General features: G+C 59.4%; 118 protein-coding genes and 1 pseudogene (1 of these 119 only partly in view). 71 read left to right on the forward strand and 48 right to left on the reverse strand.

The annotated features are described in order from the left end of the window. The 4 genes in view from BVH74_RS12505 to BVH74_RS12520 are tightly spaced (at most 52 nt apart) and all read right to left on the reverse strand, a layout consistent with a single transcriptional unit that may run on beyond the window. Positions 1–307, reverse strand: the beginning of a protein-coding gene (locus BVH74_RS12505) for a hypothetical protein (RefSeq protein ID WP_165443745.1). It extends 977 nt beyond the left edge of the window; the window shows 307 of its 1,284 coding nt (coding positions 1–307); the start codon lies at positions 305–307; the stop codon falls past the left edge of the window. 52 nt (positions 308–359) lie between these two features. Next, entirely contained in the window at positions 360–839 is a 480-nt protein-coding gene (locus BVH74_RS12510; RefSeq protein ID WP_080050390.1) for a hypothetical protein, read from the reverse strand. 49 nt (positions 840–888) lie between these two features. Next, positions 889–3,105 carry a cadherin-like domain-containing protein gene (locus BVH74_RS12515; RefSeq protein ID WP_080050391.1) on the reverse strand — a complete coding sequence of 739 codons (2,217 nt, stop codon included), beginning with the start codon at positions 3,103–3,105 and terminating at the stop codon, positions 889–891. Between the two features lie 33 nt (positions 3,106–3,138). After that, the gene (locus BVH74_RS12520) at positions 3,139–4,503 is read right to left on the reverse strand and encodes a hypothetical protein (protein WP_080050392.1); all 1,365 of its coding nucleotides are present in this window, start codon (positions 4,501–4,503) and stop codon (positions 3,139–3,141) included. Between the two features lie 350 nt (positions 4,504–4,853). Between BVH74_RS12520 and BVH74_RS12525 the strand changes: the two genes are divergently transcribed. Together BVH74_RS12525 and BVH74_RS12530 are read left to right on the forward strand one after the other, a co-directional pair. Then, complete coding sequence (locus BVH74_RS12525; RefSeq protein ID WP_231705513.1) at positions 4,854–6,266, forward strand: sensor histidine kinase; 1,413 nt, start codon at positions 4,854–4,856, stop codon at positions 6,264–6,266. Continuing rightward, a complete protein-coding gene (locus tag BVH74_RS12530) occupies positions 6,256–7,680 on the forward strand; it encodes a sigma-54-dependent transcriptional regulator (RefSeq protein ID WP_080050393.1) in 1,425 nt (474 codons plus the stop codon). The genes BVH74_RS12525 and BVH74_RS12530 overlap by 11 nt, the downstream gene beginning before the upstream one ends. A 10-nt stretch (positions 7,681–7,690) precedes the next feature. Here the strand turns inward: BVH74_RS12530 and BVH74_RS12535 are convergent. The 17 genes and pseudogenes from BVH74_RS12535 to BVH74_RS12615 all read right to left on the reverse strand — a co-directional run. After that, positions 7,691–8,155 (reverse strand): annotated as a pseudogene (locus tag BVH74_RS12535) (GGDEF domain-containing protein); the annotation flags it as partial. 535 nt (positions 8,156–8,690) lie between these two features. Further along, complete coding sequence (locus BVH74_RS12540; protein ID WP_080050395.1) at positions 8,691–10,235, reverse strand: hypothetical protein; 1,545 nt, start codon at positions 10,233–10,235, stop codon at positions 8,691–8,693. Between the two features lie 190 nt (positions 10,236–10,425). Beyond that, positions 10,426–10,779, reverse strand: a complete 354-nt coding sequence (locus BVH74_RS12545; RefSeq protein ID WP_218189133.1) for a Mor transcription activator family protein — start codon at positions 10,777–10,779, stop codon at positions 10,426–10,428. Next, on the reverse strand, positions 10,776–11,312 hold the full coding sequence (locus BVH74_RS12550; protein ID WP_080050396.1) for an HI_1489 N-terminal domain-containing protein: 537 nt from the start codon (positions 11,310–11,312) through the stop codon (positions 10,776–10,778). The genes BVH74_RS12545 and BVH74_RS12550 overlap by 4 nt, the downstream gene beginning before the upstream one ends. After that, positions 11,303–11,875, reverse strand: a complete 573-nt coding sequence (locus tag BVH74_RS12555; protein WP_080050397.1) for a gp16 family protein — start codon at positions 11,873–11,875, stop codon at positions 11,303–11,305. Before BVH74_RS12555 ends, BVH74_RS12550 begins: the two co-directional genes overlap by 10 nt. Next, positions 11,872–12,111, reverse strand: a complete 240-nt coding sequence (locus tag BVH74_RS12560; protein ID WP_155121722.1) for a hypothetical protein — start codon at positions 12,109–12,111, stop codon at positions 11,872–11,874. The genes BVH74_RS12555 and BVH74_RS12560 overlap by 4 nt, the downstream gene beginning before the upstream one ends. Then, the gene (locus BVH74_RS12565; protein WP_080050399.1) at positions 12,095–12,313 is read right to left on the reverse strand and encodes a hypothetical protein; all 219 of its coding nucleotides are present in this window, start codon (positions 12,311–12,313) and stop codon (positions 12,095–12,097) included. Before BVH74_RS12565 ends, BVH74_RS12560 begins: the two co-directional genes overlap by 17 nt. Next, positions 12,297–12,896, reverse strand: a complete 600-nt coding sequence (locus BVH74_RS12570; RefSeq protein ID WP_231705514.1) for an HNH endonuclease signature motif containing protein — start codon at positions 12,894–12,896, stop codon at positions 12,297–12,299. The genes BVH74_RS12565 and BVH74_RS12570 overlap by 17 nt, the downstream gene beginning before the upstream one ends. A gap of 67 nt (positions 12,897–12,963) precedes the next feature. Beyond that, positions 12,964–13,584 carry a DUF3164 family protein gene (locus BVH74_RS12575; RefSeq protein ID WP_080050401.1) on the reverse strand — a complete coding sequence of 207 codons (621 nt, stop codon included), beginning with the start codon at positions 13,582–13,584 and terminating at the stop codon, positions 12,964–12,966. Then, positions 13,568–13,960, reverse strand: a complete 393-nt coding sequence (locus BVH74_RS12580; protein WP_177344531.1) for a nucleoside triphosphate pyrophosphohydrolase family protein — start codon at positions 13,958–13,960, stop codon at positions 13,568–13,570. The genes BVH74_RS12575 and BVH74_RS12580 overlap by 17 nt, the downstream gene beginning before the upstream one ends. Continuing rightward, positions 13,960–14,280, reverse strand: coding sequence for a hypothetical protein (locus tag BVH74_RS12585; RefSeq protein ID WP_080050402.1), 321 nt, complete (start codon positions 14,278–14,280; stop codon positions 13,960–13,962). Before BVH74_RS12585 ends, BVH74_RS12580 begins: the two co-directional genes overlap by 1 nt. Continuing rightward, a complete protein-coding gene (locus tag BVH74_RS12590; protein ID WP_080050403.1) occupies positions 14,273–14,455 on the reverse strand; it encodes a hypothetical protein in 183 nt (60 codons plus the stop codon). The genes BVH74_RS12585 and BVH74_RS12590 overlap by 8 nt, the downstream gene beginning before the upstream one ends. A 1-nt stretch (position 14,456) precedes the next feature. Then, on the reverse strand, positions 14,457–15,641 hold the full coding sequence (locus BVH74_RS12595) for an ExeA family protein (protein WP_080050404.1): 1,185 nt from the start codon (positions 15,639–15,641) through the stop codon (positions 14,457–14,459). Then, positions 15,635–17,401, reverse strand: coding sequence for a DDE-type integrase/transposase/recombinase (locus tag BVH74_RS12600; protein ID WP_231705515.1), 1,767 nt, complete (start codon positions 17,399–17,401; stop codon positions 15,635–15,637). Before BVH74_RS12600 ends, BVH74_RS12595 begins: the two co-directional genes overlap by 7 nt. Positions 17,402–17,415: 14 nt before the next feature. After that, a complete protein-coding gene (locus BVH74_RS12605; RefSeq protein WP_080050406.1) occupies positions 17,416–18,390 on the reverse strand; it encodes a hypothetical protein in 975 nt (324 codons plus the stop codon). A gap of 9 nt (positions 18,391–18,399) precedes the next feature. Continuing rightward, positions 18,400–18,714, reverse strand: coding sequence for a helix-turn-helix domain-containing protein (locus BVH74_RS12610; protein WP_080050407.1), 315 nt, complete (start codon positions 18,712–18,714; stop codon positions 18,400–18,402). Then, positions 18,707–19,192 (reverse strand): hypothetical protein, encoded by a 486-nt coding sequence (locus BVH74_RS12615; protein ID WP_080050408.1) that lies wholly within the window; start codon positions 19,190–19,192, stop codon positions 18,707–18,709. The genes BVH74_RS12610 and BVH74_RS12615 overlap by 8 nt, the downstream gene beginning before the upstream one ends. 123 nt (positions 19,193–19,315) lie before the next feature. Here BVH74_RS12615 and BVH74_RS12620 point away from each other — a divergent pair, with 123 nt between their 5' ends. Then, positions 19,316–19,606 carry a hypothetical protein gene (locus BVH74_RS12620; RefSeq protein ID WP_080050409.1) on the forward strand — a complete coding sequence of 97 codons (291 nt, stop codon included), beginning with the start codon at positions 19,316–19,318 and terminating at the stop codon, positions 19,604–19,606. 275 nt (positions 19,607–19,881) lie between these two features. Here the strand turns inward: BVH74_RS12620 and BVH74_RS12625 are convergent, their stop codons facing one another. Continuing rightward, positions 19,882–20,091 carry a DNA-binding protein gene (locus tag BVH74_RS12625; protein WP_218189134.1) on the reverse strand — a complete coding sequence of 70 codons (210 nt, stop codon included), beginning with the start codon at positions 20,089–20,091 and terminating at the stop codon, positions 19,882–19,884. Between the two features lie 98 nt (positions 20,092–20,189). Here BVH74_RS12625 and BVH74_RS12630 point away from each other — a divergent pair, with 98 nt between their 5' ends. The 33 genes from BVH74_RS12630 (at position 20,190) to BVH74_RS12780 (ending at position 45,302) form a co-directional block, all read left to right on the forward strand. Next, the gene (locus tag BVH74_RS12630; RefSeq protein ID WP_080050410.1) at positions 20,190–20,603 is read left to right on the forward strand and encodes a helix-turn-helix domain-containing protein; all 414 of its coding nucleotides are present in this window, start codon (positions 20,190–20,192) and stop codon (positions 20,601–20,603) included. Continuing rightward, entirely contained in the window at positions 20,604–21,188 is a 585-nt protein-coding gene (locus tag BVH74_RS12635) for a hypothetical protein (RefSeq protein ID WP_080050411.1), read from the forward strand. 24 nt (positions 21,189–21,212) lie between these two features. After that, positions 21,213–21,512, forward strand: coding sequence for a zinc-ribbon domain-containing protein (locus tag BVH74_RS12640; RefSeq protein ID WP_080050412.1), 300 nt, complete (start codon positions 21,213–21,215; stop codon positions 21,510–21,512). Positions 21,513–21,538: 26 nt separating this feature from the next. Further along, positions 21,539–21,901: a hypothetical protein gene (locus tag BVH74_RS12645; protein ID WP_080050413.1), complete on the forward strand. Its 363-nt coding sequence runs from the start codon at positions 21,539–21,541 to the stop codon at positions 21,899–21,901. A gap of 130 nt (positions 21,902–22,031) precedes the next feature. Continuing rightward, on the forward strand, positions 22,032–22,388 hold the full coding sequence (locus tag BVH74_RS12650; RefSeq protein ID WP_080050414.1) for a putative holin: 357 nt from the start codon (positions 22,032–22,034) through the stop codon (positions 22,386–22,388). A 1-nt stretch (position 22,389) separates the two neighbouring features. Beyond that, on the forward strand, positions 22,390–23,070 hold the full coding sequence (locus tag BVH74_RS12655; RefSeq protein ID WP_080050415.1) for a transglycosylase SLT domain-containing protein: 681 nt from the start codon (positions 22,390–22,392) through the stop codon (positions 23,068–23,070). Positions 23,071–23,093: 23 nt separating this feature from the next. Continuing rightward, positions 23,094–23,489, forward strand: coding sequence for a hypothetical protein (locus BVH74_RS12660; RefSeq protein WP_141240059.1), 396 nt, complete (start codon positions 23,094–23,096; stop codon positions 23,487–23,489). Next, positions 23,386–23,598: an Rz1-like lysis system protein LysC gene (gene lysC, locus BVH74_RS19130; protein WP_444542552.1), complete on the forward strand. Its 213-nt coding sequence runs from the start codon at positions 23,386–23,388 to the stop codon at positions 23,596–23,598. Before BVH74_RS12660 ends, lysC begins: the two co-directional genes overlap by 104 nt. Then, a complete protein-coding gene (locus BVH74_RS12665) occupies positions 23,599–23,919 on the forward strand; it encodes a DUF2730 family protein (RefSeq protein ID WP_080050417.1) in 321 nt (106 codons plus the stop codon). Then, positions 23,916–24,215 (forward strand): VpaChn25_0724 family phage protein, encoded by a 300-nt coding sequence (locus BVH74_RS12670; RefSeq protein WP_080050418.1) that lies wholly within the window; start codon positions 23,916–23,918, stop codon positions 24,213–24,215. Before BVH74_RS12665 ends, BVH74_RS12670 begins: the two co-directional genes overlap by 4 nt. A gap of 2 nt (positions 24,216–24,217) precedes the next feature. After that, positions 24,218–24,763, forward strand: coding sequence for a phage protein Gp27 family protein (locus tag BVH74_RS12675; protein WP_080050419.1), 546 nt, complete (start codon positions 24,218–24,220; stop codon positions 24,761–24,763). Further along, complete coding sequence (locus tag BVH74_RS12680; RefSeq protein WP_080050420.1) at positions 24,760–24,939, forward strand: hypothetical protein; 180 nt, start codon at positions 24,760–24,762, stop codon at positions 24,937–24,939. The genes BVH74_RS12675 and BVH74_RS12680 overlap by 4 nt, the downstream gene beginning before the upstream one ends. Continuing rightward, complete coding sequence (locus tag BVH74_RS12685; protein ID WP_080050421.1) at positions 24,932–26,317, forward strand: terminase large subunit domain-containing protein; 1,386 nt, start codon at positions 24,932–24,934, stop codon at positions 26,315–26,317. Before BVH74_RS12680 ends, BVH74_RS12685 begins: the two co-directional genes overlap by 8 nt. Next, positions 26,317–27,753 (forward strand): DUF935 domain-containing protein, encoded by a 1,437-nt coding sequence (locus tag BVH74_RS12690; RefSeq protein WP_080050422.1) that lies wholly within the window; start codon positions 26,317–26,319, stop codon positions 27,751–27,753. The genes BVH74_RS12685 and BVH74_RS12690 overlap by 1 nt, the downstream gene beginning before the upstream one ends. Then, positions 27,753–29,009, forward strand: a complete 1,257-nt coding sequence (locus BVH74_RS12695; protein WP_080050423.1) for a phage head morphogenesis protein — start codon at positions 27,753–27,755, stop codon at positions 29,007–29,009. The genes BVH74_RS12690 and BVH74_RS12695 overlap by 1 nt, the downstream gene beginning before the upstream one ends. Before the next feature lie 110 nt (positions 29,010–29,119). Further along, positions 29,120–29,605: a phage virion morphogenesis protein gene (locus BVH74_RS12700; protein ID WP_080050424.1), complete on the forward strand. Its 486-nt coding sequence runs from the start codon at positions 29,120–29,122 to the stop codon at positions 29,603–29,605. 220 nt (positions 29,606–29,825) lie between these two features. Next, positions 29,826–31,034, forward strand: coding sequence for a peptidase (locus BVH74_RS12705; RefSeq protein ID WP_231705516.1), 1,209 nt, complete (start codon positions 29,826–29,828; stop codon positions 31,032–31,034). Positions 31,035–31,037: 3 nt separating this feature from the next. Further along, positions 31,038–31,421, forward strand: coding sequence for a DUF2190 domain-containing protein (locus BVH74_RS12710; RefSeq protein ID WP_080050425.1), 384 nt, complete (start codon positions 31,038–31,040; stop codon positions 31,419–31,421). A 30-nt stretch (positions 31,422–31,451) separates the two neighbouring features. Continuing rightward, positions 31,452–32,378 carry a phage capsid protein gene (locus BVH74_RS12715; RefSeq protein WP_080050426.1) on the forward strand — a complete coding sequence of 309 codons (927 nt, stop codon included), beginning with the start codon at positions 31,452–31,454 and terminating at the stop codon, positions 32,376–32,378. Positions 32,379–32,434: 56 nt separating this feature from the next. Beyond that, positions 32,435–32,749, forward strand: coding sequence for a hypothetical protein (locus BVH74_RS12720; RefSeq protein WP_080050427.1), 315 nt, complete (start codon positions 32,435–32,437; stop codon positions 32,747–32,749). A 1-nt stretch (position 32,750) separates the two neighbouring features. Beyond that, on the forward strand, positions 32,751–33,263 hold the full coding sequence (locus BVH74_RS12725) for a gp436 family protein (protein ID WP_080050428.1): 513 nt from the start codon (positions 32,751–32,753) through the stop codon (positions 33,261–33,263). A 2-nt stretch (positions 33,264–33,265) separates the two neighbouring features. Continuing rightward, positions 33,266–33,706 carry a phage tail terminator protein gene (locus BVH74_RS12730; protein WP_080050429.1) on the forward strand — a complete coding sequence of 147 codons (441 nt, stop codon included), beginning with the start codon at positions 33,266–33,268 and terminating at the stop codon, positions 33,704–33,706. Then, positions 33,703–33,882, forward strand: a complete 180-nt coding sequence (locus tag BVH74_RS12735; protein WP_080050430.1) for a DUF7210 family protein — start codon at positions 33,703–33,705, stop codon at positions 33,880–33,882. The genes BVH74_RS12730 and BVH74_RS12735 overlap by 4 nt, the downstream gene beginning before the upstream one ends. Positions 33,883–33,888: 6 nt before the next feature. Beyond that, positions 33,889–34,629, forward strand: coding sequence for a phage tail tube protein (locus BVH74_RS12740; RefSeq protein WP_080050431.1), 741 nt, complete (start codon positions 33,889–33,891; stop codon positions 34,627–34,629). Positions 34,630–34,632: 3 nt separating this feature from the next. After that, the gene (locus tag BVH74_RS18800; protein ID WP_141240060.1) at positions 34,633–35,148 is read left to right on the forward strand and encodes a DUF6631 family protein; all 516 of its coding nucleotides are present in this window, start codon (positions 34,633–34,635) and stop codon (positions 35,146–35,148) included. A 301-nt stretch (positions 35,149–35,449) separates the two neighbouring features. Then, positions 35,450–38,362, forward strand: a complete 2,913-nt coding sequence (locus BVH74_RS12750; protein ID WP_080050432.1) for a phage tail length tape measure family protein — start codon at positions 35,450–35,452, stop codon at positions 38,360–38,362. 1 nt (position 38,363) lies between these two features. Beyond that, positions 38,364–39,209 (forward strand): hypothetical protein, encoded by an 846-nt coding sequence (locus BVH74_RS12755; RefSeq protein ID WP_080050433.1) that lies wholly within the window; start codon positions 38,364–38,366, stop codon positions 39,207–39,209. Further along, positions 39,209–40,189 carry a hypothetical protein gene (locus BVH74_RS18805; protein WP_155121723.1) on the forward strand — a complete coding sequence of 327 codons (981 nt, stop codon included), beginning with the start codon at positions 39,209–39,211 and terminating at the stop codon, positions 40,187–40,189. The genes BVH74_RS12755 and BVH74_RS18805 overlap by 1 nt, the downstream gene beginning before the upstream one ends. Before the next feature lies 1 nt (position 40,190). Next, entirely contained in the window at positions 40,191–41,900 is a 1,710-nt protein-coding gene (locus BVH74_RS12760; protein WP_080050434.1) for a hypothetical protein, read from the forward strand. After that, on the forward strand, positions 41,890–42,711 hold the full coding sequence (locus BVH74_RS12765) for a phage/gene transfer agent baseplate hub protein (protein ID WP_080050435.1): 822 nt from the start codon (positions 41,890–41,892) through the stop codon (positions 42,709–42,711). Before BVH74_RS12760 ends, BVH74_RS12765 begins: the two co-directional genes overlap by 11 nt. 8 nt (positions 42,712–42,719) lie before the next feature. Continuing rightward, the gene (locus BVH74_RS12770; protein WP_080050436.1) at positions 42,720–42,947 is read left to right on the forward strand and encodes a hypothetical protein; all 228 of its coding nucleotides are present in this window, start codon (positions 42,720–42,722) and stop codon (positions 42,945–42,947) included. A 17-nt stretch (positions 42,948–42,964) separates the two neighbouring features. Further along, positions 42,965–43,162 carry a hypothetical protein gene (locus BVH74_RS12775; RefSeq protein ID WP_373279455.1) on the forward strand — a complete coding sequence of 66 codons (198 nt, stop codon included), beginning with the start codon at positions 42,965–42,967 and terminating at the stop codon, positions 43,160–43,162. After that, positions 43,149–45,302: a hypothetical protein gene (locus BVH74_RS12780; RefSeq protein ID WP_080050438.1), complete on the forward strand. Its 2,154-nt coding sequence runs from the start codon at positions 43,149–43,151 to the stop codon at positions 45,300–45,302. The genes BVH74_RS12775 and BVH74_RS12780 overlap by 14 nt, the downstream gene beginning before the upstream one ends. Positions 45,303–45,365: 63 nt before the next feature. Here BVH74_RS12780 and BVH74_RS12785 read toward each other — a convergent pair whose 3' ends face one another. The 7 genes from BVH74_RS12785 to BVH74_RS12815 all read right to left on the reverse strand — a co-directional run bounded on the left by BVH74_RS12785 (position 45,366) and on the right by BVH74_RS12815 (position 50,315). Beyond that, a complete protein-coding gene (locus BVH74_RS12785) occupies positions 45,366–46,448 on the reverse strand; it encodes a protein kinase domain-containing protein (RefSeq protein ID WP_080050439.1) in 1,083 nt (360 codons plus the stop codon). Next, on the reverse strand, positions 46,438–47,169 hold the full coding sequence (locus BVH74_RS12790) for a PP2C family serine/threonine-protein phosphatase (protein ID WP_080050440.1): 732 nt from the start codon (positions 47,167–47,169) through the stop codon (positions 46,438–46,440). The genes BVH74_RS12785 and BVH74_RS12790 overlap by 11 nt, the downstream gene beginning before the upstream one ends. 2 nt (positions 47,170–47,171) lie before the next feature. Beyond that, complete coding sequence (locus BVH74_RS12795; RefSeq protein ID WP_080050441.1) at positions 47,172–47,846, reverse strand: vWA domain-containing protein; 675 nt, start codon at positions 47,844–47,846, stop codon at positions 47,172–47,174. 107 nt (positions 47,847–47,953) lie between these two features. Next, the gene (locus tag BVH74_RS12800; RefSeq protein WP_080051726.1) at positions 47,954–48,541 is read right to left on the reverse strand and encodes an antibiotic biosynthesis monooxygenase; all 588 of its coding nucleotides are present in this window, start codon (positions 48,539–48,541) and stop codon (positions 47,954–47,956) included. 62 nt (positions 48,542–48,603) lie between these two features. Beyond that, complete coding sequence (ycaC, locus tag BVH74_RS12805) at positions 48,604–49,224, reverse strand: isochorismate family cysteine hydrolase YcaC (protein ID WP_080050442.1); 621 nt, start codon at positions 49,222–49,224, stop codon at positions 48,604–48,606. A 279-nt stretch (positions 49,225–49,503) separates the two neighbouring features. Continuing rightward, a complete protein-coding gene (locus BVH74_RS12810; RefSeq protein ID WP_177344532.1) occupies positions 49,504–50,121 on the reverse strand; it encodes a LysE family translocator in 618 nt (205 codons plus the stop codon). Continuing rightward, entirely contained in the window at positions 50,118–50,315 is a 198-nt protein-coding gene (locus BVH74_RS12815) for a hypothetical protein (protein ID WP_080050443.1), read from the reverse strand. Before BVH74_RS12815 ends, BVH74_RS12810 begins: the two co-directional genes overlap by 4 nt. 334 nt (positions 50,316–50,649) lie before the next feature. On the opposite strand from BVH74_RS12815, the gene BVH74_RS12820 reads away from it, so the two are divergent. Next, on the forward strand, positions 50,650–51,897 hold the full coding sequence (locus BVH74_RS12820; RefSeq protein ID WP_080050444.1) for a hypothetical protein: 1,248 nt from the start codon (positions 50,650–50,652) through the stop codon (positions 51,895–51,897). An 8-nt stretch (positions 51,898–51,905) separates the two neighbouring features. Here BVH74_RS12820 and BVH74_RS12825 read toward each other — a convergent pair whose 3' ends face one another. From BVH74_RS12825 to metH, 8 genes are all read right to left on the reverse strand, one after another. Then, positions 51,906–52,442, reverse strand: coding sequence for a class I SAM-dependent methyltransferase (locus BVH74_RS12825; RefSeq protein ID WP_080050445.1), 537 nt, complete (start codon positions 52,440–52,442; stop codon positions 51,906–51,908). 5 nt (positions 52,443–52,447) lie between these two features. Beyond that, positions 52,448–52,684, reverse strand: coding sequence for a hypothetical protein (locus BVH74_RS12830; RefSeq protein WP_080050446.1), 237 nt, complete (start codon positions 52,682–52,684; stop codon positions 52,448–52,450). A gap of 131 nt (positions 52,685–52,815) precedes the next feature. Beyond that, the gene (locus tag BVH74_RS19110) at positions 52,816–53,217 is read right to left on the reverse strand and encodes a GFA family protein (RefSeq protein ID WP_080050447.1); all 402 of its coding nucleotides are present in this window, start codon (positions 53,215–53,217) and stop codon (positions 52,816–52,818) included. 140 nt (positions 53,218–53,357) lie between these two features. Beyond that, positions 53,358–53,855 (reverse strand): DUF934 domain-containing protein, encoded by a 498-nt coding sequence (locus BVH74_RS12840; protein ID WP_080050448.1) that lies wholly within the window; start codon positions 53,853–53,855, stop codon positions 53,358–53,360. Further along, on the reverse strand, positions 53,839–55,497 hold the full coding sequence (locus BVH74_RS12845) for a nitrite/sulfite reductase (protein ID WP_080050449.1): 1,659 nt from the start codon (positions 55,495–55,497) through the stop codon (positions 53,839–53,841). Before BVH74_RS12845 ends, BVH74_RS12840 begins: the two co-directional genes overlap by 17 nt. Before the next feature lie 560 nt (positions 55,498–56,057). Beyond that, positions 56,058–56,249, reverse strand: a complete 192-nt coding sequence (locus tag BVH74_RS12850) for a DUF2970 domain-containing protein (RefSeq protein ID WP_177344573.1) — start codon at positions 56,247–56,249, stop codon at positions 56,058–56,060. 110 nt (positions 56,250–56,359) lie between these two features. After that, entirely contained in the window at positions 56,360–57,694 is a 1,335-nt protein-coding gene (locus tag BVH74_RS12855; RefSeq protein WP_231705517.1) for an MATE family efflux transporter, read from the reverse strand. 7 nt (positions 57,695–57,701) lie between these two features. Next, a complete protein-coding gene (gene metH / locus BVH74_RS12860) occupies positions 57,702–61,412 on the reverse strand; it encodes a methionine synthase (RefSeq protein ID WP_080050451.1) in 3,711 nt (1,236 codons plus the stop codon). A 191-nt stretch (positions 61,413–61,603) separates the two neighbouring features. Here metH and nfuA point away from each other — a divergent pair, with 191 nt between their 5' ends. Together nfuA and BVH74_RS12870 are read left to right on the forward strand one after the other, a co-directional pair. Further along, on the forward strand, positions 61,604–62,188 hold the full coding sequence (nfuA, locus tag BVH74_RS12865) for a Fe-S biogenesis protein NfuA (RefSeq protein ID WP_080050452.1): 585 nt from the start codon (positions 61,604–61,606) through the stop codon (positions 62,186–62,188). Between the two features lie 85 nt (positions 62,189–62,273). Further along, a complete protein-coding gene (locus tag BVH74_RS12870) occupies positions 62,274–63,212 on the forward strand; it encodes a chemotaxis protein (RefSeq protein ID WP_080050453.1) in 939 nt (312 codons plus the stop codon). Positions 63,213–63,244: 32 nt separating this feature from the next. On the opposite strand, the gene BVH74_RS12875 is transcribed toward BVH74_RS12870, so the two are convergent. Beyond that, positions 63,245–65,191: a transglycosylase SLT domain-containing protein gene (locus tag BVH74_RS12875; protein WP_080050454.1), complete on the reverse strand. Its 1,947-nt coding sequence runs from the start codon at positions 65,189–65,191 to the stop codon at positions 63,245–63,247. Between the two features lie 169 nt (positions 65,192–65,360). On the opposite strand from BVH74_RS12875, the gene BVH74_RS12880 reads away from it, so the two are divergent. Continuing rightward, entirely contained in the window at positions 65,361–67,277 is a 1,917-nt protein-coding gene (locus BVH74_RS12880; protein ID WP_080050455.1) for an ATP-binding cassette domain-containing protein, read from the forward strand. A 59-nt stretch (positions 67,278–67,336) separates the two neighbouring features. On the opposite strand, the gene BVH74_RS12885 is transcribed toward BVH74_RS12880, so the two are convergent. Beyond that, positions 67,337–67,774, reverse strand: coding sequence for a universal stress protein (locus BVH74_RS12885; protein ID WP_080050456.1), 438 nt, complete (start codon positions 67,772–67,774; stop codon positions 67,337–67,339). A gap of 476 nt (positions 67,775–68,250) precedes the next feature. Between BVH74_RS12885 and fadB the strand changes: the two genes are divergently transcribed. The 6 genes from fadB to BVH74_RS12915 all read left to right on the forward strand — a co-directional run bounded on the left by fadB (position 68,251) and on the right by BVH74_RS12915 (position 75,469). Further along, entirely contained in the window at positions 68,251–70,398 is a 2,148-nt protein-coding gene (gene fadB, locus BVH74_RS12890) for a fatty acid oxidation complex subunit alpha FadB (protein WP_080050457.1), read from the forward strand. Positions 70,399–70,425: 27 nt separating this feature from the next. Then, on the forward strand, positions 70,426–71,601 hold the full coding sequence (gene fadA / locus BVH74_RS12895; RefSeq protein WP_080050458.1) for an acetyl-CoA C-acyltransferase FadA: 1,176 nt from the start codon (positions 70,426–70,428) through the stop codon (positions 71,599–71,601). 132 nt (positions 71,602–71,733) lie between these two features. Then, positions 71,734–71,946, forward strand: coding sequence for a DUF1653 domain-containing protein (locus BVH74_RS12900; protein ID WP_080050459.1), 213 nt, complete (start codon positions 71,734–71,736; stop codon positions 71,944–71,946). Positions 71,947–72,030: 84 nt separating this feature from the next. Beyond that, positions 72,031–74,649 (forward strand): type I DNA topoisomerase, encoded by a 2,619-nt coding sequence (gene topA / locus BVH74_RS12905; protein ID WP_080050460.1) that lies wholly within the window; start codon positions 72,031–72,033, stop codon positions 74,647–74,649. 10 nt (positions 74,650–74,659) lie between these two features. Further along, positions 74,660–75,172 carry a DUF6586 family protein gene (locus tag BVH74_RS12910; protein ID WP_080050461.1) on the forward strand — a complete coding sequence of 171 codons (513 nt, stop codon included), beginning with the start codon at positions 74,660–74,662 and terminating at the stop codon, positions 75,170–75,172. Positions 75,173–75,229: 57 nt separating this feature from the next. Beyond that, positions 75,230–75,469: a hypothetical protein gene (locus BVH74_RS12915; RefSeq protein ID WP_080050462.1), complete on the forward strand. Its 240-nt coding sequence runs from the start codon at positions 75,230–75,232 to the stop codon at positions 75,467–75,469. Positions 75,470–75,542: 73 nt separating this feature from the next. Here BVH74_RS12915 and BVH74_RS12920 read toward each other — a convergent pair whose 3' ends face one another. Continuing rightward, a complete protein-coding gene (locus BVH74_RS12920) occupies positions 75,543–76,049 on the reverse strand; it encodes a SulA-like leucine-rich domain-containing protein (protein WP_080050463.1) in 507 nt (168 codons plus the stop codon). A gap of 11 nt (positions 76,050–76,060) precedes the next feature. Further along, a complete protein-coding gene (lexA, locus tag BVH74_RS12925; RefSeq protein ID WP_080050464.1) occupies positions 76,061–76,669 on the reverse strand; it encodes a transcriptional repressor LexA in 609 nt (202 codons plus the stop codon). Between the two features lie 200 nt (positions 76,670–76,869). On the opposite strand from lexA, the gene BVH74_RS12930 reads away from it, so the two are divergent. The 5 genes from BVH74_RS12930 to BVH74_RS12950 are packed head-to-tail and all read left to right on the forward strand — an operon-like array spanning position 76,870 to position 81,024. Next, positions 76,870–77,556: a TetR/AcrR family transcriptional regulator gene (locus tag BVH74_RS12930; RefSeq protein WP_080050465.1), complete on the forward strand. Its 687-nt coding sequence runs from the start codon at positions 76,870–76,872 to the stop codon at positions 77,554–77,556. A gap of 57 nt (positions 77,557–77,613) precedes the next feature. Beyond that, positions 77,614–78,132: a L,D-transpeptidase gene (locus BVH74_RS12935; protein WP_080050466.1), complete on the forward strand. Its 519-nt coding sequence runs from the start codon at positions 77,614–77,616 to the stop codon at positions 78,130–78,132. Positions 78,133–78,146: 14 nt separating this feature from the next. After that, complete coding sequence (gene nagZ / locus BVH74_RS12940) at positions 78,147–79,133, forward strand: beta-N-acetylhexosaminidase (protein WP_080050467.1); 987 nt, start codon at positions 78,147–78,149, stop codon at positions 79,131–79,133. 8 nt (positions 79,134–79,141) lie between these two features. After that, positions 79,142–80,284, forward strand: a complete 1,143-nt coding sequence (locus tag BVH74_RS12945) for a mechanosensitive ion channel family protein (protein ID WP_080050468.1) — start codon at positions 79,142–79,144, stop codon at positions 80,282–80,284. Further along, the gene (locus BVH74_RS12950) at positions 80,284–81,024 is read left to right on the forward strand and encodes an S-methyl-5'-thioinosine phosphorylase (RefSeq protein ID WP_080050469.1); all 741 of its coding nucleotides are present in this window, start codon (positions 80,284–80,286) and stop codon (positions 81,022–81,024) included. Before BVH74_RS12945 ends, BVH74_RS12950 begins: the two co-directional genes overlap by 1 nt. 67 nt (positions 81,025–81,091) lie before the next feature. On the opposite strand, the gene BVH74_RS12955 is transcribed toward BVH74_RS12950, so the two are convergent. After that, positions 81,092–81,649, reverse strand: coding sequence for a CsiV family protein (locus BVH74_RS12955; protein WP_080050470.1), 558 nt, complete (start codon positions 81,647–81,649; stop codon positions 81,092–81,094). Beyond that, on the reverse strand, positions 81,646–85,122 hold the full coding sequence (gene mfd / locus BVH74_RS12960; RefSeq protein WP_080051729.1) for a transcription-repair coupling factor: 3,477 nt from the start codon (positions 85,120–85,122) through the stop codon (positions 81,646–81,648). Before mfd ends, BVH74_RS12955 begins: the two co-directional genes overlap by 4 nt. A gap of 160 nt (positions 85,123–85,282) precedes the next feature. Here mfd and BVH74_RS12965 point away from each other — a divergent pair, with 160 nt between their 5' ends. The 10 genes from BVH74_RS12965 to sthA all read left to right on the forward strand — a co-directional run bounded on the left by BVH74_RS12965 (position 85,283) and on the right by sthA (position 95,621). Beyond that, positions 85,283–86,722: a glyceraldehyde-3-phosphate dehydrogenase gene (locus BVH74_RS12965; RefSeq protein WP_080050471.1), complete on the forward strand. Its 1,440-nt coding sequence runs from the start codon at positions 85,283–85,285 to the stop codon at positions 86,720–86,722. A gap of 319 nt (positions 86,723–87,041) precedes the next feature. Next, positions 87,042–88,379 carry a Na(+)-translocating NADH-quinone reductase subunit A gene (locus BVH74_RS12970; protein ID WP_080050472.1) on the forward strand — a complete coding sequence of 446 codons (1,338 nt, stop codon included), beginning with the start codon at positions 87,042–87,044 and terminating at the stop codon, positions 88,377–88,379. A gap of 3 nt (positions 88,380–88,382) precedes the next feature. After that, a complete protein-coding gene (locus BVH74_RS12975) occupies positions 88,383–89,597 on the forward strand; it encodes an NADH:ubiquinone reductase (Na(+)-transporting) subunit B (protein ID WP_080050473.1) in 1,215 nt (404 codons plus the stop codon). Beyond that, positions 89,587–90,363, forward strand: a complete 777-nt coding sequence (locus BVH74_RS12980) for a Na(+)-translocating NADH-quinone reductase subunit C (protein ID WP_080050474.1) — start codon at positions 89,587–89,589, stop codon at positions 90,361–90,363. The genes BVH74_RS12975 and BVH74_RS12980 overlap by 11 nt, the downstream gene beginning before the upstream one ends. A 2-nt stretch (positions 90,364–90,365) precedes the next feature. Continuing rightward, the gene (locus BVH74_RS12985; RefSeq protein ID WP_080050475.1) at positions 90,366–91,037 is read left to right on the forward strand and encodes an NADH:ubiquinone reductase (Na(+)-transporting) subunit D; all 672 of its coding nucleotides are present in this window, start codon (positions 90,366–90,368) and stop codon (positions 91,035–91,037) included. A gap of 6 nt (positions 91,038–91,043) precedes the next feature. Beyond that, on the forward strand, positions 91,044–91,652 hold the full coding sequence (gene nqrE / locus BVH74_RS12990) for an NADH:ubiquinone reductase (Na(+)-transporting) subunit E (RefSeq protein ID WP_080051730.1): 609 nt from the start codon (positions 91,044–91,046) through the stop codon (positions 91,650–91,652). Between the two features lie 18 nt (positions 91,653–91,670). After that, positions 91,671–92,894: an NADH:ubiquinone reductase (Na(+)-transporting) subunit F gene (nqrF, locus tag BVH74_RS12995; protein ID WP_080050476.1), complete on the forward strand. Its 1,224-nt coding sequence runs from the start codon at positions 91,671–91,673 to the stop codon at positions 92,892–92,894. Between the two features lie 2 nt (positions 92,895–92,896). Further along, positions 92,897–93,919, forward strand: a complete 1,023-nt coding sequence (locus BVH74_RS13000) for an FAD:protein FMN transferase (protein ID WP_080050477.1) — start codon at positions 92,897–92,899, stop codon at positions 93,917–93,919. A 3-nt stretch (positions 93,920–93,922) separates the two neighbouring features. Continuing rightward, positions 93,923–94,168 (forward strand): (Na+)-NQR maturation NqrM, encoded by a 246-nt coding sequence (gene nqrM / locus BVH74_RS13005; RefSeq protein WP_080050478.1) that lies wholly within the window; start codon positions 93,923–93,925, stop codon positions 94,166–94,168. Positions 94,169–94,223: 55 nt separating this feature from the next. Beyond that, positions 94,224–95,621, forward strand: a complete 1,398-nt coding sequence (sthA, locus tag BVH74_RS13010) for a Si-specific NAD(P)(+) transhydrogenase (RefSeq protein ID WP_080050479.1) — start codon at positions 94,224–94,226, stop codon at positions 95,619–95,621. Positions 95,622–95,654: 33 nt separating this feature from the next. Here sthA and BVH74_RS13015 read toward each other — a convergent pair whose 3' ends face one another. The 3 genes from BVH74_RS13015 to BVH74_RS13025 are packed head-to-tail and all read right to left on the reverse strand — an operon-like array spanning position 95,655 to position 97,269. Beyond that, a complete protein-coding gene (locus BVH74_RS13015) occupies positions 95,655–96,383 on the reverse strand; it encodes a glycerophosphodiester phosphodiesterase (RefSeq protein WP_080050480.1) in 729 nt (242 codons plus the stop codon). A gap of 5 nt (positions 96,384–96,388) precedes the next feature. Next, positions 96,389–96,685 carry a phosphodiesterase gene (locus BVH74_RS13020; RefSeq protein WP_231705518.1) on the reverse strand — a complete coding sequence of 99 codons (297 nt, stop codon included), beginning with the start codon at positions 96,683–96,685 and terminating at the stop codon, positions 96,389–96,391. Continuing rightward, entirely contained in the window at positions 96,682–97,269 is a 588-nt protein-coding gene (locus tag BVH74_RS13025) for a PilZ domain-containing protein (protein ID WP_080050481.1), read from the reverse strand. Before BVH74_RS13025 ends, BVH74_RS13020 begins: the two co-directional genes overlap by 4 nt. 92 nt (positions 97,270–97,361) lie before the next feature. Between BVH74_RS13025 and BVH74_RS13030 the strand changes: the two genes are divergently transcribed. Together BVH74_RS13030 and lolD are read left to right on the forward strand one after the other, a co-directional pair. After that, on the forward strand, positions 97,362–98,606 hold the full coding sequence (locus BVH74_RS13030; RefSeq protein WP_080050482.1) for a lipoprotein-releasing ABC transporter permease subunit: 1,245 nt from the start codon (positions 97,362–97,364) through the stop codon (positions 98,604–98,606). Further along, entirely contained in the window at positions 98,599–99,285 is a 687-nt protein-coding gene (gene lolD / locus BVH74_RS13035; RefSeq protein ID WP_080050483.1) for a lipoprotein-releasing ABC transporter ATP-binding protein LolD, read from the forward strand. Before BVH74_RS13030 ends, lolD begins: the two co-directional genes overlap by 8 nt. A gap of 32 nt (positions 99,286–99,317) precedes the next feature. On the opposite strand, the gene BVH74_RS13040 is transcribed toward lolD, so the two are convergent. Further along, positions 99,318–99,842: a DUF2062 domain-containing protein gene (locus BVH74_RS13040; protein ID WP_080050484.1), complete on the reverse strand. Its 525-nt coding sequence runs from the start codon at positions 99,840–99,842 to the stop codon at positions 99,318–99,320. A gap of 96 nt (positions 99,843–99,938) precedes the next feature. On the opposite strand from BVH74_RS13040, the gene BVH74_RS13045 reads away from it, so the two are divergent. Genes BVH74_RS13045 through murB form a run of 8 tightly spaced genes read left to right on the forward strand, consistent with a single transcriptional unit; the run spans position 99,939 to position 106,825 of the window. Continuing rightward, entirely contained in the window at positions 99,939–102,188 is a 2,250-nt protein-coding gene (locus tag BVH74_RS13045; protein WP_080050485.1) for a DNA internalization-related competence protein ComEC/Rec2, read from the forward strand. A gap of 57 nt (positions 102,189–102,245) precedes the next feature. Then, positions 102,246–102,917, forward strand: a complete 672-nt coding sequence (gene pocA / locus BVH74_RS13050) for a flagellar polar localization protein PocA (protein WP_080050486.1) — start codon at positions 102,246–102,248, stop codon at positions 102,915–102,917. A gap of 3 nt (positions 102,918–102,920) precedes the next feature. Next, positions 102,921–103,352, forward strand: coding sequence for a flagellar polar localization protein PocB (gene pocB / locus BVH74_RS13055; protein WP_080050487.1), 432 nt, complete (start codon positions 102,921–102,923; stop codon positions 103,350–103,352). A gap of 23 nt (positions 103,353–103,375) precedes the next feature. Then, a complete protein-coding gene (gene lpxK, locus BVH74_RS13060; protein ID WP_080050488.1) occupies positions 103,376–104,365 on the forward strand; it encodes a tetraacyldisaccharide 4'-kinase in 990 nt (329 codons plus the stop codon). A 29-nt stretch (positions 104,366–104,394) separates the two neighbouring features. Then, a complete protein-coding gene (locus tag BVH74_RS13065) occupies positions 104,395–104,580 on the forward strand; it encodes a Trm112 family protein (RefSeq protein WP_080050489.1) in 186 nt (61 codons plus the stop codon). 3 nt (positions 104,581–104,583) lie between these two features. Beyond that, positions 104,584–105,342: a 3-deoxy-manno-octulosonate cytidylyltransferase gene (kdsB, locus tag BVH74_RS13070; protein ID WP_080050490.1), complete on the forward strand. Its 759-nt coding sequence runs from the start codon at positions 104,584–104,586 to the stop codon at positions 105,340–105,342. Then, positions 105,339–105,806 (forward strand): low molecular weight protein-tyrosine-phosphatase, encoded by a 468-nt coding sequence (locus BVH74_RS13075; RefSeq protein ID WP_080050491.1) that lies wholly within the window; start codon positions 105,339–105,341, stop codon positions 105,804–105,806. The genes kdsB and BVH74_RS13075 overlap by 4 nt, the downstream gene beginning before the upstream one ends. After that, positions 105,803–106,825, forward strand: coding sequence for a UDP-N-acetylmuramate dehydrogenase (gene murB / locus BVH74_RS13080; RefSeq protein ID WP_080050492.1), 1,023 nt, complete (start codon positions 105,803–105,805; stop codon positions 106,823–106,825). Before BVH74_RS13075 ends, murB begins: the two co-directional genes overlap by 4 nt. A gap of 93 nt (positions 106,826–106,918) precedes the next feature. Here murB and rne read toward each other — a convergent pair whose 3' ends face one another. Beyond that, a complete protein-coding gene (gene rne, locus BVH74_RS13085; protein ID WP_218189135.1) occupies positions 106,919–110,041 on the reverse strand; it encodes a ribonuclease E in 3,123 nt (1,040 codons plus the stop codon). Positions 110,042–110,509 lie beyond the last annotated feature (468 nt).

Here is a 110,509-nt window from a genome sequence, read left to right on the forward strand (position 1 = left end):
TGAGATCGCCGTGCTGGGTCTGGCTGCTGTGACTGTTGAAGTTGTCGAATTGCTCAATAAATGTGGCGTTGAGCACGCCGGTCTGTTTCTGGGTTGCAGTGCTGTCGGTCATGGTTTGATAGATCAGGGCGTAGTTGTCCGCGCCGGTCTGGGTCTGGCTTGCCGAGCTGGGGCCAGTGAAGTCCTGATTGACCTCGGCATAGTTGAAATCGCCAATCTGGTCCTGGTTCGACAGGCTGTCGTCGGCCAGTGCCTGGATGCTGAACGTGGTCAGTACCGCGGCGGCGAGGGGGCTGAATTTGAACATGGTCTCATCTCCTTGGGTGGTTCCACTCTGGCAACGCATTAAATGCCGCCGATCATTGGTACTGTCTTACCAGTACGTTCTGGCCGGTGGTGTGCTGGGTAATGCTGCTGTTCAGGCCCTGACCGGACTGCTCGATGCGGGCATTGTTGATCGCACCGTGCTGTTCGATATGGGCGCGGTTATGGGCGCCGAGTTGATCGATACTGGCCTGATTGCCGTAGCCCTGCTGGACAATGCTGGCGAGCAGGTCCACGCCTTGCTGGTTGATCAGGGCCTGATTACCGGCGTCGCGCTGCACGATCAAAGCGCGCAACGCTTCGCCCTGTTGGTTGATTTGAGCCTGATGCTGGTCGCCGTGCTGCTCCACCCAGGCCAGGGAGCCGGGGCCGACCTGAGCTTCGACCAGATCGGCGCCCTGAAGCAGGTCGAAGTTGTTCATCAGGTCGGCTGCGGCTGCCGGCTGCTGGGCCAGGTTCAGGCCGAGCAGCAGGAGCATGGGTGGTGGCAGCACACGGCGTATCAGGCTATTCATGGCATGTCCTCGAGGCTGTCGGGGCTCCGTTGCCGGAGCCCCTGTCAGCTCAACGTACCTCCAGTTCCACGGTGAGCACCGTGCCCAAAGCCGAGCGAATGGTCGCTGTGGCCGGGGTGGTGGGTGTCAGCCCGGTGGTGTTGGCCGAGATTCGCCATTGACCGGTTGGGGTCAGGGTGGCATTACCCAGCGAGAACGGGCCGTTTACGGTGGCGACCTCGACACTGATGGTGTTGCCGGCAACCTGTGAGGTGGTGCCGCGCAGTTCCCAGCTATGCCGGTCGTTGCTGCGTTCACGCAGCAGAGCCTGGGTGACGTTGATCACCTCGCCAACCGCTGGCGGCGGCCGTACTTCGACACTCACGGTGGCGACATTGGAGACCGCTCCAAGGGTGTCCATGGCCTGGTAGGTGAAGCTGGTAGTGAAGGTGCTGGTGACCGTCGCGGGTGGCACATAGGTGACGATGCTGCCGTCAGTACTCACCGAACCCTGACCGGCTGGCGGCTGGGTCAGATTGACCACGCTCAGCGGCACATTGTTTTCCGGGTCGCTGTCGTTGGCCAGCACATCGATGGTGATGGTATTGGCCTGACTGATGGCGCTGTCATTGACGGCTACCGGTGACTGGTTGGGGTTGATGGTGACGGTGACCGTGGCCGGCTCCGACTCGGCGCCACGAATGTCTCTGGCCCGATAGGTGAAGCTGGTGACGGTTACGCCATCGACACTGGCGGGCGGGGTATAGACCACTGCTGTGCTGCCGCTGAGGGCGACGCTGCCGACATCCGGCTGGGTCAGGCTGACTACGCTGAGTGGTAGATCGCCATCCGGGTCGCTGTCGTTGGCCAGTACGCTGATCAGCACTGGAACCCCGGCGCTGGTCTGGGCACTGTCATTGACGGCTACCGGGGGTTGGTTCCCCCCCATATCCGGGGCCTGGCCACTGATGCTGACCAGTTCGCTGTCGCTGCCACCGGCTGAGGACACCACGCGGATGCTGGCTGGCGGTTGGCTCAGACCTTCAATGACCAGGGTCTGCAGCACACCCGACTTGCTCAGGCGGCCATAGCCTTCGGCGAACAGGTCCGGCACTTCCTGCTCATCGCTGGAACGAGCACTGATGCTGAGGCTGTTGTCAGCCCAGGAGTAGTGCGCCTGGTCAACCTTGACTACGTCAATCAAGCGTTTTGAGCTGGAACTCGGGCTGTAGACTCCGCTGGGATCGCTGGCGGTGACTACGACTACGTCCGGTAGCTCGTCGGCATTCGAGTTATGGGCGAAGAACCGGCCATTGCCATCGGCGACCATGTCGATCAGACAGGGTGAGCCCGGATCGCCGACCAAGGCCAGGGATTCACGGAAGCACACCTCGGCATTGGCATTTGAGCCGGCGAACACTTCAACCCGGGTGCCGTTGGCATTGCGTTTGTAGCTGGCGCGCTCAACCTCCAGGGCAAGCGGCTGTTGCTGGTTGAATACCTTACCAAAGACCGTGAACACATTAGTCTGGATCGTTCCGGCTGGCCCTTCGATACGCACAAAGTTGGTGTCGAAGGGGCTGCCGACGACTTCCTCGCTCAGGTTTGGATCCCCAATGAAGGTGGCCACATTGCCAGTTTCCGGCTCCACTTCTTCATAAGGGCCGTTGACACTGTGCAGGAAGGGACCAATGTCGCTAGACAGCGCTCCCGAGAAATCCCCGGCGGAGATACCTATGTCTCGGGTCATGTTTATCGCGCGGCGCCCTGTGGTGGTGATGTTGAATACATCGACTCCATAGGGGTGGGTCACAGTGTAAATGCCTGGTTGTGGGATGCTGGCACGGATACGGATCCGACCGAAGCTGACTTGGTCGCCATCGACTGGAACGTCGTCAGTGAAAGCAGCTTCGAGCGCTGCAGTAAACGTTTCCAGCTCGTAACCGCTGTTGCCTGCTGCTGGAATGCTGGCTTCAGCAAGAAACCAGAACAGCTCGCCGGGCCAGTTGTCAGGAAACACCAAAGGGAAGTTTTCATCGTACTCATCACCTTCGGCAGAGATCATGCACATCAACCCCCCGCCAGCTCGTGAGCTGGTGGCTCGAGTACGACACAGCTCCAGGGTCACGTTTTCCTCATCCATGTACCATAGTGGGTAGCCGCCGCTGGCTGGCGTGTAGGGCCCTCGGTCGAAGTCCTGGAGCCCGGCATAAGCGCTGCCAGCCAGGCCAACACCCAGACCTAACGCACCGAGCAGCAGTGCTGGCCATTGCTTGAAGATGTTCATATTGCCTCCTGTTATAGGGCTAGGCTGTTGGGCTCAGGGAAGGAGCACGACTTCTTCGATATCCACCCCGCCATGAGCCGATTCAACTCGGATCGAGGCTGGGGGAATGGGCGTAATGCTGGTGCTCAGACTCTTGACCGGGCCACTGCCACTGAGCTGGCCGATCAGGTTGCCGTGGCCGTCGCGCAGGGTCAGTTGCGGCCCGCCGGTTTCGTCGCTGGTATAGGCTTCCACGGTCAGTTGAGCATTGCTGAGGTTGTACTCGGCGCGCTGGATGATCACCTGATCGATCAGGCCGATGGTGGTGCTATCGGCAGTACTGGTGGGTATCGCCAGACTGTTGTCTGCATGGATTTCAACCGTGGTGTGCGGCGCCAGGCTGGCATCGCTCTGGCCATACCAGCGTCCGGTGGAATCGGCTTCACTCATGCTGGTTGCGGCTTGACCGCCCGCGCTGAAGCTCACCTGTGCCGGTGGCGGCGGAGCCAGGGCGAATACGTCGGAGCGTTGCTCAACCCCATTGGGGCCGGCTTGACGGGAGAAGGTCGCCCGCTCGGCCACGACCGGGGTGGGCAATTCGACCGTCGACAGCTTGCCGGTCAGCACGAATAGTTCGGTACGCAGATCGATACCGCTGGGGCCTTCGATGCGTACATAGTTGGTATTGAACGGGCTACCGGTAACCGCTTCTTCCAGATTGGGGTCACCGATGAAGCTTTCCAGTTCTCCGGTGTCCGGGTTGGTTTCCTGATAGGGGCCGTTGACGCTACGCAGGAATGGGCCGACATCGCTGGTCAGGGCGCCGCTGTAATCACCGGGATCGCCAATGCCGATATCGCGGGTCATGTTGATGGCCCGCCTACCATCATCGCCAATGTCTTCTTCGGTTACGTCGAATACGTCGACGCCGTAGGGGTGGGTGATGGTGTAAACGCCAGGGAAGGGCAGGTCGACCCGGATGCGGATACGGCCGAAGGCAACCTGGTCACCCTCGGCGGGCTCTTCATTGGCAAAGGCCGCTTCCAGAGCAGCGATCCAGATCAGATTGATCCCGCTGACTGGATCTTCGATGAAGGCGTCGGCGGTGAACCAGAACATCTCGCTGGGGAAGTTATCGGGGAATGATAGCGGTTGGCTGATATCGTAAAGATCGGGCTCTGAGGCCAAGGCGCACATATTGCTGGCCTCAGGGTCGCCGGCGCCAGCGCGGGAGCTCACCGCCAGCGAACGACACAATTCGAGCGCGCGCCCGTGTGTGTCTTGGTACCAGGCAGGGAAGCCGCCAAATTCGTTGAGGTAAGGGCCGCTGTCGTAACGGTAGAGTTCGGCCTGCAGTGTCTGGCTGGCGAACAACACCGCACATGCCAGAGCCGAGGCCTTGAGGGCTGGGTGATGCATATCGTTATCCTCCTGCGTTGGGGATGGCCATCGGCGGGGAATGAGCGCGCCGCAGACAGGCTCTAAAGCCTTGTCGCAACTTTCGTACCAGACTGGTTTTATTGTCGCTATGGCTTGTTCTAGAGCGGTTTCTTGTGCCTTATCAAAGGTCTGGCGGGGGCAGTGGGGCAAGCTCTTCCCCGGATTGGGGTGGGGGTTGGGCCGGACCTTGGGGTAACCGGACGGGCGGTATGGAGTCTTTCTTGACCACTGATGCCACTCCGCTATAACCCTAGGTATAACAACGAGAGAAATGTCCGATGATGGCCCTCTTTGCGCAGCAGCAGAAAGATGGGAAAGGGACTGCGACTGTGGCCGCAGAGTCATCGTTCAATCTGATCCGTTGGTTTTCTCTGCTCAGTCTGGTGCTGATCTCCAGCGTTGCTGTGGGGCTGGGAATCATCTCCACCCACTTTGTTGTTAGTGAAAGCATCGAGCGGGACTCCATGCTCAGCGCCCAGTTTGTTCAGGCTGTGGCCGAGGCTGAAATACGTCATGCTCGCCTGCCTCAGACTGTGACCATTGCCGATCTGCTCGATCTGCGCCAGCCACCGCACCCCGATGTGCCGGCAGCGCTTCACCGGCAAGTGCGTGAGGAGTTTCTCGACCATATCGAACACCTGCCCGATGCTCTGTTGGCCAATATCTATGCCCCGGACAAGGTAGTGGTATGGTCCAGCAATCCTGATCTTATCGGTGAGCGCTTTACCGAAAATCAGGATCTTGAGCAGGTGTTCAGGTTCAAAGATCGGGTGGGTGCCACCTATATCCATCTGCCGCACAACCGTGAGGAGCAGCAGTTCATTCGTCATCACGACAAGTTCTTCATCGAGAATTACATTCCGCTGTTCAATGCCCAGGGCAGGGTTGGAGCCGTGGTCGAAATCTACAAGGAGCCCCATGATCTAATCGGCCGGATCAAGCGTGGTTTGGCGATGATTTGGCTGGCCACTTTGCTGGGCGGTGCGGTGTTGTTTTTCGGTCTGTTCCGGATTGTGCGCCGGGCCTCAAGGCTGCTGAGCTACCAGCAGCACAAACTGGTCGATAATGAAACCTTCGTGCTGCTTGGAGAAATGTCCTCGGCCATCGCTCATAGCCTGCGCAATCCGCTGGCCTCGATCCGTTCCAGTGCCGAGTTGGCACTTGAGCTGGAACCAGAAGATGCGCGCAAAAGCATTGGCGACATCATCGGTCAGGTTGACCGCATGTCGCATTGGGTGCGTGAGCTGCTGGTGTCAGCCCGCCCGGTCAACACTCATCCAGAGCCGGTCAACCTGCCGGCGGTGCTTAAAGACTGCCTGGCAGCATTCGATCACCAGCTCAAAAAGTCGGGCATTCGGGTGGAAGCTACCGTGCCGGCGGTACCGCCGGTGATGGCCCACAATGTACTGCTCGGCCAGGTGCTGCACAACGTACTGGCCAACGCCATCGAGGCGATGCCGGATGGTGGCTGGCTGCGTCTGCGGCTTGATTGCGACAAGAACAAGCGCAAGTTGTGGCTGACCATTGCCGATACCGGCAAGGGTATGTCGCGGCAACAGAAGCTGATGGCCTTCCGGCCGTTTTACACGACCAAACAGGGTGGTCTGGGTGTAGGCCTGGTTATGGTCAAACGGATCATGGAGCGTTTTGGTGGTGAGGTCTCACTGAACAGTACCGAGAATACTGGCACGACCATCTGTCTCGGCTTCAGTCTGACCGAAGGAGAATCCAATGCAGCATAGTATTCTGATTGTCGAGGACGACCAGCAGCTCGCGGCCAATATCCAGACATATCTGGAGCGCAAAGAGTTCGAGGCCCAGGTTTGCCATACCGCGGAAGAGGCGCTGGATGTACTCAAACATTTTCATCCGGACCTGGTGCTGACTGATAACTCACTACCGGGCATGCGCGGGGTTGAACTGGTACGCCAGCTGCACGAGCGTGAGCCCGGACTCAAATGCATCATGATGACTGGCTACGGCAATATCGAAGATGCGGTTGAGTCGATGAAAGCTGGGGCCTATCACTACCTGACCAAGCCTGTGGCTCTGACGGAAATCAAACTGATGCTGGACAAGGCCTTGCAGGCCCAGCAATTGGAACGCAAGTTGAACTTCTATCAGGAGCGTGAGGCGCAGAATGGCAATCTTGCGCAATTGCTGGGTGATTCGGGCCCCATGCAGGCGCTGAAGGGCCGGATACGTCAGTTGCTGGAGGCCGAGCGCGGCATGGATTGCGACGACCTGCCGGTGGTGCTGATTGAAGGGGAAACCGGCACCGGCAAGGAGCTGGTCGCCCGCGCCCTGCACTTCGAAGGCTGTCGGGCCAAGGGGCCGTTCGTTGAACTCAACTGCGCCTCGATCCCCGCCGACCTGCTGGAGGCGGAGCTGTTCGGACATGAGAAGGGCGCCTTTACCGATGCTAAGGAGCGCCGGGTTGGCCTGGTAGAAGCGGCCGATGGCGGGACCCTGTTCCTGGACGAAATCGGTGAAATGGACCTGAGCATGCAGGCCAAACTGCTCAAGCTGCTGGAAGATCGTAGCGTGCGGCGAATCGGCTCGGTTCGAGAGCGGCGGGTCAATGTGCGGATCATCAGCGCCACCAACTGCAATCTGGAGCGGATGGTACAGCAGGGCCGGTTCCGCAAGGATCTGTTCTTTCGCTTGCATATCATCACCCTGAAAATGCCCAGCTTGTATGAGCGTGGTGACGACATCCTGCTGCTGGCCCGGCATTTTTTGCGCATGCACGGGCGCCGTTACGGCAAACCTGAACTGGTGTTCAGCTCCGAGGCGGAAACCCGGATGCGCAACTACAGTTGGCCTGGCAATGTACGCGAGCTGCGTAACATGCTCGAGCAGGCGGCGTTGCTGGCGCAGAATCACAGCGTCAAACCCGAGCACCTGAGTCTTTGCCCGGGACTGGTCAATAGCGTTGAGTCCGGGTTGGACTATCATCCGGGATATCCAGGTCAGGAGCTGGATACAGCCGATGAGCGTCCGGGTGTAAATGATCGGGAGGCTGTAATGCGGGTGTTGGAGAAAACTGACTGGAACGTCACCAAGTCCGCCCGTTTACTCGGTATCACCCGGGACATGATGCGTTATCGAATCGAGAAACTGGGATTGGTACGTCCGGATCGGCCCTTGAGTTGATGCTGGTGATCTATCCGGCGTACACCACGAAACGGTCGCGCCCAGCCTGTTTGGCCTGATACATGGCGGCATCGGCCTGGCTTACGGCCAGATCGATTGCTACCGATTGCAACTCTTCAGCTTCCAGACAGCGAATCCCGGCACTGACGGTAATCCGCAGGGTATGTTCTTCATAGACAATCTCAAGCTCACGGGTGGCTTCCAGCACCCGCTGGGCAAATTGTTCTGCGGCTGCCTGATCGGCGTTGAGCAGCATGACCAGAAATTCCTCGCCGCCATAGCGGATAGCGATATCCGATTCGCGCACGGTGTTGCGCAGTACCTCGGTAAAGCTGGCAAGAACCAGATCGCCAGCCAGATGGCCGTAGGTGTCGTTGACTGATTTGAAACGGTCGAGATCGAGCATTATCAGAGCGTAGCGTGCCTGGGTGCGCTTCATCAGCGCGGCATAGCGGCGTACCTGCTGCTCGCCTTCGGCGCGGTTTGGTCAGCCCAGTCAGGATATCGATGGTGGTAACGTCATTCAGCGGAATATGCAGCTCCAGAATACCGCCTCCCTCAATCGGGACTGCCTGAACCTTGAACTTCTCGACCCCGGATTTCATCTGGTGGATATGCAGCACCACGTTGGCGCTACGGCTGCTCTGGGCACTTAGTTTCGGGCAAGTTTCGCCGTTCTCATCGCAGGGGCTATCGTAGCCATGGCTGACCTGGTAGCAGTGGCCATGAACGCTGGTGTATTGCTGAGCGGCAGCGCGATTGGTGGCGACCACGCGGTAATCTGTATCGATCTGCATGACCGGGAAAGGCAGTGCATCCAGCAGTGGCTAGGCGCTATCAATGGCGGCCGGGTCAAGCAGTTCGCCGTTGTACCCGGTCAGGCTGTCTGGTTGGTTGTCTGTCACGCCATCGTTCCCATGGGAGTGTATGCACGGCACATATGGCTTGATCATAGAGCAGTGCGGGGCTGGCCACCACTGGAAGTGGCTTGGTGGGTCAGAGGTAGTCACTTATTCCTGCCGCGTCTGGCGGGCAAGGGCTGGCGTGGCCCTGCCTTCGGGCAAGCGGAAAATCTCGATCTGATAGCTCTGGCTCAGCTCCTTGCCTCTGAACTGCTCTTCATACAGGAACCAGCCAATGGCGGCGTAGTCGGCATTGCGCGACAGGCGCACATCCGGGTAGGCGGTTTTTACCCAGTTCCGCTCGCCATGTACCCGGGAGGTCAGGCGGCCGATAAAGCCGGGGTTGTCGCTGCGGATATCGAACAGATAGGCACTGGCAGTCATCCGGTTGTTGCGCTCCTCAGTCTCCAGGCCGCTGAGCAGCAGGCTTCCATCGGCTGAAAGCTGAAAATCGTGATGGGGCTGGCTATCGCCGCTGACCTTTCGGTTGTTTAGCTGTAGGCCGTTGAACAGAGCCATCCGGCGCGGGCCGGATAGTTGCAATTTGCGGCTGCCGCGCAGCTCTCGCCACTCGATACGATAGCTGAAGCGCCACTGGCCGAGTTCGTCGCGCTGCCAGATGCTGATGGCCGGGTAGGCGACTGCAGCGGTTACCGGCTGGTTGAGCCAGCGGTAGTCGGTGCTGTTGATTTCATGTTCCTGATACTCGGCTACAGCCAGGGTGCTGCCCTCGGCATCAATGGCATGATAGGCGCCGAGCACTTGGGTGCCAGCGAGCCGAGCCTGTTCAGCAAATGACTCATCCATAATCAGCTGGTTGCCGTCACGGGTCAGTTCAAGCAGCAGGGCATCAAAGTTGACTCCATAGTTTTCGGAACGCGCCATGCTAAGGAATATGCGGCTGGCACTGTTGTTCAGCGACAGGGCTTCAATGGCATAACCGCGCAGGTGTTCGGGTATCCGGGCCGTGGCCAGCGGGCTGTTGGGTCTGCCCAGCGCATACGTGATCACTTGCTGACGATTGGCCAGCGCCAGGAAGCGACCGTCCGGGCTGACGGCGAAGCGCCAGTGACCACCGGAGCTTTCGTCGTCGATCTTGGGAAACGCATAGGCGACCGGTTGCTTGCCGGGCTGCAGATGGTGCAATGCACTGCAAGCCATGCGGGCATTACAGCGCGGTACAAACACACCTTGGTTCTGGTCTGGTTGCCAGTATTCCAGGCCATAGATCTGCTCGTCCTGGGAATGGTCATTGATGATTGAGAGTGTCCCATTGGTGGCATCCAGGTGGGCCAGCTTCACTCCATCAGGCGCCAGTGAAGCAAACTGGTTGTTGAGTGGGGCACTGAGAATCAGTGGCAAGGCCTGTGGCGTGGTGAACGGCCCGAGGCGGTAGAAGGGCACGGCATCACGCACAATGTCTTCTCTGAAGGTAAGTGCCATGGGGTTAGGGCGTTCACGATAAAGGCCGCTGCCCTCTGTGGCCATATCGCTGACCAGTGCCGGGCCCTGATCGAAGTAGGTTGGTGGTTGCAGCACCACAGGCTCGCGCACGGGCGCTGGCTGGGTTATGCCGGGTGGTGGTGAATAGCTGCGTGATGAACGGTTGTCGCCGGTACTGAACAGCAAGATGCCGACGAAGAGCGCGATCACTACGCTGAAAATGGTTCCAAAACCAATGCCGGGGGGCGGTGGGGTGGGAGCGGGCACCGGAATATACAGTGGGGCCTGGTGAGGGGGAGTGAGATAAATAATACAGGGAAAGCTAGATAAAACGGGATATTGAGGGACGAGCCGGGATATATCGGGACAGGAATTGAAAAGGAGTTTCAAAAATAGGCAGTCAAAATAGCTTTGGCTGCCGGTAGTCGAGATCGCGTTTGCGGGCGCGTTCTATGATCTTATAGATGCCCCGTACAGTCATGTCATATTTCCTTGCCAGGTCAGCGTGATTATTGCCAGTGAACTCTTCATATATAAGCAGATCACGTGCAGCCAGCTTGAACCGGTAGTCCTTCGGGATATTGATCAGTTGCCCACCCCAATGAGCAGCCAGCCGATCGGCTAAGGCCGCCCCGCATTGCTCAGCCAGACTGGCGGCAACACCGTGGTCCTCCAGGACGGACGCAACCAGGTCAGCAACGTCTGACAGCAGCTCATGCCGCTGCTGCTCCATGTGGGGTGAGATAGCGCTCATTGGCCAAGCTCCTTGAGGCGTTTGTCGGCCTCTTCGGGTGTGATCAGTTTGAGACGTAGATCGTTTTGGATCTGGTAGTACCGTTCCAGTCGCTCATTCGCATCGGTACCGGGCTTAACCGTCTTGGGTGTAAGTGCCTGGACTGCTGCGGGATCGCTGGCTATGCCGTAAACCACGGCCCGCAGATAGTGGTGATTCTCCAGGGGCAATGTCAGCTTCTCGCGTTGCACGATCACCTGCTCAATGCCAGCCACCCACAGCGCAGGCGTTGCCTTACGTGCATCGGTTGTCCGGGCATCTCGGGTCACGCTTCCGGCATCGACCAGCTGCTGAAGGTCGCTGACCAAACGGATAGCTTTGCTCATGCGCAGACTGCGCTTCGCCGGGCTGAACAGTCGGAGATAACTGAGTACCGCCTTGGCCAGCTTGGGCGGCATTTCCGCAAACAATGCCGCCAGTCGCTTGCCTTCTTCGTCGGCCAGGCCCGCTTCAAAGGGAAACTGCTCACCGCAGCATGGGCACGTCAACTGCATAGTTGCGGCCCCTTCTCATTTTGCTCAGCACGCAAGGCTCGGATAATCGCTTCCAATGTTGGAATACTGCGATTCCACCCTTTGGGTAGGTCTTCCAAAACCGAGGTGCGTTCTGGCCCCTTGTATCCGAGTTCATCCAGCAAGCATTCCAACTCGGCATTTAGGTTCTGCTTTCTCTGCTCAACATGCAGCGCGGCGATCAGCGCCTTGTAGTGCTGGGGCTTGCGTAGCCAGGCGCAGCGCGCGATACCGAACATTCGATTTGCGATGGCATCCGCATATGACCAGGGCAGCTTCATATCGGCCAGCAGCGCCTCGATCTTTGTGATCTCGGCGTCCTGCTGATTGAAGTTGTGAGGCTTGCCCTTCGCTCGGTTGCTCGGCTTGGGCTGAAATCCGAGGCGCTCAAGCTCGCGCAGCACCCGGCCTGCAGTGCGATCGGTCAATTGCTTGGAGCTTGTGACGCCCGCGACCCTGCCGAGCAGGGCGCGGTAATCGGCATCCTCAAGGCCCAGCTGCTGCCGGGCGATGTGGATTTTTGCTGTGGTTGAGCGGGAGATCATCGTAGCCCCCGTTCCAGTTGCTTGCGCCGACGCTTGATAGCCTGGAGAACCGTTTTCTGTATGCTGGGCAGGCTTTCAGCAGCATCACACTGCTCCATGCTGAACGTGCGAACACGCTCAACACGGTCATAGGCGCAGCAGCTGTAATAGGGCCGGCCATTGATCTCGCCCGAGTAGAACGGGTTGTCTTGGGGGGATGGCATTTTCTGGGCACCCATATCATTCTCTTCCGTCATGGCCAATCTGCATAAAACCTGTACCCTTCACCGCCTGGGTAGCCTCCAGAAACTTCACTTCGACCTTGGCTGACTCGATCATCACGCTTGCGACGTGAGCGACTGCCTTGGCGCGCTCCACGTCAAGAGGTTTATCCTCATCCAGCAGCGACTCGATGGTGACGAACAGATGGTTACGCAGATCCTCAATTTTGTTTTTCATTGCCCACCTCATTGATGGTTCGCTTCAGCTTTGCCACGGCACGGATTGCCGCCTTCAGCTCTGGCGGATAGCGATGAATGGTGTTGCGCAGAGCAAGCTCGGCGCGTGTGATCAGCTCAAGCCGATCAAGAGTGATGTTGATGTGCTTGATACCTTGGTCTTTGAAAACCACTACATGGCCTGCTGGAACTGGGCCGTTGTGCTCTTCCCAGAGAATCGAATGCACTGATTTCCACCGGCGATGCGGTGGGCCGTCAGCGCGGACCTTGCGCTGCAAAATCCCGTCTTTGGTGACCCGTTCATGTCCAACCGGTTTGAGCTGGTCTTTGGCCGAGCCACTAAGATTTCCAGGCTTGAACCTGGTTTGAGCACTACGACCGCCGGCCTTGAAGCCTTTCAGCCCTTTATTCCAGGTTTGGTGACCCTTTTGAAAGCGAGTACTGTTGCCCAGAGTAGAGGCCTTGAGCATTCGCCCACTCTGCTCACTCGCCATGAAAGCTTCACTGCGCTGGACACCAAGGGCCTTTGCCTGGGAATAGATGCCCTTTTCCGAGCGCTGAAAGATCACTTCCAGTTGCCACATCGGTGTGTCAGGGTACAGAGCCAAGAGGCGACTCTTCTCCTGCTCGGTCCAGTGCCCGCGCGGCATCTCACACCCCCGCAATATCAAGGCTAATGGGCTTGTACTGGTCGGTCTGGCCGACGCGCTCGTACATGCGGATATAGGACTTGGAGCCGGTTACCTGGACGGCATCACTGATCGCATCCATGGCCCGCAACCAGCGTTTATCGGCGATATCCAGGCGACGCAGGCTGAGTACTTGAGCAGGGCGGATGTTGCCGGCCTTATCGACCCGGAACACGTCCTGGACGATGGTGGCCACCTCGCTCCGGGCGTCGGCCGTCCAGTCTTTCAGGCACTCATCAATCAGCGCCTTTGCGGCCACCAGGCGCTCATCGAAGGTGATGCTGTCCTGAATGGCGACGAGGATCTTGTACCGACCATCGAACGACAGCAGCGAAATGTTGCCTTTCTTACCGCCATGCTTGGCGCCGTATTCAGCGGCTGACTGCTCGACAAAGGTATCTATCTCACTGAATGCAGCAGCCTTAAAGTCAGCCAATGACTTGCTGAGGCTGGCGCCACGTTTGACCAGTGCCAGCACCAGGTCATCGCGCAATTGATCGACCGGCTTGATGCGGTCTACGGGTACTAGGTTGCCCTTGGCATCTTTGCGGTAGCCATTAGGGATATCAATCTGTGCTGTCATGTCCAATCTCCTGTGCATCTAGCTGCGCGGGGAACTCATAAGTCCCGCACAGCATTCCACTTTCGCTGTCTTGTTCGTCCAGCCGCTCGATCTCGACCAGGACCAGTTGCTGCTTATGTTGCGGTCCCTGCTTGTACTCGTAGCGGTCAAGGCTCATCGCCAACCGTAGTGCCATCGCTGCAGTCTGGATCGCTTCCTCACGCACGTCGGCAGCAGTCGCCTTGCCCGGCTCGTATGTCAGTTGCAGCATGGCCTTGTTGAGTTCGCCGTATTCCTCACCGAGTACTGCCAGGGCGTGGAGCGGGTCTGTTGGCCAGGTCGGGAACTTCGCGGTTGCGCGTTCCAGTTCAGCCTTCACCTCATCTATCACTTGCATCAACCCACCCTCCCGACCGGTACCGGCCGAATCTTCCAATGAATCTGGCAGCCCAGCAGGTAGGACTGGCATGCCACAAAATTTCCAGGAGTCTGTTGCAGAAACAGACCGAACCGGCCCCAGGGCACGACATGCAACGGCGCGTCAGCTTCAACAACCAGGAACGGCCGCTCACCATCCACGGCAGCCAGCAGCACGGTGCAGCCATGCTTGCGCAGCTCACGGGTCACAGCGTTGGCCAACGCCAGTGATGCCTTTACACGCCGTGTAAACACCTTGCTTTCGCGCTGCGGCGCTTGAAATTCGATCAGCTCACCCATGACTAACCTCCGTTGCTTCCGGGTTGTTTTTGGCTATCCGTTCGAACACATCAAAGGCCGCTCGGATTGCAGGTGTCATCGGCGAGTTCACGTTGACCTCGGGGTCAAAGCTAATGCAGACATTCACGCTGCCATCTTCACGGTCGGTAAAGGTCACGATTGCTTGCTGAGCCATCTCACACCTCCATCACGATGTTGCTGGTGACAACCGGCTCGCCCAGATCTGCGGCCAGGTTCATGGCTGCGACAAACAGGTTGCCGATTGCCAGTGGGTACAGCAGGCTGTGGATCTTGTTACCGACGGTGTGCTGCAGACGCTCGCCAATGGCGCGGATACCGTCCGCGTCGATTACCTTGTCGAGGTCAGCGCCGACTCGGCTGAAGCGAAAGCGCAGGAAGTTTTCCAGCTCTGCCAGCGGTACCGGTTCCAACTCAACCACCTGGATGCGCTGCACTACCTCCCGCAGTTCCGGGTTGCGCTCGTGCAGTTTCTTGGTCAGTAGCTCGGGCTGGCCGATCAGGACAATGTTCAGCAGCTTGCTGAATCCGCGCTCCAGTTCACGCAGGCGCTTGAGGTGTTTCAGCGTTGGGATCGGCAGGCTGTGCGCCTCTTCAATGATCAGCAGATGCCGCATGCCAGACTCGGCACTGCCCAGCAGCGCGCGGTGCATCTGGCGGAACCGAGACTCCGGGCTGGATTTCGGCACCTCGGTCGGATTGACCACAGCCATGATCGACTCTGCAATGTGGGCCGACTTGAGCGTCTTGCCCTTTTGGTCGTTGTCTTCCATCGCGAGGACGTAGGGCTCAATCACCACCACAGGCGCGTCTTCTGCCTCCAGTCGGGCGACCAGCTCACGGCGCAGCGTTGATTTTCCAGCCCCAGACTCACCTACCACAGCCAGAAAGCCATCGTGCCGGGCGACTTGATACATGCACTCACGGACGTAGCGAATATCCTGGCTGACGTACATGTCATCAGCGCAGGTCAGGTCATCAAAGGGATCGCGCAGCAGGGAAAAGGCTTTGCGTGCGGCTGGCATCAGTGTCTGTTTCCGTTTTAGCATTGGTTCTAACTCCTGGTTGTTTTCCTGGTCGGACTCTTCTGGGGGTTGCGGATCGGCCGTGTTGGCGCACGGCTGATCCATTTCTTCAAATACGTCGCCGATAGCATCATTTGCGGCGCCGTTGCTCAGCAGCCAGTCGCGGATGCGCTGCTCCAGCGCGTCCCGGTCGAGGCTTTTCGGCCACTGGCCATGGTTGATCAGCTGGGCGATAGTGGCCGGGCTCAGTTGCAGCGAACGCGCCAGATCGGCCTGCTTTTGCTCGATGGCTTCCAGCGTGGATTTCAGTTTCAACATGCATCACCTCCCACCAGCCGGAGACCCGGACGCTGGGGTTTCGGGTTGCGGATACGCTCGGCGAACGCTTCCAGCTCGGGCTCTGGAACGCCGTCCTTGTATGTTTCTTTCAGGGTTGCCATGGCGTCGGCGGTCCATTTGTCGCCCAGCATGGCTTTCAACCGCTTAGCAGCGGCAACGTGGCTCAGTGGCGGCAGTTCCACCACCGGGCCTGTCAGCTTGTGGTCAGTGCCGCGACGCGGCATATAGGTCGGCAGCTCGACATCGGCCAGAGGTTTGTAAGGGTCCAGCTTGCCGGCCAGCGGCAACGCTTTAGCCTTGCGCTCAGCGGCGGCATCCTCGGTCGATGTGGTACCTGTCATCAGTTGCTCGATAGCCTTGCTGGCCTTCTGGGCGGGTGTGTCGGCGTGGCGGGCAAAATCACCGAATGGCACACTGTGTTCACCCTCAGAGAAGCCGAATTCGCCTTTCTCGATACGCGGGATCACGTAGATCACCTGATGCCCCGTGGCGTTGGTGGCCACCACCTGAGCAGCGTCGCTGCGCCATGGGTTGCGGGTGACCAGCACCTTCTCGTGGACCATCACGTTCGGTATGTCCTTAACGGAGTACTCGGCCCCCTGGAACGAGATACGCATGCCCGGCTTGACCTTGCGCTCCACCGGCTCAGCAATCGCCAACTCCCGGCACACCTCAATGGATGGGGCCTTCACCAGTTGCTGCTCGGTAATGCGCATCCAGGCAGCGGTGCGGGTCATGCCGTGGCGACGGTGTACCCCTGTAGCGTTGAACACCGCCCGCCATTGCGCGGCCAGCGCATTTAGCTCAGCCAGGTCAGCTACTGGTCGATATCTCAGTCCCGCTTCGAACTTGCGTTCAATGATGTTCCGCGCGTTTTCAACCTGGCCGGTTGCGCGAGCACTGCCAGGAGCGTGTGCAATGGCCTCAATACCCAGGCTCTTGCACAGGTTCAGGGTCATGGCGCTGGTGTTAGCGCTGCCGGGGTCCATATAGAGGATGCGCGGCACCCCGTGCAGCATGTCCGGCCCACCGCGTTCCTGCAGGGCGTTGATCAACACGCTGCACAGGTTCTCGCCGGACTCGGCCCCCATCACATACTCAACGTAAATCCAGCCGCTGGCGTGGTCAGTGATCTCGTAGGACCACACGCGGTCAGCCATCACCCGCGCGACATTGGCCGGTTTGTTCTTGTAGAACTTGTCCTGGTCCATGATGTGCAGCCCCTGCGCCTTGGCCGAGGGCTTGAGGTAGTAGAGCACGCACAGGGAGGCGTCGATTTGCCAGACGTGGTTCGGGTGTTCGCTGCGCATTTCCACGTGCGGCGTGGGTGCCGTGAGCTGATCGATATGCAGCCCGTACCCCCGAATGGCACGGCGTATGGCACTTTCGCTCAGTGGGGTGATCTCCCCGGTGCGCGGGTCCACGCGCTCGGCGCGCACCAGGCCATTTGCGCGTAGCGCCGTCACAGCATCCATCAGAGCCCAGTTGATCTTGTCGTTGCCACGGGTGGTTTCCTTGATGCTGCCCACAATCAGCAGCGCCTCGTCATAGGTCAGGTCAGATTTGCCCGCGTCAGCGCGCACCTTGCGTTGTTTTTTCACTGTCATATTCCGCAGCTTGCGGTGCAGTGTGGCCAGGGAAATGCCTAGATCACTGCACGCCTGCTCATAGATGGCCTGCTTGCCGCCATGGCCTGCGGCGCGGATGGCTTGCGCCACAGCAACCAGGCGTTCGGTCATAACGGCGCCCATGATCAGTTGGCCTCGATTGCCGCTTGGGCGCGCTCCAGCGCACCCGGTGCCATCCAGTCGGTGGCATCCGGGTCTGCGCTGTCGGGCAGGTCGTAGTCCTCACGGATGGCCAGAATGTTCAACTCGATCTGGCGCAGCAGGTTGGCCAGGTAGGCGCGTTGGTCGTGGCCGCTCTCGGCGCCGGCATTCACCAGGGTTTCAAAGGCGATGCGCAGCTTGTTGGTCAACAGGCTCTCAGCCTCAAAGGCCATGCCTGTCACTTCCAGGCGTAATTCCTTCACGCTCTCGGCCGGGGGCATGGTCTGGATGCGGCGCTTGACCCTCTCCAGTTCTTGTTTGACCTGGTCCAGCTCTTTGCGGTTATCAGCCAGCACTTGGCTCTGGGTGTCGTAGTCGGCGTGGGCATCGTCCAGCGCCTTGGTCAGCTCGGTTTTCTCCGTTTCATGCCGGGCCAGCAGCTCTTCGGCCAAATACTCAACAGCCTTGTGGTTGCCGGTCTTTGCCGCCTCGATCAGCGCCGAGCGGGAGTCCTCCGGCAGCTTGCGGAACTGGCGCAGTTCGCGGTAGCCAACCCCTAGCGCGCTGAGTTGATTGAGTGCTTGTTCCCCGAACGCTTTGAGATTGGCGAGATCTTCGTCGACCTTTGAACGGGACAGTCCAAGGGCTTGGCAGAAACCATCGAAAGTGCCGACGTCGGCAATTTCATTTCCATCTGGGTCGATCCCTTTTTTCCCCGCTAACGCCCGGTACATCTTGGTTTCTTTGATGTGCTTGAGCCTGGTCAAACTGACGACGTCGGCAAAACGAGCGAAGGAATTCGCCATTTGCACCTGCCCCAGCAACTGGTTTACCAGGTCGCGCTCTTCGCTGTGCTCAGCAACCAGGGCGCTGCCGCCGTTCTGCAACTGGTTCAGTGCTTGCTCATCCAGCGGCGCAACATCAACAGGCTCGGTGGTCGGTGTTTTTGTACGGGCCATAGTCGTTCCTTAGTAGTGGCTGCCAGCGGCAACGCGCTGGTTAAGTTCATGGATGCGGTTGGTTGCGCGGGTCATTTCGTCCGCGTGTGCTTGGGCGATCTGCAGCGCCGCCACGCTCAGGGCAAACCGGCCGTTGTCCAGCTTGGTAGCAAAGCCCTCGCTGATCAGCGTGTTCATACAGCGGGTAACCGCGCTGGGAGGGATGTTCAGCGCCTTGGCAATGTCGCTGTTGCTCAACCCGCTGAGGGTCTGGCCGCGCAGTGCTTTCATCACGCGCAGGCAGCGAGCGCCGCTCTCGCTGGTGCGGGCAAATTGCTTACTCATCGTCGTGCTCTCCAAGGTCGAGTTGCGGAGTCTTGTGTTGGGCGACGTTGCCGTGGTGCCAGCCCAGGCTCTCCATCGCACACTGAATGGTGGCCAGTGTCTGATCTGCATCCTGCTGGCCGGCGTGAAAGGCCAGCAGCGCACCGGTAGTGGCGTGCAGTAGCGCCTGCAGTTCTTGAATGTCGGTGGCGTCGCAGGCTTTGCCCGTCGGCATGTCGATCGCCAGCTTGCCGGCGTGGGCTGCCAGCCACTGAGTCACGTAGTGGCAACCGCAGGCCGCTTCATACGCTGGGATCATCACGGCCGGCATACGCCCACTGGCCAGCCACTTGTAGAGTGCCCAGTGGTTCGGCAGCCCCATGCGTTCAGCAATGCGCTGCTCGCTCATGTTGTGCTTCACCAGGGCGTACTGCTTGCACAGTTCCATCGCGTGGAGCAGCGAGGTGGGCCGGGCGTTTTTCCAATTCCTGCGGATCATTGGAAGCTCCCGGCGTTTCTGCTACGCGGCTGCTCCAAACAAATACCGTTTTTGCCTATGGGAAAAACCGTTTCAATGGAGATAGCCTTTTGATGTACATTCACTGAACGAGGGAAAAGCGGCATGACCAACATTCCAGTGGGCGACTTGGTGGCCCTGCTTCGTGATAGGGAGCTACAAGCGCGGGCAGAAGATCTCGCCGTGTTTACGCAGGAGGTGCTGACCACCGTCATGATGGCTCTCCATCACGCTGAGCTGATTGATGCGCCAGAGGCCGCGAAGCACGTACACGAACGTATGCAGGAATTGCAGGGCCAGGAGTTGGCGACGCCTTACGCGGTACTGCTGGCAGAGGTGTTTCAGGGGCGAATGCAGGAGGTGGTGGCAACTCTTGCTCCCCACGTAAAGCCCTAGCAGCGTCCACGAGCGTCATGGCTCTCGGTGGGCGGTTCTGCAGCAACTGGCCTGCTGCCAGGATCTGCAGATGGTTGGCCAGTTGGCGCTCAACCGGGCTGCCCTTGATGGGACCATTGCGTTGGTAGCGTTCCACTGCGTGGTGCAGCTCGCGCAGTACCTCGATCGCGTCGCCAGGGGCACCGGCTAGGAGTACATCGAGGGCGCGTCGCCAGGCGGTTTGTGGGTCAAGTTCGGTGACTTGGGGTGTGGGGAGTTTTTTCATGTTCTGGCCCTCATGCTGCGGCTGATTCGCTGGCCTTGAGGCCGAGAGCGATAGCGATTTCGTGGGCTTTGCCGTAGTGGGCTTTGTCAAAGCCATTGAGTACGCGATATACCGCGTTGGGTCTGTAGCCGTGTTCCTCGGCCCAACCGGAAATGGTGATGCCGCGCTGCTTGAAGCGCTGCTTGACCTGATCAGGGGTCAGTACCCGTTGTGTAGCCATGGCAGTGGCTCCTTTGGTTGCTGAATGATGTTTAGCTTTTGTTGTGGTTATGTTGGTAGAGAATTATCTACCTGTCAAGCCGCTTAAGGTTGTTTTTTATGGACATTGGCGAAAGGCTACGCTCAGAGCGTGAGCGGCTTGGATACAGCCAGACAAAATTCGCAGAGCTGGCAAGCGCGTCTAAACATGCTCAGATCAACTGGGAAAAAGGAGTTGCTGCACCCAATGCTTTGGCTCTGAATGCTTGGGCTAAAGAGGGGGTAGATATTCTTTTTGTGGTTACAGGTGTGAAGCAGGCGCCCGCACCAACTCAGGGTTTGCCGGCTGACGAACAACTGCTATTGGAGTCATACCGTGCATTGCCTGCTATCAAGAAAAAGACATTGCTAGCGGATTTGCTTACAGGCGTAGCGGCCAAGAAATCATCCAGGTCGCCAAAGGCTGATGGGGTTTCTGTGACTGGCAACAACAACCGCACGGCAGGCAGGGATTACAACGAGAAGGAGTCGTGAGTGTCTGTAGGAGTTGATGGCAACCAGAATAGGGTTGCAGGTAGGGACTACCTTGAGATCAATGTGGCAGGAGCTGATAGCGACGACAGCCCGTTGTCAAGCGCTCAGCGGCAGCGCCTGAATGCACTGGTGGCCGAGGTGGCTGTTAATCTGGGTGTCGAGAAGCGAGCGCTATGGCGTGAAGTTGTGCATGCCCGAGTCGGCGTTGAGAGTATCAGCGAAATACCCCGTTCACGTTTTGCTGAGGCTGAAGAAGCGATCCTGCAATATCAGGAGACAGAGCGCCGTGTCGTCAACTCGCGATTGATGGTTGCGCGGATCACAAACGTGACGAAGGAAAAAGGTATTTACGACGAGCGTGATGCCTTCTGCTTGCGCACGTTTGGCGAGCGGCATCTGAACTATATGGACCTTGAGCAGCTGCGGCAGGTATTGGCATTTGTCGAGGACTACGAGCTGACAACACCGGCCCCGCAGTTGTCACCCTGGTCGCCGGAGGCAATTAAGGAGATCGTCCTTACATACCCTGTGCATTTCACAGCTACCCTGATGCTGGGGGCTGTGATCGGCGGGATGGTTTTGTAAGAAAAAAGCAAAGGAGATAACGCTGTGGCGCTAATCAAATGCTCGGAATGCGGACATGATGTTTCAGACAAGGCGGCAGCATGCCCTAGTTGCGGTGCGCCGATATTGGCCAGCGTGCAGGGAGACTCATTAAGTCAAGCCGATGTGCAACAGGCAGCTATGAAGGGGCATCAGCGATCTTCATTCAAGCAAGGACTTGGTAACGCGATCGCGGTTTTCTCTGTTGTCGCGGCCTTCCCTGTGGGTATGGCAACGAGCTTTCAGGTCGGCGTTGGTGTGGCGTTTGTAGGCTGTGTGATTGGTGTTGTCGTCGCATATTTGTGATGAAAGTAAAGGAATAAGAGGTTGCTATGAAGCCGATCAAGGGTGCTGCATTTTGGTTTGCAATGGCGTTGGCTCTTCCGGCTGTGGTCGAGGCAGCCGATTACACGATTACTGGTAGCTCCGGCATTATGAATTTTGTTGCAGTGAACCCGTCGAAAATCGATGACGAAGATGTTTATCGTCTGGCTGTAGCGGATGCGTGCGCAGGCAAACCTATTTGCCAGGTCCATTACTGGGCGGGCAGTGCGCCAAGTGGATTGCCGTTAACGGATGAGCAGGTTGATGAAAAGCTGGCAGCCTGGCAGTTGAATCTGAATACGGGGCTTAGGCGCTGGCTTGTGAAGTGTGCTAAGTCAGATATTTTTGCTAATAATCGCGAATGCATGTAGTCCTCCACGTAATCCAACGTCTGAGTTACTTAGGGCTATTTTGCCCTCGTTCAAAAGACCCCGATCCTTGTAACTGAGACTCTCAACCTGTCCTTGGCGTTTCCGCCATCCACAGGTTGAGGAGTCTCAAATGTACGGTTTCCCCCTTGGTTTCGCCTCACGCCGCCCGCGTCTGCTGGGCTGGCTAATCATGGCACTTGTTCTGCTGTCGGCCCTGGCCTGGGCGGCCCCAGAGCAGATGCCTGTGATCGTTTACAAGCTCGCCTTGGTGCTGCTGGGGGCGGTACTGGCCTACTGGATTGACCGGGCGCTTTTTCCCTACGGGCGGCCCCATGCATGTTTACCTAGTGATGGTGGTGGCCCAGGAGGCTGTGCGCTGCCATCCGAGGCTGACCGCGACCGCTCTGAAGTTCGTTTCGCCGCTGCGTGCCTGCGAAGATCCCTGATTGTGTTGGCCTGTGTTTTGGGTCTGACCCTGGGGCTCTGACATGAACTGGACCGAGCGTATCCGTCCGGCCCTGGATCGCCTGCCGCTGCTTGTGTGGCTATCGCTGATCATTGTGACTCTGTCCGGGCTGGGTTGTGAGCCAGCAGCGGCACAGGACGTGCCGCGCGCTGCTGAGCAGTACCGGCGCGACCTGGTGCGCGTTGCCCAGTGGCAGTTCGGGCTGGGCGCGCCGGTGGCCACCCTGGCCGGGCAGATTCACCAGGAAAGCGCCTGGCGTCACAGTGCAGTGAGCCCTGCCGGTGCCCAGGGGTTGGCGCAGTTCATGCCCGCTACCGGGCGGTGGATGGCTGAGATTTACCCCCGCCGCCTTGGCCCGGCCGACCCGTTCAACCCGGGTTGGGCGCTACGGGCCATGGTTACCTACAACCAATGGCATTTGGATCGAATCCAGGCGCACACCCACTGCGAGAAGTGGGCAATGGCTCTGGCCGCCTATAACGGCGGGCTGGGTTGGATCAATCGCGACAAACGGTTGGCATCGGCTTCTGGGGCCGACCCGCTGACCTGGTTCGATTCCGTCGAGCGGTTCAATGCCGGCCGCTCGGCTGCCAACTTCCGAGAGAACCGCGACTACCCGCGCCGCATCCTTGAGCGCTGGGAGCCCATGTATGTGCGCGCTGGTTGGGGCCGGGGCGTGTGTGGCGAGAGGTATGAGCTGTGAACCCGGTACTGATGGGGTTCGGTTTGGCCGTCATGATCGGCTCGGCGGCGATGGTTCCGTTTGCGAAAAGCTCTGGCGTGAAGTTGGGGTATGAGCGCGGCCTTGCTGCAGGGCGCGCCGAATGCCAGCAGGACACCATCGATGAACTCACAGTGCTCATCACCTCCAGCCAGTACCTGGTCACCACTGCCCACACCGCCAGCCAACAACTGGCGAAAACAATCAGCGACCGCCAACAGGCGGACGCCACTTCAACCAGGGAGTTACGCCATGCGCTCGCTCTTACTGCCGCTGAGCGTGCTCAGTGCCGCTTTGATGCTGTCAGCCTGCGCCACGTCGAGTCCGCCCGTGATCGTGCAGCAGCAGCCGCTGCCGGCGGCATTGGCAGTGCCATGCCCACCGCCAGTGGCCATGAGTGACAACAGCGCAGACGCTGCATTGCTGACGCTGAAAGAGCTTTATGACCAGTACGGCCTGTGTGCGGGCCGTTTGGTTGAACTTGTGAATCACCTGCAGGAGAAACGCTGAATGGATATCGACATGCTGATCCGTGCAGGCCAGTTCGTGTTCACCATCGCCGTGGGCATGTTCTCGATCGCTACAGCACGCAAGGCCAGCTCCAAGGCTGATGCCGAGGCATTGGCCAAGCGGCTCAACAGTCAGGACGCTCGCATCCTCACACTGGAGCAGCAGCTGCTTCACATGCCCGACAGTCACCAGATGTCTGAGCTGGCGGGTGACATGAAGGCAATCAAAGCAGAGCTTGCGGGGGTGGCTCGGGAGCTGGCCCCTTTGGCCAGATCTGTGGACCGAATCAATGACTACCTACTGAATGCGAGGGCTCAATGAGCAAATACGCCAACTTCCTGAGCGAAGACCGCCGCCTGGTGATCCTGCGTATCCTGGTGGAAATGCCTACCTATCGCGCCAACAGCTCGGTGCTGCATGCCGTGCTGCAGGAGTGGGGCCACGAGCCCAGCCGTGACCAGGTGAAAACCGAACTGCGCTGGCTGGAAGAGCAGCAACTGGTATCGCTCGATGACGTGGGCGACGGCGCCGTGCTGCTGGCCAAACTGACTGAGCGCGGCGCTGACGTGGCTGCAGGCCGAGCCCGTGTTGACGGCGTGAAGCGCCCAGGAGCCTGACCATGGCCCGCAAATCGAGTATCGACAAGCTGGCCACCGGCGTCCGGTCGCACATTGAGCGCCGCCTGCGCGAGAACCGCATGACGCTCGATGAGCTGATCGAGGATCTGCACGAGCAGTTCCCGCAGGAAGACAAGCCCAGCCGTTCAGCCGTTGGCCGCTACAAGGTCTCATTTGACGAGATGAGCAAGCGCTTGCGCGAGCAGCAGGCGATGGCGAGTCTGTTGGTCGAGGAACTGGGAGAGAACCCGGACGACAAGGCCGGAGCGTTGATGGTGCAGTCCATCACCACGCTGACCACCCACGCCGCGCTCGGTGCCCAAATCGACGAAGAGACCACGGTGGATGACGTGCGCAAGCTGGCTCGCGCCGCCAAAGACGTGTTGGCGGCCCGTAAGGTCAACCGCGAAGAGCGCAATGCCATCGCCCGTGAGGCCCGTGAAAAGCTGATTGAGGAGCAGCGTGAGAAGCTGGATGAGTTGGGCCGCACTGGTGAGGTTGACCAGGACGTACTCAACAAGGTCATCAAAGCGGCGTACGGGCTATGAGTAAGCTACTGGCGGTGATCGGCCTGCTGTGGGTGGGCTGGTTCATTGGATGGGTACATGCGCACATTACGGTGGCCACAGAGTGCCGGCAGTTAGGCGCTTTCTTCGTTGGTAAGACGGTGTTCCGCTGCACAGCCATTGAGTCTCAAGATCAGGAGCAAGCCAGCAATGAGTAACCTGCAACCTGCGCTCCCGCTCTACGGTTACCAGCGCCGCTGGGTTAATGACGACAGCCGTTTCAAAATCGCGATGTTCGCCCGACAGTGTGGCAAGACGTTTACCAGTACGCTGGAGCTGGCCCTTGATTGCGCACGCGCCGAGGCGCTCGGCCAACGCCGCCGCTGGGTGATTCTCAGCCGTGGCGAGCGGCAGGCGCGCGAGGCGATGAACGAAGGCGTGAAACTGCACCTACAGGCGCTCAGCGCCGGCTTTCAGGCCTACGACTACGAGTGGGAGCCGGGAATCAAAGCGCTTGAGGTCGAGTTGCCGGGCGGCAGCAAGATCACTGCGCTACCAGCCAATCCAGACACTGCGCGGGGCTTCTCGGCCAATGTGCTGCTGGATGAGTTCGCCTTCCACCAGGACAGCCGGGCGATCTGGAAAGCGCTGTTTCCGGTGATCTCCAAGCCCGGTCTCAAGTTGCGGGTGATCAGCACCCCCAACGGCAAAGGCAATAAGTTCTACGACCTGATGACCGGCAAGGATGACGGCTGGAGCCGCCACACCACCGACATCTACCAGGCAGTGGCCGACGGGCTGCCGCGCAACATCGAGGAGCTGCGTATCGGTGCCGGTGATGACGACCTGTGGGCCCAGGAATTTGAGCTGCAGTGGCTGGATGAATCCAGCGCCTGGCTGGACTTCGATCTGATCACCAGTTGCGAGCACGAGTTTGCAGGTATGCCTGAGCATTACCAAGGCGGGCCTTGCTATGTGGGAGTGGACATCGCCGCCCGCAACGACCTGTTTGTGATCTGGGTGGTTGAGCGCGTGGGCGATGTGCTCTGGACCCGCGAGATCATTGAACGGCGCCGCGCCAGCTTTGCCGAGCAGGATATGTTGCTTGATGACGTGTTTCGCCGTTACAACGTGATCCGCTGCTGCAAAGATCAAACCGGCATGGGTGAGAAACCGGTCGAGGACGCCAAGCGTAGGCATGGCGAGTTGCGTGTGGAAGGTGTGCTCTTTACCGCAGCCAACAAGCTGACACTCGCCACCCAGGGCAAGGAACACTTCCAGGACCGAAAGTTGCGCATACCGCAAGGCAACAATGCCCTGCGGGCCGACCTGCACAAGCTGCAGCGCGTTACCAGTGCCACCGGCGCACCGCGCTTTGTCGCTGACTCCGACAGCGCCGGCCACGCCGACCGCACCTGGGCATGCTTTTTGGCCATCAACGCGGCCTGTGTTGAGCCTACGGTCATCGACTACCTCTCATCCGGCACACGTACAACAACCCGCCAAATGGAAACCTATGCCCCTGGATCTAGTGGCCAGATTACCAGTCGCGGCTGGGGCACCGTGGGCGGCAACAACCCCTTTGAGGACTACTGATGGACAAGCCAACACTCGGCCAACAGATCGCCACCAGCGGCGACGGCATGGACATCACCCGCCCGTGGGTAGGCGCGCTATCGCAGCCATCTGACCCACTGCTGCGCAAGGCCGGCACTGATGTGAAGATCTACGAGGAGCTGCTGAGCGACTGGCAGGTCAAGGCCATGTGGCAGCAACGCCAGCGTGCTGTGGTCAGCCGTGAGTGGCAAGTGGATGCGGGCGGTGACCGGCCGATCGACATTGCCGCAGCTGACCATTTGCGTGAGCAGCTCAACCGCGTCGGCTGGGACCGTGTGACAGAACGCATGCTCTATGGCGTGTATTACGGTTATGCCGTGTCGGAAATCATCTACGGCCACGACGACAGGTATATCACCTGGGAGGCCATCAAGGTTCGCAACCGTCGCCGCTTCCGCTACACCCCAGCCGGTGAGCTGCGCCTGCTGACGCCCACTAACATGGTCGATGGCGTACCCTGCCCAGAGCCGTACTTCTGGCATTACGCAACCGGTGCCGATCATGACGACGAGCCGTATGGAATGGGCCTGGCGCATTGGCTGTACTGGCCTGTGCTGTTCAAGCGCAACGGCGTGAAGTTCTGGCTGTTCTTCCTCGATAAGTACGGCATGCCCACGGCCAAGGGCGAGTTCGACCCACAAACCGCCACTGAGGACGACAAGAAGAAGCTGCTGGAAGCTGGTGAGGCAATTCGTACCGATTCAACCGTTTTGATCCCGAAGGGCATGGCCCTAGAGCTGCTGGAAGCTGCCCGCAACGGCACGGCCGATTACAAGGCGCTGTATGACGCCATGGATGCCGCCATCGCCAAGGTCACCGTGGGCCAGGTTGCGAGCAGCCAGGGCACGCCGGGCCGGCTGGGTAATGATGACCTGCAGGGTGATGTACGTCTGGATCTGATCAAGGCCGATGCCGACCTGGTCTGTGAGAGCTTCAACAACGGCCCGGTACGCTGGCTGACCCGCTGGAACTTCCCGGATGCTGAACTGCCGCGCGTCTATCGGGTGGTGGAAGAACCCGAGGATCTGGAAGGTCGCGCTGAGCGGGATGAAAAGGTGTCCCGGATGGCTGGCTACAAACCCACTCGCCATTATGTCGAAAAGACCTACGGCATCGAACTGGCCGACGAGCCACCACCAGCCCCGCCCACCGAGTTTGCCGAAAGCACAGCTCCCAGCGATCCGGCCGAGGCGATGCTTGTGCGCACAGAGGCGCAGGTGCAACCGGTGGTCGATGGCTGGAATCGCCAGCTGGCCGAGTTGGCCGAAGGCGGTGCCAGTCTCGACCAGGTGCGCGATCAGCTGCTGGCTATGGCGCCTGAACTGTCCCTGGACGAATACGCCCAGCGTATGACCGAAGCGTTGAGCCTGGCCCAGTTGGCTGGCCGTAACGACATCGAGGACGAGGTGCGCTGATGGCCAGTGCCGCCAGTTACGGCAGCCTGCCGTTCGATGAGCAGATCCAGTTCCTGCGGCGCAAGCTGCCGAGCGTCGATTACTTCCAGGTGCGGCAGGCGGCGCATGACCACGCCTTTGTGGTTGCCGGTGGCCACCGCCTGGACCTGGTCAAGGACATTCACGCAGTACTCAGCCGCAATTTGCGTGAAGGCGACACTCTGGAACGCTTCCGTGAAGACTTCTATGCGGTGCTCGATCACTACGGCTGGCAGCCGGAGGGTGGCAGGGCCTGGCGCTCGCGGGTGATCTACGAGACAAATCTGCGCACCAGCTACGCTGCCGGGCGCTATGAGCAGCTGCAGGCGGTCAAGGAAGATCGGCCGTACTGGATGTATGAGCACTCCGATGCCGTCATCACTCCGCGCCCTGAGCATCAGGCCTGGGATGGTTTGGTGATCCATGCAGATGACCCCTGGTGGCAAACCCATTACCCGCCCAACGGCTGGGGCTGCCAATGCCGTGTGCGTGCCCTCAATGACCGTGATCTGCGCCGTCTGGGCAAAAGCGGGCCTGACACGGCTCCAGCATCACCCGAGCGCAGCGTGATCCACAAAGGCGAGACTGTCAGCGTGCCAGACGGTATTGACCCTGGCTGGGATTACGCGCCGGGTCGCAGTGCATTCGAGCAGCAGGTGCAGCATGTGCTTGAGAAGGTGCCGGAGTTGCCTGCCGAGTTGGGCGCGGTCATGAGCCGTGAGCTGGTGGTGTATCCGGCCGTGCAACAGGCGCTGGCCAGTGACTGGCGGCGCATGCTCGATGATGTTGTGGCCGACGGCAAGCCACGAGGCCGTCAACTTGTGGTCGGCGCGCTGAGCCCGCAAGTGGTCAGCGGCATGCAGGCTGCGGGCGTGGTGGCGGTCACGGCGGCAATTACCATGAACGATGCCAGCATGCTGCATACCCTGCGCGGAGCCAAGGCGGCGGCAGTGACCGCTGCAGGCAAGCCCAAGGCCCTAGATGTGGACGAGCTGGCGCAGCTGCCAGCCGTACTTGCAGCGCCGCAAGCGGTACTGCTGGACGTTGCAGCCAATACCTTGCTCTATGTGTTTCCGGCCGAGCGACGTGACGCAGGCAAGCTGGTGGTGTTGGTCAACTATCGCTTGAAGGGCGACGAGCGAACCAACTCGGTACGCAGCGGCTCACTGATCGACTGGCAGAATGTGCGCAAGGATGTGGACAACGGGGCGCTGGTACTGCTGGAGGGTCAACTGTGAGCGCTCAGGGTGGACGCCACTTCCACCGTACAGGACTCCGCAGAGGCCCGAGCCGGAGCTGGCGATTTCCCGGCCGCCAGAACGCCCACAGTCTGAGAGGAGTATAACCCATGGCAGGCGCGCACGTAGGCCTTGAGCTGGACAATGGGCCAGCCAAGGATGCCATTCGTCAGGCACTGGCCGAGCTGGCTCAGCCTCAGCGCCTGTTGCGTGACATCGGCGAGCACCAGGTCAATAGCACCCGCGACAACTTCCGCTATGAGCGCAGCCCCAGTGGCCAGCCCTGGCCGGCCTTATCACCACGCTACCTTGCCGTGAAAGAGCCCAACCCCGGCAAGATCCTGCAGCGCTCTGGCAACCTGGCCAGACAGATCCAGTACCAAGTGCAAGGCAATGATCTGTTCTGGGGTACAGACCGCATCTACGGTGCCACCCACCAATTTGGTGCCAGGCGTGGCCAGTTCGGTCAGACCCGGCGTGGCGGTCCGATCCCGTGGGGAGATATCGCTGCGAGGGAGTTCCTGGGCGTGTCCGATGCTGACGCCGATGAGATCATCGAGCTGGTTCGTGATCATCTGCGCAGGCAGTTTTCCTGATTATTGCATTTGCGCCTCTGTGAGCGCCTCTGAGGCGTTTACAGCTACGGTTTATCGAGTGGGCTCTCACTTGGCGCAAGAATGATGTTTATAAACCGCCTGAGCGGTATTGCCTGGATGGGTGTAAGGCGCTATTGGCTGTAACTCACCAGATTCAAGTTTTTTCAAGTTTTGCCCCCGTTCAAAATACTTTCCCGCCTGTGGGGTGCAGTCTGGCCCCATGAAGACATCAAACGCCACTTTGCCCATTCTCCCCGCCGGCCAGCACGTCGCCCTCGACGGCCGCCCGGTGGAATTCACTGAGGCCATCCTGCAGGAGATCGCCGCGACCTATGATCCGGCACTGCATGAAGCGCCGCTGGTCATTGGTCACCCGAAACTCAACGCCCCGGCCTACGGTTGGGCGAAAAGCGTTGAGGTGCGCGACGGCATGCTGTTTGCCGAGCCGCACCAGGTGGTGCCGGAGTTCGCCGAGGCTGCCAACCGTAAGATGTATAAGAAGCGGTCGGCCTCGATCTACCTGCCGGACTCGCCGGGCAACCCGGTCCCGGGCAAACACTACCTGCGCCATATCGGATTTCTGGGTGCTATGCCGCCGGCTATTAAAGGTATCCCTGATGCCGCTTTGGAGTTTTCCGAAGACGATGGCGCCCTGGCTGTCGAGTTTGCCGAGCCGCCGTATGCCTTCCGTGCCATGACCGACATTCTGCGCCGCCTGCGTGACTGGTTTGTCGAGCGCGAAGGCATAGAGGCAGCAGACCTGATCATTCCGCACTGGCAACTTCAGTCCATTGATGAAAGCGCCCGCGCTGACAACCCGGTCCCGGCGTTTTCTGAGTCCGAACAACCCACCAGCGAAGCCGCAACCCCTCCAGGCGATGAAAGTGCTGACGCATCTGCCGCGCCCGCACCGGAGCCGGGGAATGATGACCCGTCGGCGGCAGATGCCGGCGCGGTCGCTAATCAGGAGTCATCAATGGCCGACGAAGAACGTGAACAACTGCTCGCCGAGCGTGAGCGCAAGGTGGCCGAGCAAGAGGCGCGTATTGCCCAGGCTCAGGCTGAGGAACATCGCAACGAGGTGGCCGAGTTCGCCGAAGGGCTGGTCAAGGCTGGGCAGCTGCTGCCCCGGCAGAAAGCCGGCGTAGTCGAACTGATGCTCATCCTGCCCACTGATGCTCCGCTTGAGTTCGCCGAAGGCGAGCAGACCATCAGCAAGCCAGCGGCCAACGTACTGCGCGAGCTGCTCAGCGAGCTGCCCAAGCAAGTGGACTTTGCCGAGAAGTCTCATGGCAATGATGTGGTCGATGACCAGGACGCCAACGCCATTGCTGACCGCGCAAGGGCTTATCAATCCGAGCAACGCCAGGCTGGCCGCGAGATCAGCATCAGCCAGGCCGTCAATCACGTTACCAAGGGAGGCCGCTGAGCCATGAATATCCCAGGACTCATTACCCCGTTCACTGCGATCGGCGCCATTGGGGCGTACCTGATTGCTGCTCATGGCGCCACTGATGGTGCTGCGGTGCAGGCCGATGATGGCGCGACCATGATGCTGGGTGTGACTACCGACATTCCGACCGCTGATGGCGGCACCGCGGACGTAGTCCGCAATGGGCTGGCTTCAGTCACCTACGGTGGCAACGTCACTCGTGGCAACCCGCTCACCGCTGACGCCAACGGTCGCGCCGTTGCCGTGGCCCTGCCCGCAGCGGCTGACACTTTCATTGTTGGGTTTGCCGAGGTCTCGGGCGTTGAGGGTGATATTGGCTCGGCCCTGGTCGCCCCCGGCTTTATTCCGGCAACTGCCCCATAACCGGCTTCGGCCCCATCAGGAGTACCTGACATGAGCAATGCACCGTTTCCTATCACTCCGGCGCTCACAGCCATCGCCATCGCGTATCGCAACACCCGGCTCATTGCCGACCAGGTGCTGCCGCGTGTGCCGGTTGGTGCGCAGGAGTTCAAATATCTGAAGCATGACTTGGCCGAGGGCTTCACCGTGCCGGACACCAAGGTCGGCCGCAAATCGCGTGTCAACCAGGTGGACTTCTCAGCATCCGAAGAAACTGGCGCAACCAACGACTATGGTTTGGACGCACCGGTGCCTCAGCGCGATATCGACAATGCGCCGGAAAACTATGACCCGCTCGGCCGAGCGACTGAGCAGACCACTAACCTGATCCTGCTCGACCGCGAAGTGCGGGCATCCAATCTGGTGTTCAGTCCTGGCAGCTACGCAACCGGCAACAAGACCACGCTGTCTGGTTCCAGCCAATGGAGCCACGAAGACAGTAACCCGATCCGGGCGATCACCGATGCGCTGGACAGCGTTGTTATGCGTCCGAGCATTGGCGTGCTGGGCCGCGCGGTCTCTACCAGCATTCGCCGCCACCCGAAGGTAGTGAAGGCGTTCAACGGTAGCCTCGGCGATGAGGGCATGGTGCCGCTGCAGTGGCTGGCAGACATGCTGGAACTGGATGCCATTCTGGTCGGCGAAGCGCGTGTGAATATCGCTCGCCCTGGACAAGCCGCAAATCTGGCGCGGGCTTGGGGTAACCACGCCTCATTCATCTACCGCGATCAGCTGGCCGACGCAAACAGCGGCACCACCTTCGGCTTTACCGCGCAGTTCGGTGATCGCATCGCCGGTTCCAGTCCAGACAAGAACATCGGCCTGCGCGGTGGCCAGATGGTTCGTGTCGGTGAGTCGGTCAAGGAGCTGGTGACGGCCCCGGACCTTGGTTTCTTCTTCGAGAACGCTGTCAGCTAACCGGCAGATCCACCCACTCTTTGACCGGGCGGCAGCCGCCGCCCTGGGAGACCAACATGGCAACGAAGAAAGCCACCGCCAAGCCGGCTGACCCGGCTGACGTTGTGGACCAGGATCAAGCCCAAGTCGTCCAACCGGTTGCGCCGGTTCAATCGTCTGCTGCTACCACTGAGGGCGCTGCTACCAATGCGCCGCCAGCTCCAGGGCCGGAAGAAGAACAGTCGATGTCGGGACTTTACATCGTGCACCGCGAACTCCTTGAGCACGACGGACAGCGGTTTGTGTGGGGTGAAGATATCCCGTTGACCGATGAGCAGGCAAAGCCGCTGCTGGCACTGGGTGCGATCGCCATCAGAGAGGTCGAGGACTGACATGCCCTATTTGACCCTCACCGAGCTGGCCGACCGCCCCGGCGCCGAGGAACTGGCCCAAGTGGCCACGCCCCGGCGATACCGGGCAGTTGATGCTGATCTGCTGGATGCGCTGTTGCGTTCAGGTGATGTCAGCGGCTGGCCGGTTGAGGATGTCCAGATTGCCGAACTGGCAATTGCAGTAATCGACGACGCCATGGTGACCGCTCAAGGCACCATTGACGGGTTCCTGGTGCGCCGTGGCTACAGCCTGCCGCTGACCAAGCGTTACGGCATCGTCACTGGCTGGGCCAGGGCTATCACCCGCTACCACTTGCACAAGGATCGCCTGAGTGCCGAACAGACTGATCCGATCGTGCGGGACTACCGCGATGCGCTGAAGTTTCTGCAGCTGGTTGCCGAGGGAAAGTTCAGCTTGGGGCCGGATGATCCGCTGACGCCGACCACCAGTGGCGCACCACTGTTCAAGGCACCGCCGCGCACCTTCAGCCATGACACTCTGAAGGACTATTGAGCATGTCTCAGCCCTTTGACCCGCAAGTTGTGATCGACCGGCTCAAGCCTTTGCAGGCGCTCCAGTCGGTTGAGGGTGCGGCCGAGTATGCAGCGGTCACCAACCTAAAGGATTTTCGTGTGCCGTGCGCTTATGTGCTGCTGCTCCAGGAGCGCACTGACGACGCCCTGGCTCGGCCAGCAGGCCGTCAACGCGCAATCGTCACTTTCGGGGTGGTTGTTGCTGCGCGCAATTACGGCGATCAGCGAGGCGAACGCACCCTGGAAGAGCTGCGGCCGCTGCTGGGCAGTGTGCGGGCGCGACTGATGGGCTGGATGCCCGAGGTTCAGGGTTCGCGCCCTGTGCAGTGGACCAGGGGCGATGTGCTTGATTACAACCACAGCACGTTGCTCTGGGCCGATGTGTACCAAACCCAACATTTCATAGGGGGCAACCCAGTATGAGTAAGGAACAGAAGCTCGAAACCGTCGAGCTGATTGATGACCACACCCACAAGGGTGAGCCACTCAAACCCGGCGCCAAAATCCAGGTTACCGCCGAGCGCAAGGCCTGGTTGATCCGCCACAAAAAGGTGGCCGATGCCACCCCGGCACTACCTGTTGCCAAGGCAAAGGAGTAACCACCAATGAAAAAGTCCCTTTTCAGCTTCCAGGGCAAAGTCTGGTTGGCAGAGCGCTCCAGTGCAGCCAAGCCACTCAAGCCCATTTGGTACGGCAACGCGTCGCAGTTGCAGATCCAAATGAATGTGGCCAACACTGACAAAACCGAATCGTTCAGCGGTAATCGGTTGTTGTATGGGCAGCTCGCCGGTGCCAAGACTGCTAACGTCAGCTTGACGCTGGACGAGTGGTCTATCATGGGGATGGCCATGGCTATGTACGGTCTAGAGATCACTGCCGCTGGCAGTACTGTTACTGGTGAGCCGCTGCCCACCCCGCTGGCCGCAGGTGATGTGGTCGTGCTCGAGCATGGCTTCATTGATGACCTGGTTATCGATAACGGCGGTACACCGCTGGTGCTCGATACCGACTATCGCATTGAGTCGCCCAATGCCGGCCTGATCGAGTTTCTGACTCCGCAGGCCACCCCGCTCGAAGCCGACTATGAGTATGCTGCTACCGAGTCGATGACGATCTTCACCCAGCAGCCGAAAGAGCGCTGGTTGCTGTTTGATGGCATCAACACTGAGAACAACGAGCCTGTGCTGATCGATCTATACCGGCTGAAGCTCAACCCACCAGGCGACCTCAACCTGATCCAGGACGAATACGGGAACCTGCCCCTGACCGGAGCTGTGCTGTATGACCCGGTCAATGCCCGGGAGGCCAACTTCGGTGGCTTCGGCCGCATCCGTCAGAAGGGTTGATACATGGCCAAGCGAGCACATAAGAAGCCGCCCAAGGGGGCAGCAAAACCGGCAGGGCATGATGATCTGACCGTGATGCACCCCGAACTGCCTGTAAGCGTCGCGGGGCGTGACCTGGTGATGCGTGAGTACGGGTTTGTTGAAGGGCTGCGCCTGCGGCCCGTCATCGAGCCCATGCTCCAGGATATGGAAACCCTGTTGCTGACTACGCCGAACCCAACCACAGATCAGATGCTGGATCTGATGGGCAACCATATCGACAGTTTCCAGGAGCTGTTGGCAGTAGCCTCTGACACGGACGTCACCTTTATTGCTGGCCTGAGCCAAGCGGACGGCATGAAGCTCGCCGACGCCTGGTGGGTTGTGAACGGCCCTTTTTACTGGCGCACTGCCGTCAGTCGCGCGGCAGTGCAGCGAGTGCAAAAGCGGATGAAGGCCGATGGGCAGACGTCTACGCAACCCTCATCCGGCACGGACACCAGCGCGCCGACCTCGGCAGCTACACCCGGCGACAGTTGACGCTGTACTACGAGCGTGCGCTTGCTGTTGATCGCCGAGAGCGCGCCGCCCGCACAGTGGACATGAACCTAGCGTTTGCCGGTGGCCAGAAAGCTACTGACCACGTCAACACGCTGACCAAACGCTGACCAAATAGGCATGGCCCAGGGAGGCGGCAGGAAGCCGCCGCGTCGGATCACAAGGACACCTTCAACGCCGTAAGTTGCTGCCGCTTACGGCGTTTCTTTTTGCCCTCGTTCAAAAGACCATATACCCCCGCTGCGGCATCCTGAGCCTGAACCCTCCAAGGCAACAGGCACCCATGAGCAAGAAACTCGAACTGGCGATGCGCATCCGGGCTGAGATGGATCAGGCCATCGGGCAACTGCGTCAGCTGGAGGGTGAAATTGATGATGTTGGCAAGCAGTCGCAGCGCACTGCCAGTGACCTGGATCGTATTGGGTCGGCGCTCGGTAAGATTGCTGCGGCTGTGGCTGGTGGCGCTCTGTATAAGGCCGTTATTTCTGCGACGATCGAGCAGGAGCGTGTAACCGCACAGCTGGAGCAGCGTTTGCGCTCAACTGAACATGCTGCCGGCCTGACCCGCGACGAGCTGCTGGATATGGCCGGCGCAATGCAGCAGGTAACGACCTATGGTGATGAGGCCGTTATTCCGGCGCAATCTCTGCTGCTGACGTTCACAAAAATTGGCCGTGAAGTGTTCCCGCGCGCTCTTGAGGTTGTCCTCGATATGAGCGTTGCGATGGGGCAGGACTTGAAGTCCTCCGCCATTCAGCTCGGCAAAGCCTTGAACGACCCTGTGCAGGGTATTGCATCGTTATCGAGAGTTGGCGTCCAGTTCACAGACTCTCAGAAGTCCATGATTCAGCAGATGGTTGAGACTGGCCGCATTGCAGATGCGCAGCGGATCATTCTTGCTGAATTGGAAACCCAAATGGGTGGGTCAGCACGGGCCGCTAGGGACACTTTTGGTGGATCCATCGCCGCGTTAAAGAACGCCTTCGGCGACTTGTTAGAAGGTGACCCCAATAGTCCTGGTCTGCTTGCAGCTCGGGAGGCAATCGAAGAACTGGTCACGCTGCTGAGCGATCCGTCTACCAAGGAAGCGTTTGGGGTCATCATTGGGGCGGTAGCTCAACTGACAACGGTTGCAGCAGAAGCAACTGTTGCTATTGGTGACCTGTATCAGAATATCAGTGCAATGGTTCAAAGTGCCGCTGGTGATCTTGACCCATTGAAACGTCTTTCTGTCGAAATTCGCGCTGTTGATCGGGCGCTGAAAGGCGGGCTTGATACTCCATTTAAATACCTTTTCACATCTGAAGAAGAGTTGCAGGCAATCAGGGCTCAGTTGATTGCTGAGCGTGATCTGATTCTTGCTGCTCGCGGCGGGTCTCAGGGTGGAAGCGCTGCGATCACCTCCGGAGTAGCGTCTAGTGAGCTGCCACAACTGGTAGAGGTCAACAAGGAGTATGAGAAGCTCCTGGGTAACCTGCGTCGGCAGTCCGAGCTGTTTGGTGTCACCTCTGAAGCAGCCCGCGTTCGCTACGCCATTGAGCAGGGCGACCTCGGCGAGCTGACGGATGATCAGCGCCGCAGTTTGCTGGTTTATGCTGAGCAGCTGGATGCCATGCGCAGTCAGCAGCGTGCTGCGGAAGATCAAGCGCGCACGTCACAGAGACTGGCGGCTGAGCAACAGGGATATGTCCGTCAACTCGAACGCCAGTCCGCCCTGATCGGCCTCAACACTGAGCAGGTTCGGGCCTACGAAATCGCCGAAAAGGGTCTAACCGGCACCCTGCGCGACCGCGCCGAAGCGGCGGTCGCACTGCTTGCTGCCGAAGAGCGCCGGGTCCAAGTCGCCGCTGATGCCGCAACCCTGGCCGGACTTGAGGCTCAACGCCTGCGCGCCCAGGGCCGCGAAGCCGAGGCCCTGACCATCGAGATCGAGCAGCGTTACGGCGAGCTGATGACGCGCCTGCAGGAGCGCGGCGACACAGCCGGTCTGGAGATCGTCAACGGGCTGATCAACATCGAGCAGGCCAGAGCCAGGCTCAATGAGCTGCAGTCTGTGGTTGACCAGGTGTTTTCATCGACAGCCCGCCAGGAACAGTCAGTCCAGGCGCAACTTGCGGCCGGGTTGATCACCGAGGGCGAGGCCCGTCGGCGGATCATCGAGCTGCACCAGCAGCAGGCGGCTGAACTGATGCGCATTTTGCCCATGATGGAAGCCGTGGCAGAAATCACAGGCGACCCGGCCGCGCTTGAGAACGTCCAGCGTATCCGGGCAGAGCTTGAGAATATGCAGTACATCACCAATGACCTGATCCGGGCGTTCCGTGATGGCCTGCAGGGTGGTATCGAAGAGGCGCTGATGGGCCTTGTGCGTGGCACGCACGATCTGCGCGATGCGCTCGAAAGCCTTGTGCTGGGTATTGCTGATTCGATGGCTCGGTTAGCGGCTGAGCAGCTTGCCGACATGGCTACCCAGTCGGTGTTGAATCTCTTCCAACAGGGCGCGCAAGCCGCAACCGCTGCCGCTGGCCAGAAAGCTGCGGCCGAGGTCGCTGCGATCAACACAGTCACCGCAGCGCAGCAGGCGGCAGACACCGCCCGCGCCGCCAGTTCGGTGGCTGCGGCAAACACGGCCGCCGCTGGCCAGGCCGGTGCTGCAGCAAGTACTGCATCGGCATGGACTCCTGCCGCGATCGCTGCGTCGATCGGCTCGTTCGGTTCAGCGGCTGCGATCGGCCTGGCCGCCGTGGTTGCGGCTATGGCGTTTCAGGCGTTTGCCGAAGGTGGCCACGTGCGCGGGGCTGGTACTACCACAAGCGACTCTATCCCGGCCTGGCTCAGTGACTACGAGTTCGTAACCCGCGCTGCTGTTGTGCAGCAGCCGGGGGCGCTGCCGTTTCTGCACGATTTCAATGAGCGCGGCATGGCTGCCCTGGACGACTGGGCCGGGCGGGTACGCCACGCGACTGGCGGCCTGGCTGGCGTGCCAGCGCCAGCGCTGCCGGCACCGGCGATGCACACAGGGCAACTGACCGAGGGTGGCGGCAACCAGACGATGCTCAAGAACAACATCGACGTGTTCGTCGGTGTGCCTGAGCAATTCATCGTTGAACAAACCTGGGGGCGCGCCGGCAAGGAGCGCTTCTATGCCGAACTGTCTCAGAACGCCGCGACAGTGCGGCAGATATTGGGGTTTTGATATGCCACATGACATTGGTTTCGTCGATAACTCGGGCGGTACGCTCTCTCACTACAAGATGCTTGAGACCATCCGCGATTTTGCTGCTGACAATGGGTGGACGGTGTTGCGGTATGACACTGGGCCGGCAAATCGGGAGCTGATCTTGAAAGGTGTGGGCTACTCGGGTGAAGAGGAAATCTTTGTTGGGTTTCGCACTTATCAGAACGCCGATGCTGACTATTACAACCTGGTCGCGGCCGGGTTTACAGGCTACGTGCCCGGCAACACATTTGATACACAACCGGGGGCGATGCTGTCGGGTGTGCCCTGTCACAACCAGCGGGTGGATTTTTGGTTAACTCTCAATCCGCAGCGGATTGCGTTGGCGATGAAAGTCGGGACTCCGGTTTATGAAAGCGCCTATGTCGGCAAGTTTCTCCGCTACGCTCGGCCGAGCCAGTATCCATATGATCTTGTTGTTGGCGGCATGCTCGACGGCGTGCCGGGAACACGGTTCAGCAATACCGCACAGTCGATACCCTTTAAGGGAAGTCGCCCCAATCTGCGCATGCTGTTTAACGATGGTGTCTGGCACCAGCCAGACTGCTGGCCATACAACAATGCGTGGCTGGCGGGTGGTACGACTCAAGAGCGCGACTCTAATGGCAAATATGCGCTCAATGCCGTGGTGCTTAATAGTGGCACGCTGGGTGACATTGGTGAGCTAGACGGTGTGTCGCACATTACGGGTTTTGATAACGCTGTTGAAAATACGCTGTTGATTGATGGGCAGACATGGGTCGTTGTTCAGGACGTCTGGAGAACCGGGTTCAATGACTACTTCGCGCTGAGGATGGATGATTAATGGCGTACTTCACTGGTAGTGCAAACTCGTGGTCTGACTTGCTCAACGCACTTACATCATCCTGTGTCTCAGAAGGCTGGACTTGGGCAGACGGCATATTGAGCAAAGGTGATGCCTTTATCATGCCGTGGATTCGCAGCCCCGCAACATCGACCGAGGGTGAGGGCATTCTGCTGCAAGGCGGTACTGGCAAGAGCGGTTCAACGCTCCTGGACCCGTCACCGCAGTCGCCGAGGATGGGGTGCCCTTCGCGTGATATCAGCCAAGTTGTATGGCCCGTCGAGTACTACATTCATATTCATGCCGACCCGGACGAAGTGTATTTCATTGCGCGGTATAGCGTTGACTACTTCATCTGGTGTGCGTTTGGTCTGTCATCGCTCGAACTGCCAGGTTCTGGCTTGTGGTTCGCTGCGACCGGTAGGCGACTCCGGGGGCCGACTGGGCCAGGGATTCGGATTACTGATCTGGGTGGTGGTGGTTCTTCGGCAACTGATAGCACAAGCGTTTCAAACGCCGGTACCACCGCCGCGCTTTTTTGGAACTCTAATGGCCGGGTTTCTGGTGCCGCGCGAAACACAGCTGCAGCTGAAAATCATGCTGTTTGTTCCGGCTTTGATAGTACGCTCTGGCCGTGGCCGGGCTCGAATAGCGCGACGTTTAACGTAGTCCACACAATACATGCAAACATACCTCTAAGCCCATTGATTGTGCGTAGCAATGCATGGAATCACCAGTCTGTTCTGCTGCCTATACAACCGGCGTTAGTCAGAGCTGAGAACAAGGTTTCAAAGGTTGCAGATTTGGCACATGCTCGTTATATCCGGGTTGATAACTTCGAGCCTGGTCAGATTATTTCCTTGGGCGCTGAACAGTGGCGCGTTTACCCGTTCTATCGTAAAGAGGCGGGTGTAACGTGGGCGGATAACGTTGACCACACTGGTGCTTTCGGTATGGCGATCAGATACGACGGTCCATGACATGTTGCTTGATGCATGGATTCCTCGCTCCTTGGTTCAGGCGTTCAATCCGCTGATCAGTGGGGACTATGACACGTATGATCCGGACGACATCGTTGGCCACCCTCCCGCTGCTGCGCAGGCTGCCCGGCTTTCAGGAGGGGAGCTAGCCCACCACTGGCCGGTTGCATCTGAGCAGCAGCGGGAGTTGCTTGCTCGCGCGGCTCAATGTTTCTCTGACGACTACTACCACCGCATCCACATCAACCCCAGGAGTCTCGACCTGGGCAACGTTGTTTCGGCACAGACAACACCGGTTTGGGTTTGGAATGCATACCTGATACCTCAAACGCTGAACTCAATCACGGGGCTGGATGAAGGCATCGAGGTCAGTGGTCAGCCTGCGCCGCCACTACTATATGCCGCGCTGCAGGAGCGCGAGTACCAAGTATCAGTCACTCCAGATGGCCAGCCCGTGCTTGATACGGTCCTGTCCTGGGTTTTCGGCAACGGCGAGCAGCCAGGCCTGCGCATTACTGCAAACAGGATCATAGCGTGGTCATTTGCTCCGGACTGGGGCGAAGGCATCCGCGAACGGTTCGAGTGGCTGACCGACGTGATGACCTCAGAGACTTACGCACAGCAGCGGCGGGCGCTGCGCACGGCACCGCGCCGCGAGCTGGGTGCGCCAATGTATGTCGAGGGTCGCGAGCGGCAGATGCTGGATCTGGCTCTTTTTGGCTGGGGCAGCCGTGTCTGGGCTCTGCCGATTTGGCCGGATATCCAGCTCCTGGAGCAGTCCGTACCGGTCGATAGCCTGCGCATCAACTGCGAGACGGAGTACTTGGACTTCCGGGCCGGTGGCCTGGCTATGTTGCGTGGCGAAAGCGCGTTTCAATTTGAGGTGGTCGAAGTCGAGTCTGTCGATTCCGCTGGGCTCGATCTCAAGCGCGGTACTCAGCAGGCCTGGCCCGCTGGCAGCAGACTCTACCCGGCCCGGCCGGCGCAGTTGACCCGTCAGCCTGAAGTGATCCGCCTGACCGACACCATCGATGAGGCAGAGGTCCAGTTCCTGATACTGGAGCCCAGCGACTGCGACACGCTGACCGACCTGACGACCTATCGGGGCTGGCCGGTCCTCGATGTCCGGCCGGACGAGTCCGAGGATCTGACGCGGCAGTATGAGCGCATGCTGGTCACGCTCGACAGCCGCACGGCACTGCCGCTGGTCTCTGACATTCCCGGCCGGGCGATGCCGGTCACCGGGTGGCGCTGGATCGACATGGGCCGAGCGGCGCGACATTGGTACCGGTGCCTGCTGTATACACTGCGCGGTCAACAGGCCGCTGTCTGGGTGCCCACTCATGCAGACGATCTGACCCTTGTCGATACCGTGTCTGATGCCGCCACCACAATCGACGTGCTCAATGTGGGGTATGCGAGGTTCGGCCAGGCCCGTGCCGGCCGTCGTGATATCCGTATCGAGCTGGTAACAGGCCAGGTGTTATATCGCAGGATCACGGGTGCATCTGAGATCACTGCCGACATCGAGCGGTTGGCGATCGATGTCGCCCTGGGCGTCGCCGTCGAGCCTGCAGATATCGCTCGGATCTGCTGGATGGCACTGTCATGCGGGGCATCGGACAGCGCTGAGATCGATCACGTGACGGATAGCGAAGGGGTTGCCAGCGCCGCATTGGTCTTCCGGGGAGTGCGCGACGATGACCTTTGATGCACGCGAGTCTTCAACCGCCCAGGGCCAGCCGGTGCGCCTCTACTCGTTCAGCCGGGGCGTGATGCGCTGGCTGTACTGCTCGGCTGATCGTGATATCTCAATCGGCACTCAGGTCTATCGTGCCGTCAGGGGCGGTGTCAGTGATCCGGGCATCCGTATCACTGGTGATGCACGCTCAGATAGGTTTGAGATCACAGGGCCGGCGGACCTCTCGGTCGCACAACTCTGGCGGGCGGGGCAGCCGAGCAATGAGGTCGCGCTGACTGTGTTCGACATGCACTACGGCGATAATGACCCCGTGTTTGCTTTGGCCGGGCGGGTCAGCTCGGTTAACTGGCCGGCGCTGGACCGGTGCCGGATTGTCTGTGTGTCACGCGACGCAGAAATGGCCGAGCCGGGGCTGACAGACCCGTACTCACGCACGTGTACGGCTGTCCTTGGCGATCCCCGCTGTGGCGTGGATCTCAATCCGCTGCGGGTCGATGCTCAGATCCAGTCGATCGACGGCATCGCAGTCTACAGCGCCGATGTCACCGGCTACCCCGATGGTTGGTTCACTGGCGGCTATATCGAGTGGCCGATCGGCTCGGGCGAGTTCGATCGGCGCTTTATCGAGGCCCATTCAAGTACTCAGCTCAAACTGCTCGGCGGCACAGCCGGGGTGCCGGTTAGCGGGTCACTGCGGGTGTATCCGGGCTGTGATTTTCTGTTCGGTACCTGCACATCAAAATTCGGCAACGGCGATCGGTTTCGGGGAATCCCAAACCTTGAAGGCCGTTCGCCCTTTGACGGCAACGCCGTCTGGTGAGGTGAAGCATGCTGCAAATCGCAATTCTGGTAGGCGCGTTTTTGCTGATGGCGGCGCTGACGCCCAAGGCGCCCCGGCAAAAACCACCGGCCTTTGCTGACTTTGAGTTCCCGCTGTGCAAAGAGGGCGAGCCGAAAACGGCCGTTTTTGGCCAGGTGTGGACAAAGTCCTGGATGGTGCTCACCGTGGGCAACTATCGGACACGCAAGAAGAAGATCGGGGGCGGCAAGAAGTGATCATTACCGTCGATCACATGCATTCAGTCCCTACGTGGAATGGTCGCCAGGGCTATTGCCACAGCAAGGCGCGAGAGTTCTTTGCCCGGCATGGACTGGACTGGCTCGGGTTCTTGCAGCAGGGCATCGACAGCCAGACGCTATTGGACACTGGTGACGCGCTCGCCATCTATTTAGTCGAGTACGTGGAGGCTCAGCGTCATGGGCAGCAGTAGCAAAAAACCGAAGGCGACGCTCTTCTTCTTCGACATTCACATGGGCCTGGGGCTGCCGGTTGATGAAGTCGTCGAGATCAAGGCGAGCGGCAAACGTGCCTGGCGCGGGTCTGTCACGACTAACAGCCAGATCGTAATCAATGCTCCGGAGCTGTTCGGCGGCCCAGAGGCCGAAGGCGGCATTGCCGGCACGTTGGACGTGCTGATGGGTGATGAAAGCCAGGGAGTACTTCCCCGTCTTGCGGCAATGCTGGGCGGCGTGGCGCCGGCGTTCAGAGGTATCACGACAGCATTTTTTAGCGGCATGGTCGGTGCCAACAATCCGTATCCGAAGCCCTGGGAGTTCCTGCGCCGGGGTGGCAATCGCCTGTGGGGTGCTGATGCGCCCTGGTACCCGGAGAAACAGTTCATCTGGCTGGCCAGTGGCGAGATCAAAGCCATGAACCCGGTCCACATTCTCTATCAGATCCGCACAAGCAAGCACTTTCGCGGGTGGCCCAGGGCCTGGCTGGACGATGCCGCGTGGCGCGCAGCGGCTGACACATGCTATGACGAGGGGGTGGGGCTATGTCTGGAGTGGCGGCGCAGCGATAGCTTCAAGTCGTTCAGCGATGCCGTTTGTGAGCATATCGGCGCCGAGGTGTTCGATGATCGCAAGACAGGGCTGATCAGCATCCGGCTGATACGCGACGACTACGATCCGGAATCGTTACCGCTGTTCGATGAAGACTCTGGGCTGCTGGAAATCCTCGAAGACGAAGTCGCAACGATCAACGACATGCCCAGCGAGCTGCTTGTTAAGTACGTTGATGCGATCGATGGTGAGGAAAAGACCGTCAGGATCAGCAATGCAGCGGTGGCGGCGCGAGGCTGGCGGTCATCTGAGACCGTGGACTACCCCGGTGCGCCCACGGCTGAAATTACTGCCCGGTTTGGGCAGCGTGACATGGCTATCAAGACAAGCGGCCTGCATCGGTATAAGGCCGTTTTCGATCGGCGTGCTCGGGGGCTGAACATCGGTGATCCCATCCGCATCAGATCACTGCGCCGGGGTATCGAGACAGTCGTCGTCCGGGTCGGCAAGATCGAGGACGGTTCACTGCTCGATGGCCGGATAACGCTCACACTCGTCCAAGATGTGTTCGGCCTGCCGAGCAATTCATTTGTCACAGTGCCGCCAGCGGGCTGGGAGCCGCCAGACCGCACCCCTCAGACCATCACAACACGGCGTCTCTTTGAGGTGCCGTACCGCGACCTCGCGGCACGGGTTGATCCCGCCAATTTGGCCCTGATCGACCCAACGGCGGCATACCTGGCCAGCGTTGCTGTGCCACCAACAATGATGTCGCTCAGTTACTCACTGACAACCCGCGTGGGCAGTACCGGTGATTTTATTGATCAAGGGCATGCAGACTGGTGCCCGACAGGACTGCTCACAGACGCGATCGGTAAGACCACAACAGCAATCACGCTCAGCGCGTTCAGTCGGCTGGATGATGTCGAGGTCGGCTCAGCAGCGCTTCTGGGCGACGAGATTGTCCGGGTCGATGCGATCAACATCGACGGCGCTGTCACGATCGCACGGGGCTGCATCGACACTGTGCCGGCGACTCATGCGGCTGGCACCCGGATCTGGTTCTATCAAGACTGGGCTGGCGAGGATGAGACAGCGTACTCGCTCAGCACGTCAATGCAGGCCAAGCTGCTGACCAACACCAGCTCTGGCCAGCTCGACCCAGCGCTGGCAGGGACAGACAGTCTCACCCTGCAAGCACGACAAGGCCGCCCATACCCGCCCGGCCAGTTCCGGCTGGACGGCAGCTACTACCCGGCATCGATCGAGGGCGACGTGGTGATCACATGGACGCATCGGGACAGGCTCGGCCAGGCTGATCAGCTAATCGATACCCAGTTCGGCAGCACAGGCCCCGAAGCCGGCACGACATACAGCGCTCGATTGCTGCGGGCAGACACTCAGGCCGTGCTGACAACTCAGACAGGTATCTCGGGTACCACGGTGACCCTGACAACGGCATACGAGGGTCAGGTGATCGCAGAGCTGTGGTCAGTCAGGGGCGGGATGGAGTCACATCAGCGGCACCGGCACCAGTTCGAGCGGATTGAACCGGCCGGGCCGTGATATTGAAATTTTGTTTCGCGCAGGGCAACGGTTAAGATGCGGCAATTATCGCGCACCTGCGCGTCATTTATCGCGCGCGGCTACAGCCTGGCCCTGTGGTAGCGGCGGACGCGGGCGCTGCGTGGGCTTGGGCTTGTTGACCTTGACCCTGGTATCGGCCCGGGCGCAGTGCGGGCACTGTTTGCCCCAGTACCCATGCTCAGGAATCTGGCTGCACTGTTTAAGCCGCTGTGCGGCCTGCTCCAGCAGTCCAACCCATTCCCGGGCACTGGGCCGCTGGCGGGTTGTGAAGCTGTGATCGAAGGTCTGGCGCACAATTGCCGGAAAGTCCTGATGCACACTCCAGGGTGAAGGTTTGATATCGGCATGGGCCTGAATGCCATAGGGATAGAAACTACCGCCAATCCGGTTCTGATTGTCTGTCGGGATTTCGCGTCGCCGGGTTGGCACCCCCTGATAGGGGTGCAGGCCATTGTTGAGGAGTTTGAACAGGATGACCGCCAGGGCGAACTGGTCCTGCGGCTGACGTAATACCTGGGGCGATTGCCGGCTGCTGAACGCCTCCGGTGCGATAAATCCCATGGTGAACTGGTGCGCCGGAAAGTATTCGTCATTGCCCTGCACCGCGAAACCATCACAGTCGACTACTGCGACATCACCACTGCGCCGATGCACCAGCAGGTTGGCTGGTTTAAGGTCGATGATGCAGTGACCCTTTTCGTGCAGTTCGGCCACCCGTTTGCACAGGTTGATTGCCACTTGCAGGCGCCAGGCGCTGGACTGTGGCAATGACTCGATCTTTCGGCCTCGGGCGCTCAGAGCCATATCCAAAGAGGCATAGCTGGCAATGTCCAGCAGCGGCATGGCAAAGCCGACAAATACCCCGCGTGGGTTGAACAGCAGTGCGCAGGGCCAGGCAAAGTGGTTGGCCTGAGTGTCTTCGGGTGGATGCAGGATCATTTGCCAGACTTTGTGCTGACGCTCTGGGTCCTTGCCTGGCTCGTGGTAATACTTCAGGGCATAGTGGCCATCAGGGGAGCGGTAGATTGCTCCGTCGGCGCCACGGTTCAAAGCCTTGCCCGACAGCGCCAGAGATTCCTGGCGGCCGTCGGCAAATTTCAGAGTGTAGTGGCCCTTACGAGCCATGGTGCAGCCACACCAGGGTTTTGTCGTCAGCGGTAATGCGGTGGGTACGAGGGTCTGCCAGTGTTCCTTCAAGTGCCTGGCGGCCGGTGAACTGCGTCACGCTGCTCAAATAGTTGTGGACCGGTTGCAAAAAGCCTCGTTCAGGCCGGTAGGGCTGGCTGCGGGCGGCGAAGCTGGCGGTGCCATCGGTCATCAGAAACCAGGTGCTAAACCGTGGCGGTACGCATTGCACGCGCAGGTGCTGGCGCCAGCCAGGCAAGGTGAAGAAATAGGTGGTTTCGGCGAACTCGCCATTTTCTGGCTCGCTGACCAGGCAATCATCCCAGTCATCCGGATTGATGCCGAAGATCAGTCCGTCTCCCAGGTGAAACACCAGATTGCCCTGGCGCGTCATCACTACCCCGCACAGAGTCGAGTGAAAATCCTCCAACGGCCCACGGTTGGCCAACTGCTCGCGTACGCTTTGAATGGCGCCGGCTATCCGCTCGAAGGCATTGGCCTCAGTCAGGCTGCGTTCCAGGTCGGCAGACAGTGTGCGGCAGACACCTTGGGCCAGGGCCCGGGCACCCTCATCCGACCGCGCTGCTGAACCTGCGCCGTCACAGACGCAGGCCACTACGCCGGAGAAGCTGGCCACGATCTCGAAGGCGTCCTGACAGGGCTGGCCGTTGTCGACATGTGATGTGCCGGTCACCGCAGCGCCGGCACTTAGAATCCGCATGCTCAGATCTCGACTTCGGCCCAGGAGTCGGTCGCCGGCAGGCTGATCCGCTCACCGGGTACGCTGGCCGATACGGTCGACATACTGCGACTCAGCCAAATGAACAGCTCACGGAACTGCAAACCCTTGAGTTTTTTCGGCGTCTTGTTGGAGAACTGCCCCAGTGCGGCGAAATCCGCGCCCTCGGTGCCGATCGGGAACACTACCACGCGTTTGTCGGACTCTTCCTGACGGCAGCGCTGGGCTGCCTGCTCCCAGCCAAAATCGTTCGGGCAGCCATCGGAGATCATGATGACCCAGGGGCGGGTGCTGGATATGCCGTTGGCGTCGTATACGGCCTTCTGGTTGCGCACCTCATCCAGCGCCAGATCCATCCCCTTGCCCAGCGGCGTCATGCCGTTGGCCTGAATCACCGGTGGCTTGAAGTCCACCGCATCGGTCCAGGGCTGGAGAATCTGAACATCTTCGAAACCGCCGACGGCAATGACCAGCACCTGGACCCGCATGGCGGCCATGGCGTCATTCTTGAGTTCCTGGGCGAAGATTTCCAGTCCGGCATTGAGCTGGGCCATAGGTTCGCCAGCCATGGAGCCGGAAGCGTCCAGTACCAGTACGCACGGGGTGCGTTGATTGGTGTTGTCGATGAATTCGACGCCGGGAATAGCGGAGAAAGACATGCGCAAAGTCCTTTTCGGTGTAAAGAAGTGCCGTCATGGGCACAGGCAAGGCGGAAATCTTAACGAAACCGGGCAGGAAATGTAACCTTGCCGAGTCAACCCTGGACTCAGCGAAACAGCCAGCCGGCCACCAATCTGACAACCCGGGGCATGATGACATAGACCACCAGACCAACGATGGTGGCGGCTATCAGACCATGACTGATACCCCAGGCGGACAGCACTGGTACCTGGCGGAACAGCGGCTGAAATGCCAGCGGAACCAGCATGGTCAGGGGCCAGATCACGGAGGTGGTCACCAGCCACTGCTTCCAGCGTGTGGGTTGTTTGCTCTGGGCGGTGGGTGGGGTGAACCAGAAGTCGATACCGCTGTGTATTTCTATGTGCTCGGTCTGGGCCAGTATGGGGCGGATATCGGCAATCAATTCCCGGCGCTGGTCTGAGTCCAGCCAGTTCTGAGCCTGCTCCTGACTGGAAAAGCGCACGGCAATCTCGAAGGTCTGATCCGTGCCAACCGGGCGTAGAATGTGGACGCCCTGGTGGCCGGGAAACCGCGCGGCGGTGGTGATGATCTGTCTGAGCCAGGTTTCATAGCGGTTGCGGTCATCGGGGGAGACCTGGTGACGAATGATGATTGAAGCACCCTGGTTGCCATGGCTGCTCGAGTCGCCGTTATTGTCGTTGCTCTGGTTCATGACTGGCCTGCCTCTGTGGTAACCCGCCAGACCTGTTTCATGCAGATCTGGCGGGTGAAACATCAACCATTCTGGGCGCTATAACTCTGTATCAGGTTGGCATAGGCGGGCAGGTGGCTGGCGAGCAGTCCTCCGAAACCTTCGATGTCGTTGCGCCAGTCCCGGTGCAGCTCACAACCAACCGCAAACCAGGTCATCATCTGGGCGCCGGCTTCGGCCATACGACTCCAGGAGGCTTCCCGGGTAGTGGGGTTGAAAGTGCCAGAGGCATCGGCAACCACAAACACCTCAAAACCCTCCTCAATGGCCGACAGTACCGGAAAGGCCACGCACACTTCGGTTACCACCCCGGCAATCAGCAATTGCTTCTTGCCTGTGGCTTTGACGGCCTGGACGAAGTCGGCATTGTCCCAGGCATTGATCTGGCCTGGGCGAGCAAAGTAGGGCGCGTCGGGAAACATGGCCTTGAGTTCCGGGACCAGCGGTCCATTGGGGCCAGACTCGAAGCTTGTGGTCAGAATGGTTGGTATGTTGAAGAACTTAGCGATGTCTGCCAGGGCCAGCACATTGTTCTTGAAGTCATCAGGGGAAAAATCCCGTACCAGTGACAGCAGACCGGATTGATGGTCGACCATCAGCAATGCGACATCGTTCTTGTCTAGACGCTTATATTGAAAAGCCATGGGGGTCTCCTTGTGTGCGTCATTGGGTATCCGCGCGGGGGTGGAGCGGTATGTTGCGGATAATGACAGCCTAGACTGAGCAACCATGGTGTATAAGACTCAAACCCGATATACCGGGGCTGAAAAATAGCGTTGATGCATATGCGGGCAATATGTTGCGGATAATGACAGCCTAGACTGAGCAACCATGGTGTATAAGACTCAAACCCGATATACCGGGGCTGAAAAATAGCGTTGATGCATATGCGGGCAATATGCGGGCGGCCTGCAAGGACTTGGTCAGGTCTTGATCAAAAGATACGAGCCAGCACCTATCATCAGTCCCCCGGCTGCCAGCCTGGTGCTGCGCTTAAGTCGGGGGCTCTTGATCAGCATTACCACTTTTCTGGCGGCCAGGGCATAGCCCAGTTTCACACCACCCACAGCTACCAGTGTCAGGGTCGCGATCATAGCAATATCTGCCACCTGGATACTGCTCAGGTCGACGAATACTGGCAGCAGGCTGGCATAGAAAAAGATGGCCTTCACATCACCCAGGGTGATCAGTAGACCAGCAAGCAAACTGGTCGGTAGGGATGTGGCCGGGCTTTCTGATGGTGCCGACTTTAAAGCGGCTCCTGAGCGCAAGAGCGTGATGCCGAACCAGATCAGATAGGCACCTGCCAGGTAGCGCAAAGCTAGAAACAGACTGCCCAGCAGTTCGGCTAGCGCAGTCATACCCAGAACCGCCAGGAGCACAAAAATCAGATCACCCAGCACGATACCAGCAGCCACTGCTGCACCATGAGCAAGGCCTGCAGTGGAAGAACGGGTCACAACCAAGGCTACACTGGTACTCGGTACCACTGCCAGTATGGCCATCATCATGAACAGGGTAGCTGCTTCGTGCATGCTCATGCTGAGGCCTGCCTGATGGCTACGACCGAAAAAGTGTGCCAGTGCTTGGGCCTGCCCAGCGCGGTTGTACCGGGTTCGTCATGCTCCTGAAAACGTACCACCCCGAATTGCTCGAAAAGCGCCAGTATCTGACTCTCGGTCATAGCGTTGATCCGGTGCTGTGAGTTTGTTGCCCAGCTATCGTTCAGACCCATAAAGTCTCCAGCGAAGACGCCGCCAGGCTCAATGCAGGCCCTGATCCTGGTCCAGGTGGCGGGAAACGGCCTGGGTCGGAAAAATACAGGCTGGCGGTTTTCATTCATATAGAGTTTTCAGCAAACCTCGCGCCCGTGTTGCCCATGCTTCTCATAATCTCTCGTGCAGGCAAACGGTAGCACAGCACGGCGACGTGCTCTATTGCCAGGGGTGGGGCGATGTTTTAAGGTTCGACCCCCTACGCAATCACTACATGGAACGTTCAATGCGCGTTATTTCATTTTCTCTTATCGTTCTCTGCGCCGGCCTGAAAGCCATACCGGCGGTGGCATCATGAGCTGGCAGGGTAAGTCAGCTCCAGCTGAAGAGTTGGCGCAGCATGGGCTGGCCAGCAACCGTGACGTTGGCTATTGGCTTGCGTTGATCATGGGCGCAGGGTTGAGTCTGTTTGTTTTGCCGTGGGTGCTGCTCATGCCCAGTGAGCTTGCGCAAGGCAACTATGAGATTTTGGCCATACTGCCGTTGTTGGTGGTTGGCTCTGGCCTGTTGGTCTGGGGCTGGATGTTGCGTCGACGTTATTTGCTGATTGGTCCTACACGACTGTTTCTCGACCCATTGCCAGGGCAGGTTGGTGGTCAGATCGGTGGGAGCTTCCAGCTCAGTCATGGTAGCTGGGTCGGGCCACCACAGATCTGGCTGAACTGCGTGTATGTCTACAGCACAGGCACGGGCAAACAGCGTCAAACCCGTCGCGATGTGCTCTGGCAGTCTGAGCAGATTGCCTGGGTCAGGCCGCAGGGCATGAAGACTGAGAACCGTTTTGTTTTTGATGTGCCGGAAAATCTCCCGACCAATGGCCGACATCCCACAAGGGTTGGCCGTGTCGAGTGGGTGGTGCACTGTGAGGGGCGGTGGCGACCGCCGGCTGGCTCCGCGGCCAACAACGGAAAGTCTGTGAAATTCGTGCGCGACTGGAGCATCCCGGTTGAGCAGGGCAATGCCCAGAGCAGTCTCGCTCGTCCGGCTACTCTGCAACAGGCCGAACAGCAACAGGCTCGTGCGCATATTGAGGCTTACCTGAGTCCCGGCCAGGTGTCCGGCCAATACCAGTTGAACAGCAAGGCTGGTCGTATACCCGCCCTGGGCCTGGCGCTACTGTTGTTTGGGACCGTGTTCAGTGCTGCGGGTGGTTTTATGCTGTTCTTGGCGCTGGACGGTGAGCCCATGCTCTGGGTAGTCGGGCCGGTATTCCTGTTACCGGGGCTGATGACAGTCATGACCGGTATCATGTTTTTGGGGCGCAGCCTGAAGGTCGAGATCAGTCGTCAACAGATACGTATTGTGCGCTATTTATTCGGTATGCCGCTCTACCGGCGGCAGGCTGTACTTGACACCAACTCGCGTCTGGAAATTCGCTGCAGGTTATCAAGTACCGGCAACCGTCCGGTCAGTACTGAGTACTATACGGCTTATGTTGTGGCTGGCGATAAGCGCCTGCCGGTCGCTGAAGGCATTGTTGGTCAGAGTGCTGCTGAGGCTCTGTGCCGTGAAGTGGGGCGTAGTACAGGACTGGTGTTCTGAGGCCGGGCTTATTGGTTCGCAGGGATCGAAGCCGGTTTTCTGGCAACGATGAATACCGATGCCTGGTCTGGCTGCCACTCGAACTCTGGCGTGAAGCCAGCCTTGGCCAGCATGGACAGCAGCTCCTGTTTGCCGAAGCGGCTTACGTGTGGGGCCAGGCCTAGCAGTTGCATCAGCGGAATCACCAGGCGCCAGAAGGGTGATACGTTATTCACCAGCGCCGTGCTGGAGACAAAGATGCCCCCGGGTTTAAGCAGGTCGTGTACCCGCGCCATGGCAGCGTTTACGTCCTCGAGCAGGTGCAGTACGTTCAGTCCCAGCACGACATCAAAGCTTTCCGGGGGCAGCTTGAGCTCTTCCAGAGTTCCTTGTTGAAAGCTGATGTTACCAATACCGGCTTCTGCGGCTTTGATCTCTGCAATCTCGAGCATCCTGCTTGATATGTCGCTGGCAACAATGTGCCTGACACAGAGGGCATGGATAATGGCAGTGCTACCAGTGCCGCAGCCGACGCTGATTTGAGTTCTGGATGAGGTATGCGGCAGGGTTGTTAGCTAATCTTGCGGCTGATCTCGGCCAGTTTGAGCGCCATGGCCTGATCGATTTCTTCAGGCTTGATACGCGCAATGATGTTTTTCAGTACGCGGATCTCGTTCTGATCGATTACACCGTCGCGCTCGGCGATGGCAACAATTCTGCCCAGTTCTTCGGCATCCAGGCGGCCGTCATTGGAAAAGCACTGGATGGAGTGAAATGACATTTCGAGGTAGTCGCGGCTTTCTGACATGGTCTTTCCCTGATGTGTTTAATCCTTGGTGGCCGGGTGCATGATTACGCATTAATAGAGGTGGAGCAAGCCTGGAAGGTCCACCCCCGGCCTGCAGTAAGTATCGTGCGGTTTGAACCGCAGTCTATTTATCACCAGCCGGGGGGCCAGGCTTCGAATTGCGGCAAATTGTCGGTTATTTCATGCCATGGGGCTTTGGAGCCAGTGAAGATATGCAATTGCGGTCTGACGCCAGGGTCACCCTCAATACTGCCCAGTGTGACCGAGGTGATTCTGCCTTGATCGCTTGCAGCTAAGGTGGAACCGCACTCGAGACAAAAACACCAGCCTGCGCCGGAAGCAGTCTCATACACCTTGACCAAATCTCGGCCAGAGACCCAGCTAAAATCCTCGGGATTGCATTTTGCATAGGTAGAAAAGGCTGCGCCGTGTTGGCGTCGACACATGGAACAATGACAGTGGCTGGCCTCGGAGAGTGGGCCATTGATGACGTAGCGGACCTTGCCACACAGACAACTACCGGTGAGACGCATGCTGGGTTCTCCCTCACGAGTCGTTATGTGGCGTAAGTATACGCCCTGATGGCTGTCGTTGCCGACACGGTATCCTGGCTGGAAAGATCATTGCAGGTAGGCTGGGAGAGCGCCGGGGCGTAAGCCCCGGCTTTTTTGACTCAGGCGCGACGGCGGAATAGCGGCAGCGGCTGATCGGTGGCGGCCTGGTAGACTTCGGAGAAGTCCTGCAGGCTGGCCAAAGCTTCATCGGCGTCGCGGTCTTCACGCAGGGCATAGGCATCGAAGCCACAGCGTTTCATGAAAAACAGCTGATCGCGTAGCACGTCGCCGATGGCGCGTACTTCACCTTTGTAGCCGTAGCGGTCACGCAGGATGCGGGCGGTGGAGTAGTGGCGACCGTCACTGAACACCGGGAAATTCAGGGCAATGACCTGAAAGTGTTCAAGATCTCCTTCGATTTCCTCGATCTGCTCGTCGCTGTCCAGCCATACGCCAAGCCCGCCATCACGGGCCTTGAGGGCGTGGGCATGTTCGCGCCACAGGGCCAGCGGGACGATCAGGTCGTCACTGTTGGGCAGCCCGTCGAGGCTGGCGTCCTTGTCCAGCAGGTGCCAGTTTTCCACGACAACCTGGTTGCCTTTAATTATTCGTTGCATACACGCGCTCCTTGAAGGGGGCCATGCCGATACGCTGGAAGGTATCGAGGAACTGTTCTTCGTCGGTCCGGCTTTCGAGGTAAACGCCGATGACTTTCTGGATTACTTCCGGCATTTGATCGGCGGCAAAGGACGGGCCAAGGATCTGGCCGATGCTGGCCTTGCGGCCGCTATTGCCGCCCAGCGAGACCTGGTAGAACTCTTCACCTTTCTTGTCGACCCCAAGAATGCCGATATGGCCGACGTGGTGGTGACCGCAAGCGTTCATGCAGCCGGAGATGTTCAGGTCCAGGTCGCCAATGTCGTGCAGGTAGTCGAGGTCATCAAAAGTACGCTGGATAGCTTCGGCAATCGGGATCGACTTGGCATTGGCCAGCGAGCAGAAATCACCGCCGGGGCAGCAGATGATGTCGGTCAGCAGGCCGATATTCGGAGTGGCGAAGCCTTGCTCGCGGCACTCCTGCCACAGAGCGTAGAGGTCGCTTTGCTTGACGTCGGCCAGGACCAGATTCTGGTTGTGGGTGACGCGCAATTCGCCAAAGCTGTAGCGTTCGGCCAGATCGGCAGCCGCTTCGAGCTGCTTGTCGGTGGCGTCGCCCGGAGCCACGGCGGTCGGCTTGAGCGACAGGGTTACTGCGGCGTAGCCCGGTACCTTGTGTGCAGTGACGTTGCGCAGCGCCCAGTTGTTGAAGCCTTTGTCGCTGCCGCGTTTGGCCAGGTAGCCGGCATCATCGGTGCTGAAACTCTCATAGGCCGGCGCAGTGAAGTGTTTGGCTACCCGCTCGAGCTCCTGCTCGGTCAGGGTGGCCGGGCCGTCCTTGATGTGCACCCATTCGGCTTCGACCTTCTCGGCAAAGGCCTCCGGGGTCAGGGCCTTGACCAGGATCTTGATCCGCGCCTTGTACTTGTTGTCACGGCGGCCGTAACGGTTGTACACGCGCAGGATAGCGTCCAGATAGGTCAGCAGGTGCTGCCAGGGCAGGAACGCGCGGATTTCGCTACCGACCATCGGGGTACGGCCGAGACCGCCGCCAACCAGAACCCGGAAGCCGATTTCACCGGCGTCGTTTCTGACCACGTTCAGACCGATGTCATGCACGCCAATCGCGGCACGGTCTTCGGCCGCACCGTTGACGGCAATCTTGAACTTGCGCGGCAGGAAGGCGAATTCCGGGTGGAAGGTCGACCACTGGCGGATGATTTCACACCAGGGACGCGGATCGACGATTTCGTCGGCGGCAACGCCGGCGAACTGGTCGGTGGTGGTGTTGCGGATGCAGTTGCCGCTGGTCTGGATGGCATGCATCTGGACTTCCGCCAGATGGGCGAGAATGTCCGGCACATCTTCCAGTTCCGGCCAGTTGAACTGGACGTTCTGGCGGGTACTGAAGTGCGCATAGCCCTTGTCATACTGACGGGCGATGAACGCCAGCTTACGCATCTGCCGCGAAGAGATCAGGCCATAGGGAATGGCTACACGCAGCATGGGAGCGTAACGCTGAATGTAGAGGCCATTCTGCAGACGCAGCGGAAGGAATTCGGGATCGCTCAACTCGCCGGCAAGGTAGCGGCGGGTCTGATCGCGGAACTGCTTGACGCGGTCCTCGACGATCTTTTGATCATATTCGTCGTAGATATACATGCAGGCAACCTGTCAGCGGGGTTTCTTTGTACCCCTTTTTTCGTGGAGTTGGCCCTGGTCAGGCTCAGGCTAAGGCTAAGGCGGCAGACAATAGCAGTTTTTCGATATGCGCAAAAGTAATGTTTATCTATATGTTTATGCGGAAATTCCGATATAGGCGCGTATCAATCAAAGGCTTGCCGTGTCTGGATTGCTAGTCTTTACTGGTATTGTCTGTGCCCGCCGGGCATCGGCTTGTGATAACAAAAAGAGGATAGCATCCCATGAGTGAACACGACCTACAGGAAGCCACAACAACCGACAGCCGGATCGATGCCTGGGCCGCGGTGGCGCTGATTCTGATTGCCGTGCTGACAGCAGTGTTTTGGGTCAGTCAGCGCTAGGACAACACTGACTAATCGCGCACAAGCCCTGGAGCCCTGTTGGCGCTGACCTGTTCTGGACTGTCGATGCCCCGGATGGGCATCGTCAAGCCCCCAGGGACGGGGTTACGGCGTGTCCAGAACAGGTCAGCGCCAATTGGGCTAACACCGAAACTGAAATCAGTATTTCCATAGGGGTTATACACCAGCCAGGTGCAGGATCAGCTTGACCAGGCCGAAGATGGTCAGCACGAACAGGGCGGTGAAGGCGATACCCAGGATGATGAAGTGACTCGGCTTGCCTTGGGTGAAGTCGCGCTCTCGGGCCTTGTTGCTGTGTACCCCGAGCGCGGCCCATAGCACGCTGGACAGGGTGTCGCGAAAGCGCATGGGGGGCTGCGGTTGTTCTGGCTGTTGCTGCTTGTGCTGATCGTTGCTCATGGCTGGCTCGCTGTCATTGCTCTGGCTCTGGGGCGTCAACAGACCCTAGCATAGCCCGCTCAGATGTGAATGTCCGCCCAGTGCCTGCGTCGCCACATGATGGCGAAGATGATCGAGTTGAGCGCTCGGTAGCCGCTTTGCAGCAGCCAGATCAATAACAGCCCGCCCCCGAGTACCGGTCCGGCCAGGTAGGCGCAGGGCAGGAATATCAGCCACTGGCTACCCAAATTCACCGACATCACCGTACGGCTGGCACCGGCGCCGAGCAGGGCCTGGGTCAGAACCAGCGCAGTGGCATCCAGGGTCATGCCCAGGCCGGTAATACGCAGCGGCCATTCCCCCAGAGCGATGAGCGCCGGGTCCTGGGTGAACAGACTGAGCACGAAGTGCGGCGCCAGCCAGAATGGCATGCCCATGATAAATAGTGCCACAGCTGCCACACGTACCACATCCCAACCCCAGCGATAGGCATCTTCCGGTTTGTTGGCTCCCAGGCTGTGACTGACCAGCGTGGTGGCGGCCATGCCCAGACCAACCCCGGGCAGGATCAGAAATAGCGCCAGGTTGACCAGTACGTGGGCGATGGCCAGTTCGGCGGTGCCGACCTGGGCGATGATCCAGAACAGGGTGGTGATGCCGGTGGCGAAGAAGAGCTGTTGCAGCGAGTTGGGCATCGACAGCCGCAGCATCGACACGATGCCACTGAACTGCGGGCGGGCCTGAAGAAAACCGTGCGCGCGGCCACGTCGCAGGGTAATACTCAGATAGAGCGCCGAGCCGAGGAACATGGCGATGCAGGTGCCTAGTCCCGAGCCTTCGGCGCCCATTTCCGGCAGGCCGAACTTGCCGAAGATCAGGCCGTAACTGATTGCCACGTTGGCCAGATGCATGACCACCAGAATACGCAGGTACAACCCTGACTCGCGAATACCGTTCCAGTAGCCGCGAAAGGCAAAATTGGCACCTACAGCGATGATCGCCAGGCTGCGCCAGTGGAAGTAGTCGACACCGATCTCGACCACGCCCTGATCCGAGGAAAGAAAGCCAATGATGCGCTCGGCATTGAGCCAGCACAGCAGAGTCAGCGGCACGGCCAGCAGGGCGGCGATCAACAGCCCTTCGTTGAGTGGGGCGGCGACTTCAGTTTCGCGACCCTGGCCTCGGCGCCGCGCTACCATAGCCTGAACACCAGCACCCAGTCCCATGACCAGGGCTATGGCCATGAAATTGGCGTAACTGCCCAGGCCAACCCCGGCCAGTGCTTCCTTGCCCAGGCTGCCGACCATGGCCGCATCGACCAGGTTCAGCAGACTTTGGCTGAGCATGCCGCCCATAATCGGCAGGCCCAGCAGCGTAATGGTGCGCAGGCGGCTGCGGGCAGGTAGCAGGCTCACGCCGACCTCAGTTGTCGTAACCGAGGTTGGGCGACAGCCAGCGCTCGCTGACGCTCAGGTCCTGCTCCTTGCGTTGGCTGTAACTTTCCACCTGATCACGCTCAATCTTGCCCACGGCAAAATACTTGCTCTCGGGGTGAGCAAAGTACCAACCGCTGACGGCGGCGGCCGGGAACATGGCGAAGTGTTCGGTAAGGAATACGCCGCTGCGACCGGGTTTGCCGAATTCGGCCTCGGGGTCGAGCAGGCTGAACAAGGTGGCCTTTTCGGTATGATCCGGGCAGGCCGGGTAGCCGGGAGCAGGGCGAATACCGCGATACTTCTCGCGAATCAGGTCTTCATTGTCCAGATGCTCGTCGCTGGCGTAACCCCAGTACTCACGGCGTACGCGCTCATGCAGCCATTCGGCGCAGGCCTCGGCCAGGCGGTCGGCCAGAGCCTTGACCATGATTGAGTTGTAGTCATCGCCCTTGGCTTCGTATTGCTTTGCCAGCTCTTCGGCGCCGATACCTGCGGTGGTGATGAAGCCGCCGACATAGTCGGTCAGGCCGCTGCTTTCTGGTGCGACGAAGTCGGCCAGACACAGATTTGGCTTGGCGTCCGGGAAGATGCTTTGCTGGCGCAGGTGGTGCAGGGTGGCCAGTGGCTGGCCCTGTTCGTTACGGACCTGAATGTCGTCGTCATTAACCTGATTGGCCGGCCAAAAGCCGAACACCGCCCGGGCTTTGATAAGCTTTTCATCAATCAGCTTTTTCAGCATGGCCTGCGCATCGGCGAACAGCGAGCGGGCGGCTTCACCGACGATCTCATCATCAAGGATGCGCGGATATTTGCCAGCCAGATCCCAGGAAATGAAGAACGGCGTCCAGTCGATGTACTCGGCCAGTACCGCCAGATCGATATCGTCCAGGGTCCGTGCGCCAGTGAAACTCGGAACTGGCGGCTGGTAGGTCTGCCAGTCCAGTTGCAGCTTGTTGGCCACTGCCTGCGGGTAGCTCAGGCGCTCGGTACGGGCGCTGCGGTTGGCAGTGCGCTCGCGGACCACTTCGTACTCGGCGCGGGTTTTGGCGACGAACTCGGGCTTGAGCTCTTTAGACAGCAGGCTGGTCGCCACACCGACCGCACGTGAGGCATCGGTTACATAGATCACCGCGTCGTTGTGGTATTGCGGCTCGATCTTCACCGCAGTATGAGCCTTGGAAGTGGTGGCGCCGCCGATCATTAGCGGCAGATTGAAGCCCTGGCGCTGCATTTCCTTGGCGACATGGACCATTTCATCCAGCGATGGGGTGATCAGTCCGGACAGCCCAATGATGTCGCACTTTTCCTCGATGGCGGTCTTGAGGATCTTCTCCGCCGGGACCATGACGCCCATGTCGACAATGTCATAGCCATTGCAGCCCAGCACTACGCCGACGATATTCTTGCCGATATCGTGGACGTCGCCTTTGACTGTGGCCATCAGCACCTTGCCCTTGGGCTCAGGGTTGTCGCCCTTTTCCTCTTCAATAAAGGGGATCAGATGGGCAACTGCCTGTTTCATCACACGGGCGGATTTGACCACCTGAGGCAGGAACATCTTGCCGGCACCGAACAGGTCGCCCACCACATTCATGCCGGCCATCAGCGGCCCTTCGATCACTTCGATCGGCCGCGCGCACCGCTGGCGGCACTCCTCGGTGTCCTCGACGATGTGAGTGGTGATGCCTTTGACCAACGCATGTTCCAGACGTTTTTCCACACTCCAGCCACGCCATTCCTCGTTCTCGGCTTCCTTGACGCTGCCGTCGCCCTTGTACTGGTCGGCAATTGCCAGCAGGGCTTCGGTTGCACCGGGGTGACGGTTGAGCACCACATCTTCGACTTTGTCACGCAGTTCGGCCGGGATCTCGTCGTAGATCTCCAACTGGCCGGCATTGACGATGCCCATGTTCAGGCCATTCTTGATCGCGTGGTAAAGGAAGACCGAGTGAATGGCCTCACGCACCGGGTTGTTGCCACGGAACGAGAACGAGACGTTGGATACCCCGCCAGAGCTCAGCGCATAGGGCAGATTGTCGCGGATGTAGGCGCAGGCGTTGATGAAGTCGACGGCGTAGTTGTTGTGCTCGTCAATGCCGGTTGCCACGGCGAAGATGTTGGGGTCGAAGATGATGTCTTCCGGCGGGAAGCCCACCTCATTGACCAGAATGTCGTAGCTGCGCTTGCAGATTTCCGCCTTGCGCGCCTCGGTATCGGCCTGGCCCTGCTCGTCAAAGGCCATCACTACCACGGCAGCGCCATAACGCTTGCACAGGTGTGCGTGGTGCTTGAACTGCTCGATCCCTTCTTTCATCGAGATCGAGTTGACAATACCCTTGCCCTGAATACATTTCAGGCCAGCCTCGATCACCTCCCATTTGGAGGAGTCGATCATGATTGGCACGCGGGCGATATCCGGCTCGCCGGCAATCAGGTTGAGGAAGGTGACCATGGCTGCCTGGGAATCGAGCATCCCTTCATCCATGTTGATGTCGATCACCTGGGCCCCGGCTTCGACCTGCTGCAGGGCGACTTCCAGGGCCTCGGTGTAATTCTCTTCACGGATCAGCCGGGCAAAGCGGGCAGAACCGGTGATGTTGGTACGCTCGCCGACGTTGACGAACAGCGAGCTGCGATCGATTGTGAACGGCTCGAGCCCCGACAGGCGGCAGGCTTTGGGGATGTCGGGAATGACGCGGGGCGGGTACTTGGCCACCGCCTCGGCAATCGCCTGAATGTGTCCGGGGGTAGTGCCGCAGCAGCCGCCGACAATGTTCAGGAAACCTGAGGCGGCAAACTCCTCGATGATCGCGGCAGTCTGTGCCGGGGTTTCGTCGTACTCACCAAAGGCGTTCGGCAGGCCGGCGTTGGGGTGTGCCGAGACATGGGTATCAGCCTTGGTCGCCAGTTCTTCCAAATAAGGTCGCAGTTCATTAGCGCCCAGTGCGCAGTTCAGGCCCACCGAGATCGGCTTGGCATGGCGTACCGAGTTCCAGAATGCTTCGGTGGTCTGGCCCGACAGGGTGCGGCCGGAGGCGTCGGTAATGGTGCCGGAGATCATGATCGGCAGCTCGATCCCGAGCTCTTCAAACACCCCTTGCACGGCGAAAATGGCCGCCTTGGCATTGAGGGTGTCGAAAATGGTCTCGATCAGAATCAGGTCTGAGCCACCTTCGATCAGGCCACGGGTGGCGCTGCTGTAGTCCTCGACCAGTTCGTCGAAGGTGACGTTGCGGTAGCCAGGGTTGTTCACATCCGGCGAGATTGAACAGGTACGGCTGGTTGGCCCCAGCACCCCGGCAACAAAGCGCGGACGATCCGGGGTTTCGACGGTTTTCTCATCACAGACCCGGCGAGCCAGACGAGCGCCTTCAACATTCAGCTCGTAGGCCAGTTCCTGCATGCCGTAGTCGGCCTGGGAAATTCGGGTGGCGTTGAAGGTGTTGGTTTCGATGATGTCGGCGCCTGCATCCAGGTAGGCGCGCTCGATCGCGGCGATTTTGTCCGGTTGGGTCAGGATCAGCAGGTCATTATTACCCTTTAGGTCCATCGGCCAGTCAGCGAAGCGTTCGCCCCGATAGTCAGCTTCTTCCAGTTTGAAGCTCTGGATCATGGTGCCCATGCCGCCGTCGAGAATCAGGATGCGCTGGCGCAGGGCCTCATGCAGGGCGGTCAAGCGGGTACTCAGGTCTGACATGGATGCTCCGGGGGGTTAGCGCTGAGAAAAGCCCGCTAGCTTAGCAGAACATCGGCCAACACTGAACGCGCGATGGCGATGGGCTGCATTTCGGCATGCCTGGCAAATAACCTAGTATAAAGGTAGGACTTTATTCGCGGGCAGCTATCCCGTACACTATGGGCCATCAGTCACTGCTCAAGAGGCATTTCATGGCAGGCATTCATTTTAGTGACACGGCCCAGTCGTACCTGGCCGAGTTGCTGTCCAAGCAGGACGCCGAAGGTGTTGGTATCCGTGTATTCATTACCCAGCCGGGTACTCCCTACGCGGAAACCTGTATCGCCTACTGCAAACCTGGCGAGGAAAAGCCCGAGGATGAACTGCTGGTGCTGGATGCCTTCAATGTCTGGATCGATGCGATCAGTATTCCTTTCCTGGATGACGCCGTGGTCGATTACGCCACTGACCGCATGGGCGGGCAACTGACGATCAAAGCACCAAACGCCAAGGTGCCGATGGTCAATGAAGACAGCCCGCTCAATGAGCGCATCAACTACCTGCTGCAAACCGAAATCAACCCCGGGCTGGCCAGCCATGGCGGTGAGGTCAAGCTGATCGATGTGGTTGAGGGTGGTGTGGCGATTCTGCAGTTCGGTGGCGGTTGTCAGGGCTGCGGTATGGTCGATGTCACCCTTAAGGAAGGCATCGAAAAGACTCTGGTAGCGCGAATCCCGGAAATTACTGCCGTGCGTGACGTAACCGATCACACAGTCAAGGAAAATGCCTACTATTAAGCGCGGGCTGCGAAAGTAGGCATAACTGGGTACACTGCGTCATGGCAGGTGGCTACTTCACCTGAATCTGACAGCGAGGGGCCCCATGGCTGGTGTACTGGATAGCGTTAATCAGCGTACTCGACTGGTCGGTGAGAACCGTCTGGAAATTCTGCTGTTCAGGCTCTCTGGGCAGCAGTTGTTTGCTCTCAACGTGTTCAAGATCCGTGAGGTACTGCAACTGCCGCGGCTGACCCAGATGCCGCAGCGCCATCCGCATGTGGTGGGTGTGGTGCATCTGCGCGGTCAGACCATTCCGGTAATCGATTTGGCCGCTGCCATTGGTATGCGCGCGCAGCAGGTCAACGAAAACAGCACGGTGATTGTTACCGAGTACAACAACTCGGTGCAGGCCTTTGTGGTTGGTGGGGTCGAGCGCATCATCAATCTCAATTGGGATACTGTGCAGCCGCCGCCCAGAGGCGCCGGTCGGGCCCATTACCTGACTGCCATTACCCGCCTTGAAGACCAGCGCCTGGTCGAGATTATCGACGTCGAGAAAGTGCTGGCCGAAATCGTGCCGTTCAATACCCGTATTTCCGAGGAACTGCTCGATGAGCAATTGCTGGATAATGCGCGTGGCCGTGAAGTGCTGCTGGTGGATGATTCACAAACCGGTATCAATCAGCTCAAGGAAACCTTGTCTCAGCTCGATCTGACCCTGCATGTGGCCACCGATGGGCTGCGTGCGCTGCGTCAGCTGCAGGCTTGGGCCGATGCCGAGGGTAAGTTGTCTGAGCGGCTGCTGATGGTGATTACCGATGCTGAAATGCCGGAAATGGACGGCTACCGGCTGACTGCCGAAATTCGCAAGGACCCGCGTCTGAGTGATCTGTACGTGGTCCTGCATACCTCGTTGTCGGGCAACTTCAACAAGGCGCTGGTAGAGAAGGTGGGTTGCGATGGCTTTCTGTCCAAGTTCCAGCCCGATCAACTGGTGGAAGTGGTCCGCGAGCGGCTGAGTAATCTCCAGGCCAGGGGCTGAAGTCCGCCTTCAGCCCGTTCTGGTGCTCAGTCCTAGCGCCCGCGCAGATAGCGCTCATGTTGTTCCATCACCGGCTGGCGAATGCCCAGTTTGTCGCCGTAGATCACCGAATAGCTCAATACGCTCTGCACATACTGGCGGGTCTCGTCGAAGGGGATAGTTTCGATCCAGACGTCCGAGGGCAGGTTGTCGATATTCTGAGTCCACTGCCGTACTCGACCGGGGCCGGCGTTGTAGGCTGCTGAAGCCAGTACCCGGTTACCCTGGAACTGATTGTTTAGCTGCGCCAGATAGGCTGTGCCCAGGGCAATGTTGCGCTCGGGAATCAGTACCTCATTAAGGTTGCCCAGCGGGATGTTGTTGCGCCTGGCGGTTTCCCGGGCGGTGGCAGGCATCAACTGCATCAGACCCATGGCGCCGGCATGAGAGCGGGCGTCGGCCATGAAGGCGCTTTCCTGGCGGGTGATGGCGTATACCCAGGTGGAGTTAAGCTGGCGGGCACGGGCCTGATTAAGAATCGGTTCGCGATAGGCCATCGGGAAGCGGATGTCGAGGTCATCCCAGTACTGGGCCTGGCTGATATTGCGGATCGCCGGGAAGTACCAGTCCATGTCGCGGGCCAGTTTTGCCTGGGCTATCAGTTCCTCACGGCTGAACAGACGGCTGACGTGATACCACTCGCGGCGGGCGTCTACTATCTGGCCGCGTGCGTAAAACTCCTTGGCTCGACGAATACCGGCAGTCTGGCTGACCCTGGCTATGGTTTGTGGGTCGATATTGGCTGGTTGGTGGTTCAGTGCATAGGGCTGCTGGGTGCGTTCGGCGGCCATGAAGCCGTAGAAATCCCGTTCGCGAGCCAGTTGTCGATAGTCGTCTTGCAGTTCACCAACATTCGGGGTGGCAAGCTGAGCGCTGCGCAATTGCCAGTAGCGCCAGCGGCTTTGCTGGGCCAGGCTTTCGGGCAGGGTTTGGGTCAGGTCGTGAGCCATGCGCCACTGGTTGGTGCGCAGTGCCAGGCGGATCCGCCACTCGCTGACCTGATCGTCGCGCATTTGTGGGTCGTTGGCGGCCATGAAAGGTAATGCATCAGGGTTGAAGCGCTTGGCCAGTCGCACGCCAATATCGCGGGTGATGGCCAGCCGGTCCTCTTCGGCGAAGGGAAGTTCACGATAGTGGTGCCAGAGCCCGAGGGCGGCCTGCGGGTCGTCGCGGCCCATGCGTCGCAGGGATACGGTGACGATATCGGCCAGTTTGTTGGCCGGCTGGTTGGCGCTGGGGCGATAGTTGCCAGGCTGGTTCAGCAGGCTGGGCTGGGTTGCGGTGCTCACGAACTTGTCAGCCAGCGGCTTGTTGCTGGCGACGTAGCGGGTCAGGTAGCGGGCCAAGGCGTCCTGGCGATGCAGCAGGGCCAGGCGAATACGCTGCCAGGCGACGTCTTCAGTCAGGCCGCCTGCGGCACGCCAGCGTTCAAACAGCGGGTCGCAATCCTTTGGCTGGGAGCGGCCAACGGTCCATAGCTCCTGAGCCTGGCGCATGGCTCCGGCCTGGTCGCCCTCGCGCCAGCGGCGCAGCGCCAGGTGACAATCCAGCGAGGTGCTCTGGCTATCGCTGTCATAGTGCGCACGCAGCCGTTCCCATTCACCTTCACGAGCCAGGCGGTGCAACCAGCGGGATTTCAGGCGCTGAGCGGCAGGCAGGTCGCCGTGGGTCAGTAAAAAGCTTTCGACTTCCCGGTGGCTGGCGCTGTCCAGACGTTTATCCAGGGCGTTCAGCAGCAGGTAAGGGTAAAGCGGGTAGTCGCTCAGGCCGCGGGCCAGGCTTTCGTAGCGGGCCTGTTGCCCGCTGTTAAGGGCGCTCATGGCCTGGTCGTACTGGCGGCGTTGTTCCTGCAGGCGGTCAGCTTGAGCGGGCAGGGCGGTGAACAGTAGGGAGGCCAGAGCGGCCGGGGCAAAACAGAAACGCAATAGGGTGCGGCGCATGATGATGCCTGCTCTCTCGAAATCGTTGGCCGGTTTGGCCGGTATTATCGCTACAGCTTAGCGAGTTGCCCTGGCAGCGAGAAGAGGCCGGCAGAGGAAATCATCGCAGTTTGTTACAGCTGGCTGCGAAAGCGCTAGAATGCCGGTCTTATAGTTTGAAAGGTGGTTTATGGCTCTGCTTTCGTTTACCGATGTTTCCCTGGCCTACGGGCTCAATCCGCTGCTGTCCAAGGTCAGTTTCCAGCTCGACAGAGGGGAGCGGGTATGCCTGATCGGGCGTAACGGCACTGGCAAGTCCAGCCTGTTCCGAGTCCTTACCGGGGAGCAGCCGGCGGATGAGGGCGAGTTGTGGTTTGCGCCTGGACTCAAGGTTGGCCAATTGCCCCAGGAACTGCCCGAGGCTGGTGATGCGTTGGTCTATGACGTGGTGGCCGCTGGGTTGGCTGGGGTTGGTGACCTGCTGGCCGAGTACCACCATCTGATCAGTGGCGAGATGGATGATGCCGCTATGCTGCGGCTGGAAAAGGTTCAGGCGCAACTGGAGGCCAAAGATGGCTGGCGTCTTGATCAATTGGTTGAAACCACGTTGACTCGGCTGGGGCTGCCTGCAGACAAGACCATGGCCGAGCTGTCCGGTGGCTGGCGTCGCCGGGTACTGCTGGCCCAGGCACTGGTGGCCGAGCCGGATGTGCTGTTGCTGGATGAGCCGACCAACCACCTGGATATTCATACCATTGCCTGGCTGGAGCAGGTGCTGCTGGATTTTCGCGGGGCGGTGCTGTTCATTACCCACGACCGTCAGTTTCTGCAGGCACTGGCTACCCGGATTATGGAGCTTGATCGTGGTCAGTTGATCGACTGGCAGGGCGACTATGTCAGCTTTCTGGCGCATAAAGAGCAGCAGTTGGCGGCTGAAGCCACAGCCAATGCGTTGTTCGACAAGAAACTGGCCCAGGAGGAGGTGTGGATTCGCCAGGGAATCAAGGCCCGGCGCACCCGCAACGAAGGCCGGGTTCGTGCGCTCAAGGCCATGCGTGAGGAGCGCGCGCAGCGGATTGAACGTCAAGGCAAGGCCAGTTTCCAGATGGAAACCGCCCAGTCCTCTGGCAAACAGGTCATCGAGGTCAAAGACATTAGTTTCGCCTGGCCTGATCAGGTCCCGCTGATCCGTGATTTCAGTACGGTGGTGATGCGCGGTGACCGCATTGGCCTGATCGGCAACAACGGTTCGGGCAAGAGTACCCTGCTCAAGCTGTTGCTTGGTCAACTGGAACCGACCAGTGGCAGCGTCAAGCATGGTACCAAGCTGGAGGTAGCCTATTTCGATCAGCTTCGCGGCCAACTGGAGCCGGAAAAGAGCGTGATCGACAATATTTCCGAGGGCCGTGACTTTATCGAGATCAACGGCGAACGTCGGCATGTGATCAGTTATCTGGGAGACTTCCTGTTCTCGCCCGAGCGTACCCGCACCCCGGTCAAGGCACTTTCGGGTGGTGAACGGGCGCGCCTGCTGCTGGCACGCCTGTTCAGCAAACCGGCCAACCTGCTGGTGCTGGATGAGCCGACTAACGATCTGGACGTGGAAACCCTGGAATTGCTGGAAGAGGTGCTGGCCGGCTTTGATGGCACTGTGCTGCTGGTCAGTCACGACCGGGCGTTTCTCGACAACGTGGTCACCAGCACTCTGGTGTTCGAAGGTCATGGCCGGGTGCGTGAATATGTCGGCGGCTTTGCCGACTGGCTGCGCCAGGGCGGTAATATCGAGTTGCTGGCTGAGCGCATGACTCTCGATAAAACCACCGAGCCCGCTGCCGAGCCGGCACCTGCTGTGGTCGCGTCCAGTGCGCCAGTCCCGGCGGCGCCCAAGGCCAAACTCAGCTATAAGCTGCAGCGCGAGCTGGACGCTCTGCCGGCGTTGTTGGAGAAGCTCGAAGGTGAGCTGGAGGCGCTGCAGGCCCAGCTCAACGATCCGAATTTCTATAGTCGCCCGCATGAAGAGACTGCGCTGGTGCTGGAGCAGGTTGCTGCCAAGCAGGGCGAGCTGGATCAAGCCATGGAGCGTTGGGCTGAGCTGGAGGATATGTAGGGGGCTCGTTTCTTCGCGTTTGCGGAGCGCTCGCTGAACGCTCCGCGACGGGGAGGAGATTATTTCTTCTTGCCCAGTCTTACGGCAATCACGTCGCAGGGCGCTCCGTGGAGCACATCGTTGGCGGTCGAACCCAGCAACAGGGCCAGGCCGTGGCGGCCGTGACTGCCTACCACAATCAGATCGCAATCCTGCTCGCTGGCGACCCGGTGGATTTCCTGCCTGGGGTGACCAAAGGCTATCTGTAGCTGGTCTTCGGACAGGCCGTAATCACCGGCGAACAACTGCATGCGCTCACGGGCCTGCTCAAACTGCTGTTGTTGCAGCATCGACAGGTCCATAGGAACGTCTCCGCCGTAGGCCATCGCAAGCGGCTCGACCACGTGTAGCAAGGTCAGGCGGGCATTCAACGCCTTGGCCAGCGCCATGGCATGATCTGCTACCCAGCGGCACTCGTCGATCAGGTCGACGGCTACCAGTACATGTTTATAGAGCATGCAGGTTCTCCCCTTTTTTCGCTGATAGTAGCAGTCTTTGCCGGTAATACGTGAAGAACCATTTTAAAACCCTGTTTGGCTGACTGGAATATCGTTGGCAGGGCGTACCTATGGTTATAGGGTCATTGTTGGAAGCTGGGGTCAGGGTTTGAATGCTTAGGTTCAAAGCGTCGTTGGTACATGGATACGGTATTGGGTATGTTCTGTAACCTATTGTTATTAAAGGCATTTGAATGTTTCATATAAGACTTTTTCGAGCTGAAGTATGGCTTTATGCCGTAGCGTGCATTGACAATTGCAGCGATTTCCCCGAAGGTGTGCGCACCCGAATCAAACAAGCGTATGAATTGTTGTGGTCAAACCCACGGCATTCTCTGTCTCGGGAACGTTCATGATATCGGCACCGCGGCACCTACTAGGGGTGGGGCGGCATGGCTGGTGTCTCTCAAGTGCTTTCACAGCGTGGAGATCAGTTGATGATTTACGAAGGTAAAGCCATCACGATTCAGGCCCTCGAAGACGGCATCGTCGAGCTGAAGTTCGACCTGCAGGGCGAGTCTGTCAACAAATTCAATCGTGCCACCCTGGCTGAACTGCAAGCCGCCGTAGAGGTTTTGCAGGGCGACAGCAGCATCAAGGGTGTCATCGTGACCAGCGGCAAGGACGTGTTCATCGTCGGCGCCGACATCACTGAGTTCGTCAACACCTTCCAATTGCCGGAAGAAGACCTGGTGGCTGGTAACCTGGAAGCCAACAAGATCTTCAATGCCTTTGAAGACCTGAACGTCCCGACCGTGGCCGCCATCAATGGCCTGGCCCTGGGTGGCGGTTTCGAAATGTGTCTGGCCTGTGATTTCCGGGTCATGGCCGCCAGCGCCAAGATTGGCCTGCCGGAAGTCAAGCTGGGCATCTACCCGGGCTTTGGTGGCACCGTACGTACCCCGCGTCTGATCGGTGTCGACAACGCTATCGAATGGATCTGCGCCGGTGCCGAGCAGCGCGCCGACAAGGCCCTGAAAGTTGGCGCAGTTGACGCTGTAGTCGAAGACGCCAAACTTAAGGACGCCGCACTGGATCTGGTCAAGCGTGCCGCTGCCGGCGAGATTGACTTCAAGGCCAAGCGTCAGCCCAAACTGGAAAAAGTCAAGCTCAACACCATCGAGCAGATGATGGCTTTCGAAACCTCCAAGGGTTTCATCGCTGGTCAGGCCGGTCCGAACTATCCGGCCCCGCTGGAAGCCGTCAAGACCATCCAGAAAGCTGCCAACTTCACTCGTGAAAAGGCTCTGGAAGTCGAAGCTGCCGGTTTTGCCAAACTGGCCAAGACCACCGTTGCTCAGTCGCTGGTGGGTCTGTTCCTGAACGACACCGAGCTCAAGCGTAAAGCCAAGCAGTACGACAAGGCTGCTGCAGACGTGAATCTGGCTGCGGTACTGGGCGCTGGCATCATGGGCGGCGGTATCGCTTACCAGTCGGCGGTCAAGGGCACTCCGATCCTGATGAAGGATATCCGTGAAGAGGGTATTCAACTGGGTCTGGATGAGGCCTCCAAGCTGCTCGGCAAGCGTGTCGAGAAGGGCCGTATGAAGCCGGCCGACATGGCCAAAGCGCTGAACGCCATTCGCCCGACCATGTCCTATGGCGATTTCGGCAATGTTGATATCGTGGTCGAAGCCGTCGTCGAGAACCCCAAGGTCAAGCACGCTGTGCTGGCTGAGGTGGAGTCGCAGGTGCGTGAGGATGCAATCATCACCTCCAACACCTCGACCATCTCGATCACTTACCTGGCCCAGGCGCTCAAGCGTCCGGAAAACTTCTGCGGCATGCACTTCTTCAACCCGGTACACATGATGCCGCTGGTTGAGGTGATCCGTGGCGAGAAGTCCAGTGATCGCGCTGTTGCCACTACCGTGGCCTATGCCAAGAAGATGGGCAAGACCCCTGTTGTGGTCAACGATTGCCCCGGCTTCCTGGTCAACCGCGTACTGTTCCCATATTTTGGCGGCTTTGCTCGCCTGTTGGGCATGGGCGCCGATTTCCAGCGCGTCGACAAGCTGATGGAAAAATTCGGCTGGCCGATGGGGCCGGCTTATCTGATGGACGTGGTTGGCATGGATACCGGTCACCATGGCCGTGACGTGATGGCCGAAGGTTATCCGGACCGTATGGCTGACAAGACCAAGACTGCTGTTGACGTCATGTACGAAGCCAATCGCCTGGGTCAGAAGACCGGCAAGGGCTTCTATGCCTATGAGATGGACAAGAAGGGCAAGCCGAAGAAGGTTGTTGATCCCGAGACCTATGAGCTGCTGAAGCCGATCGTGCTGGAGCAGCGCGAGCTGACTGATGAGGAAATCGTCGAGATCATGATGGTTCCGCTGTGTCTGGAGACCGTACGCTGCCTGGAAGACGGTATCGTCGAAAGCGCTGCGGACGCTGACATGGGCCTGATCTATGGTATCGGCTTCCCTCCCTTCCGCGGTGGCGCACTGCGCTACATCGACACCTTGGGTGTGGCCGAGTTCGTTGCCATGGCCGATAAGTACGCGGAGTTCGGTCCTATGTATCACCCGACCGAGAAGCTGCGTGAAATGGCCAAGAACGGTCAGAAATTCTTCGGTTAATGCGGAATACGGAGCGAGAGTAAAGCTATGAGCCTGAATCCGAGAGATGTGGTAATTGTCGACTTCGGCCGCACCCCGATGGGCCGTTCCAAGGGCGGCATGTACCGCAATGTACGCGCCGAAACCCTGTCCGCCAAGCTGATCACCGGCGTACTGGAGCGCAACCCGAAGCTGAACCCGGCTGAAGTTGAAGATGTAATCTGGGGGTGTGTGAACCAGACCCTGGAGCAGGGCTGGAACATTGCCCGCATGGCGTCACTGATGACTCCGATCCCGCACACTGCGGCCGGCCAGACCGTCAGCCGTCTGTGTGGTTCTTCCATGAGCGCGCTGCACACCGCCGCTCAGGCGATCATGACCGGCAACGGCGACGTGTTCGTGGTTGGTGGTGTCGAGCACATGGGCCACGTGGGCATGATGCACGGCGTTGATCCGAACCCGGCCCTGTCGCTGTATGCGGCCAAGGCTGCCGGCATGATGGGCCTGACTGCCGAAATGCTGGGCAAGATGCACGGCATCACCCGCGAGCAGCAGGACCAGTTCGGCTACCGTTCGCACCAGTTGGCGCACAAGGCTACTGTTGAAGGTCGTTTCAAGGACGAGATCATCCCGATGGAAGGTCACGACGAGAACGGCTTCCTGCGCGTGTTCACCGAAGACGAGACCATCCGTCCGGACACCACCCTGGAAAGCCTGGCCGCACTGCGCCCGGCGTTCAATCCCAAGGGCGGTACCGTGACTGCGGGTACCTCCTCGCAGATCACTGACGGCGCCTCCTGCATGATCGTCATGTCGGCTCAGCGTGCCAAGGATCTGGGTATGGAGCCGCTGGCGGTGATCCGTTCCATGGCTGTGGCCGGTGTCGATCCGTCGATCATGGGTTATGGTCCGGTACCTTCGACCAAGAAAGCGCTGCAGCGCGCAGGTCTGACCATTGATGACGTTGATTTCGTCGAACTCAACGAAGCCTTCGCTGCCCAGGCGCTGCCGGTCCTCAAGGATCTGAAGCTGCTGGACAAGATGGAAGAGAAGGTCAACCTGCACGGTGGCGCCATCGCTCTGGGTCATCCGTTCGGCTGCTCCGGCGCACGTATCTCCGGCACCCTGCTGAACGTGATGAAACAGCGCCAGGGCCGCATTGGTGTTTCCACCATGTGCGTGGGTCTGGGTCAGGGCATCACTACCGTATTCGAACGCGTCTAACGCAATCGGTACGGAGAAAGCCGGGGCCTGTGCCCCGGCTTTTTTATTTGCGAGCGTTACCGGTTTATGCCTGAGTGCCTGAGCGTGGCATCCTCGGCTACACTCGCGACTTTTCCACTGTCAGGAGGCCCTATGAAGCCCGGTCGCTATCGTCACTATAAAGGAAAGGATTACCAGGTCATTGGCGTTGCCCGTCACTCCGAGACCGAGGAAGAGCTAGTGGTGTATCGCACCCTGTACGGTGATTACAGTCTTTGGGTCCGGCCGCTGGCCATGTTCAGTGAACAGGTTGAAGTTGACGGCGCGCTGCATCCACGCTTTACCTTTATCAGCGAAGACGTGTAGGCTCTGGCCCTCCGGTCTGCACCGGTAGTGGGCCGGCCCGAGCGCCGCCAACCAGAATCGATTGAGTCAGGAATACAGTTACCCATGGGAAAAGCACTGGTCATTGTGGAATCGCCCGCCAAAGCCAAGACGATCAACAAGTATCTTGGTAATGATTTCGTGGTGAAGTCGAGTATCGGCCATATCCGCGATCTGCCCACCAGCGGGGGCAAGACCGAGAGCAAGCCCAAAAATGGGCGCAAGGCGGCGTCGGCCCAGGAGCTCGACAAGGCCACCAAGGCACGTATCCAACTGGTCAATCGCATGGGGGTTGACCCTGAGAATGGCTGGGCGGCGCGCTACGAGATTCTGCCGGGCAAGGAAAAGGTCATCGACGAGCTGCGTCGTCTGGCCAAGGATGCCGATACCGTCTACCTCGCAACGGACTTGGACCGTGAGGGGGAGGCGATTGCCTGGCACCTGCGCGAAAGCATCGGCGGCGATGAGAGCCGCTACAAACGCGTGGTGTTCAATGAAATTACCAAGAAGGCCATCCAGGAGGCCTTTTCCCAGCCCGGTGAGCTGGATCTGAATCGGGTTAATGCCCAGCAGGCCCGACGTTTCCTCGACCGGGTAGTGGGCTATATGGTCTCGCCGCTGCTGTGGCAGAAAATTGCCCGTGGTCTGTCGGCTGGTCGGGTGCAGTCGGTAGCGGTCAAGCTGATCGTTGATCGTGAGCGGGAGATCCGCGCTTTTGTCCCGGAAGAGTTCTGGGAAGTGCATGCACTGCTGGATACGCCCAAGGCCGAGTCAGTACGGTTCGAGGTGGTGCGCCAGAATGGCGAGACCTTCCGTCCGCTTAACAAAGCGCAGACCGATGCGGCGCTGGAAAAGCTCAAAGCGGCTAGCTATCAGGTAATCAAGCGCGAAGACAAGCCAACCAGTACGCGTCCTGGTGCGCCCTTTATTACCTCGACGCTGCAACAGGCTGCCAGTACTCGCCTGGGCTTCAGTGTCAAGAAAACCATGATGATGGCCCAGCGTCTCTACGAAGCGGGCTATATCACTTATATGCGAACCGACTCGACCAATTTGTCGGCCGACGCCATCGGCATGGCCCGCGGTTACATCGAATCGGCTTTCGGTAAGCAGTACCTGCCGGAAAAACCCAACGTCTACAGCAGCAAGGAAGGCGCTCAGGAGGCGCATGAGGCGATTCGTCCTTCTGATGTTAAGCTCAAGGCTACTGACCTCAAGGGCATGGAGCGTGACGCTGAGCGCCTTTACGAGCTGATCTGGCGTCAGTTCGTGGCCTGTCAGATGCCGCCAGCCCGTTACCTGTCGACCAGCATCACCGCGCAGGCTGGTGAGTTCGAACTGCGCGCCAAGGGCCGTATCCTGCAGTTTGATGGTTACACCAAGGTCATGCCGCCGCAAGGCAAGGGCGGCGAGGACGAGGTGTTGCCGGATCTGCAGGTCCAGGACGCACTCAAGCTCAACAAGCTTGACCCCAAGCAGCACTTTACCAAGCCGCCGGCTCGCTACTCCGAGGCCAGTCTGGTCAAGGAGCTGGAAAAGCGCGGTATCGGCCGGCCGTCGACCTATGCAGCGATCATCTCGACCATTCAGGAGCGCGGCTACGTGACCCTGAATAATCGGCGCTTCTATGCTGAAAAGATGGGCGATATCGTCACCGACCGGCTCAGCGAAAGCTTCCCCAACCTGATGGACTACGGCTTTACTGCCAATATGGAAGAGTCGCTGGATGAAGTGGCTCAGGGCGGGGTGCCTTGGAAGCAGGTGCTGGATGAGTTCTATGCCGACTTTCGGCGCAAGCTCAGCGCAGCCGAAGCAAGTACCGAAGGGCAGGGAATGCGGGCTAATCAGCCAACCCTGACCGATATCGCCTGCCACGAATGTGGCCGGCCTATGATGATCCGTACCGCCTCGACTGGGGTGTTTCTCGGCTGCTCTGGCTATGCACTGCCGCCCAAAGAGCGCTGCAAGGCGACCATCAACCTGGTGCCGGGCAACGAAGTGGCTGAGGATGATGACGAAGGTGAGTCACGGGTACTGCGTACCCGTCATCGTTGCGCGCTGTGCGGTACGGCGATGGACAGTTATCTGGTCGACGAGAAGCGCAAGCTGCACGTTTGCGGTAATAACCCGGATTGCAGCGGCTTTGAGATCGAAGAAGGGCAGTTCAAGATCAAGGGTTATGATGGCCCGACCCTTGAGTGCGACAAATGTGGCAGTGAAATGCAGCTCAAGACCGGTCGTTTCGGCAAGTACTTCGGCTGCACCAACAGCGTCTGCAAGAACACTCGCAAGCTACTGAAAAATGGTGAGGCCGCGCCGCCGAAGATGGATCCGGTGAAGATGCCTGAGCTGCGCTGTGAAAAGGTTGATGATATCTACGTGCTGCGTGATGGCGCTTCTGGGCTGTTCCTGGCTGCCAGTCAGTTCCCGAAGAACCGCGAGACCCGGGCGCCGCTGGTGGCCGAGCTGCTGCCGCATCAGGCTGAAATCGATCCAAAATACCACTTCCTGTTCGATGCTCCGGTAAAAGACCCGGATGGTCATCCGACGGTTGTGCGTTACAGCCGCAAGACAAAAGAGCAATATGTACAGAGTGAGGTGGAAGGCAAGCCGACGGGTTGGCGGGCCTTCTATGACGGCAAGCAGTGGTCGGTGGACGATGGCCGCAGCAAAGCCAAGCGTTGAGAGGTGAATTATGGCCAATGAAGTTTATACCCGCACCAATCAGGCCTTGCACTTTGCCCGTTGGTCGTTGGCCAGTTGGCACCAGGCAGCTGAGTCGGGTGCACTTGATGCCGTGACCCAGGCTCGTTATCACCGTGAACATGTGGTCTTTCACCTGTACCGGGCGGTGCTGGCGGTCATTCACGAAGTGGCTGATCGTTACCGCTGGCCGTTGCTGGATGTGCGCACGGTAGAGCAGGTGCTCGATGGCCGGGTCGCTGAGCGCTATCCGGGCCCCGAGCTGGCCGAGCTGAATGAATTGGCGCTGCACAAGGAAACCTGGCTGGCCGGTCTGCTGGCCGCCTGGCAACAATTGCAGGCGCCGCCCAAGCCGCAGGAAAGCAAACCACGAGCTGATGAGCAGATCATCGCCAGCAGCGCATTGGAGCCTGCGAAGGAGTGGGGCATGGCGCAGGCTGAGGAAGCACTGGCGGCGCTCAATGAGCGGGTGAGTTGCTATAGAGATGGGATGCAGGAGTGGTAAGTCTGCGAGGGCTGTGGTGATTGTGGTACACTGCCCCCGTTACAGGAGAATACAGTCATGCCTTCACCCTTTCTCGAAATCGTAGAGCTGGCCGATGGTAAAGTGGCCCTTCGTCGTTCGGACGAGGAGGGCGAGCCGCTCTTGACCATCGAGTTTTCTGCCGATGCTCAGGAATATCTGCAAGGACACTACATTGAGGTGGCCAAGGCTATGATCAGTGCTGGGATGCAGGTCGCCGGGCAGGTCATGGATGAGGAAGAAGATGACTACATTCCGGAGCACCGCGTACTGCACTGATGCTGCGCTCAGGGTTTGGCGACCCGGCATTCAAGGGTAAATGCCCGCAACAAACGTTGCGGGCATTTTTGTTTCAGGCGGCGGCTTGAGTGCTTTCCATGCGCACGTTGAGGCTACGACAACTACCGGAGCGAGCAGCATTCTCCAATAGGGCGGCCTGCTGCTGACTGGTTTGGTGCCAGCTTACTACGGTATGGCTGTAACCCAGGCGCAGCAGTTCGCAAGTCAGCTTGAAACTATCCATGCCGGTTTTGGAGCGCACGATCAGAATGCGCCAGGGGTCGAGCCCTGCTTGGCGCAACCAGCCGTGACTGACAGCTTCAGGAGGGTCGACCAGGGTCAGCCAGCCCGGGGTCCGAGCCTGGCTCAGCTCTCTCAGGACCGGAGCCAGCCACTGCAGGCAATGGCGAGGTGCGCCGTTGAGACTGATTTCGCTGAAACCGCCAGCGTCCTCGTTGTTGGTGAGAGCCTCTTCACTGACCGGGGTGGTCAGAGACTCAAGACGGCTGCGTGATGCCATCAGGGCGTTGTGGAAGAGCTCGGCCTGTTCAATACGGGGGTGGCTTTGGCGGTACTGCATGCTCAACTCCTTCAGCGGCGGATGACGCCGACACTCAAACCTTCGATGGTCAGTTCCTGTTCGCCCAGATCTACTTCAATGGGGGCGAACTCCGGGTTCTCGGCTATCAGCGAAACCTTGCGTCCCTGTTTCTGGAAACGCTTGACTGTTACTTCGTCGCCGACGCGGGCGACTACCACTTGGCCGTTGCGGGCTTCGCTGGTGCGGTGTACTGCCAGCAGGTCGCCGTCGAGGATGCCAATATCCTTCATACTCATGCCTCGCACCCTGAGCAGGTAGTCGGCTTTGGGGCGGAAAAAGGAGGGGTCGATCCGGCAGTGGTCTTCAATGTTTTCCAAGGCAAGGATCGGCTGGCCGGCGGCGACCTGGCCGATAACGGGTAGGCGGTCTTCATCAACCTCAGTTCCCTGATCCGGCAGGCGGATGCCGCGTGAGGCGCCGGGAATCATTTCGATCGCGCCCTTGCGGGCCAGCGCCTTGAGGTGGTCTTCTGCTGCATTGGGCGATTTGAATCCCAAAACCCGGGCGATATCGACCCGAGTCGGCGGATAGCCATTGGCGTCCATGTACTCCTTGATGAAGGCCAGGATTTGTTGTTGCCGTGCCGTCAGTTTTTGCATGGAGACTAACCTGTGTTTTTATCCAGTAACTGTGATTATATACAGTTATCACCGTGAGGCAAGAGTCTTGTCAGACACGGTTCTACTGGTTAAAAGGTAACTACCGGATAAAAACAGTACTGGTTCCTGAATTGACTTGACAGTCAGGATGTTTGAAACGTATGTTTCAAACATCTGTTTGTATTTTGGGAGCTGCCTTAATGGCCCAGTCGGAAACTGTTGAACGTATCCTGGACGCCGCCGAGCAATTGTTCGCGGAAAAAGGCTTTGCTGAGACCTCCCTGCGTTTGATTACCAGCAAGGCCGGGGTCAACCTGGCGGCGGTCAATTACCACTTCGGTTCAAAGAAGGCGCTGATTCAAGCGGTCTTCGTGCGTTTTCTCAACCCCTTCGTTGCAAGCCTTGAGCAGGAGCTTGATCGTCATCAGCGTGAAGGCGGCAGTTCGTTGTCTCTGGAGGAGCTGCTGGAGATGCTGGTGCGCCAGGCCTTGGCAGTTAAGCCTCGCAGCGGCAATGACCTGTCGATCTTCATGCGTCTGCTCGGGCTGGCTTTCAGTCAGAGTCAGGGCCACTTGCGCAAATACCTGGGAGAGGTCTACGGCAAGGTATTCCACCGCTATATGCACTTTCTGATGCAGGCGGCGCCGCAACTGCCACCCCAGGAGCTGTTCTGGCGAGTGCATTTCATGCTTGGCAGTGCCGCGTTCACCATGTCCAGCATGAAGGCTTTGCGTGCCATTGCCGAGTCTGAGTTCGGCAGCCAGGCCGGGGTCGATGATGTGCTGCATCTGATGGTACCTTTCCTTGCCGCTGGAATGCGTGCTGAAGGCTCCGGGCTGCCCGGTGGCAGTGACCCGCGCCGCGGTGAATTGCTCGAAAGGGTCTGACGGCCCTTATCAGTTTCCCGTCTATCCGTTATGGTGTGCACTTTCCCGGAGGTGCGCATGCAACTGGATCTGATCCGCATATCCTTGTCAGAACAGACCCTGACCGGCTATCAGGCCGGTCAGGCGGTTTGCCATTTCCCGGTCTCGACCGCAGTCAATGGCGCCGGAGAGCGTGAGGGTTCGGGCTGTACGCCTCGGGGGCGACACCGCATCCGGGCGCGGATTGGTGATGGTCAGCCGTTGCGGGCGGTGTTTGTCGGGCGACGTCCAACCGGTGAGCTGTGGTCGCCGGAACTGGCTGCGCAGTACCCCCGGCGCGACTGGATTCTGACCAGAATTCTCTGGCTGTGTGGCGAGCAACCCGGCTTCAACCGTGGCGGCGATTGTGATTCCCAGCGTCGCTATATCTATCTGCATGGCACCGCCGACGACCAGCCAATGGGTGTTGCGCGTTCCCATGGCTGCATTCGCCTGCGTAACCAGGACATGCTGGAACTCTTCGAGCTGACGCCGGTCGGTTGCCAGGTAATTATTGATGACGGGGCGACAGGCCCCCTGACTGGAGATTCTGCTTGACTCATGCTTCCTTGATGCTGGATGTGGCTGGAACCTGGCTGACCCCGGACGACCGTCAGTTGTTGCGCCAGCCTGAAGTTGGCGGTCTGATTCTGTTTGCTCGCAATACCGAGTCGCCGACCCAGGTCCGTGAGCTGGTTCGCTCCATTCGTGCATTGCGCCCGGATATGCTGATCGCCATCGATCAGGAGGGCGGTCGGGTGCAGCGTCTGCGCCGCGATGTATTGCGCCTGCCGCCACTGCGCGAAATCGGCTTGCGAGCCGGGGAGCAGGCGTCACAGGTGGCGCGTCAGGCGGCCTGGCTGATGGCGACCGAGATGTTGGCCTGCGGTATTGATATCAGCTTCGCGCCGGTGCTGGATCTGGACTATGGTCGCAGCCAGGTCATTGGTGATAGGGCTCTGGGCCGTGATCCTGATCAGGTCAGCCAGTTGGGTCGGGCCTACATCGAGGGCTTGCAGGCCGCGGGTATGGCTGCTACTGGCAAGCATTTTCCCGGTCACGGCTGGGCTGAGGCCGACTCGCATTTTGCCTTGCCGGTTGATGAGCGTAGCGAAGCCGAGATCCGCGCCACGGATCTCAAGCCGTTCGCGGCACTGGCGCCGTTGCTCGACGGCATTATGCCCGCGCATGTGGTGTATCCGGCCGTCGATGAGTTGCCGGCGGGGTTTTCCAGACGCTGGTTGCAGCAGATCCTGCGTGCCGAGCTGGGCTTTGATGGGGTGATCTTCAGCGACGATCTGACCATGGCCGGTGCTCACGCCGTGGGTGGCATGCCGGAGCGGGTCGATGCCGCTCTGCATTCGGGCTGCGACATGCTGCTGGTATGCAATGACCGGGCGGCGGCTGAGCAGGCGCTGGTGCACTGTCAGCAGCGCGGGATCAGCGAGCCGCTACGCCTGGCCAGGATGTTGGCCCGCTCGCGCCCGGGGCTGGATTACAAGGCATTGCCGAACTGGTCGCAGGCAGTGCATGACTTGAAGCAATGGGAGTTGGTGTAACTGTGGATATGGATGAACTGTTGGAAAGCTTGCCGCTCGAGTCTCTGCCGTTGGGCGGAGAACTTTGGATATACAAGGTTTTCGCGATTATTTTCATTTCATTGGTCGCAGCCTATCTGGGCAAGCTGCTGCTGGACCGGGTTGAGCAGCGGGCGCTGAAAACCTCCACGGTTTGGGATGATGCGCTGGTGATAGCTGCGCGTCGGCCGTTATGGGTGATGATCTGGAGTATGGGCCTGTTATGGGCTTCCCAGGTGACCGCCGCACAGATGGATGACGGGTTGGCTGAGGTGCTGGATAAGCTCCAGTCGGTACTATTGATTGTGCTCCTGGCCTGGTTCCTGATTCGCCTGGCGCTGGAAGTGGAAAAACGCCTGGTTGACCCAAATTGCCGGGAAAAGCCGATCGACAAGACCACGGTCAACGCAATCGGCAAGCTGCTTAGAATTTCGGTGGTGATCACCTCGTCACTGGTGATTCTGCAATCTATGGGCTATAGCGTGTCCGGGGTATTGGCCTTTGGTGGTATTGGCGGTCTGGCGGTGGGTTTTGCTGCCAAGGATCTGCTGGCCAACTTCTTCGGCGGCCTGATGGTCTATCTGGATAGGCCTTTTTCGGTGGGGGAGTGGGTTCGTTCGCCGGAGAAGGAAATCGAAGGTACGGTTGAGCATATTGGTTGGCGTCTGACCCGCATCCGTACTTTCGACAAGCGACCAATTTATGTTCCCAATGCGGTGTTTACCAATATTGTGCTGCAGAATCCGTCGCGCATGAGTCATCGGCGAATCTATGAGCATATTGGTATTCGCTACGACGATATCAGTCGAATGGAGCCAATCGTCAAGGCGGTTCGGGAGATGCTCAAAGAACACCCGGAAATCGCCCAGGACCAGACTCAGATGGTCTACTTTGACCGTTGCGCGCCATCGTCGGTGGATTTCTTCATCTACTGCTTCACCACCCCGGTATGGGCCGAGTTCCACCGGATCAAGGAGGATGTGTTGCTGAAGATTCTGGCTATCATCGATGAGCACGAGGCCCAGGTGGCATTCCCGACCTCGACTTTGCATGTGCCGGAAGGTTTGCGGCTGCGCTCGGGTGAGGTGGAACACAGTCCCGAGTCGCGTCCAGTTACGCCGGAACACGCCTGATGGGCTGTCTGGCGATCATCGGTGGCACCGGGCTGACGCGTCTGCCAGAGTTGCAGGTAACGGGCCGAGAATCGCTGGAGACGCCGTTTGGTTCACCTTCGGCGGAGCTTGTGCGGGGCCTGTTGGCCGGGCGTGAGGTGTTGTTTCTGGCCCGTCATGGTGATCCGCACCGGATTCCGCCTCATCGGGTCAACTATCGCGCCAATCTCTGGGCCTTGCGCGAGGCTGGGGCGACGGCGGTGGTGGCGGTCAATGCGGTGGGTGGCATTGATGCAGTGATGCCGCCGGGGCACTTCTGTGTGCCCGATGATGTAATCGATTACACCTGGGGGCGGGCCTCGACCTTTTTCGAGGACGATCTGGAGCAGGTCACTCACATAGACTTTACCCAGCCCTACGACGAGTCGTTGCGCCAGAAGTTGCTGGCAGTACTGGTGGCACAGGGTTATGCCCACAGTTCTAATGGGATCTATGGCGCGGCTCAGGGACCGCGACTGGAGAGCGCAGCCGAGATTCGACGGATGGAGCGTGATGGCTGTGCGATTGTCGGTATGACCGGGATGCCTGAAGCTGCGCTGGCTCGTGAGCTGGAACTTCCCTACGCCTGCCTGGCCCTGGTGGTCAATCCGGCGGCAGGCAAGGCCCAGGGACCAATCCGCATGGAGGATATCGAGGCGGTGATGGCTGCGGGGATGGCGCGGGTTGGAGCGGTGTTGGCTGGAGTGATCGGCACGCTTTAAGGTACCTGAACGGGGAGAGCCGCTGCGACACCCTCTGACTCGGGCGTCGAGCGGCCGATTGGCTGGCTTACAGGCGTGACACCCGTATCAGCATGCCCATGCCCTGGTGGTCCAGGTAGTGGACTTCGTCCACGCGCAGGCGACGATTCTGGCGCAGGTGCTCACTGACGGCCTGACCCTGCACATTGTGATTGAGCCAGAAGCTTACATCGGCCTCCAGGGCCCGTTCCTGACTCAGGCGGACCAGGCCCTGCACTGGATAAATCCCCAGGGCGTTTTCCGTGCCGCTGGTCACGGCCACACGCAAGCTATCGTCGGCAGGCTGTTCCCAGGCCTTGTGCAGTCTGACCCGGTAACCCTGATCGTTCAGCCGGCGTGCCTCTGTGCCAAGCCGGTAGCGGGTCTGGTCGATATTGCGTACATCGCTGCGGGCGGTGCTGTCGAGCAGCACTGCGCGCTCAGCCCAGTCCGATCCGGGGCCCTGACCCGCTGCCAGTTGGCCGGAGGCCTGGCTGAATACCACCACTTCAACCTGATAGATCTGCTCGCTTTGGGCCTGGGCCAGGCCGGCCCAGCCGAGGGCCAGGATCAGCAGCAGGGTGAAGATGCGCAGGGGGTGATTCATGGGCGTTTTCCTTTGCCGGTTGTTTCTGTGGGTTGTTGCAGGCGATCAATCAGGGCTTCAAGCGTGTTCAGACGCAGCTCGGCATTGCCCATGGGGGCATTGAAGCGGAATATGGTAGCGCCTTCAAGCCGGTAGCGTTGTGGGCTGTCCTGAATCAGTCGTACCAGCGTCAGTGGGTCGACTGCGGTGTTGGTGCCGAATTCCAGGCGACCATGTTCGGGGCCAACATCGACCTTGACCACGCCCAGTGGTTCGCAGCGCAGTTTCAGCGAGGTTACCCGGAACAGAGTCTTGACTGGTTCGGGCAGCAGGCCGAAGCGGTCGATCATTTCCACCTGCAGGTCTTTGAGTTGCTCATCGTCGCCGGCGTTGGCGATGCGCTTGTAGAGAATTAGTCGCGCATGTACGTCGGGCAGGTAGTCGTCAGGAATCAACGCAGGTAGACGCAGGTTGATGTCAGGTCCGCCGGACAACGGCTGTTCCAGCTCTGGCTGCTTGCCCTGCTGGATGGCTTTGACCGCGCGCTCGAGCATTTCCATGTACAAGGTGAAGCCAACGGCTTGAATCTGGCCGCTCTGGCCATCGCCCAGCAGTTCGCCAGCGCCGCGGATTTCCAGATCGTGGGTGGCCAGGGTGAAACCCGCGCCCAAGTCCTGGGCAGCGGCAATGGCCTCCAGGCGTTTTTCCGCATCGCTGGTGACTTTTTTGCCATGTGGGGTCAGCAGGTAGGCGTAGGCCTGGTGGTGACTGCGCCCGACCCGGCCGCGTAGCTGATGCAACTGGGCCAGGCCGAATTTGTCGGCGCGTTCGATAATGATGGTGTTGGCGCTGGGTACGTCGATCCCTGTTTCAATGATGGTCGAGGTCACCAGAACGTTGAAGCGGCGATGATAGAAGTCGCGCATGACCTGTTCCAGCGCGCGTTCGGGCATCTGGCCATGACTGATGCCGATCCTGGCTTCGGGTACCAGTTCGGCCAGATCGGCAGCACACTTCTCGATGGTTTCCACCTCGTTGTGCAGGAAGTACACCTGGCCGCCGCGCAGCAGTTCGCGCAGAATCGCCTCCTTGACCACTGCCGGCTGTTGCTGCATGACGAAGGTCTTTACCGACAGCCGGCGGGCCGGCGGGGTGGCGATGATCGACAGGTCGCGCATGCCGGACATTGCCATGTTCAGGGTTCGCGGAATTGGCGTGGCGGTCAGGGTAAGTACGTCGACCTCGCTTCGCAGCGCCTTGAGGCGTTCCTTCTGGCGCACGCCAAAGCGGTGTTCTTCATCGATGATTACCAGGCCAAGATCCTTGAACTGAATGTCGTCCTGCAGCAGCTTGTGGGTGCCGATGATGATGTCGACTTTGCCTTCGCCCAGCTCGCTGATGGCGCTCTTGACCTCTTTGCCCGATTTGAACCGGGACATGACTTCGACCTTGACCGGCCAGTCGGCAAAGCGGTCACGGAAGCTGTTGTAGTGCTGCTGAGCCAGCAGGGTAGTGGGTACCAGTACCGCTACCTGCTTGCCGCTGTGGACGGCGATGAACGCGGCGCGCATGGCGACTTCGGTCTTGCCGAAGCCGACATCGCCGCAGACCAGGCGATCCATGGGTTTGTTGCTAAGCATGTCGTTGATGACCGCCTCGATCGCAGCCTGCTGGTCGGCGGTCTCCTCGAACGGAAAGGCTTCGGCGAAGGCCTGATAATCACGCTCGGGATGGGCGAAGCTGAAGCCCTTGCGTGCGGCACGGCGGGCGTAGACGTCGAGCAGTTCGGCGGCTACGTCGCGGACCTGCTCGGCAGCCTTGCGCTTGGCTTTCTGCCACTGTTCGGAGCCAAGCCGGTGCAGTGGCGCGCTGTCGTCCTCGGCACCGCTGTAGCGGGCGATCAGGTGCAGGTTGGAGACCGGAACGTAGAGCTTGGCCTCGTCGGCGTATTCGAGCATCAGGAACTCGGCCTGCTGATCGTCGATTTCCAGATTGGTCAGTCCGCGATAGCGTCCAACGCCATGGTCGATATGCACCACCGGGGCGCCTTCGCGCAGTTCGGTGAGGTTGCGGATGACTGCATCGCCCAAGTCGGTCGCCTTGCCGCGCCGACGGCGCTGCATGACCCGCTGGCCAAACAGCTGGCTTTCGGCGATCAGCGCTACTGGCGGGTGTTCGCAGATCAGGCCCTGGTCAATCGGCGCGATCAGCAGGCCAAGGCGGCTGTCACTGGCAAGAAAGGCTGGCCAGTCTTCGAACGCCTCCGGGCTCAGTTCGGCCGGCTTGAACAGGTCGAGCAACGCCTCCCGGCGCCCAGCAGTTTCGGCGATGAAGGCGATCCGTCCGGGAAACCGGTCGATGAAACCGAGCAGCGCCTCGAGCGGCTGTTCACGCTTGTTATCGACCGTCAGCTCGGGGGGCTGGGGGCAGGCAAAGATACTGTGACCGACGGCGGCCGGTTGCTGGTTCTGATGGCAGATGACCCGAGGGTACTGCTTGATCTTGGCGAAGCACTCTTCAACGGCGAGAAATAGTGCACTGGGCGGCAACAGGGGCCGGGTCGGGTCGATGCGCTGGTCTTCATAGCGGCTGCGTACGTCCTGCCAGAAATGCTCTGCGGCTGCTTCGATCTCCGGCAGGCTGAAAAGCTGGGTGTTGGCCGGAAGGTAGTCGAACAGGGTGCCCAACTCGTCAAAGAACAGCGGCAGGTAATACTCAATGCCTGGTGGTACCAGACCTTCGCTCAGGTCCTGATAAATCGGACAGCGCCGGTAGTCGACATCGAAGCGCTCGCGGAAACGGGCGCGAAAGCCGGTCAGGGCTGACTTGTCGAGCGGGAATTCCTTGGCCGGCAACAGGTGAATACGTTCGACCTTGTCGATCGAGCGTTGGGTTTCCGGGTCGAAGGTGCGCAGGGTTTCGATATCGTCATCGAACAGGTCGATCCGGTAGGGTAGTCGACTACCCATCGGGTAGAGATCGAGCAGGGCGCCGCGGACGGCGTAGTCGCCATGTTCATAAACAGTGTCGACGCAGCGGTAGCCGGCGGCGTCCAGATCCAGGCGCATGGCTTCCATGTCCAGCCGCTGACCAACTTCGAGCATCAGTACCGAGCCGGCCAGAAAGCCGCGCGGGGCAATGCGCTGTAGCAGAGTGGTCATGGGGACGACCAGAATGCCCTGTTTGACCTGGGGTAACTGGTGCAAGGCCCTCAGGCGCTGGGAGATGATGTCCTGGTGTGGTGAGAAACGGTCGTAGGCCAGGGTTTCCCAGTCCGGAAAACTGAGTACTGGCAGTGCCGGGGCAAAGAATCTCAGTTCTCGCTCCAGCCGGTCAGCTTCGGCGCTGTCCTTGGTGATGACCAGGCTCAGGCCCGAGTGGGTGCTGGCGGCTTCGGCGATAGCCAACGCCTGGGCGGCGCCCTGGAGCCCGCTCCAAAGGCTGCGGGTCTGGCTGAGCTCGGGAAGAGTGAGGATCGTCGGTGTGGACGGCATGCCGGTCAGGTCCATTGCGAAAAGCCGCTAGTTTAACTCCGTGTGCCGCTGTTGTGTTCAATCGCGTTTACGCACTTGCCGGGCTTGGTGATTGCCTCCTTGGGCGGTAAAACGCATAATATCGCCCCCTCAGTTTCTTAACGACTTGGAAGGTACAGCCGTGACTCAAGCCCAATTCGAGCAGTGTCTGGACAAATGGACAGAGCGTGAAGCCACCGCCGAGGCGATGATTCCCCTGATCGGGCGTCTCTACCGTGAACACAATGTGGTCACTTCCATCTACGGTCGCGGCCTGGTTAACCGTTCGGTGATCAGTATCCTCAAGTCGCACCGTTTCGCCCGTCAGATCGACGATGCCGAGCTGTCGGTGCGGGACAGCTACAAGATCATCCAGAAGTTGCTGGAACTGGATCTGGGCCCAGCCTCCATCGATCTGGCCCGCCTGATCGACAAGTTCAACAAGTCCGGTAGCGGTGATCTGGATGCCTTCCTGCGTCAGGAACTGGCCAGCGTCATTGGCCACAAGGGCGAGAAGCGTCAAGGCCGTGACGTGGTGCTGTATGGCTTCGGTCGCATCGGCCGCTTGCTGGCCCGGATTCTGGTCGAAAAGACCGGTGCTGGTGATGGCCTGCGCCTGCGCGCCATCGTCGTGCGCAAGGGTGCCGAGAACGATCTGGCCAAGCGCGCCAGCCTGCTGCGTCGTGATTCGGTGCATGGTTCGTTCCAGGGCACTATCACCATCGATGAAGAAAACAACACCATTACTGCCAACGGTGTGCAGATCCAGGTGATTTACGCCAAGGATCCGTCGGCAGTCGACTACAGCCAGTACGGCATTGAAGACGCTATCGTCGTCGATAATACCGGTGTCTGGCGCGACGAGGCCGGTCTGTCCCAGCACCTGGAGTGTAAGGGTGCCAGTCAGGTGGTGCTGACTGCGCCGGGCAAGGGCAACATCAAGAACATCGTGCACGGCATCAACCATGCTGCGGTAACCCCGGATGACAAGATCATTTCTGCCGCTTCCTGTACAACCAACGCCATTGTGCCGGTGCTTAAGGCCATCAATGACAAGTTCGGTATCGTCAATGGCCACGTTGAGACTGTTCACTCGTACACCAACGACCAAAACCTGATCGACAACTTCCACAAGGGCAATCGCCGTGGTCGTAGTGCTGCGTTGAACATGGTGATCACCGAGACCGGTGCCGCCAAGGCCGTGGCCAAGGCGCTGCCGGAGTTGACTGGAAAGCTGTCTGGTAACGCCATTCGGGTACCAACCCCGAACGTGTCGATGGCGATCCTGAATCTGAATCTGGAAAAGTCGACCAATCGCGACGAAGTCAACGAGTACCTGCGCCACATGGCTCTGCACTCGGACCTGCACAAGCAGATTGACTTCACCAACTCGCAGGAAGTGGTCTCGACTGACTTTGTAGGTTCGCGTCACGCGGGTGTGGTGGACGCCGAAGCGACCATCTGCAACGACAACCGGGTAATTCTCTACGTCTGGTACGACAACGAGTTTGGTTACAGCTGTCAGGTGGTGCGTATCCTGGAAGATATGGCCCATGTCAACCCGCCGGCTTTTCCGGCCTGAGGTTGATGTGTAATGCAAGAAAGGCGCTTCGGCGCCTTTTTTGTTGCTCGTCAGGGCGTATGCGGGCGTAGGGCGGTGTCGAGGACCTGCGGCTATTTGTCAAATTGATTTCGTAAACTAAAAAACCTGAAAAAACCAATGGCTTGAGTAGCCATTGAGGGGCATGGTCTTTATACTTAGCGGGATTTTTTCCGGGGGTTTGTGGTCGCCTAGCCCTGATTCCGCCTCTGATGCCCTGTTCCGCATGTCGGAGGCCTGAGGATTTGTCTGGCTGGCTGCCCGCCCCTTAAAGATTCCAACCAGTGATTAGGCTATTCGTATGATAAAAATCAAACGGGGCTTGGATCTGCCAATCACCGGCTCACCCGAGCAGCGTATCGAGGATGCCCGTCCCGTACGCAGCGTAGCCGTTGTCGGTTTTGATTACCACGGTATGAAACCGACCATGGAAGTGCGCGAAGGTGACCGGGTCAAATTGGGTCAGATTCTGTTCAGCGACAAGAAAACGCCCGGCGTGATCTATACCGCGCCTGCCAGTGGTGTTGTCAGTGCCATCAATCGAGGCGAGAAGCGCGTCCTGCAGTCGGTAGTCATCGATATCGATGGCGACGAGCAGGTGACCTTCGATGCCCATGACGCTGGCAAGCTGGACACCCTGGATCCGCAGCAGGTGCGTGATCAACTGATCAGCTCCGGTCTGTGGACTGCTCTGCGCACGCGGCCCTATAGCAAGGTGCCGGCTGTTGACAGCAAGCCCAGCTCAATCTTCGTAACCGCAATCGATACCCATCCGCTGGCGGCTGATCCGGCTGTGGTCATCAAAGCCCATGCGGCCGACTTTGAAAACGGTCTCAAGGTTCTGGCCCGTCTCGGCAAGATCTGGCTGTGCAAGGCCGAAGGCGTCAGCCTGCCGGGCGAGGGCGTGGCCGGTGTCAGCACTGAGAGCTTTGCTGGTCCGCACCCTGCTGGCCTGTCCGGCACCCATATCCATCACCTGGATCCGGTCAATGACCACAAGCAGGTCTGGCAGGTATTCCCGCAGGACGTGATTGCTATCGGCAAGCTGTTTACCGAAGGCAAGATCTGGACCGAGCGCGTTGTCGCACTGGCCGGCCCGCAAGTCGACAATCCGCGCCTGCTCAAGACTCGTCTGGGCGCCAATCTGGAAGAGCTGACCGCTGGTGAACTCAAACCAGGCAACAACCGGATTATCTCCGGTTCGGTGTTCGGTGGTCGCAATGCCCGTGGTCCGGTCGGCTATCTGGGTCGTTACCATCAACTGGTGTCGGTACTGCGTGAAGGCAGTGAGCGGGAAATGATGCATTACCTGCGCGCTGGGGTTAACAAGCACTCGGTGCTGAACATCTTCGTTTCCAAACTGAATCCGGCCAAGCTGTTCGACTTCAGCACTTCGACCAACGGTAGCCCGCGGGCCATGGTGCCGGTCGGGAACTATGAAGAAGTGATGCCGCTGGACATCCTGCCGACCCAATTGCTGCGCTATCTGATCGTCGGTGATACCGACATGGCGCAAAAACTGGGCTGCCTGGAGCTGGACGAGGAAGATCTGGCTCTGTGCACCTACGTGTGCGCCGGCAAGTATGAATACGGCCCGATCCTGCGGGACAACTTGACCCGCATCGAGAAGGAGGGTTAAACCATGGGTCTGCGTTCATTTCTGGACAAGATCGAACACAACTTCGAAAAGGGCGGCAAGCACGAGAAGTGGTATGCCCTGTACGAAGCCATTGATACCTTCTTTTACCGCCCCGGCAGTGTGACCAAAACCACCGCCCACGTGCGTGATGGTATCGACCTCAAGCGGATGATGATCACCGTTTGGCTATGCACTTTCCCGGTGATGTTCTACGGCATGTACAACATCGGTTATCAGGCCAACAGCATTCTTGCTGCCAGCCCGGAACTGATGGCTGCCCAGGACAACTGGCGGATCGCCCTGATCTCGCTGTTTGCCGGTTTCAATCCAGCCAGCCTCTGGGACAACTTCGTTCACGGCGCTGCCTACTTCCTGCCCATTTACCTGGTGACCTTCCTGGTCGGTGGTTTCTGGGAAGTGCTGTTCGCCTCGATCCGCAAGCATGAAGTCAATGAAGGTTTCTTCGTGACCTCAGTGCTGTTCGCCCTGATCATGCCGCCAGATATCCCGCTGTGGCAGGTTGCGCTGGGCATCAGCTTCGGTGTGGTGATCGGCAAGGAAGTGTTCGGTGGTACTGGCAAGAACTTCCTTAACCCGGCACTGACCGGCCGTGCCTTCCTGTTCTTCGCCTATCCGGCGGAAATCTCCGGTGACGCGGTTTGGACCACGGTTGACGGCTACTCCGGCGCTACCGCGCTGAGCCTGGGCGCCGAAGGTGGCGTACAGGGCATCCTGGCCCAGGGCATCACCTGGTGGGACGCCTTCTTTGGCAATATGCAGGGTTCGATCGGTGAAGTGTCGACGCTGGCTATCTTCCTCGGCGGCGCGATTCTGCTGCTGACCAAGATCGCCAGCTGGCGCATCGTAGCTGGTGTGATGATCGGCATGATCGGTATGAGCTTGCTGTTCAACACCATTGGTTCAACCAGCAACCCGATGTTCGCCATGCCCTGGTACTGGCACCTGGTGATCGGTGGCTTCGCTTTCGGCATGATCTTCATGGCGACCGACCCGGTGTCCGCCTCAATGACCAATACCGGCAAGTGGATCTTCGGTGCCTTGATTGGTGTCATGGTTATCCTGATCCGGGTGGTGAACCCGGCGTTCCCTGAGGGCATGATGCTGGCGATTCTGTTTGCCAACCTGTTCGCGCCCCTGATCGACCACTTCGTGGTTCAGGCCAATATCAAGCGGAGGCTCGCACGTCATGTCAGCTAAGAAAGAAACCGTAGGGCGGACGATTACTGTCGCTCTGTTGGTCTGTCTGGTGTGTTCGGTGGTGGTGTCCACCGCAGCGGTATCGCTGAAACCGATCCAGATCACCAACCAGTTGCTCGACAAGCAACGTAACATCCTGTCGATCGCTGGTCTGCTGGAGCCGGGTGTGCCGGTTCAGGAGCAGTTCCAGAAGATCACCCCGCGTCTGGTCGACCTGCGTACCGGCAAGTTCAGCGATGAGCTGGACCCGTTGAGCTACGATCAGGCTCGTGCTGCCAAGGAGCCGGCATTGTCCAGCCGTCTGGACAGTTCGGACGATATTGCAGCTATCCGTCGCCGTGAGCACTTCGCTACCGTTTATATGGTGGAGAACGAAGACGGGATCGAAACTCTGATCCTGCCGATTCACGGCGCTGGTCTGTGGTCGACCCTGTATGGCTTCGTGGCCCTGGAAGGCGACCTCAACACTGTTGTGGGTCTGGGTTTTTATCAACACGCCGAGACCCCTGGTCTGGGTGGTGAGGTTGATAACCCGAACTGGAAGCAGCAGTGGACCGGTAAGCTGATCTACAACGATGACGGTAGCGTGGCTGTACAGGTGCTTAAAGGCAGCGTCGACAGCAACAGTCCGCGTATCCAGCACCAGGTCGATGGTCTGGCCGGTGCGACTCTGACCAGTCGTGGTGTGGAAAACCTGGTCCGTTTCTGGATGGGCGAAAATGGTTTCCGTCCGTTCCTGGATAACCTGCGCGCAGGGGAGGCTTAATCATGGCTAAGGCAAGCGCCAAGCAGGTGCTCTTCGAGCCCATTTTTAGTAACAACCCGATCGCTCTGCAGGTACTGGGGATTTGTTCGGCCCTGGCAGTGACCACCAGCCTGAGTGTAACTCTGGTCATGTGTGTGGCGCTGACTTCGGTCTGTGCACTGTCCAACCTGTTCATTTCGGTAATTCGTAACCAGATTCCCAGTGCGATTCGTATGATCGTGCAGATGGTGATCATCGCCTCTCTGGTAATTCTGGTTGACCAGACCCTCAAGGCTTTCGCCTATGACGCCAGCAAGCAGTTGTCGGTGTTCGTCGGTCTGATTATCACCAACTGTATCGTGATGGGGCGTGCTGAGGCCTTCGCCATGCAGAACCCGCCGGCCATGAGTTTCCTTGATGGTATCGGTAACGGTCTGGGCTACAGCTTCATCCTGATCGTGGTTGCGGTCATCCGTGAACTGTTCGGTGCCGGCTCGCTGCTGGGCTTCGAGATCCTGCCGCTGGTCAATGCCGGTGGTTGGTATCAGCCCAACGGTATGCTGCTGTTGCCGCCGTCGGCGTTCTTCATCATCGGCCTGATCATCTGGGCCCTGCGTACCTGGGACAAAGGCCAGGTCGAGGCTGTCGAGTTCAAGATGGCCCCTCAGACCCGTGCCGCCAAGGAGGCCATGTAAATCATGATCGAGCATTACATTAGCCTGCTGGTCAGAGCCATTTTCGTTGAGAACATGGCGCTGGCATTCTTCCTCGGGATGTGTACCTTCCTGGCCATTTCCAAGAAGGTGCAAACCGCCCTGGGTCTGGGTATTGCGGTGGTTGTGGTATTGACCATCACCGTACCTGCCAACAACCTGATCTACACCTATCTGCTGCGTGATGGCGCACTGGCCTGGGCTGGTATGCCGAATGTCGACCTGAGTTTCCTCGGTCTGCTGAGCTATATCGGCGTTATCGCCGCCATGGTTCAGATCCTCGAGATGCTGCTCGACAAATATGTTCCGGCGCTCTACAACGCGCTGGGCGTGTTCCTGCCGCTGATTACCGTGAACTGTGCGATTTTGGGTGCTTCGCTGTTCATGGTTGAGCGTGATTACGCACTGGGTGAAAGTGTCGTGTACGGCTTTGGGGCTGGTACTGGCTGGGCGCTGGCAATTGTCGCGCTGGCTGGTATCCGTGAAAAACTCAAGTACAGCGACGTTCCGGACGGTCTGCGCGGACTGGGCATCACCTTCATCATTGTCGGTCTGATGTCTCTGGGCTTCATGTCCTTCTCCGGCGTACAACTGTAATAAGGAGCTGAACCCGTCATGAACATCGAAATCATCCTCGGCGTCGGGATGTTCACCGCGGTCGTTTTGACGCTGGTGGCCGTGATCCTGATCGCCCGTTCGAAACTGGTCAGCAGCGGTGACATCTCTATCGAGATCAACGGCGAGCGGACCATTACCGTGCCGGCTGGCGGCAAGCTGCTCAACACGCTGTCCGACAACGGCATTTTCCTGTCGTCGGCCTGTGGTGGCGGCGGTACCTGCGCCCAGTGCAAGTGCATCGTTGAAGCGGGCGGTGGCGAAATGCTGCCGACCGAAGAGACTCACTTCACCAAGCGTGAAGCGAAGGAAGGCTGGCGCCTGTCCTGTCAGACCCCGGTCAAGCAGGACATGAAGATCGAAGTGCCGGAAGAAGTGTTCGGCGTGAAGAAGTGGGAGTGTACTGTCGAGTCCAACCCCAACGTCGCGACCTTCATCAAGGAACTGACCCTGAAACTGCCGGAAGGCGAGAACGTTGACTTCCGTGCCGGTGGTTACGTACAGCTTGAATGCCCGCCGCACACCGTGCATTACAAGGACTTCGACATTCAGCCTGAATACCGTGGCGACTGGGACAAATTCGATCAATGGAAGTATGTTTCCAAGGTCGACGAAACGGTCATCCGCGCCTATTCGATGGCTAACTACCCGGAAGAGAAGGGCGTGGTCAAGTTCAACATCCGTGTGGCCTCGCCGCCGCCCGGTCGTGATGACTTGCCGCCCGGCAAGATGTCTTCCTGGGTATTTTCTCTCAAGCCCGGTGACAAGGTAACCGTGTATGGCCCGTTTGGTGAGTTCTTCGCCAAGGAAACCGATGCCGAGATGGTCTTTGTCGGTGGTGGTGCCGGTATGGCGCCAATGCGCTCGCACATCTTCGACCAGCTCAAGCGTCTGCACTCCACGCGCAAGATCAGCTTCTGGTACGGCGCGCGTTCGCTGCGCGAGGCTTTCTACGTCGAAGAGTTCGATCAACTGGCTGCTGAGAACGAGAACTTCGAGTGGCATCTGGCACTGTCGGATCCGCTGCCCGAAGATAACTGGGAAGGCCCCACCGGCTTTATCCACAACGTTCTGTTCGAGAACTACCTGAAGGAGCATCCGGCGCCTGAGGACTGCGAGTTCTACATGTGCGGGCCGCCGATGATGAACGCTTCGGTGATCAAGATGCTGCAAGACCTGGGTGTGGAGCCCGAGAATATCCTGCTCGACGACTTCGGCGGATAAACATGCTGCATCGTGTTACCCAGCCCGTTATAGCTGTCGCCCTGGCGGCAGCCGTAACGGGCTGTTTCAATTCTGTAGAGCCGGTTTCTGAAGTTCAGGGCGCTACTATGGGGAGCAGCTACTCGATCAAGTGGGTGGCGCAAGAGGACTCCCTGGGGGCAGTGGCCCTGCATGCCGAGATCGAGGCCATGCTGGCCGAGTTCGACGCTGAGGTGTCGACCTGGCGTCCCGATTCTGATTTGGCGCTTTTCAACGCTGCGGCTGTCGGCAGTTGCCGGGATATGCCTGATTCGGTACTGGATCTAGTGCGGCTGGCTCAGGAGCTCAATCGTGAGAGCGGCGGTGCCTTTGATCTGACTGTTGGTCCCTTGCTGCGGCTGTGGGGGTTCCACGGTGGCGATGGGCGCCAAGTGATTCCTGCCGAGCAGGAAGTTGAACGTACACTACAGCGGGTAGGTCAGCGGCACCTGCGGATTGAGGGTCGTCAGCTGTGCAAGGATGCTGACGTTGAGGTGGATGTCAGCAGCATCGCAGCCGGTTACATGGTTGATCGTGTGGTGGAATACCTGCACAGTCTGGGAATCACCAGCTACATGGTTGAAATCACCGGTGAGCTCAAGGCGGCCGGTCTGAAGCCAGGCAACCGGCCTTGGCGGATCGCGGTCGAGGAGCCGCGTGACGACAACCGGGTAACCCACAAGGTGATCGCTCTGGATGGTCACGGCGTATCCACCTCAGGAGATTATCGCAATTATTTCGAGTACGAGGGGCAGCGCTACTCGCATACCTTCGATCCGGTCAGTGGCCGCCCGGTCATGCATGCCCTGGCCTCGGTCACGGTGCTGGACCCGTCCACGGCACGGGCTGACGGGCTGTCGACCATTCTGTTGGTCAAGGGGCCGGAGGCCGGATGGGTGTATGCTGTAGAGCATGACATAGCAGCTTTGTTCGTAATTCGTTCCGGGAAGGGCTTCGTATCCCGCAGCACTCCCCGATTCAAGGTCCTCAAAAGGGGCAAGGAGTAACTCATGGTTTGGGTTTTGGCTTTTCTGTTGATGTCGCTGATCGTCGCCGGCATGGCTGTCGGGGTGATGATGGGGCGCAAGCCAATTGCCGGTTCCTGTGGTGGTATCGGTGCGACTGGCGTGGATAAGGTCTGTGGCATCTGTGGTGGTGACACGACCAAGTGTGAAGAGGCTAGTGCCAGAGCCGGTGTGCCCCAGGTGCCCAGCAAGGGTGCAGATCTTGCGCGTGACGCGACCAAGGTCGACTAGTCAGGCAATCGGTGAGCTGTCAGCATTTTCCCGTTAGCACAAGGAACACATTTGAATGGCCGTATACAACTATGACGTAGTGGTGTTGGGCTCTGGCCCAGCGGGTGAGGGGGCTGCGATGAATGCAGCCAAACATGGCCGCAAGGTGGCGGTGGTTGAAGAGCGCAATGTGGTGGGCGGCAACTGCACTCACCTCGGCACTATCCCCTCCAAGGCGCTGCGTTATTCGGTCAAGCAGATTATTCAGTTCAACACCAACCCGATGTTCCGCCAGATTGGTGACCCGCGTTGGTTCTCGTTCCCTGACGTATTGCGCAGCGCCGAAAAAGTGATGAGCAAGCAGGTGGCTTCACGTACCAGCTACTATGCGCGCAATCGGGTCGATGTGTTTTTCGGCAAGGGCAGTTTCGCCGATGAGCACACCATCGAGCTGGTCAATAGCTCCGGGGTAGTGGACAAGCTGGTGGCCAAGGAAGTAATCATCGCTACCGGTTCGCGGCCGTACCGTCCGGCGGATGTCAACTTCAGCCACCCGCGCATCTACGACAGTGACACCATTCTCAAGCTCAATCACACGCCGCGCACCCTGATTATCTATGGCGCCGGGGTGATCGGCTGCGAGTATGCATCGATTTTTTGCGGTCTTGGGGTGAAGGTCGATCTGATCGACAATCGCGACCGTTTGCTCAGCTTCCTCGATGATGAAATCTCCGATGCGCTCAGTTATCACCTGCGCAACAACAGTGTGCTGATCCGCCACAACGAGGAGTATGACAAGATCGAGGGGCTGGAAAATCGTGGGGTGATTCTGCATCTCAAGTCCGGCAAGAAGCTCAAAGCTGACGCCTTGCTCTGGTGCAATGGCCGTACCGGCAACACCGATGGTCTGGGGCTGGAGAACGTCGGGCTGCATCCCAACGGCCGGGGTCAGCTTGAGGTCGATCAGAACTACCGGACCTCGGTGCCGAACATCTACGCGGTGGGTGATGTGATCGGTTGGCCGAGTCTGGCCAGTGCGGCTTTCGATCAGGGCCGTTCGGCGGCTGGCAATATCGTCAGCAACGATGCCTGGCGGTTTGTCGATGATGTGCCGACCGGTATCTATACCATTCCCGAGATCAGTTCGGTCGGCAAGACCGAGCGTGAACTGACTGAGGCCAAAGTGCCCTATGAGGTCGGTCAGGCGTTCTTCAAGAGTATTGCCAGGGCGCAGATCAGTGGTGAGCCGGTAGGGCTGCTGAAGATCCTGTTTCACCGTGAAACCCTGGAAGTGCTGGGTATTCATTGCTTTGGCGACCAGGCCGCCGAGATCGTACATATCGGTCAGGCGATTATGAACCAGAAGGGTGAGGCCAATACCATTCAGTATTTCGTCAACACCACCTTCAACTACCCGACCATGGCCGAGGCCTACCGGGTTGCTGCGCTGGATGGCCTGAACCGGCTGTTCTGAACCAGCAGGTTGCCCCGGCCGCTTGGCCGGGGCTCAGCCGCTGTTGCCGAGTAGCCGGACAGCCTGGCTGGGTACATCGGTAATGATGCTATCCACCCCCATCTGCGCCAGGCGCTGCATTAAATCCAGATCATTGACTGTCCATACTGAGACGTGCAGGCCGCTGGCCTGAGCTCGAGCCAGCAACGCCGGGCTGCATAGCGTCCAGTTCAATACCAGCATCTGGCAGCCGTAACGTAAAGCACTCTTGACCGGGTCCAGCAGGCCATACTCCTCAACCAGTCCGGTTGGCAATGGGCAGCCGCTGTCATGGGCGTAACGCAGCAGGATGCGGCTGCTGGAGGTGATGGTGACCTTGTTGTGCAGCTCAAAGCGTTCGACCAGCCGCAGGATTGCATCAATCACCAGCCGTGACTGGCTTTGCGAGCCGCTCTTGACCTCAAGCTGATAGTGCTCGAACTCCGGGCAGCTCTCGAACAGTTGTTCCAGACTGGGGATCAGGCAGGGCTCCGGCCAGTCGGGCAGGGCATGACGGGCGTCGAGGCGGGTCAGGTGTGTAGCCGGGTGTTGAGCAACCTTACCACCCAGGCCAGTGGTGCGCCTGAGCGTGGGGTCATGAATGACGATCAGTTGCTGGTCGGCCGACAGGTGCAGGTCTAGTTCAACCCGGGTGACTCCGGCCTCAAGAGCCTTGCGAAAACTTGGCAGGGTGTTCTCTGGAGCCTCGGCACGGGCGCCCCGGTGGCCATAGATGAGCGGCATTGACGTTACTGTATCCGAGGTTGGTGCTGACGCACGCTATGAATGACCTTGTCGTGTTCGAAGTAGACGCTGAAACCGGGATAGTCCCAACGGCTGATCGGTGGCTGGCCGACGGCCGGGTGACGGGTGGTGGGCTGTCCATGGCGCTGAACTACCTGGGCGCTGCTGGTGCCGTTGTTCGGTAGTTGGTTGGCGCTGGTGCCTGCCTGCTGGCCGACCGGTACGGTTAGCGTGTCGGCCAGGCTCCAGGCGGCACCGCACAGCAGGGTGACGGCCAGGCTCAGGCTGGTGAGTTTTTTCATGTTGGCGTCCTTTCTTCGGTTTTTGCAGCTCGTATGTCCTGGGCCTGCTTTTGCAGAATATGCCGGGCCAGTAGCTGGCGCTGAGCATCGGACAATTGCTCGAAGCTTACCCCGATTGTCCATTTGCCGGTAGCAAATGGGTCACAATGCACAACTTTGGCTGGCACGATAAGGCCGAGCGGAGTAGGGAGCAGTACCATACGGATGGCGAGCCAACTGCCGGGTGTAAGGGGCTCGGAGGCGGGGAAGGACATCCCGCCTTCGCTGATAGTGACGTCGACACAGGCGCCCAGATCTTCAGACAATTGGGTAGCAAGGGCTTTGCCGACCAGATCGATGCGCTTGTTGATTATCTTCAGGTAGTTGGCCAGGGCCCGGTCGCGCTCGGCGATCTGACGCAACAGATGCTGGGACTCGTAGTCGAGCATGTGCAGGTCTCCCAGCAGTCCGAACAGGGGGGATTGTCGGGTGAAATCGGACAGGTCCCCCTCGGGGCCATCGATCAGCCGATAGTCCAGCGCCAGATTGTCCTGGATACGGAAATATTCGCGCATGTCGTTGTCAACGTCGTTATGGGTTTGCATGGCTGTTCCCGTTTACCGCAACGCAATTCAGTGTAACATGGCAGCCCAAACCGACACTCAACTGGGTCCATCCTTCAGGTAACTGGTATTCCATGTTCAGACCCCTGCCGTTTTTTATCGGATTGCGCTACACCCGCGCCAAACGTCGTAACCACTTCATTTCGTTCATCTCGCTGATTTCCATGCTCGGCCTGACCCTGGGGGTCATGGTCATGATTCTGGTGTTGTCGGTCATGAACGGTTTTGATCGTGAGCTGCGTACCAGAATTCTCGGCATGGTGCCGCACGCCACCATCAATGGTTACCAGCCGATCGACGATTGGCAAAGTCTGGCTGGAGTGCTGACCGCCCATCCCAGGGTGGAGGCGGCGGCGCCGTTCATTCAACTCCAGGGGATGTTGACCCATAACGGAAGTGTAGCTCCGGTTCTGGTTAATGGCATTGTGCCCGAGGCCGAGGCTGGCGTCTCGATCATCGATCAGCACCTCGAGGCTGGCAGCCTGGATGCTCTGGTTGATGGCCAGTTCGGTATCATCATCGGTGAACTCACGGCCAAGCGCTTCGGGGTTGAACCGGGTGACAAGCTGACCTTCGTCTTGCCGGAGGCCTCGATGACGCCCGCCGGGGTGTTTCCGCGGCTCAAGCGTTTCGAGGTTGTGGGGATATTCAAGGTCGGGGCCGAGCTGGATGGCTCGCTGGCGTTGATTCACGCCGCAGATGCTGCGCGTCTGTCGCGTTGGCAGCCAGGGCAGGTTCAGGGGCTGCGGATCAAGCTGGATGATCTGTTCCAGGCGCCGCAGGTAGCCTGGGAGCTGGTGACCCGGTTGCCGGGTCAGTACTACGCCCAGGACTGGACCCGCAGCCACGGCAACCTGTTCGCGGCTATCCGCATGGAGAAGACCATGGTCGGCTTGCTGCTGTTGCTGATCGTGGCGGTGGCAGCCTTCAACATCATTTCCACCCTGGTAATGGTCGTCACCGATAAAAAGGCCGATATCGCGATCTTGCGCACGCTGGGCAGTTCGCCGCGCACGATCATGGGCATCTTCATGGTTCAGGGCTCGGTTATCGGTGTGGTCGGTACTCTGGCCGGCTGTGTGCTCGGCGTGCTGGCGGCGCTCAATGTCTCCGATCTGGTGGCCGGGCTGGAACGTTTGCTGGGGATTCAATTTCTCAGTTCCGATGTGTATTTCATCAACTACCTGCCATCCGAGCTGCTTTGGGGCGATGTGCTGCTGATCTGCTCGGCGGGTCTGGGTCTGAGCTTCCTGGCCACCCTGTATCCGGCCTGGCGGGCATCACGCACCGAACCGGCGGAGGCTTTGCGTTATGACTGAAGTGGTTCTCGAATGCCGGCGGATCTGCAAGGAGTATGCGGTGGGGCCGCAGAGCCTGCAGGTGCTGAAAAACGTCAACCTGCGACTGCAAGCCGGCGAGCGGGTGGCAATCGTGGGCAGTTCCGGCTCGGGCAAGACCACCTTGCTCAACCTGCTTGGCGGGCTGGATACCCCGAGCAAGGGTGAAGTCTGGCTGGCAGGCAAGCAGATTTCTGCGCTGCGCGAGTCGGAGCGCGGGCGTCTGCGCAACAGTGACCTGGGCTTCGTTTACCAGTTTCACCACCTGTTGCCGGAGTTCACTGCGCTGGAGAATGTCTGCATGCCGCTGTTGATTGGTCGCACGCCGATTGCTGAGGCGAGAGAGCGGGCGATGAACATGCTGGAGCGGGTGGGCTTGAAGCCGCGGGCTGGCCACAAGCCCGCGGAATTATCCGGCGGCGAACGTCAGCGGGTGGCGATTGCCCGGGCGCTGATCAATCAGCCGGCTTGTGTGCTGCTCGATGAGCCGACCGGCAATCTCGATCAGCATACTGCCCGAAGTGTTCAGCAACTTATGCTGGAGTTGAGCCAGAGCCTGAAAACCACCTTCCTGGTGGTGACCCACGATTTGCACCTGGCAGCCCAGATGGATCGGGTGCTGACTCTGACCGAAGGTCATCTCGAACAGCATCAGTTCTGAAGCAGATCTGATTCTCACCTATCGCCGTCGGTTCAGGATTGCCGACGGCGTCGCAGTTTGCGCTGCTCCCAGTTGCGCGAGACCCAAAAGCGCCAATACAACATGGTGGCGCTGTAGCCAATCAATGCCAGCACCGCACCCATCAGGACCGAGCCGACCAGTAGCGGTTGCCAGATGTGCTGGATTTCCGCGCTGATCCAGGTCAGTGACAGCTCCATTGGGATAGTGCGCTCCGGGGTGCCGAGCAGCAGGGTGCCAATCTTGTACTGAATGAAGAATAGCGGCGGCATGGTCACCGGGTTGGACAACCAGACCAGACCGACGGAGATTGGCAGGTTGGCGCGGCAGGGAATAGCGATGATTGCCGATACCAGCATCTGCATCGGGATCGGCAGCATGCAAACGAACAGACCAATGGCCATGGCGCGAGCCACACTGTGACGGTTGAGGTGCCACAGGTTTGGATCGTGCAGAATGGTGCCGAGAAAACGCAGGGATTTACTGCGCTTGATCCGCTCCGGACTGGGCATGTAGCGTTTGAGAATCTGGCGCGGCATCAGCGAATGGTCGGCGGGTTGAACGTGGACCAATTATGCATGGAATGCCAGGCATGGACTACTGCCTGGCAGCGACGGTAATGAACAGGATGTTACATGAAACTGGCTTTTCTGCTGCCGGCTTGGTTGACAGGTCTGTTGCTGCCACTATTGCTACCAGGGTTGCCGGAGCTCTTTTGGCTTGTTGTGCTGCTGATCGTGGCTGGGTTGCTGACCTTGAGTGCCAAGGCCCGGCCGCTGGCGGTGCTGTTGCTGGCCATGTGCTGGGCACTTTGGATTCATCATCAGCAATTAGGCGAGCGTCTGGCACCCGACCTGGAAGGGCAAAGGCTATTGGTCGAAGGTCGAGTCCATGGCTTGCCGGAGCCCACGACCAATGGTTGGCGTTTTCAACTGCGTGACGCCCGGCTGGTTGATAGCGGGCAGGGATTGCCCCTGCTGCGTGCCCACTGGTTTGCAGGTCCACCCTTGGCCCATGGTGAGCTTTGGCGTTTTGAGATGACCTTACGGCGTCCTGCCGGCATGTCCAATCCGGGGACCTTCGATTACGAAGCCTGGCTCTATGCCCAGGGCATTGGCGGTCTGGCCAGCGTGCGTAGCGGGGAGTTGCTGGTAGCACCTGATTCGCTGGATCTGCATGGGCTGCGCACGCATTGGCGTGACCGACTGGCACAGCAGCTACAAGCCCGCGATGCCGACACCCGGCTGCTGGCATTGTTGGTTGGGGATCGTAGCGTGCTCAGCAACGCCGATTGGCAGGTGCTGCAGGCTACCGGGACCAGCCACTTGATGGTGATTTCCGGTTTGCATGTCGGCATGCTGGCGGCCGCGGCCTTTGCTCTGATAGGTCTTGTTTTTCGTCCTGGCTGGCTACCTTGGCGCTGGCCCAGTCTATGGCTGGCGGCGCCGCTGGCTATGCTAGTTGCGGCCTTGTACGCGGCCTTGGCTGGTTTTGCCGTGCCAACTCAGCGGGCAATGCTGATGGTTGTGCTAGTGCTGTTGATGCGCCTGGTCTATCGTCAGCCAGGCCCCTGGCAGGTGTGGTGGCTGGCCCTGGCGGCGGTATTGACGTTGGATCCGGCGGCTCCGTTGCGGGCTGGCTTCTGGTTGTCGTTCATGGCGGTGGGGTTGTTGCTGCTGGGGCTGGGTGGGCGTCTGCTGATCAAGGGCTGGTGGTGGCGTTGGGGGCGCTCGCAATGGGTGATCTTCATCGGCTTATGGCCCTGGTTGTTGTTGTGGAGCATGCCGGGGAGTCTGTCCGCACCGCTGGTCAACCTGTGGGCGATTCCCTGGGTCAGCATGCTGGTGGTGCCGCCGGGTATGCTCGGGGCTCTGTTGGTGCTGCTGGGTGGACCTGACTGGTTGCTGGTGCTGGCAGCCTGGAGTCTGGAGGCCCTGTTCTTCTGCCTGGGCTGGGTAGCCCAGTGGCAGAGTCCGGTTAATCTTGGGTTCCCCGGCTGGTTGAACTGGTCCATTGGGCTGCTGGCCTGTCTGTTGTTGGTCAGTCCGCTGGCGCCGTTGTTGCGAATTCCTGCGCTTGTTTGTTTGTCGGCACTGGTCTGGCCGGCGACTCCGAGACCTGCTGAAGGCCAGTTGTGGGTTACGGTGCTGGATGTAGGGCAGGGGTTGTCGGTGCTGCTGCAGACCCGCGAGCATGCGTTGCTCTATGATGCCGGAGCACGCTTGCCCAGTGGTTTTGATCTGGGCGAGGCAGTGGTACATCCAGCGTTGAGCCGGTTCGGGTTGCGCCGGCTGGATACCCTGTTGCTCAGCCATGCCGACAGCGATCATGCTGGTGGGGCGTTGGCTGTAACCCGCCGTATGCAGGTTGATCGGGTTCTGGCTGGCGAGCATGAACGGTTGCCGGCGGAACTGGATGCTTCAGCCTGTCAGCCGGGTGAGCGTTGGGAGTGGAATGGCGTGCCGTTCGAGGTGCTCTATAGCGCGCCGCCGCCAGCACCGCCCAACGAGCGCTCCTGTGTGCTACGCGCCGGGCCGGTTGGTCGGGGCGTGGTGTTGCCGGGCGACCTGGGTATCCGTGGCGAGTACCAGATGCTGGGGCGGCCGTTGGCGGCCGAGTTGTTGTTGGCACCGCATCACGGCAGTCGCAGCTCGTCATCCTATGCACTGATTCGGGCTGTGGCACCGCGTTGGGTGGTGTTCAGTGCCGGGCGCAATAATCGCTACAATCATCCGCATCCTCAGGTTGTGGCACGTTACCAAGAATTGCAGGTCGAACCGGTTTATACTGCCGGCTCCGGCGCTGTACGCTTCGCCATGGACGAGCATGGTACCGAGTTGATCTGGCGTTGGCGTGAGCACGCCCGGCGTTTTTGGCATGAATGACTACAGTCGCCGATAGCGGCAGTTGAGTAATTAAATTGATTGGGGGAGGGAACGCGCGTGTGGGAATTGATCAGTGCGGGTGGCTGGCTGATGCTGCCGATTCTGTTGTGTTCGGTCATCGCTGTGGCCATTGTCATCGAGCGCGCCTGGACTCTGCGTAGCACACGTATCGCTCCTCCCAATCTGCTTGGCCAGGTCTGGCGCTGGATCAAGGACGGCCAACTCGATGCCATGAAGCTCAAGAGTCTGCGCGCCGATTCACCGCTGGGCGAAATTCTCGCCGCTGGTCTGGCGAACTCCCGGCATGGCCGGGAGATCATGAAGGAATGCATTCAGGAAGCGGCCGGCAAGGTCATCCATGAGCTTGAGCGTTATCTCAACACCCTGGGCACCATTGCGGCAATCACCCCGCTGCTGGGATTGCTGGGTACGGTGATCGGCATGATCGATGTATTCAGCGCGATCATGATCCAGGGCACCGGCAATACCGGAGTGCTGGCTGGCGGTATTTCCAAGGCGCTGATCACTACGGCGGCTGGCTTGACCGTGGCGATTCCGGCGTTGTTCTTCCATCGTTTCTTTGTCCGCAAGGTCGACGAACTGGTGGTCGCTATGGAGCAAGAGGCGACCAAGCTGGTTGAGGTGGTGCAGGGTAATCGTGACGTCGAGCTCAATGGCGGTGCCCAGGAGGCAGCAGCGCCTCGGGCCAAAGCCCGCAAGGGAGCATGAGCCGTGCAATTTCGTCGTCAACGCCCAGAAGAGGTTGGGGTCAACCTCACGCCGCTGATCGATGTGGTGTTTTTGCTGCTGATCTTTTTTATGGTTACGACCACCTTCACCCGGGAAACCCAGCTCAAGGTGGATCTGCCACAGGCGGCTTCCGGTGAGCCGGTGGAGCAGGATCTGCAGGTGATTGAGCTGACCATCTCGGCTGCTGGTGAGGTGGCGGTCAATGAGCAGGTGCTGGCCAACCCCAGTCTGGACAATCTCAAGCGGGCATTGCAGCGTGAGTCGGCCGGCAACACCGAGCTGCCGCTGGTAATCACCGCCGATGGTCAGGCGCCGCATCAGGCGGTGGTGACTGCGATGGATGCCGCCGGTCAGCTCGGATTCAGTCGGCTGCGCCTGACAACCAGTGAAATGCAGTCTGACGGCCAGCCGTGAAGCGTCGCTCGCTGGAAGCCGTGATGCTGGACGCCTGGTATGGCCGGGCGCCCTGGCTGCGACTGCTGCGCCCATTGTCCTGGCTTTACACGCAGGTTGCCCGGCGTCGCCGGCAGCGCTTTCTCGACGAAAGTGGCGCTAGCTGGCAGCCGCCGGTGCCGCTGTTGGTGGTCGGTAACATTACCCTGGGCGGCACCGGCAAAACGCCAATGACCCTATGGCTGATCGAATGGCTGGCCGCGCGTGGGATCCGCGCCGGAGTGGTCAGCCGTGGTTATGGGGCCAAACCGCCGAGTCTGCCCTGGCGAGTCCGCACCGATAGCGACGATGCTTCCATTGCCGGGGACGAGCCGCTGCTGCTGGCCCGACGCAGCGGAGTGCCGGTGGTGATCGATCCGGATCGGGTCAGGGCTGTTCAGCACCTGCTGGAGCACGAGCCGGTGGACCTGATCATCAGTGACGATGGGTTGCAGCATTACCGTCTGGGTCGTCATCTTGAACTGGTCATGCTGGATCAGGCGCGGGGGGTGGGCAATGGCCGCTGCCTGCCGGAAGGTCCCTTGCGCGAGCCGCCAGAGCGGTTGGCCGCAGTGGATTTCATTGTGCGCAATGGCGCCACTGAAGACAGCCCTGACGGTTACGCCATGCAGCTGGTGCCGGGCGAACTGATCAATCTGCGCACCGGCCAGCGTTGTCCGGCGACTCAGTGGCAGGGGCCGCGTCAGGTTGTCGGGCTTGCCGGAATCGGCAATCCCGAACGTTTCTTCCGCACGTTGGAAAGCTTATCCTTTGAGGTTGAGCGGCAGCCGTTTGCCGATCACGCACAGTACACTGCCTCGGTGTTGAGCGCCTTGAGTGCCGGCCGGCCGTTGATCATGACCGAAAAGGACGCAGTCAAGTGCGCTGCCTTTGCCGAAGAGCAGTGGTGGTATCTGAGTGTCGATGCGCGTCCCAGCGAGGCCTTTCGTCAGGCGCTGGAAAGTCGGCTGGCGACCCTGCTGCCTGTGCGATAATTCACGTTTTCTCTCTCAGGAGTCTCATGATGGACCCCAAGTTGCTGGATATTCTCGCCTGCCCGCTGTGCAAGGGCCCTCTGGTGCAGAACCGCGATAAAACCGAACTCTGGTGCCGGGCTGATGGCCTGGCCTTCCCGATCCGTGATGGGATCCCGGTCATGCTCGAAAGCGAAGCCCGGCCGCTGGATGCTGACGAACGTCTGGACGGTTGAAGCATGTATCACGTCATTATTCCAGCCCGTTACGCCTCGACCCGCCTGCCAGGCAAGCCACTGCAACTGATCGCCGGCAAGCCGATGATCCAGCATGTCTGGGAGCAGGCCCGGCGCAGTGCTGCGGCAACCGTCACCGTAGCGACCGATGATCCGCGGATTGTCGAAGCCTGTAAGGGCTTTGGTGCCGACGTGGTACTGACCCGTGATGATCATCCCTCAGGTACCGATCGCCTCCAGGAAGTGGTCAGCCTGCTTGGTTTTGACGATGCTACCTGCGTGGTTAATGTGCAAGGTGACGAGCCGCTGATTCCACCGGCGTTGATCGACCAGGTAGCGGCCAATCTGCTGGCCAATCCGAGCGCCAGTATTGCCACGCTGTCCGAACCGCTGAATGATCCGGCTGCACTGTTCAATCCCAACGTGGTCAAACTGGTGACCGATCATCAGGGGTTCGCCCTGTATTTCAGCCGTGCGCCGATGCCCTGGTGTCGTGATGCTTTCGCCGAGTCGCGTGATGTGTTGCCGTCAGAGGTGCCGTTCCATCGGCATATCGGCATGTATGCCTACAAGGTCGGCTTTCTACATGACTACGTTGGCTGGCCGGCCAGTCCACTGGAGACTGCTGAGTCGCTCGAGCAGTTGCGGGCTTTATGGTTTGGCTGCCGGATTCACGTTGCCGAGGCCTGTGTGGCGCCGCCGGCAGGTGTGGATACTCCCGAGGATCTGGCCAGGGTGCGGGCCCTGTTGGAGAACCCATGACCAGAGTGTTGTTCGTCTGTCTGGGCAATATCTGCCGCTCGCCCAGCGCTCAGGGTGTGTTCGAGCGGCGTCTGCGTGATCGCGGCCTGGCTGAGCGTTTTGAGGTGGACTCGGCCGGGACTGGCGATTGGCACGTGGGCAATCCACCGGATCGACGCGCAATCGCCGCTGCCCGCAAGCGTGGCTACGAGATTGCTGGATTGCGGGCCCGCCAGGTATCGGTAGCCGACTTTCAGCGTTTTGATCTGATCCTGGCCATGGATCAGAGTAATTTGAGCAACCTCCGGCGCCTGGTGCCGGCTGGTGCCCGGGCGCGCACCGAGTTGTTCATGCATTTTGCTCCGGGGCTGCCGATCGAAGTGCCTGATCCCTATTACGGCGGTGATGACGGCTTCGAGCAGGTACTGGATATGCTTGAGCAGGCTGCCGACGGCTTGATCGAGCGCTGTCTGGAGCAGGCATGATCCAGCTGCAAACTAACGTCGACCTGCAGCCGTATAACAGTTTCGCGATTGCCGAGTGTGCCGAACGCCTGGTCTGGGTCGAGCGTGATGCCGAGCTGATCGAGGCTCTGGACTTGGCGGCAGAGCATGGCTGGCCAGTTACCCTGCTGGGCGGTGGCAGTAATCTGGTGCTGGCAGGGCCCGTGCCTGGGTTGGTGATCGGTATGCGTAGCCGTGGCCGTCGGCTGTTGTCGCGGGCTGACGGTTTTGCCGTAATCGAGGCCGAAGCCGGTGAGAACTGGCATGCGTTGGTCAACTGGAGTCTGGATCTGGGGCTTAGCGGCCTGGAGAATCTGGCCCTGATCCCGGGGACAGTCGGGGCCGCGCCGGTGCAGAACATTGGTGCCTATGGTGTCGAACTGTGTGAGCGGTTTGACAGTCTGGAAGCCTGGGACCGTCAGCAGCGACGTTATTGCCGACTGGATGCCCGGCAGTGCCGGTTCGCTTACCGTGACAGCCTGTTCAAGCAAGAACCCGGACGTTATGTGATTTTGCGGGTCAGATTGCGACTGCCGACCCAGCCAGACTTGCGTATCGATTATGCCCCGTTGGCGGCAGCCTGGACTGCAACTGGGCTGAGCCGTCCGGACTCACGGGTGGTGGCTGAGCTGGTGTGTGCTATTCGGCGCAGCAAACTGCCAGACCCTGCGGTGTTGGGCAATGCCGGCAGCTTTTTCAAGAACCCTCTGGTCGAAGCAGAACAGGCCCAGGCGTTGTTGCTACGCTTTCCTGGCATGCCGCATTACCCGCAAGCCGATGGTCGCTGCAAGCTGGCTGCAGGCTGGCTGATTGATCGGGCCGGCTGGAAAGGGCGGCGCCAGGGCGCGGTGGGGGTGCATGCGGAGCAGGCGCTGGTACTGGTCAATCACGGTGGCGCCCGTGGGGCAGAGGTGCTGGCTCTGGCTGAGGCGATTCAGGCGGATATCCAGCAGCAGTTTGGGGTTCGGCTGGAGATGGAGCCACAGCGTCTGGGTGATTGAGGTCGGCCAGCCGAGGCTGGAGCCGATAGGCTTTAACCAGACTGCATAAAAAAGGGGATGCCACTGGCATCCCCTTTTTATTGCTCCAGACCATTAGCGCTGGGTAGTGTCCTCGCGCTCGGTCACGGTTTCTTCGGTCTGCTCTTCAGCGGAGTCGTCAGCCTTTTTACGGGCCTCGGTATCCTGCTCCTCTTCGCTCGACTCAGCTTCATCGGCTTCGGCGTGCTCAATCGGCAGGGCCGCTTGCTCAGGTGTGGAGGCCTGAGGGCGTTGCTCAGTCTGAGCAGCTTCAGGCTCGACCTCAGGCTCGACTACCGGCTCTACCGCTGGCGCTTCTGCTACGGTCGGAGTGGCTGCCTGTGGCTCGGACTGAGCCTCGGCGGCGGTTTCAGTGGCCTGAGCCGGTTCGGCAGCCTGCTGCTCGGCCAGACGCTTGGCCTCTAGCTGGCGGCGGCGAATTTCGCGCGGGTCGTTGTAGGCCCGGCCGCTTTCGGTCAAAGCCGGAATCGGCTTGGCTTGCTCGGCTTCGGCATCAGCCTGTTCCGCTACCGGCTCGCTGACAGCTTCCGCGGCAGCCTGGGGCTCGGCGGTTGCTTGTACGGCTTGCTCGGTTTTCTCGGTTTCGGCAACTTCAGCAATGGTCTGCGCCTGGGCCGCTGGCTCTTGCGCTTCGGGTTGCTGAACCTGCTCGGCCTGTGGCTCAGCGATGCTTTCTTCAGCAGCTTCCACAACTTCGGCGACTTCGTTCGGGCTGTCCGGCTGGGCCTGGGTAAAGGCTTCAACAGCTTGCTCGATCGATTGTTCCAGTTCGTCAGCGGCCTGCTTCAGGGTTTCCTCAACAGGTGCACTGACTTCGCTGGCCTCGGCAACGGCGGCCGTAGCGGCCACGGCTACAGCGGCGGCTGCGACCTGGTTTTGCTGCTGGTTGTCGCTGTTTGCGCTGCCATCGCCTGCGGTTTGGGTCTCAGTCTGAGTGGCGTCGCTCTGAGCGGTTTCGTCAGTACGGCGGCGGTTGTTGCGGCGACGCTGGCTGTTGCGTGAGCGGCGCTTGGGACGCTCGCTGTCGGCCTCTTCGCCAGCGGGCTGAGCACCGCTTTCCAGTACTTCGGTCAGTTCTTCGCTCTCAACCACCTCAGGCTTTTCTTCGCGGCGCGGTTGGCGACGCTCGGCCTGCGACTGCTGATTGAGGTTGCTGTCTTCTTCGCGGCTCGGACGGGCTTCGCTGTCCTGGTTGCGACGACGACGGCGACCGCCTTCAGAGCGAGTCTCGGTGCTGGCTGGCTGGCTTTCGGTCTGGCGTTGTTCGGGACGGCTGCTCGGCTTGTCGCTACGTTCAGTCCGTTCAGTCCGCTCGGTACGTTCACCGCGTTCTGCACGCTCACCGCGATCCCGTTCACCGCGACGACGGTTGCGACCGCCACGACGCTCGTCGTTACGGTTGCTGTCGCGTTGCGGACGGCGCTCGGCGGGCTTTTCGCTGACCGGCTGCTCTTCACGGGCCTGCTTCTCTTCAGTCGCGAACAGGCTGACCAGCGACTTGATCAGACCCTTGAACAGACTGGGCTGATTTTCGTGGATGACCTGGCTCGGCGTGGGAGTGACCGGCGCAGGGGCAGGGCGGGTCGGAGCGATGCTCTTGACGGCTGCTTCCTGGCGAACGACTGCACGGGTCTGGCTGACCGGCGCTGGCTCTTCATGTTCGACTTCGGCGCTGATGGTATAGCTGGTCTCGCCGCTGAGTACTGATTCGTGGTCGTCGCGCAGGCGCTGGACATCGAAATGCGGGGTTTCCATGTGCTCGTTGGGCAGAACCAAAATGCGCACGCGGGTGCGGATTTCGGTCTTGGCCAGTACGTCACGCTTCTCGTTGAGCAGGAAGGTGGCTACCGCGATCGGCACATGGGCGCGGACTTCGGCGGTGCGATCCTTGAGTGCTTCTTCCTCGATCAGACGCAGGACCGACAGCGACAGCGACTCAACATCGCGGATGGTGCCGCGACCGTTACAGCGTGGGCAGACGATGCCGCTGGTTTCGCCCAGTGACGGACGCAGGCGCTGACGCGACATTTCCAGCAGGCCGAACCGGGAGATGCGTCCAACCTGAACGCGGGCGCGGTCAGCTTCCAAGCTTTCACGCATGCGTTCTTCAACGGCGCGCTGGTTCTTGGCTGGGGTCATGTCGATAAAATCGATCACGATCAGGCCGCCGATATCACGCAGACGCAGTTGGCGGGCGATTTCCTCGGCCGCTTCCAAGTTGGTCTGCAGTGCGGTTTCTTCGATGTCGCCGCCCTTGGTGGCTCGCGCCGAGTTGATGTCGATCGACACCAGAGCTTCGGTGTGGTCGATCACGATGGAGCCACCGGAAGGCAGTTTCACTTCGCGTTCGAAGGCGGTTTCGATCTGGCTTTCGATCTGGAACCGATTGAACAGCGGTACGCTGTCTTCGTACAGCTTGACCTTGCTGGCGTACTGCGGCATGACCTGGCTGATGAAGTTCAGGGCATCGTCCTTGACCTTCTCGTTGTCGATCAGCACTTCACCGATGTCCTGGCGCAGGTAATCGCGGATGGCGCGAATGATAACGTTGCTTTCCTGGTAGATCAGGAAGGGGGCAGTGCGCTCGGCTGAGGCGCCCTTGATGGCTTCCCACAGCTGCAGCAGGTAATCCAGATCCCATTGCAGTTCTTCGGCGCTGCGGCCCAGGCCGGCGGTGCGCACGATCATACCCATGTCGGCCGGTACGTTGAGACTGTTCAGAGCTTCACGGAGTTCGTTGCGCTCTTCGCCTTCAATGCGGCGGGAAATGCCGCCGGCGCGGGGGTTGTTGGGCATCAGAACCAGGTAGCGACCAGCCAGACTGATAAAGGTGGTCAGTGCCGCGCCCTTGTTGCCGCGCTCTTCCTTGTCGACCTGGACAATGACTTCCTGGCCTTCCTTGAGCACATCCTTGATATTGATGCGGCCCTCGGGCTGTTTGGAGAAATATTCGCGGGAGATTTCCTTGAGGGGGAGAAAGCCGTGACGCTCGGAGCCGAAGTCGACGAAGGCGGCTTCGAGGCTGGGTTCGACCCGGGTAATACGGCCTTTATAGATGTTGGCCTTTTTCTGCTCGCGGGCTCCGGACTCAATATCCAGATCATACAGGCGCTGGCCGTCAACCAAGGCGACGCGCAACTCTTCGGGCTGAGTTGCGTTGATCAGCATTCTTTTCATGAAGTACCGTTGTGTTCCAGTGCTACCCGGATTCACGAATACGGCACCTACGACTCTTCCGTTAGGTGTCAGGTGTGTTTCTGCTTGGGCCAACCTTGCCCTTGTTCAGAATTCTCATCGCTGCCTTGCAGCCACGGATCAATCTGTTTCTGGCGAGTACAGAAAACGTCTTGATGGAGGAATCAGCCGGACTGGGGACGGGGACACTGTTCAAGGCGTGTCTACGCGCGTCACATGATCCTGAAGCTGTACATCTCCACCTGTGCACTTACCCATCTGAATCGGGTGCCGCTCATCGTAATGCGGGGAGCGGGTTAATATTCTGTCGGCTGTGCCGACAGTCTGTCGATCGCAGGGCTCGGGGGCTATGTCTGTGGCCGGCGGAGCCTCTGCAACGGTGTTTCTGGGGATTCTTTCAAGACCTTGTGGGTGTCTGCTGTCCCCGGCCGCACATCGCGCAGCTCGCCG

Source organism: Halopseudomonas phragmitis, from assembly GCF_002056295.1.
In the GTDB taxonomy this organism is placed as follows: Bacteria; Pseudomonadota; Gammaproteobacteria; order Pseudomonadales; family Pseudomonadaceae; genus Halopseudomonas; species Halopseudomonas phragmitis.

Excerpts from the sequence above, each read along its gene's own strand:
- metH (WP_080050451.1), bottom strand. The coding sequence starts at position 61,412 with ATGTCAGACCTGAGTACCCGCTTGACCGCCCTGCATGAGGCCCTGCGC.
- BVH74_RS12790 (WP_080050440.1), bottom strand. The coding sequence starts at position 47,169 with ATGCGGATTCTAAGTGCCGGCGCTGCGGTGACCGGCACATCACATGTC.
- BVH74_RS18800 (WP_141240060.1), top strand. The coding sequence starts at position 34,633 with ATGGCCAAGCGAGCACATAAGAAGCCGCCCAAGGGGGCAGCAAAACCG.
- BVH74_RS13015 (WP_080050480.1), bottom strand. The coding sequence starts at position 96,383 with ATGCCGCTCATCTATGGCCACCGGGGCGCCCGTGCCGAGGCTCCAGAG.
- BVH74_RS13065 (WP_080050489.1), top strand. The coding sequence starts at position 104,395 with ATGGACCCCAAGTTGCTGGATATTCTCGCCTGCCCGCTGTGCAAGGGC.
- BVH74_RS12735 (WP_080050430.1), top strand. The coding sequence starts at position 33,703 with ATGAGTAAGGAACAGAAGCTCGAAACCGTCGAGCTGATTGATGACCAC.
- BVH74_RS12975 (WP_080050473.1), top strand. The coding sequence starts at position 88,383 with ATGGGTCTGCGTTCATTTCTGGACAAGATCGAACACAACTTCGAAAAG.
- BVH74_RS12645 (WP_080050413.1), top strand. The coding sequence starts at position 21,539 with ATGAAGCCGATCAAGGGTGCTGCATTTTGGTTTGCAATGGCGTTGGCT.
- BVH74_RS13000 (WP_080050477.1), top strand. The coding sequence starts at position 92,897 with ATGCTGCATCGTGTTACCCAGCCCGTTATAGCTGTCGCCCTGGCGGCA.
- BVH74_RS12700 (WP_080050424.1), top strand. The coding sequence starts at position 29,120 with ATGGCAGGCGCGCACGTAGGCCTTGAGCTGGACAATGGGCCAGCCAAG.
- BVH74_RS12605 (WP_080050406.1), bottom strand. The coding sequence starts at position 18,390 with ATGGCCCGTACAAAAACACCGACCACCGAGCCTGTTGATGTTGCGCCG.
- BVH74_RS12810 (WP_177344532.1), bottom strand. The coding sequence starts at position 50,121 with ATGAGCATGCACGAAGCAGCTACCCTGTTCATGATGATGGCCATACTG.
- BVH74_RS12615 (WP_080050408.1), bottom strand. The coding sequence starts at position 19,192 with ATGATCCGCAGGAATTGGAAAAACGCCCGGCCCACCTCGCTGCTCCAC.
- BVH74_RS12555 (WP_080050397.1), bottom strand. The coding sequence starts at position 11,875 with ATGATCTCCCGCTCAACCACAGCAAAAATCCACATCGCCCGGCAGCAG.
- BVH74_RS12750 (WP_080050432.1), top strand. The coding sequence starts at position 35,450 with ATGAGCAAGAAACTCGAACTGGCGATGCGCATCCGGGCTGAGATGGAT.
- BVH74_RS12510 (WP_080050390.1), bottom strand. The coding sequence starts at position 839 with ATGAATAGCCTGATACGCCGTGTGCTGCCACCACCCATGCTCCTGCTG.
- BVH74_RS12955 (WP_080050470.1), bottom strand. The coding sequence starts at position 81,649 with ATGAATCACCCCCTGCGCATCTTCACCCTGCTGCTGATCCTGGCCCTC.
- BVH74_RS12560 (WP_155121722.1), bottom strand. The coding sequence starts at position 12,111 with ATGACGGAAGAGAATGATATGGGTGCCCAGAAAATGCCATCCCCCCAA.
- BVH74_RS12575 (WP_080050401.1), bottom strand. The coding sequence starts at position 13,584 with ATGACAGCACAGATTGATATCCCTAATGGCTACCGCAAAGATGCCAAG.
- sthA (WP_080050479.1), top strand. The coding sequence starts at position 94,224 with ATGGCCGTATACAACTATGACGTAGTGGTGTTGGGCTCTGGCCCAGCG.
- BVH74_RS12900 (WP_080050459.1), top strand. The coding sequence starts at position 71,734 with ATGAAGCCCGGTCGCTATCGTCACTATAAAGGAAAGGATTACCAGGTC.
- BVH74_RS12800 (WP_080051726.1), bottom strand. The coding sequence starts at position 48,541 with ATGAACCAGAGCAACGACAATAACGGCGACTCGAGCAGCCATGGCAAC.
- BVH74_RS12785 (WP_080050439.1), bottom strand. The coding sequence starts at position 46,448 with ATGGCTCGTAAGGGCCACTACACTCTGAAATTTGCCGACGGCCGCCAG.
- BVH74_RS12725 (WP_080050428.1), top strand. The coding sequence starts at position 32,751 with ATGCCCTATTTGACCCTCACCGAGCTGGCCGACCGCCCCGGCGCCGAG.
- BVH74_RS12845 (WP_080050449.1), bottom strand. The coding sequence starts at position 55,497 with ATGTATATCTACGACGAATATGATCAAAAGATCGTCGAGGACCGCGTC.
- BVH74_RS12950 (WP_080050469.1), top strand. The coding sequence starts at position 80,284 with ATGGGCTGTCTGGCGATCATCGGTGGCACCGGGCTGACGCGTCTGCCA.
- kdsB (WP_080050490.1), top strand. The coding sequence starts at position 104,584 with ATGTATCACGTCATTATTCCAGCCCGTTACGCCTCGACCCGCCTGCCA.
- BVH74_RS12565 (WP_080050399.1), bottom strand. The coding sequence starts at position 12,313 with ATGAAAAACAAAATTGAGGATCTGCGTAACCATCTGTTCGTCACCATC.
- BVH74_RS12770 (WP_080050436.1), top strand. The coding sequence starts at position 42,720 with ATGCTGCAAATCGCAATTCTGGTAGGCGCGTTTTTGCTGATGGCGGCG.
- BVH74_RS12885 (WP_080050456.1), bottom strand. The coding sequence starts at position 67,774 with ATGCTCTATAAACATGTACTGGTAGCCGTCGACCTGATCGACGAGTGC.
- BVH74_RS12935 (WP_080050466.1), top strand. The coding sequence starts at position 77,614 with ATGCAACTGGATCTGATCCGCATATCCTTGTCAGAACAGACCCTGACC.
- BVH74_RS12530 (WP_080050393.1), top strand. The coding sequence starts at position 6,256 with ATGCAGCATAGTATTCTGATTGTCGAGGACGACCAGCAGCTCGCGGCC.
- nqrM (WP_080050478.1), top strand. The coding sequence starts at position 93,923 with ATGGTTTGGGTTTTGGCTTTTCTGTTGATGTCGCTGATCGTCGCCGGC.
- BVH74_RS12665 (WP_080050417.1), top strand. The coding sequence starts at position 23,599 with ATGGATATCGACATGCTGATCCGTGCAGGCCAGTTCGTGTTCACCATC.
- BVH74_RS12670 (WP_080050418.1), top strand. The coding sequence starts at position 23,916 with ATGAGCAAATACGCCAACTTCCTGAGCGAAGACCGCCGCCTGGTGATC.
- fadB (WP_080050457.1), top strand. The coding sequence starts at position 68,251 with ATGATTTACGAAGGTAAAGCCATCACGATTCAGGCCCTCGAAGACGGC.
- BVH74_RS12830 (WP_080050446.1), bottom strand. The coding sequence starts at position 52,684 with ATGTCAGAAAGCCGCGACTACCTCGAAATGTCATTTCACTCCATCCAG.
- lolD (WP_080050483.1), top strand. The coding sequence starts at position 98,599 with ATGACTGAAGTGGTTCTCGAATGCCGGCGGATCTGCAAGGAGTATGCG.
- BVH74_RS12775 (WP_373279455.1), top strand. The coding sequence starts at position 42,965 with ATGCATTCAGTCCCTACGTGGAATGGTCGCCAGGGCTATTGCCACAGC.
- BVH74_RS12630 (WP_080050410.1), top strand. The coding sequence starts at position 20,190 with ATGGACATTGGCGAAAGGCTACGCTCAGAGCGTGAGCGGCTTGGATAC.
- BVH74_RS13045 (WP_080050485.1), top strand. The coding sequence starts at position 99,939 with ATGAAACTGGCTTTTCTGCTGCCGGCTTGGTTGACAGGTCTGTTGCTG.
- BVH74_RS12730 (WP_080050429.1), top strand. The coding sequence starts at position 33,266 with ATGTCTCAGCCCTTTGACCCGCAAGTTGTGATCGACCGGCTCAAGCCT.
- BVH74_RS12710 (WP_080050425.1), top strand. The coding sequence starts at position 31,038 with ATGAATATCCCAGGACTCATTACCCCGTTCACTGCGATCGGCGCCATT.
- BVH74_RS12920 (WP_080050463.1), bottom strand. The coding sequence starts at position 76,049 with ATGCAGTACCGCCAAAGCCACCCCCGTATTGAACAGGCCGAGCTCTTC.
- BVH74_RS12880 (WP_080050455.1), top strand. The coding sequence starts at position 65,361 with ATGGCTCTGCTTTCGTTTACCGATGTTTCCCTGGCCTACGGGCTCAAT.
- BVH74_RS12520 (WP_080050392.1), bottom strand. The coding sequence starts at position 4,503 with ATGCATCACCCAGCCCTCAAGGCCTCGGCTCTGGCATGTGCGGTGTTG.
- BVH74_RS12625 (WP_218189134.1), bottom strand. The coding sequence starts at position 20,091 with ATGGCTACACAACGGGTACTGACCCCTGATCAGGTCAAGCAGCGCTTC.
- nqrF (WP_080050476.1), top strand. The coding sequence starts at position 91,671 with ATGAACATCGAAATCATCCTCGGCGTCGGGATGTTCACCGCGGTCGTT.
- BVH74_RS12620 (WP_080050409.1), top strand. The coding sequence starts at position 19,316 with ATGACCAACATTCCAGTGGGCGACTTGGTGGCCCTGCTTCGTGATAGG.
- BVH74_RS12585 (WP_080050402.1), bottom strand. The coding sequence starts at position 14,280 with ATGGGTGAGCTGATCGAATTTCAAGCGCCGCAGCGCGAAAGCAAGGTG.
- BVH74_RS12765 (WP_080050435.1), top strand. The coding sequence starts at position 41,890 with ATGACCTTTGATGCACGCGAGTCTTCAACCGCCCAGGGCCAGCCGGTG.
- nfuA (WP_080050452.1), top strand. The coding sequence starts at position 61,604 with ATGGCAGGCATTCATTTTAGTGACACGGCCCAGTCGTACCTGGCCGAG.
- BVH74_RS12655 (WP_080050415.1), top strand. The coding sequence starts at position 22,390 with ATGAACTGGACCGAGCGTATCCGTCCGGCCCTGGATCGCCTGCCGCTG.
- lysC (WP_444542552.1), top strand. The coding sequence starts at position 23,386 with ATGCTGTCAGCCTGCGCCACGTCGAGTCCGCCCGTGATCGTGCAGCAG.
- BVH74_RS13025 (WP_080050481.1), bottom strand. The coding sequence starts at position 97,269 with ATGCAAACCCATAACGACGTTGACAACGACATGCGCGAATATTTCCGT.
- ycaC (WP_080050442.1), bottom strand. The coding sequence starts at position 49,224 with ATGGCTTTTCAATATAAGCGTCTAGACAAGAACGATGTCGCATTGCTG.
- BVH74_RS13030 (WP_080050482.1), top strand. The coding sequence starts at position 97,362 with ATGTTCAGACCCCTGCCGTTTTTTATCGGATTGCGCTACACCCGCGCC.
- BVH74_RS12910 (WP_080050461.1), top strand. The coding sequence starts at position 74,660 with ATGGCCAATGAAGTTTATACCCGCACCAATCAGGCCTTGCACTTTGCC.
- BVH74_RS12545 (WP_218189133.1), bottom strand. The coding sequence starts at position 10,779 with ATGAGCGCTATCTCACCCCACATGGAGCAGCAGCGGCATGAGCTGCTG.
- BVH74_RS12930 (WP_080050465.1), top strand. The coding sequence starts at position 76,870 with ATGGCCCAGTCGGAAACTGTTGAACGTATCCTGGACGCCGCCGAGCAA.
- BVH74_RS12595 (WP_080050404.1), bottom strand. The coding sequence starts at position 15,641 with ATGTTGAAACTGAAATCCACGCTGGAAGCCATCGAGCAAAAGCAGGCC.
- BVH74_RS13040 (WP_080050484.1), bottom strand. The coding sequence starts at position 99,842 with ATGCCGCGCCAGATTCTCAAACGCTACATGCCCAGTCCGGAGCGGATC.
- BVH74_RS12985 (WP_080050475.1), top strand. The coding sequence starts at position 90,366 with ATGGCTAAGGCAAGCGCCAAGCAGGTGCTCTTCGAGCCCATTTTTAGT.
- BVH74_RS13075 (WP_080050491.1), top strand. The coding sequence starts at position 105,339 with ATGACCAGAGTGTTGTTCGTCTGTCTGGGCAATATCTGCCGCTCGCCC.
- BVH74_RS12570 (WP_231705514.1), bottom strand. The coding sequence starts at position 12,896 with ATGTGGCAACTGGAAGTGATCTTTCAGCGCTCGGAAAAGGGCATCTAT.
- rne (WP_218189135.1), bottom strand. The coding sequence starts at position 110,041 with ATGAAAAGAATGCTGATCAACGCAACTCAGCCCGAAGAGTTGCGCGTC.
- topA (WP_080050460.1), top strand. The coding sequence starts at position 72,031 with ATGGGAAAAGCACTGGTCATTGTGGAATCGCCCGCCAAAGCCAAGACG.
- BVH74_RS12970 (WP_080050472.1), top strand. The coding sequence starts at position 87,042 with ATGATAAAAATCAAACGGGGCTTGGATCTGCCAATCACCGGCTCACCC.
- BVH74_RS12675 (WP_080050419.1), top strand. The coding sequence starts at position 24,218 with ATGGCCCGCAAATCGAGTATCGACAAGCTGGCCACCGGCGTCCGGTCG.
- BVH74_RS12760 (WP_080050434.1), top strand. The coding sequence starts at position 40,191 with ATGTTGCTTGATGCATGGATTCCTCGCTCCTTGGTTCAGGCGTTCAAT.
- BVH74_RS12875 (WP_080050454.1), bottom strand. The coding sequence starts at position 65,191 with ATGCGCCGCACCCTATTGCGTTTCTGTTTTGCCCCGGCCGCTCTGGCC.
- BVH74_RS19110 (WP_080050447.1), bottom strand. The coding sequence starts at position 53,217 with ATGCGTCTCACCGGTAGTTGTCTGTGTGGCAAGGTCCGCTACGTCATC.
- BVH74_RS12740 (WP_080050431.1), top strand. The coding sequence starts at position 33,889 with ATGAAAAAGTCCCTTTTCAGCTTCCAGGGCAAAGTCTGGTTGGCAGAG.
- nagZ (WP_080050467.1), top strand. The coding sequence starts at position 78,147 with ATGCTGGATGTGGCTGGAACCTGGCTGACCCCGGACGACCGTCAGTTG.
- murB (WP_080050492.1), top strand. The coding sequence starts at position 105,803 with ATGATCCAGCTGCAAACTAACGTCGACCTGCAGCCGTATAACAGTTTC.
- BVH74_RS12680 (WP_080050420.1), top strand. The coding sequence starts at position 24,760 with ATGAGTAAGCTACTGGCGGTGATCGGCCTGCTGTGGGTGGGCTGGTTC.
- BVH74_RS12720 (WP_080050427.1), top strand. The coding sequence starts at position 32,435 with ATGGCAACGAAGAAAGCCACCGCCAAGCCGGCTGACCCGGCTGACGTT.
- BVH74_RS12870 (WP_080050453.1), top strand. The coding sequence starts at position 62,274 with ATGGCTGGTGTACTGGATAGCGTTAATCAGCGTACTCGACTGGTCGGT.
- BVH74_RS12610 (WP_080050407.1), bottom strand. The coding sequence starts at position 18,714 with ATGAGTAAGCAATTTGCCCGCACCAGCGAGAGCGGCGCTCGCTGCCTG.
- lexA (WP_080050464.1), bottom strand. The coding sequence starts at position 76,669 with ATGCAAAAACTGACGGCACGGCAACAACAAATCCTGGCCTTCATCAAG.
- BVH74_RS13020 (WP_231705518.1), bottom strand. The coding sequence starts at position 96,685 with ATGAAAAAACTCACCAGCCTGAGCCTGGCCGTCACCCTGCTGTGCGGT.
- BVH74_RS12850 (WP_177344573.1), bottom strand. The coding sequence starts at position 56,249 with ATGCGCTTTCGCGACACCCTGTCCAGCGTGCTATGGGCCGCGCTCGGG.
- mfd (WP_080051729.1), bottom strand. The coding sequence starts at position 85,122 with ATGCCGTCCACACCGACGATCCTCACTCTTCCCGAGCTCAGCCAGACC.
- BVH74_RS12650 (WP_080050414.1), top strand. The coding sequence starts at position 22,032 with ATGTACGGTTTCCCCCTTGGTTTCGCCTCACGCCGCCCGCGTCTGCTG.
- BVH74_RS12945 (WP_080050468.1), top strand. The coding sequence starts at position 79,142 with ATGGATGAACTGTTGGAAAGCTTGCCGCTCGAGTCTCTGCCGTTGGGC.
- BVH74_RS12690 (WP_080050422.1), top strand. The coding sequence starts at position 26,317 with ATGGACAAGCCAACACTCGGCCAACAGATCGCCACCAGCGGCGACGGC.
- BVH74_RS12515 (WP_080050391.1), bottom strand. The coding sequence starts at position 3,105 with ATGAACATCTTCAAGCAATGGCCAGCACTGCTGCTCGGTGCGTTAGGT.
- BVH74_RS12580 (WP_177344531.1), bottom strand. The coding sequence starts at position 13,960 with ATGCAAGTGATAGATGAGGTGAAGGCTGAACTGGAACGCGCAACCGCG.
- BVH74_RS12685 (WP_080050421.1), top strand. The coding sequence starts at position 24,932 with ATGAGTAACCTGCAACCTGCGCTCCCGCTCTACGGTTACCAGCGCCGC.
- BVH74_RS12695 (WP_080050423.1), top strand. The coding sequence starts at position 27,753 with ATGGCCAGTGCCGCCAGTTACGGCAGCCTGCCGTTCGATGAGCAGATC.
- BVH74_RS12915 (WP_080050462.1), top strand. The coding sequence starts at position 75,230 with ATGCCTTCACCCTTTCTCGAAATCGTAGAGCTGGCCGATGGTAAAGTG.
- BVH74_RS12815 (WP_080050443.1), bottom strand. The coding sequence starts at position 50,315 with ATGGGTCTGAACGATAGCTGGGCAACAAACTCACAGCACCGGATCAAC.
- lpxK (WP_080050488.1), top strand. The coding sequence starts at position 103,376 with ATGCTGGACGCCTGGTATGGCCGGGCGCCCTGGCTGCGACTGCTGCGC.
- BVH74_RS12755 (WP_080050433.1), top strand. The coding sequence starts at position 38,364 with ATGCCACATGACATTGGTTTCGTCGATAACTCGGGCGGTACGCTCTCT.
- BVH74_RS12840 (WP_080050448.1), bottom strand. The coding sequence starts at position 53,855 with ATGCAACGAATAATTAAAGGCAACCAGGTTGTCGTGGAAAACTGGCAC.
- BVH74_RS12820 (WP_080050444.1), top strand. The coding sequence starts at position 50,650 with ATGAGCTGGCAGGGTAAGTCAGCTCCAGCTGAAGAGTTGGCGCAGCAT.
- BVH74_RS12795 (WP_080050441.1), bottom strand. The coding sequence starts at position 47,846 with ATGTCTTTCTCCGCTATTCCCGGCGTCGAATTCATCGACAACACCAAT.
- BVH74_RS12780 (WP_080050438.1), top strand. The coding sequence starts at position 43,149 with ATGGGCAGCAGTAGCAAAAAACCGAAGGCGACGCTCTTCTTCTTCGAC.
- BVH74_RS12705 (WP_231705516.1), top strand. The coding sequence starts at position 29,826 with ATGAAGACATCAAACGCCACTTTGCCCATTCTCCCCGCCGGCCAGCAC.
- BVH74_RS12600 (WP_231705515.1), bottom strand. The coding sequence starts at position 17,401 with ATGACCGAACGCCTGGTTGCTGTGGCGCAAGCCATCCGCGCCGCAGGC.
- fadA (WP_080050458.1), top strand. The coding sequence starts at position 70,426 with ATGAGCCTGAATCCGAGAGATGTGGTAATTGTCGACTTCGGCCGCACC.
- BVH74_RS18805 (WP_155121723.1), top strand. The coding sequence starts at position 39,209 with ATGGCGTACTTCACTGGTAGTGCAAACTCGTGGTCTGACTTGCTCAAC.
- BVH74_RS12550 (WP_080050396.1), bottom strand. The coding sequence starts at position 11,312 with ATGCAGTTGACGTGCCCATGCTGCGGTGAGCAGTTTCCCTTTGAAGCG.
- BVH74_RS12590 (WP_080050403.1), bottom strand. The coding sequence starts at position 14,455 with ATGGCTCAGCAAGCAATCGTGACCTTTACCGACCGTGAAGATGGCAGC.
- BVH74_RS12980 (WP_080050474.1), top strand. The coding sequence starts at position 89,587 with ATGTCAGCTAAGAAAGAAACCGTAGGGCGGACGATTACTGTCGCTCTG.
- BVH74_RS12715 (WP_080050426.1), top strand. The coding sequence starts at position 31,452 with ATGAGCAATGCACCGTTTCCTATCACTCCGGCGCTCACAGCCATCGCC.